Genomic DNA, 115343 nt, shown 5'->3' with positions numbered 1-115343 from the left:
CCGATGTTGCCATCCAGCGCAACGTAGTTCAGTTCCCACTGTGTTGCATGTGCTTCACGTGGATCTTCCTGGCTTGGATCGCGCATTTCACGCAGCTCAGGCTGACGGAACAGTGCGTTACCGTCTGCGCCCAGTTTGCCATCGAGGCAGATCAGGTCGCCCTGCTTGGTGATCACCAGCGGGTTGATCTCAACCATCGCCAGGTCGCGTTCCAGGAACATGGTCGCCAGACCCATGAAGATTTTGGTGAACTGGCTAACTTGCTTACCGGACAGGCCCAGTTTGAACGCCAACTCACGACCCTGGTATGGCTGAGGTCCGGCCAGCGGATCCAATGCCATTTTGTGGATCAGGTGCGGGGTTTCTTCCGCCACTTTCTCGATTTCCACGCCGCCTTCGGTGGAAGCCATGAAGATCACGCGACGGGTAGCACGGTCAACGACCGCACCCAGATACAGTTCCTGGTCGATGTCAGTCGCGGCTTCAACCAGAATCTGGTTTACCGGCTGGCCATCAGCATCAGTTTGGTAGGTCACCAGACGCTTGCCCAACCAATGCTCAGCAAATGCACGGATATCTTCCTTGCTGTTCACCACTTTCACGCCACCCGCTTTACCGCGGCCACCGGCATGTACCTGACATTTTACTACCCACGGACCTGCGCCAATTTTAGAGGCGGCTTCTTCTGCTTCACGTGGCGTAGCGCAGGCGTAACCAGTTGGAGCTGGCATGCCATAGCGAGCAAACAACTGCTTCGCCTGGTATTCATGTAAGTTCATGATGTTCTATCCATTCAGATATGAGTTTGGGCGCCCCGTTGTGCGATGCGCCCGGCGAAAATTAGACGTCCAGCAGCAGACGCGCCGGATCTTCCAGCATCTCTTTCACCGCGACCAGATAGCCCACGGATTCGCGACCATCGATCAGACGGTGGTCATAAGAGAGTGCCAGATACATCATTGGCAGGATCACAACCTGACCATTGACCGCCATCGGGCGCTCTTTGATCGCGTGCATGCCCAGAATCGCGCTCTGCGGTGGGTTGATGATCGGCGTAGACATCAGGGAACCGAACACACCGCCGTTGGTGATGGTGAAGTTACCGCCGGTCAGCTCGTCAACCGTCAGCTTACCGTCACGGCCTTTCACCGCCAGTTCTTTAATTTTCTTCTCGATGTCAGCCATGCTCAGCGCATCAACATCTTTCAGCACTGGGGTTACCAGGCCGCGCGGCGTAGACACCGCGATGCTGACGTCGAAGTAGTTGTGGTAAACCACATCTTCGCCATCGATAGAAGCGTTCACTTCTGGATAGCGTTTCAGGGCTTCAACCACCGCTTTGATGTAGAAGGACATGAAGCCCAGACGCACACCGTGACGTTTCTCAAACGCGTCGCCGTACTGCTTACGCAAATCCATGATCGGCTTCATGTTGATTTCGTTGAAGGTGGTCAGCATCGCGGTGCTGTTTTTCGCTTCCAGCAGACGCTCAGCCACACGCTTACGCAGACGCGTCATTGGTACGCGTTTTTCGCTGCGGTTAGCCACAGCAGCCTGTGGTGCCGCGGCCGCTGCTGCAGGCGCCGCTTTCGCGCCGTCAGCTTTCTTCGCGACATGCTTCTCAACATCTTCACGCGTCAGACGACCACCCACACCGGTGCCTTTAATCTGGCTCGCGTCGAGGTTGTTTTCAGCGATCAGGCGACGAACCGCTGGGCTCAGCGCATCGTTGCTCTCTTCTTCCAGAGACGCGGTTTTACGCTGTTCTGGTGTCGCTTCTTTCGTTTCTACTTTCGCAGAGGTCTCTTTACCACCGCTGTTGCCTTCCACCAGGCGGCCTAACAGCTGGCGCGAGAGCACCGTAGCGCCTTCGTCTTCCAGAATCGCTTCCAGTACACCGTCTGCTGAAGCAGGCACTTCAAGCACAACTTTGTCCGTTTCAATCTCAACCAGTACTTCATCGCGACTGACCGCATCGCCGGGTTTTTTGTGCCAGGTTGCAACCGTTGCATCCGCTACGGATTCAGGCAAATCGGGAACCAGAATTTCTACGCTACTCATTTTCTTTCCTTTTAATTAACCAAGGTTCAGCGCGTCGTTAACCAGGTCTTGCTGCTGTTGTTGATGTACGGACATGTAGCCCACGGCTGGTGAAGCAGAAGCCGGACGACCTGCGTAACGCAGTGACGCACCGAAGGGAACCACTTCGCGGAAATGATGCTGACTGCAATACCATGCGCCCTGGTTCTGTGGCTCTTCCTGACACCAGACGAAATCCTGCACATGCGCATAATTTTTCAATACGTCCTGCACTACTTTGTGCGGGAACGGATAGAGCTGTTCGATACGCACGATGGCAACATCGGTCTGCTCATTCTTGCGACGCTGTTCCAGCAGATCGTAATAAACCTTACCGGAACACATCACCACGCGTTTCACTTGTTTCGGATCCAGATCGTCAATCTCGCCAATCGCCGGTTGGAAGCTGCCATTGGCCAGCTCTTCCAGGCTGGAGACCGCCAGTGGATGGCGCAACAGCGATTTCGGTGACATCACAATCAGCGGACGGCGCATACCGCGCAGCGCTTGGCGGCGCAGCATGTGGTAAACCTGTGCTGGCGTTGATGGCACGCATACCTGCATGTTCTGTTCAGCACAGAGTTGCAGATAGCGCTCCAGACGCGCAGAGGAGTGCTCTGGCCCCTGACCTTCATAACCGTGTGGCAGCAGCATCACGAGGCCACACATACGGCCCCACTTCTGCTCGCCGGAGCTGATGAACTGGTCGATCACCACCTGAGCACCGTTGGCGAAGTCGCCGAACTGCGCTTCCCAAATGGTCAGCACGCGCGGTTCTGCGGTGGCATAGCCGTATTCAAAGGCCAGTACCGCTTCTTCTGACAGCACGGAATCCCAGACCTTGAACTGACCCTGGCCGTTATGGACATGGTGCAGTGGGGTGTAGGTTGAGCCGTTGGTTTGATTGTGGATCACCGCATGACGGTGGAAGAAGGTGCCACGGCCGGAGTCTTCACCCGACAGACGGACAGGAATACCTTCGTCAACCAGCGTGGCGTACGCCAGGTTTTCCGCGCCGCCCCAGTCAAATGGCTTGTTGCCTTCCGCCATTTCTTTACGGTCATTGTAAATCTTCGCCACGCGCGACTGCACTTCGACGGCTTCCGGTACGCTGCTGATGCGGCGCGCCAGCTCTTGCAGGCGTTTGTACTCAACCGTGGCAGGATAGTTTTCATCCCACTCGTGGTTCAGGTACGGCGACCATGTGAAGGAGTGCAGGCTCATCGGACGCCATTCTGGCACCACGCATTCGCCTTCATCCAACGCATCACGGTAGAGATTGACCAGTTCAGTCGCATCTTCTAACGTCGCCACACCTTCGCTCTCCAGCTGATCGGCGTAGATCTTACGTGGCGTTGGATGTTTCTTGATTTTCTGGTACATCAGCGGCTGGGTTGCACTTGGCTCATCCGCTTCGTTATGGCCGTGACGGCGGTAGCACACCAGATCGATAAACACGTCGCGTTTAAAGGTGTTGCGATAATCCAGCGCCAGGCGAGTCACGAAGGCCACCGCTTCTGGATCGTCCGCATTCACGTGGAAGATTGGCGCCAGCACCATCTTGCCGATGTCGGTGCAGTAAGGCGTTGAACGCGCATCTTTCGGGTTCGAGGTGGTGAAACCTACCTGGTTGTTAATCACGATGCGAACGGTACCGCCCACTTCGTAACCGCGCGCCGCAGACATGTTCAGGGTTTCCTGCACCACGCCCTGGCCGATCACCGCCGCATCACCGTGGATGGTGATCGGCAGAACTTTGTTGCTGCCTGGCTCAGCCAGACGATCCAGACGTGCACGCACCGAACCCATGACCACTGGGCTTACGATTTCGAGGTGTGACGGGTTAAACGCCAGCGCCAGGTGCACTAAACCACCTTCGGTTTCAACGTCAGACGAGAAGCCCATGTGGTACTTCACGTCGCCGGTGCCGAGGTGCTCTTTGTGTTTGCCGGAGAATTCGTCAAACAGATCCTGTGGCTTTTTACCCAGTACGTTGATCAGGACGTTGAGACGACCACGGTGTGCCATCCCCAGTACCACTTCACGCGTACCGCTTTTGCCTGCATGGCGAATCATTTCGCGCAGCATCGGCACCAGAGCATCACCGCCTTCCAGTGAGAAGCGTTTTGCACCCGGGAATTTCGCGCCGAGGTATTTTTCCAGACCTTCAGCCGCGGTCAGCTCTTTCAGGAAACCTTTTTTCTCGTCGCTGCTGAATGACGCATGGCCGACCACCGATTCCAGACGCTGCTGAATCCAGCGTTTCTCATCGGTGTTGTTGATGTGCATGTACTCTGCACCAATCGAGCCACAATAGGTCTGCTGCAGCGCCGCGAACAGATCAGCCAGCTTCATGGTCTCTTTACCAATGGCAAAGGAACCTACGTTAAAGCTTTCCTGAAAATCGGCGTCGGTGAGATCGTGATAAGAAGGGTCAAGATCCGCCACCCGATCCTGTTTCCACAGGCCGAGCGGATCGAGGTTAGCGTGCTGATGGCCGCGGAAGCGGAACGCATTGATCAGCTGCAGCACTTTAACCTGTTTGGAATTAGTAGCCGGATCGGTGACTGAGGATGTGTAGCGGGTCGCATCTTTTGCCAGGCGGCGGAAGTAATCACGCGTGGTGGAGTGAAACTGCTCAGGTTTCACGCCAGTGCCGGGCAGCTGTTGGAACAGCTCGCGCCACATTTCATCAACTGAGTCAGGATCGGTCAGGAAATCCTCATAGAGTTGCTCTATGTAGGATTGGTTCGCGCCGGCCAGCCAGGAGGAGTCCAGCCAGGGTTTCATCGCGCTGTTCTGCATTGTGATCCCTTAAGCATTAATCTGCTTTTTATGAGGTTTCATTTGTTGCCGCTTTCGCGGCTTGCCGTAGTGAGTTCAGCGATACGAACCTGTGCGCAACCGGCGCCTGGCCCGTAAGGGAACCTTTATAAGCGTGGTCAGTACCGCGCTTATAAAGGCTTCCGTAAACTGCCGGGAACCTTAAGTTCCCGGACAGTGACTTCAGTGTGTTACGCCCCGCGTTGCAGCAGCATCGACTTAATATGGCCGATAGCGCGCGTCGGGTTTAGTCCTTTCGGGCACACGCTCACACAGTTCATGATGCTGTGACAGCGAAATACACTGAAAGCATCGTTCAGATTGTCCAGACGCGCATCGGTTTCGGTATCGCGGCTGTCAATCAGGAAACGGTAAGCGGCTAACAAACCTGCCGGACCGATGAACTTGTCCGGGTTCCACCAGAACGATGGGCACGAGGTTGAGCAGCAAGCGCACAGAATACACTCGTACAATCCATCCAGGTGCTCACGGTCTGCCGGGGTCTGCAGATGCTCGCGTGCTGGCGGATTTTCCCCATTATTCAACAGGAAAGGCTTAATCTTCTCATACTGCGTATAGAATTGTCCCATATCAACGACGAGGTCGCGGATCACCGGCAAACCAGGCAGTGGACGGATAACAATTTTCTTCGTGCCATTACCCAGCGCGGAGACTGGCGTGATGCAGGCCAGACCATTTTTACCGTTCATGTTGAGGCCGTCAGAACCGCACACCCCTTCACGGCATGAGCGACGGAAGGCCAGCGTCGGGTCCTTCTCTTTCAAACGGATCAGCGCGTCCAGCAACATCATGTCACGACCGTCTTCTGACTCCAGCGTGTATTCCTGCATACGCGGTTTGTCATCGACTTCCGGGTTGTAACGATAGATAGAAAATTCGAGTCTCATGATGATCTCCGCAATTAGTAGGTACGCGCTTTCGGCGGGAAGGCCGCACGCAGTTTCGGTTGCATGTTCACCTCACGGCGCGTCATGCTTTCCGTTTGCGGAACATAGAGGCTGTGACACAGCCAGTTAGCATCATCACGTTCCGGGTAGTCGAAGCGGCTGTGTGCGCCACGGCTTTCGGTACGGAAGTTTGCAGCGACCGCCGTGGCGTACGCGGTTTCCATCAGGTTATCCAGCTCAAGGCACTCGATACGTTGGGTGTTGAAATCTGGCGAACGGTCATCAAGACGCGCTGACTTCAGACGTTCACGAATCACTTTCAGCTCTTCCAGACCTTCACGCATCGCATCACCTTCGCGGAATACCGAGAAGTTGTTCTGCATGCAACGCTGCAACGCTTTACGGATTTCAACCGGATCTTCACCCGTGGTGTTGTTTTCCCAGCGGTTGAAGCGCGCCATGGCGGCATCAATGTTTTCCTGCGTGGCTTCGCGCAGTTCACCCTGCTCTTCCAGACACTCCAGCAGGTGCACACCCGCCGCGCGGCCAAATACCACCAGGTCGAGCAACGAGTTACCGCCGAGACGGTTAGCGCCGTGTACTGATACACAAGCAATTTCGCCTACCGCGAACAGGCCCGGAATCACTTCGTCTTCACCCTGCTCGTTCACGCGCAGCGCCTGACCGGTCACTTTGGTCGGCACGCCGCCCATCATGTAGTGGCAGGTTGGAATAACCGGAATCGGCTCTTTAACCGGATCGACGTGCGCAAAGGTACGCGACAGCTCAAGGATACCCGGCAGACGCGATTCCAAAACTTCTGCGCCCAGATGATCGAGTTTCAGCTTGATGTGCGGGCCCCATGGACCGTCACAACCACGGCCTTCACGAATTTCCACCATCATGGAGCGTGCGACCACGTCACGACCTGCCAGGTCTTTGGCGTTTGGCGCATAACGCTCCATGAAGCGTTCGCCGTGTTTGTTCAGCAGGTATCCACCTTCACCACGGCAACCCTCAGTGACCAGCACACCCGCACCGGCGATACCGGTTGGGTGGAACTGCCACATTTCCATATCCTGCACCGGCACACCGGCACGCAGCGCCATACCTACGCCGTCACCGGTGTTGATGTGCGCGTTAGTGGTGGACTGGTAAATACGGCCTGCACCGCCCGTTGCCAGAATGGTCGCTTTCGCTTTGAAGTAAACGGTTTCACCGGTTTCCATGCAGATAGCGGTACAGCCGACAATCGCACCGTCTTCATTTTTCACCAGATCCAGCGCATACCATTCGGAGAAGATGGTGGTTTTGTTTTTCAGGTTCTGCTGATACAGGGTATGCAGCAGTGCGTGACCAGTACGGTCGGCTGCCGCAGCGGTACGCGCCGCCTGCTCACCGCCGAAGTTCTTCGACTGACCACCAAACGGACGCTGATATACGCGGCCGTCATCAAGACGGGAGAAAGGCAGACCCATGTGTTCCAGTTCCAGAATCGCTTCCGGACCGACGTGACACATATACTCGATCGCGTCCTGGTCACCGATATAGTCGGAGCCTTTGACGGTATCGTACATATGCCATTCCCAGTTATCTTCATGGGTGTTACCCAGCGCAACGGTAATACCGCCCTGCGCCGATACGGTATGAGAACGGGTTGGGAAAACTTTGGATAACAGGGCACAAGTCTGGCCCGATTGGGAGATTTGCAGAGCCGCGCGCATTCCCGCGCCACCCGCGCCGATCACCACGGCATCAAATTCTCTGACTGGCAAACTCATTTACACACCCCACACAACAACGATTCCATAAACGGCATACGACAACAGCGCGACCACAATCACAAACTGCAGCAGCAAGCGGGTTGCTACTGGTTTAACGTAGTCGGTCAGGACCTGCCACATACCAATCCAGCCGTGGACCAGAATCGAGAACAGCGTCAGTATCGTAAACACTTTCGTGAAGGCAGAGGCGAAGAAGCCGTGCCAGGCGTCATAGGTCAGGGTGCCGGTCATCACCACAAAACCAAGGAGGTAGATGATGTAGAGCGTCATTAAGATTGCAGCAGCACGCAGTAACAGCCAGTCATGAATACCGTTGCGTCCTAATGCAGAAGCATTGCTTACCATACGAGGACTCCAGCCAAAATTGAGAGCACGACAGTGATACCAAAAGCCGCTTGCGCGGAACGGGTTCCCACCTGCAGGGTTTCTTCCATAAAGCCAAAATCAGCCAGCATATGACGAATACCGCCCACGACGTGGTACGCCAGCGCAGTCAGGATGCCCCACATGATGAATTTGGCGAAGAAGCTGTCCATGATGGAAGCCGCTTGCTGGAAGCCTTCAGGAGAAGAGAGAGAGAGACCCAGTAACCAGAGCAGTATTCCGAGAGCGACAAAGGTGATCACGCCGGAGACGCGGTGGAGAATGGACGATATTGCAGTAACGGGAAACCGGATCGTCGAGAGATCCAAGTTAACAGGTCTTTGTTTTTTCACGGTTTTGCCCACACAGCTCTTTTTTATTTTGCTTCCTCCGGACCTGAGTCGCATCAGAGCACAGCGCGTGTTCAGACTGCAACCGCCACCAAAAAAGCAACATCCAGTGTTAAGTGAAGCGAAAAAAACGCTGGGTGGCTCCTGGTGTCAGGGTATTCCGGAGACCTGGCGGCAGTATAGGAGGATCACATTCTGATTACAATTCCCCTACAATCTCTTTGGTCACATTTAGGCTGAACAGTGATCCGACTCACGAATTTCACAATTTATACATTTTTAATTATCTGATTTGACAAAAGATCAACATTTCAGTTACAAACAAACGCATTAAAGCCCTATGATGCACAAAAGTTATGGGGATACACTTTCCCCTAAGCTCAAGTTATGTAACATTGCCTTTACGAGCAACACAAAGCATCAGGTTATTGGTTACCAAGAAGTTATGTCGTGACAGGATCTTTAACATCCGCGCTGTTCAGCATGTCATGCCCGAACGCCACCGACTGGCCCTAATACATCTCCCTGTAACCCTGCACGACAAACGTTACCGCAGAGTGATACTGTGAAGATTGTGGTTTTATACAACATGAAGGCTATTCTGGTGTCTAAGATCCTTACCTACTAAGGCGCTATGGAGACGAAAAATGACAGATAAAAAAGTGACGCTAACCCTACAAGATAATGCTTCCGTTGAACTGGATGTGATGCAAGGTACGCTGGGACAAGACGTTGTTGATGTCCGCACACTTGGCAATCACGGCCTGTTCACTTTCGATCCCGGTTTCACCTCTACTGCGTCATGCGAATCTAAAATCACTTTTATTGATGGTGATGAAGGCATTCTGTTACACCGCGGCTTCCCGATTTCCGAACTGGCAACCCACTCCAACTACCTCGAAGTGTGTTACATCCTGCTGAATGGCGAAGCTCCGACCCAAGCCCAGTTTGAAGAATTCCGCACCACCGTTACCCGCCACACCATGATCCACGAGCAAATCACCCGACTGTTCCATGGCTTCCGCCGCGACTCGCATCCGATGGCGGTCATGTGTGGTGTCACTGGCGCCCTGGCGGCGTTCTATCACGACTCCTTAGACGTCAACATTGAACGTCACCGTGAAATCGCTGCCTTCCGCCTGCTGTCCAAAATGCCGACCATGGCAGCGATGTGCTACAAATATTCGATTGGCCAGCCGTTCGTTTACCCACGTAACGACCTGTCCTACGCAGGCAACTTCCTGCATATGATGTTCGCCACACCGTGTGAAGAGTACAAAGTGAACCCGGTGCTGGAACGCGCCATGGACCGTATTCTGATTCTGCATGCTGATCATGAGCAGAACGCCTCTACCTCAACCGTGCGTACCGCCGGTTCTTCTGGTGCAAACCCATTTGCCTGTATCGCTGCGGGTATCGCTTCACTGTGGGGACCGGCACACGGTGGCGCCAACGAAGCTACCCTGCGTATGCTGGAAGAGATCAGCACCGTTGAGCACATCCCAGAATTCGTACGTCGCGCGAAAGACAAAAACGATTCGTTCCGTCTGATGGGCTTCGGTCACCGTGTTTACAAAAACTATGACCCTCGCGCCACCGTGATGCGTGAAACCTGTCACGAAGTGCTGAATGAGTTGGGTATGAAAGATGACCTGCTGGAAGTGGCGATGGAGCTGGAACATATCGCGCTGAACGACCCGTACTTCATCGAGCGTAAACTCTATCCAAACGTCGATTTCTACTCTGGCATTATTCTGAAAGCGATGGGTATTCCTTCTTCCATGTTTACCGTTATCTTCGCGATGGCGCGTACCGTGGGTTGGATTGCACACTGGAAAGAGATGCACGACGAAGGCATGAAGATTGCGCGTCCACGTCAGCTGTATACCGGTTACACCGAGCGTCCATTTAACTCGGCGCTGAAAAAGTAACCCACAGCTAAATGAGTGTGAAAGAAAGGCTGCCATTTCATTGAGATGGCAGCTTTTTTATTGTTCGCATTATGGGGTCAAAACTGACATCCCGGGCACCAGTAAAATGGCCGCGACGATAGCGTGCCTTTCTCAATCAGCGTGCCGCAGCGCCGACATCTCTTGCCCTGGCGATGAAACACCTCAAAGCGAAACGCCGCATCGGCATGGTATTTCTTCATACTGCCGCGCATCTGATACGACAAACGTGGCACCGCCAGCATCGCCTCACTTAATGCATTGAGCTGTGCCTCAGTGAGATCCTGCGCCCGATGCGACGCCAGCAATCCGGCATGCCATAAAATCTCCACACGCAAATAGTTACCCAATCCCGCCAGAAAGGCCTGATCGAGTAACAATCCGCTGAACTGACGGCGACGAAAACGCGGCGATAGCAGCCGCTCACGCACCTCTGCCACCGTTAAAGTGGCATCGAGCACATCAGGCCCCACGCGCTGCAGAAAGGGATGTGCGCCGACGGTATCTGCATTGAGCAGTTCAATATCCGAAGCGCTATAGAGCAGGATGGTCTGTTCGGCGTTTGCCAGCCGTACGCGCAACTGCCGCGAAGTGTTGGGTTCAGTGCCGGTCGGCACCACACGCCACACGCCGTACAATTGATTATGGCTATAGAGAATTAAGCCATTCGAAAAATGCGTCAGCAGTGCTTTGCCACGTGTTTCAAAAGCCGTAATGGTTTCACCCATTAGTGCCGGTTCGTAGGTTTTCAGTTCAGGAAAGGCAAACCACACATCAGTGAGTGGCCTGCCTTCCATCGCCGCTGCCAGTTGATCCGCCGCACGGCGGATCTCCGGTCCTTCAGGCATAACGTCTCCTGTTAATGCGTCGATCCACCGACCACGCGGATGTCATTTTCAGTGCTCAGCATCACCTGCAACGAGGTTTCCAGCGCCAGGATCACGCTGGCCGTCGCCATACTGGCGACGCCGGGATGGTTCACCGCCTGTTCTGGCATATAGGGAATATGAATAAAGCCCCCGCGCGCCGGACTGTTGGTGGTCTTCAGCCAGTGCAACAGACTGTACATCACGTGGTTACAGGTAAATGTCCCGGCCGTTTGCGATACCGAGGCCGGCACACCCACTTTGCGCAGTGCTGCAACCATCGCTTTAATCGGTAAGGTGGAAAAATAGGCGGCAGGTCCATCCATCACGATGGGCTGGTCGATCGGCTGCTGCTGATCGTTGTCGGGAATACGCGCATCATCCACGTTGATCGCCACACGTTCGACGGTGATATCAACACGCCCACCGGCCTGGCCCACGCACAATACTCGGTCAGGTTGAATCTCATCCAGCGCTTGCGTTAGCACCTTTCCGCAGGTGGCAAACACCACGGGTAGCTGGCGCACCACAATTCGGGCTCCGGCAATCTCTTTACCGTCAAAACTGCGCACCGCTTCCCATGAAGGGTTAATGGTTTCGCCACCGAACGGCTCAAACGCCGTCATCAATACCGTTTTCATTGCGACCTCATAAGAACATCAGGAAGTAGAGCAGGAATACGTTTACCACCAACAGTAGCACACCGGTTGGCACCTGAGCCTTGATCACCCCGTTTCGATCCGGCAACTCCAGTAAGCGCGCGGGTACGATGTTGAAGTTCGCCGCCATCGGCGTCATCAAGGTGCCGCAATAGCCAGAAAACATGCCAATTGCCGCCATGACCGCCGGATTGCCGCCGTGTTGCAGCACCAGAATAGGAATCCCAATGCCAGCCGTCACTATCGGGAAGGCGGCAAACGCATTACCCATCACCATGGTCAGCAGCGCCATGCCAATCGCATACACCGCAACCGCAATCAGGCGATTGTCCACTGCCAGATACTGTTCAGTAAGATGTGAAATCGCAGTGCCGACGCCCGCGCTGGTGAATAACAGACCAAGCGTGGCAAGAATTTGCGGCAGAATAAATGCCCAACCCACTGCATCCAGCAGGCGGCGAGTTTCCTGCATCGACTGCAGCGGTTTTTCATGGGTGATTTGCAGCGCGATGATCCAGCCCAGCACGCAGCCGACCATCATCGAGAACAGGGTCACCAACGTTGAATGATTACCCGGGCCAAACACAGCATCTTGCAAACCCGGGATGTTGTTAAACGCCAGCACACCAATCACGGTGACCACCGGAATCGCCAGCGCGGGTAAAAACAGCTTATTACGCAGACGCTGTGCACTTTCGCGTTTCTGCTGATCGCTGCGCTGATGATAGCTGCCGAGGCGCACGCCGCCGAAACCGGCAATTAACGCCATCAACACCACCGCAACGCCGACGCCAATGTGCAGCATGCGTTTACCCGCAGCGGCATCGCCTGCCCACTGCCCCATTAGTTGATAAGCACCATCACCAATCAGGAACATCAGGCCATACAGCGCCCAGAATAAACCGGTCGTAAAGCGTCTTGGGTTAGCCGCATCACGCCAGGAGAGAACGGCGACCACCAGCAGGATCACCCCTGCCAGCCACATCAGATATTGTTGCTGAAACATTATTTCCCGCCTTTGGCGTGCAACGCCTGCTGATTAATGGCACCCAATTCACGCGCCAGCTGGCGGTCAAGGCGCACCAGTCGCGCCGAATGGATCAGGAAGGCACAGAGTGCGGTGGGAATACCCCACAAGGCGATATGCAGCGGCTCGGTGCTAATGCCTGCCGACTCCTGCATAAAGTTGTGCATGAAGATAATCGCGCCGAATGCGACAAAGATATCTTCACCAAAGAACAGCCCGACGTTATCGGTGGCTGCCGACATGGCGCGCAAGCGATGGCGCACTTCATCGGGCACTTCACCATAGCGGTTTTCTGTGGCGCCTTCTGCCATCGGTGCCAGCAGTGGACGCACCATCTGCGGATGACCTCCGAGGCTGGTTAAACCGAGTGCTGCGGTGATTTCACGCACGAACAGATAGACAATCAGCAAACGGCCCGCCGTCGCGGTTTTGATCTGCGCGATCCAGCTTTGTGCGCGCTCCTTCAAACCGTGGCGCTCCAGCAAACCGATCACGGCCAGCGGCAGCAGCAAAATCAGCGGCAAGTTGCGGGTGTTCAGGAAGCCGGAACCAAGTTTCTCCAGAATATCGGCCAGCGGCAGATGGGCGGCCAGGCCGGTCACAAAACCGGCAACAATCACCACCAGCACCGGGTTAAAGCGCAACACGAATCCCAGAACGATGGCGGCAATGCCGAGTAACGGCCAGAGATTGACCACGTTATCCATGTTTTTCCCCTCATCAGAAATAAAAAGCCCGATACAGATCGGGCGAGTTGTTATTTGTTATGCGCTGGTCACAGTAATTTGATGGTTAGCAAAAGCCGCACGCAACGTGCGCGCAAATTGCAGCGCGTGTGCACCATCGCCATGCAGACACACGGTTTCTGCATTCACCGGCACCCACTCCCCGCTGATACTCTTCACCTGACGCTGCTGCACCATAGTGAGCGTTTGCGCCAGCGCCTGCTCGGCTTCTTCAATCATCGCGCCTGGCTGGCTGCGCGGCACCAGTGCGCCGGTTGCCAGATAGCCACGGTCGGCGAACACCTCTTCCCGCGTGCGCAAGCCATGATGCGCAGCCGCCTTGATGGAAGCACTGCCCGCCAGACCGACCAGAATCAATGCGGGATCGATCGCTTTCACCGCGCGGGCAATCGCGTCGGCGAGCGTTGCGTCCGCCGCGGCCTGGTTGTACAGCATGCCGTGTGGCTTCACATGCACTAAACGCTCACCTTCACTTTCGGCGATGCTCTTCAGTGCGCCGATCTGATAGATCATCTGCGCATACACCGTTTCCGGTGGCAGCTGCATCGCGGTGCGACCAAAATTTTCGCGATCCGGGAAGCTGGGATGGGCACCAATCGCCACACCCGAGGCTTTGGCCCAGCGCACCGATTGCAGCATGGTTTGCGCATCACCAGCGTGAAAACCACAGGCAATGTTGGCCGAACTCACCAGCGTCAGCAGTTCCTGATCGCTGGCGCTGCCTTCGCCGAGGTCAGCGTTAAGATCAATCTTCATGTGCAAGCCCCCAGGCAATTTGGTCAAAGGAGCGCTGTTGATGCTGCTTCGCCAGCAGCGCTTCTTCCAGAGTGCAATGGATAAAGTGAATCGGTTCGCCGAGTCGAATCTGCGCCAGTTGATACAGGTCAGCTTCGATAACACAGGCGATACGCGGATAACCGCCGGTAGTTTGCGCATCGGCCATGAGCACAATCGGTTGGCCATTAGGCGGCACCTGCACCACGCCGGGCACTAACCCATGTGACAACAAATCACGCGTGGCTTTACGCTGCAGTTGACGCCCCTGCATGCGGTAACCCATACGATTGCTCTGCGGACTCAGCTTCCACGGGCTGCGCCAGAAACCTTCCTGCGCTTCGCGCGTGAACTCGTTATACTCCGGGCCCGGTAAAGCGCGAATGCGGTTGCCCCACAACAACTGACGAACGCCCGCTTTGCCTTTGAAGGTGCGGGAGGGTTTGCCCAACGGCAGCTGATCGCCATCCTGCAGCTTACGGCCCTGGAAACCGCCAAAAGCCGCTTTGAGATCGGTACTGTGCGAGCCGAGCATCTCATCAATGGCGAAACCACCATTCACTGCCAGATAACTGCGCATACCGCGCACCGGCATCGCCAGGGACAGCACCTGACCTTTTTTCACCGGCAGCCGCCAGCCAGTCCACACCGGTTTGCCATCCAGATCGGCATTACAACCTGCCCCAGTGAGTGCAAACCAGCCGTCACGTTTAAATTCCGCTTTAAACTGGCCAAGCACAATCTCTAATACCGCGCTCTCTTCCGGGTTGCCCACCAGCATATTGGCGGTACGCATTGAGGGTTGATCCAGCGCTCCGCTGACGCTGATGCCATATTGCCGCCAGCCGGTACGGCCCTGATCCTGAATCGAGGTCATCAATCCGGCGCGTAGAATGTTTAACATACGCCCTCCTGTTGCGGCACAAAGCGCACGCTGTCACCGGGGCGCAGCAGTGTCGGCGGGTGTTGTAAGGGGTCAAACAGGCTGACGGGCGTATGGCCAATTAGCTGCCAACCGCCAGGTGCGGCCAAAGGATAAATACCGGTCTGACTGCCACCGATGCCGACTGATCCACTGGGAACGATAACTCGCGGTTCAGCACGGCGCGGCGTGTGCAGACGTTCATCCAAGCCGCCGAGATAGGGAAAACCAGGCTGGAAGCCGATGAAATAGACCACGTAATCAACACTGCTGTGCAGCTCGACGACCTGTTTTGGCGACAGGCTGGCCCCCTCAGCCACCACTTGCAGATCGGGGCCACCCGCGCCACCGTACACCACCGGAATCTCCACCCGACGTGATTCAGGAATCTGTTCCTCACTCTCTTCCCACCAGCGCTGAAGACGCTCAATGGCATCCAGCGCATTCAATTGCGGATCGCGCAGTAGCAGCGTCAGGTTATTCATCCCCGGAATCACTTCCTGAACCTGTTCATTGTGCTGCAGGCGCTGGCACAGTCCCCAGATGCGCTGCTGGCTGGCGAGTGAAACGGGGGGTTCCAGCTCCAGCACCACCGCTCGCTCACCCAGTAGATAACAACGTGCTCGTTGCAAAACCCACCTCCCGGTCATGATTGGCGCGGACAAAAAATGTCCACAAATCGCTTTGCTTATAATGAAAGTCAATAAGTTATGCGAAAGTGACAGAGATGTGTCAACAGATTTGCGTCCTTAACGTGGGTTAAGGACGCGGAGAGAGAGAAATCAGGCAGGATTGTCGATATCAATAAAGGTTACGTCGAGGCCATAGCTCTGCGCCAGCCATTCGCCCAGCGCCTTGATACCAGCGCGCTCGGTGGCATGATGCCCGGCGGCGAAAAAGTGCAGGCCTTGTTCACGTGCGCTGTGAATGGTTTGCTCAGAAACTTCGCCCGTGATAAACGCATCTACACCAAAAGCAGCCGCGCTATCGATAAAGCCCTGTCCGCCACCACTGCACCAGGCGACGCGTTTGATCAGTGCCGGGGCATTATCACCACAGTGCAACGGTTTACGACCTAAGTGTTCGGCGATTTTCGCCGCCAGCGCTTCACCGCTCAACGGTTCAGCCAGCTCGCCCCATGGCACTAACGGCTGAATTTCCCCTTTCACTTCAATATCAAACAACTTTGCCAGCTGTGCATTGTTGCCGAGCTGTGGATGTGCATCGAGCGGCAGGTGCCAGCCATACAGGTTGATATCATTGACCAGCAGCGTATGCAGACGCTGGCGTTTCATTCCTTTAATCAGCGGCGATTCGCTCTTCCAGAAATAACCGTGATGGACCAGGATAGCGTCAGCATTGCGCTTGACCGCTTCATCGAGCAGCGCCTGACACGCGGTCACGCCCGTGATGACAGTTTTCACTTCCGCGCGACCTTCCACCTGCAAACCATTGGGCGCATAGTCACTGAAGGCGCTGGTGTTCAGCTGCTGATTAACAATGTGTTCTAACTCGACATGATTCATTTAGTAGGGCTCCCTGACCGCCTCAGGCCGCGCTGCGCGCGCGCTCGAAGGCGTCTAGTGTCTTTTTACGTGCGTCCTTATGTTCCACGATTGGTGCGGGATAATCGAGTTTCTTATTATTTTTCTTCGCCCAAATCTGCGGTTGATGAATATCACTCTCCGGCACGTCTTTCAGCTCTGGCAGCCACTGGCGGATAAATTCGCCTTTTTCGTCGAAGCGTTCACCCTGAGTAGTGGGATTAAAAATACGGAAATAAGGTGCCGCATCGGTGCCGGTGGAAGCTGCCCACTGCCAGCCGCCGTTGTTGGCCGCCAGATCGCCATCGATCAATTGCTGCATGAAGTAGCGCTCACCTTCATGCCAGTCGATCAGCAGGTCTTTTACCAGAAAGCTGGCAACAATCATGCGCAGGCGATTGTGCATCCAGCCCAGTGTATTGAGTTGGCGCATTGCCGCATCGACGATGGGATAACCGGTTTTGCCCTGCTGCCAGGCCGTGAGATGTGCATCGTTTTTTTGCCACTGTACGTTATGCGTCCACTCCACAAACGGCTGGTGCTTACACAACGCCGGAAAGGCCACCATCAGATGACGGTAAAATTCGCGCCAGATCAGTTCATTCAGCCAGGTAAAGGCTTTACCTTCGTTCAGTGCATCTGGGTGTTCTTTCAGAATACGATGCAAACATTGGCGCGGAGACAGCACCCCAATCGCCAGATAAGGCGATAAGCGGCTGGTACCATCTAATGCCGGTAAATCGCGCACCTCGGGATAGTGCTGCACCGATTGTTTGCCGAAATGGCGCAATTGCTTCAGCGCTGCCTCTTCCCCAGCCGGAAATAGCGATGCATCGAAATCTTCCTGCGGATAATCAAAAGCAGGGATTTTCTTACCCGCACTGATCGGCGCATCACGGCGCGCTTTCGGTGCATGATGACACTCCGGTAACCCCTGATGCAGTCGACGGACAAAGGCGCGGCTGAACGGCGTGAAGACTTTAAACATGGTGTGATTGCCGGTCTGCACGCTGCCCGGCGGCAATAACAGGCTGTCATCAAAGCCCTGACAAATTACGCCCTGAGCATCGAGACGCTTTTCAGCTGCAGCATCACGTTCGCGCTCATTTATCTCGTACTGATAGTTGTAATAAAGCTCATCCACCTGATGCTGGTCGCAAAACTCACTCAGATAATCCACCGATGCGGCAAAGTCATCGCACTGATGGTAATGCAACGGAATACCTCGCTCGGCCAGTGAGTCTTGCAACGCACACAGATTCTGGTGAATAAAGGCCGCCTGCTTGGGTGCCATATGGTGTTGCTGCCACTGTTTAGGCGTGGCAATAAACAGCGCCAGCACCCTGGCATGGCTGTCGCGGCAAGCGGCAGCCAGCGCAGTGTTGTCATTGATGCGTAGATCGTTTCGCAACCAGACTAAGTGGGTGGTCATAATGCTCCGAAATTATTGTCCGTAGCGCAGACGCAGCGCTTCCGGGTAAGGATCAAAGTAACGTTGCTGCGCCAGCCACGGATGCGGATATTCCGCCATATAGTGTTTCAGCATGGTGATGGGAACCAACAGTGGCTGGACGCCAGTGCGATAACGATCGATTAGCTGCGCCAGTTCCTGGCGCTGTGGTGAGGACAACTGCGGGCGGAAGTAGCCCTGTACATGCATCAGCACATTGGTGTGATTACGGCGCGAAGCCTGGTGGGACATCAAATGCATCAGGCGAATCCGGTATTCATAGGCGTAATCATCCAACGAATCCCACTGCTCCATCGCGGCCACAAAACGCCCCATCTCGCGATACTCATCCTGCGCATGCGACAGCAGCAGCAACTTGTATCGACTGTGGAAGGCGATCAGCTTGTGGCGGGTTAAACCGCTGCGCCACATTTCATTGAACTCGTGCAGCGCATACACGCGGCCCATAAAGTTTTCGCGGATAGCATCATCATGCAAACGGCCATCTTCCTCTAAAGGCAGCCATGGCATCTCTTTTTGCAGAAAGGCAGTGAATACGCCGGTGCCCGCTTTGCGATTGTCATTGGTATCGGGCTGATAGACGCGCACGCGCTCAAGACCGCAGCTGGGTGATTTTGCGCAGAGAATATAGCCGCAAAGGTGATGCAGCGATTTCACACGATCGGCCGACCAGCGTTCCATCTCATCGGTCACCTCTTGCCCGCCATCTTTACTGAAACAAAGATGGATTTGATCATCCGACTCTTTGACCAGACGCAGTGCGGGACGCGGCGTGGGCAAGCCAATTGCCATTTCCGGACACACCGGTTCAAAGCGGATAAAGGGAGTCAGTTCTTCAGTTGCAAAAGCGAAACGCTTGTGGCCACCGTCAAAACGGACCTTATCCCCGAGCAGGCAAGCGCTGATACCGACAGGAATTTTTTCGCTCATACTTGTACAACCTCCAAATTCTTGTAGAGGTTTAAGTGTAGCTGAAACGGCGAGGGATAACAGCGGGTAACCGGGGAATACAGACAAAGTTTAGAATAAAAAAACCCGGCGCTTGATTGAAGCTGCCGGGTTCTTAGAGAGCCAAGAGAGCACTTACCAGTGGATGCTGCCTATCGCTTCTGTCTGCGCCAGCCAGACTGGCTTGGTGCTGGTCTTACACCAGACGCGGTGCAGATAGCTATAGAAACGGGCACGATCCTGGCGGAACAGCATCACGGGCAAGGCAAGTATGCCGACCAATACCGCCAGAAAACGGCGCAACACGATTTTATAGAGTGGATATGCCTGATACATGATTGCCTCCTGGGGTAATTTTTGCGTTGAAATGTGATCTGCCTCAGATATTACGCCTGGTTGTGTAATTTTACTACTCATCCGACCACTAATTTTGGTCTTTTTTTGTGCTTTACGGCTTAAGCTGAAAGTAAGTTACATAATTGTAAACGTAGGGATCTCGCAAGGTTACAAACATCATGACGGACGCGGTGACCAATTCTTGATAAAGTGCCGTGTTAACTTTACCTGTGGCAGGAGTCAGCGTGACGACCATCTTGATTGTTGAAGATGAAAAAGAGATTCGCCGTTTCGTGCGCCTGGCGCTGGAAAGCGAAGGTTTGAAAATTGTGGAAGCGGAGCAATTACAGCGCGGGCTGATTGAAGCAGCGACACGAAAGCCGGATTTAGTGATCCTCGATCTTGGGCTGCCGGATGGTGACGGCAACGACTTTATCCGTGAAGTGCGCCAGTGGAGCAGCATGCCGGTGATTGTGCTATCTGCGCGCAGTGATGAGCAGGACAAAATCGATGCACTGGATGCCGGTGCAGATGATTATCTGACTAAGCCGTTTGGTATCGGCGAGTTACTGGCCCGCGTGCGCGTGGCGTTACGTCGCCATCAAAGCAGCCAGCCTGAGCCGATCGTGAAATTTGGGGAAGTGAGTGTCGATCTGGCTGCGCGCCGCGTGCTGCGTAATGAACAGGAAATTCACCTGACGCCCACCGAGTTTCGCCTGCTGAGTTTGTTGCTGAACAATGCCGGGAAGGTTCTGACGCAACGTCAGTTGTTGAATCAGGTGTGGGGGCCGAATGCGGTGGAGCACAGCCACTATCTGCGCATTTATATGGGACACCTGCGCCAGAAGCTGGAAAGCAATCCCACCCAACCCAGCCATCTGCTGACCGAAACCGGTATCGGCTATCGGTTTATGCCATAAAAAAACGACCCATGTTGTCACGTGGGTCGTTCCATGGAAAACGCGTGAAAAGGCGCACATAGCGCGCCTCGACGTTTAATTACGCGTTTTTCAGCACTTCGCTAACAATCTCTACCGCCTCTTTCTCGATCTGCTGGCGATGCTCAGCACCAAGGAAGCTTTCACAGTAGATTTTGTAAGCATCTTCCGTGCCTGACGGACGCGCAGCAAACCAGCCGTTTTCGGTCATCACTTTCAGACCACCGATTGACGCGCCGTTGCCCGGTGCAGCGGTCAGACGTGCAGTAATCGGATCGCCCGCCAGCGTATCAGCACTCACCATTTCCGGTGACAGCTTAGACAGTGCCGCTTTTTGCGCTGAGGTCGCCGGCGCCTGCAGACGGTTATAGCTTGGCGCGCCGAAGCGTGCTGCCAGTTCGTCATAGTGCTGCTGCGGGTTCTTGCCGGTCACCGCAGTGATTTCGGCTGCCAGCAGGCACAGGATGATGCCATCTTTATCGGTTGACCAGGCGGAACCATCGAAGCGCAGGAAGGAAGCACCCGCGCTCTCTTCGCCGCCGAAACCGAAGCTGCCATCAAACAGGCCATCAACAAACCATTTGAAACCAACCGGCACTTCAACCAGCTTGCGACCAATGTCATTGACCACACGGTCAATCATTGCGCTGGAGACCAGGGTTTTACCCACAGCAACATCTTTGCCCCACTGCGGGCGATGCTGGAACAGGTAATTGATGGCCACGGCCAGATAATGGTTCGGGTTCATCAGGCCCGCAGGCGTGACGATGCCGTGACGGTCGTAATCCGGGTCGTTACCGAACGCCAGATCGAACTTATCTTTGTACGCCAGCAGACCCGCCATCGCGCACTCAGACGAACAGTCCATACGCACCACGCCATCTTTATCCAGATGCATGAAACGGAAGGTCTGATCGACCGCATCATTAACAATGGTCAGATCCAACTTATAGTGCTCAGCAATACGCTGCCAGTAAGCGATACCGGAGCCACCTAATGGATCAACGCCGATTTTCAGGCCCGCTTTCTGGATTGCCGGGAAGTCAATGACTTCAGCCAGACCTTCAACATAGGGCTGAATCAGATCCTGCTCAACGATATGGCCGCTTGCCCAGGCCTGATCCAGCGGCAGACGTTTCACGTCTTTCAGTTCGCCTTTGATCAGCTGGTTAGCGCGATCTTCCACCACCTTGGTGACGTTGGTATCAGCCGGACCGCCGTTTGGCGGGTTGTACTTGATGCCACCATCTTCTGGCGGGTTGTGTGAAGGCGTGATGACGATACCGTCCGCCTGCGCGCCACCGCGTTTGTTGTGTTCCAGAATGGCGTTGGAGATCGCCGGCGTTGGCGTGTAGCCATTATCCTGCTGCACGATCACATCTACACCGTTCGCCGCCAGCACTTCCAGCACCGACAGAATCGCCGGCTCAGACAGTGCGTGAGTATCTTTACCCACGTAGCACGGACCGGTGATGCCATTCTTTTTGCGCTCTTCTGCGATGGCTTGCGCAATCGCCAGAATGTGCACTTCATTGAAGCTTTGGCGTCCCGCGCTGCCGCGGTGGCCAGAAGTGCCAAATTTCACCGCATGGTCCGGGTTAGCCGTATCGGGCTTCAGGACGTAATACTGCGAGGTTAATTGTGCAACGTTAATCAAATCGCTCTGCTGGGCAGGCTGCCCGGCACGGGGGTGATTGGCCATTGGCGCTTCTCCCTGACGCTTCAGTTTAAATGGTGCCGCGAACTTTCTCTGTCAGTTCCTGTGGGAACTGCATCGCCAGCATGATGTGTTCCACCATGCTGCATTTGCGGCCTGTATTGGTATTGGTGATCACCCAGTACGGTGTGCCGGGAACGTGCTTCGGCTTAGTATGGGTGCCATTTTGCAGCAGTGTGTGCTCGTCACCCGCAAAATAGACGCGAGTGCGGCCCTGCAGCGAGGCAGTGGCTTCAGCAAAGGCTGCTGGATCAAGACGATAGAGCGTTGACAGTACCAGCATAAAGCGATTAACCGCCTTATTCTGCTCAGCATACTCATCAGAGAGCAGCAGTTCACGCACGGCGCGTACGCGATCCTGAGGACGCGCTTCGCTGCGCACTGGCTGCGCTTCCTTGACCGAAGCCGAAGCCGCAGCGACAGGTGCAGTCGGTGCGGTCTGGCCCGCGGTAAACTTAAGCATGCGGCGCAAAATATCGGAGGCGCTTTCACCAATGTGCTGCGTGTGGCTGGCAATATAACGGTAGAGTTCTTCGTCAACTTCAATCGTTTTCATCTTATTCCGTACAATTCTGGCAAATGACAGAACCACGCATTATTGCAACGGCCTTAGCAAAATCGAGCTGTGCAAAACGTGAGCGGGCTCTAACATAAGGATTATAAAGTTAAATCCGTGGCAGCCGATAGCGCTGGCGTCGTTTCAGGGCAAAAGTCGGAATATGCCCTAATGCCTGGCCGGCTGGCTCCTGGACAGGTGAATCCATGATACCCTAAGCCAAGGTCACAACCGTAAGAACTTTAGCCATGATTTTGAACGCCCGTCTGCAAACTGAACAATCTCCCCCTGAAGCGTCCCCGATTCTGTTAATTCATGGCCTGTTTGGCAGCCTGGATAACCTTGGCGTGCTGGCACGCGGCGTACGGGATGCTCGCCCCACGCTACAAGTGGACGTACGCAACCATGGTTTATCTGAGCGCAGTGAGGTGATGAATTATCACGCCATGGCGCAAGATATCGTGGAGACGCTGGATGCACACCAGATTGAACGCGCTGGCGTGATAGGCCACTCGATGGGCGGTAAGATCGCCATGGCATTGAGCGCAGTGGCCCCCGAACGTATTGAGAAGATGGTGCTGATCGATATCGCGCCCGTGGATTACCAAACCCGCCGCCACGATGAAATCTTTGCCGGTATTCGCGCCGTCACCGCCGCGGGTGTAACGCGTCGTAGCGAAGCGGCCGAGGTGATGCGTCAACATGTCACTGAAGAGGGGGTGATTCAGTTTATCCTCAAGTCCTTTGTCGAGGGTGAGTGGCGCTTTAACGTGCCGGTGCTGTGGGACAACTACACCACGATTTCTGGCTGGGAAGAAGTTCCCGCCTGGCCACATCCCGCATTGTTTATCCGCGGTGGCGATTCTCCTTACCTCGACAATCAGCACCGCGATGCACTGCTGCGTCAGTTCCCGCAGGCACACGCACATGTGATTAGCGGGGCCGGTCATTGGGTACATGCTGAAAAACCTGATGCGGTTTTGCGCGCAGTTCGTCGCTTTTTTAACCTGTAAAAGCAAAAGCTTGCCGTATGCGGTTTAGGGTTGGCGTCGCGGATGGTGCTGGAGTATGATGTCGCGCTAAAAATTTGCCGCGGATGATTTTTTCGCCGTGGTCGGGCCGATAATGTATAAATCGCGCAGCGCCTTTCCGCCGTTCGCGCCCACTCAGTTTCACAAATCATGGCAAAAGAACAGACAGACCGTACCACGCTTGATCTTTTTGCAAACGAGCGGCGTCCTGGTCGACCCAAAACCAGCCTGCTGACACGTGACGAACAGTTGCGTATCAACAAACGTAACCAGCTCAAGCGCGATAAAGTGCGAGGGCTGCGTCGTGTTGAGCTGAAAATGTCCAGCGAAGCGGTTGACGCCCTGAACACGCTGGCCGAGCAACAAAACATCAGCCGCAGCGAATTGATTGAACAAATGCTGCTGGCGCAACTCAAACTGTCTTAGCGCGCTGACCGCACGCAGGAACACAAAGTTCAGGCTTTACTCGTTCCGCCCTTTTCAACGGTCTGCTATCATTCGCTAACATGTGCAGTCAATTGACTTACTTTCACAATCAGGCTTTAAGAGGTTACTTAACCCATGGCAATCGTAGGCATTTTCTTCGGCAGCGATACCGGCAACACTGAAAACATTGCAAAAATGATCCAGAAACAACTGGGTAAAGATGTCGCCGAAGTGCATGACATTGCTAAGAGCACTAAAGAAGATCTCGCAGCGTTCGACATCCTGCTGCTGGGCATTCCTACCTGGTATTACGGCGAAGCACAGTGTGACTGGGATGACTTCTTCCCTACGCTGGAAGAGATCGACTTTAATGGCAAACTGGTGGCGCTGTTTGGTTGTGGCGACCAGGAAGACTACGCAGAATATTTCTGTGATGCGATGGGCACGATTCGCGACATCATTGAGCCAAATGGCGCGGTGATTGTGGGCCACTGGCCGACTGAGGGCTATCATTTTGAAGCCTCAAAAGGTCTGGCCGATGACAAACACTTCCTCGGCCTGGCGATTGACGAAGACCGTCAACCTGAGCTGACCAATGAACGTGTTGATGCTTGGGTGAAACAGATTTTTGATGAGCTGCAGTTAAAAGAGATCATTGAAGCCTGATGCCTCGCCTCCCCAATGTGAGCGCTGGCTCACATTGGGACAAAGGAATTTCCTATAAAAATAATAGCTACGGTTTTTTAACTTTTCCCCGCAAATCTGTAGAATACCCGCAATGGTCATCCGCTTATTCCTCTGATTGTTGACTGAGGCTGAGTGAAATGGAAACCCAAACCACACCGTTCCGCGCTGACGTAGGCGATGTTTAACCTTACGACTTTTGTTGATTTGCGCGATACCCCGGTTTTCATTTCACTGCTTGAGTTCTATAATGAGACGCAAATGAGAATACGCGTGACCTAAACATTCAAGGCCCCTGCGCCGTAAGTGACATGCAAAGTAACAGGACAATATCCGAATGACTGACAACAACTCCGCATTGAAGAAGGCTGGCCTGAAAGTCACTCTCCCAAGATTGAAAATTTTGGAAGTGCTCCAGGGACCGGGCCCCGAGTCCCATCACGTCAGTGCGGAAGATTTGTATAAGCGCCTGATCGATATGGGCGAAGAGATTGGCCTGGCAACGGTATATCGCGTTCTTAACCAGTTTGATGACGCGGGTATCGTCACCCGTCATAACTTCGAAGGCGGCAAATCCGTATTCGAACTGACTCAGCAGCATCACCATGACCACTTGATCTGCCTGGATTGTGGCAAAGTGATCGAATTCAGCGATGAATCAATCGAAACGCGTCAGCGTGAGATTGCCACTCGCCATGGCATTAAACTCAGTAACCACAGCCTGTACTTGTACGGCCACTGTGCACTGGGAGACTGCCGCGAAGACGAGACGCTCCACGATAAGTAATTGAGTGTGCTATGCAATATAAAAAAACCGGTGCTGGTCACCGGTTTTTTTATGCCTGTTATCAAGCGATAAAGGTCTCGTGGAGGTAGCGCCAGCGAGGAATGGTGGTGCTGCAATCCAGCACAGCCAAAGAGATGCGCGTTTGATGGGTGCCGTTCAACATCTGCAGTTCACGATACTGAATCGTCACTTCCTGGCTCTGTTGAGAAATGATGGCATGCTCACTGGTGGCAATGCGCAGCCCTTCCCGCTGACCGTGCAGTTTGCGAAACAGCACTTCGGTCTCATTCAGATCCAGCTGCTTACCCAGCGGCGTCACCATTTTGAAATCCGGGTGAAAGTGTGACAAAAGCAGTTCCATGCTGTCATCACTGCCTTCTACCTGGTTAAAAACACGTTCAATAAGCTGATGTAATACCACCACACTATGCTTAGCTTCCAGGGCGAGACTTGTCATTTTTTTTCCTTTGATAACCCGCAGAGCTCTATTTAAAGCGCATAGCCTACCTGAAATACAATTTTTCACACTCGCAAATGGGTTAATTTTGCTAAAGTCAGAATTCTCGCAAAATAGACAACAAGCTCAGCTTCCGGCCTTCAGCATAATTGATTGCCCGTGGCGAATTACAGGCAATAAAAAAGGGCGATTGCTCGCCCTTTCATGATCATATTGTGCTATCGACGAAAGATATTACTCGCCAATCTTCGCGAAAGTATCGCGCAGTCCAACCGTGCGGTTAAACACCAATTTACCCGGCTGTGAGTAGACGCTATCGGCACAGAAATAACCTTCACGTTCAAACTGATAAGCTGCGGTAGTGGCCGCTTCACGCAAACCAGACTCCACGAAGCCCTGTTTGATCTCCAGCGAGTTCGGGTTAATGGTGGTGAGGAAATCCTCAGCCGCCGCGGGGTTTGGCACGCTGAACAGACGGTCGTAAAGACGGAACTCAGCTGGCAGTCCATGAATGGCGGAAACCCAGTGGATCACACCTTTCACTTTGCGACCATCCGCCGGATCCTTGCTCAGGGTGTCAACATCACAAGTGGCATAGATGCAGGTAATGTTACCCTCTTCGTCTTTCGCCACACGCTCAGCACGAATCACATAAGCATTGCGCAGACGCACTTCTTTGCCCAGAACCAAACGTTTGTACTGTTTGTTGGCTTCTTCACGGAAGTCAGCGCGATCGATCCACACTTCACGGCTGAACGACACTTCACGCGTGCCCATCTCCGGCTTGTTTGGATGATTAGGCATGGTCAGCGTTTCTTCGTGGCCGGCGGGCAGGTTTTCGATCACCACTTTCAACGGGTCAAGTACCGCCATCGCGCGTGGTGCGTTCTCATTGAGATCGTCACGAATACAGGATTCCAGTGACGCCATCTCAACGATGTTGTCCTGTTTAGTCACGCCGATGCGGCGGCAGAACTCACGAATTGAAGCTGCGCTGTAACCACGACGGCGCAGGCCTGAAACGGTCAGCATGCGCGGATCATCCCAGCCTTCCACCACTTTCTCGGTGACCAGCTGCGTCAGCTTACGCTTCGACATCACCGCGTATTCCAGATTCAGACGCGAGAATTCGTACTGGCGCGGATGCTGTGGAATGGTGATGTTGTCCAGCACCCAATCGTACAGACGACGGTTGTCCTGGAACTCCAGCGTACACAGTGAGTGCGTAATGCCTTCGATCGCATCCGAAATGCAGTGGGTAAAGTCGTACATCGGGTAGATGCACCACTTATCACCGGTCTGATGATGATCGGCAAACTTAATGCGGTACAGCACCGGATCGCGCATCACGATAAAGCTGGAAGCCATGTCGATTTTGGCACGCAGACAAGCTTTACCTTCCTCGAAACCGCCATCACGCATTTTCTGGAACAGCGCGAGGTTCTCTTCCACGCTGCGGTCGCGGTACGGGCTGTTTTTACCCGGCGCAGTCAGGGTGCCGCGATATTCACGGATCTCTTCCGCAGACAACTCATCAACGTAAGCCAGACCTTTATTGATCAGCTCAACGGCGTAGTTAAACAGTTGGTCGAAATAGTCTGAGGAGTAACGAATGTTGCCGCTCCACTCAAAGCCCAGCCATTGCACGTCACGCTTGATGGATTCAACGAACTCCAGGTCTTCTTTCACCGGGTTAGTATCGTCAAAACGCAGGTTGCACTGTCCTTGATAATCTTGGGCGATACCAAAGTTCAGGCAGATAGATTTCGCATGGCCAATATGCAGATAACCATTGGGCTCAGGCGGGAAACGGGTATGCACACTGCTGTGCTTACCGCTCGCCAAGTCTTCGTCGATGATCTGACGAATAAAGTTCGTTGGGCGGGCTTCAGCCTCACTCATCTCAAAATCCTCAAAACAATAGCGGGTGATTTGTACCACGAAGTAACGGAGTATGATCCACAAAGCGCAGGAGGGAAACAACCGTTTGTTGGTCGTTTTAAAACAAAAAAGGCAGGAATTGCTTCCTGCCTTCTGGCTAAATCACAAGGACTTAGTTTTTCACTTCATACAACGGTGTCACACCTGCAACCACTGAACCGCTGGCCAGCAGATTCAGTCCGGCGAAATCATCGCTGTTGCTGACCACCACCGGGCTAATCATTGAGCGCGCGTTGGCGTTGAGGAAGTCCAGATCCATCTCCAGAATCGGCTGACCGGCAGTGACGGTTGCCCCCTCTTCCACCAGACGTGTGAAGCCTTTTCCTTCCAGCGCCACGGTGTCCAGGCCCATGTGCACCACGATCTCAACGCCGTTAGCGGCTTCCAGACAGAACGCATGGTTGGTGTTGAAGATTTTCACCACGGTACCGGCAATCGGTGCCACCACGGTTTTGTCGGTTGGTTTGATTGCCAGACCATCGCCCACCGCTTTGCTGGCGAACGCCTCATCCGGCACCGCGTCGAGCGCGACAATCTCACCGGTCACTGGTGCCACCAGCGTAGCAATCACCGCTTTTTCAGTGTTCAGCACGGCCTGGGGTTTAGTCGCGACCGGCGCAGCGGCGGCAGGAGCGGAAGCCGCAGCAACCGGGCCTTTGCTCAATACCGTTTTCATTGCGGAGGCGATGCTTTCAGCCTGAGTGCCGACAATCACCTGTACGCTCTGCTTGTTCAAACGAATCACACCAGACGCACCCAAACGTTTCGCCACGCCTTCATTCACTTGGGCTGAGTCTTTGACGTTCAGACGCAGACGAGTAATGCAGGCATCGATGTTGGTCAGGTTGTCTGAACCGCCGATGGCGGCAATGTAACGACGTGCCAGTGATTCGGTCTGGCTTTCACCATTACCACTATGGTCGACGTTAACGTCATAACCATCAGTTTCATCACCCGCAGACAATTCGCGGCCCGGGGTCATCAGGTTGAATTTCTGAATAGTGAAACGGAACACCACATAGTAGATGGCGAAGAACACCAGACCTTGTGGAATCAGCATCCACCAATTCACCGCCAGCGGGTTACGCGTTGACAGCACCATATCCACCAAACCGGCACTGAAGCCGAAGCCTGCAATCCAGTGCATGCTCGCAGCAATAAATACCGAGATACCGGTCAATACGGCATGGATCACATACAAAACCGGTGCCACGAACATGAAGGAGAATTCCAGCGGTTCAGTGATCCCCGTGAAGAAGGCCGCGAAGGCCGCAGCCAGCATAATACCGCCGACTTTCGCGCGGTTTTCTGGACGTGCGCAGTGGAAGATAGCCAATGCTGCACCCGGCAAGCCAAACATCATGATCGGGAAGAAGCCCGCCTGATAGCGACCGGTGATGCCCGGGATACCCGTGCCATTCGCGATTGATTGTGCACCGCCAAGGAACTTAGGAATATCGTTAATGCCTGCCACGTCAAACCAGAATACGGAGTTCAGTGCGTGATGCAGACCGACCGGAATCAGCAAGCGGTTAAAGAAGGCGTACACGCCTGCGCCCACCGAGCCCATTTTCTGAATGTGCTCACCGAAGTTCACCAGGCCGCCGAAGATGATTGGCCAGATGTACATCAGGATAAACGCCACAACGATCATCAGGAATGAGACAAGGATCGGCACCAAACGGCGCCCGCTGAAGAACGACAGCGCTTTGGGCAACTCAACATGGCTAAAGCGGTTATACACTTCAGCGGAGAGAATACCGACCAGAATACCCACGAACTGGTTGTTGATCTTGCCGAAGGCAGCAGGCACCTGATCGACCGGAATCTTCTGAATCATCGCTACTGCGGCAGGTGAACAGAGTGTCGTCACCACCAGGAAGCCCACGAAGCCGGTTAACGCGGCCGCACCATCTTTATCTTTGGACATACCGTAAGCCACACCGATGGCAAACAGCACTGACATATTTTCGATAATGGCAGAACCGGACTTGATCAGCAGAGCGGCCAGCGCATTGCCTGCACCCCAACTGTCTGGATCAATCCAATACCCTACCCCCATCAAGATTGCCGCTGCCGGCAGTGTCGCTACCGGCACCATAAGCGCGCGGCCGACCTTTTGCAGATATCCTAAAATACTCACCTTTTTCTCCCCCTATGAGACTGGCGTTTTGCCGTAGCGCGGGTTGATTTTATTATCCCTACGCTCGGTACCTTGATGACATCTTTCACCACGAGGCGCAGTGTAAAGATAAATTAATTCGCCTCGCAAATTAAAACCACAGTAACTGTGACTTTAATCACCATAATGGACGTTTATCACTGCGAAATGCTAGCTACCACCACAAACTTATTTTATGATGAAAAATATCAGGTCGCACTTTTCCCTGCTGGTTGCGCTTAAACCGATTACGCTTAATGGCAGCAACCTAAACCAGCATCGGCGACAACATTTTCCTAATCTTAATTGAGGTGAAGACATGAGACTGATCCCTTTGGCCACACCGACCCAGGTGGGTAAATGGGCTGCACGCCACATTGTTAACCGCATTAATGCGTTTAAGCCTAGCGCAGAACGTCCCTTCGTGCTGGGCTTGCCAACCGGTGGTACGCCACTGGAAGCTTACAAGCACCTGATTGATATGCACAAAGCGGGCCAGGTTAGTTTCAAGCATGTGGTGACGTTCAATATGGATGAATACGTGGGCCTGCCAAAAGAGCATCCGGAAAGCTACCACAGCTTCATGTACCGCAACTTTTTCGATCACGTTGATATCCAACCAGAAAATATCAATCTTCTGAATGGCAATGCGCCAGATATTGACGCAGAATGTCGCCAGTACGAAGAGAAGATTCGCTCTTACGGTAAAATTAATCTGTTTATGGGCGGCGTGGGCAACGATGGACACATTGCCTTTAACGAGCCGGCTTCTTCACTCTCTTCCCGCACCCGCATTAAAACCCTGACGCACGATACCCGTATCGCTAACTCGCGCTTCTTTAATGGTGATGTGGATCAGGTGCCAAAATACGCCCTGACCGTAGGTGTGGGCACGTTACTGGATGCTGAAGAAGTGATGATTCTGGTGACGGGCCATCTGAAAGCGCAGGCGTTGCAGGCCGCTGTAGAAGGTAACGTTAATCACATGTGGACCATCAGCTGTCTGCAGCTGCATGCGAAATCTGTGGTGGTGTGTGACGAACCGGCCACCATGGAACTGAAAGTGAAAACCGTGAAATATTTCCGCGAAATGGAAGCGGAAAATATGAAAGGTGTGTGAGAACACGTTGTGAAAAACCTGCTGCCTTAATGCGGCAGGCTTAGCCGGGAGAGAAAAACGATGTACGCATTAGTGAACGGCCGGATTTTTACCGGTCATGAAATTCTGGACAATCATGCAGTGGTGATTGCGGATGGCCTGATTGAGCGAGTGTGCCCACGAGAGGCGCTTGACGCAACGATTGCACAGCAGGATGTGGCTGGTGCGTTTATCGCTCCCGGATTTATTGATTTACAGTTAAACGGCTGCGGCGGCGTGCAGTTCAACGATGATATCGACGCACTGAGCGTGGAAACGCTGGAAATCATGCAGCGTGCCAACGAAAAATCAGGCTGCACCAGCTATCTGCCAACGCTGATCACCAGCACCAATGCTTTGATGAAGCGTGCCATCGAAACCATGCGCGCCTATCTGGCCAAACACCCTAATCAGGCGTTAGGTCTGCACCTGGAAGGTCCATGGCTGAACAAAGCCAAAAAAGGTACCCATAATCCAGATTTGATTCGTCTGCCCGATGCGGAGATGGTCGATTTTCTTTGCGCCAACGCAGACGTGATCACCAAAGTGACGCTGGCGCCAGAAAATGCCGGTGCCGATGTGATTGGCAAGCTGCGCAATGCCGGCATTATTGTCTCTGCGGGCCATTCAAACGCCACTTACGAAGAAGCCAAAGCGGGCTTCAGTGCCGGTGTCTCTTTTGCCACTCACCTTTATAATGCCATGCCAACCTTTGCAGGGCGTGAACCTGGTCTGATCGGTGCGCTGTTTGATTCACCTGATGTATACTGCGGCATCATTGCGGATGGTTTACATGTCCACTACGCTAACGTGCGTAATGCAAAGCGCATCAAAGGTGACAAGCTGGTGTTGGTAACGGATGCGACCGCACCCGCTGGCGCGTCAATTGATAAATTCATTTTTGCAGGCAAAACAATATACTATCGCGACGGCCTTTGCGTTGACGAAAACGGTACCTTAAGCGGTTCTGTGCTCACCATGATTGAAGCGGTGCAAAACAGCGTAGAACATTGTGGTATCGCGCTGGATGAAGCTTTGCGCATGGCAACGCTCTACCCGGCCAAGGCAATGGGGGTGGAAAAACAGCTGGGTTCAGTGACAGCAGGAAAAGTCGCTAACCTCACTGTCTTTACCCGCGATTATCAAATCACTAAGACGTTAGTCAATGGAGACGACGTCCTCAGCGAGTAAGTACTGAATGACCACTGGCGGCCAGACTCAAATAGGAAATGTCGATCTTGTCAAACAACTCAATAGTGCAGCCGTTTACCGGCTAATTGATCAACAAGGGCCGATATCGCGTATACAGATTGCCGATCTCAGCCAGCTTGCGCCCGCCAGCGTCACGAAAATTACCCGCCAGCTTATTGAGCGCGGCCTGATCAAAGAGGTAGAGCAACAAGCCTCTACCGGTGGTCGCCGCGCCATTTCCATCATTACCGAAACTCGCCATTTTCATACCATCGGCGTTCGCTTAGGACGCAATGATGCCACGCTGACATTATTCGATCTGAGCGGAAAATCGCTGGCGCAGGAAGATTATCCCCTGCCTGAGCGCACCCAGGAAACGCTGGAGAATGCGCTGTTCAATGCCATCACGGCATTTATGGCGGCGCATCAACGCAAGATTCATGAATTAATCGCGATCGCGGTGATTCTGCCAGGCCTGGTGGACCCGATTAACGGCATTATTCGCTATATGCCGCACATCGCTGTCAGCCACTGGCCGCTGGTATCCAGCTTGCAGAAACGCTTTAACGTCACCAGCTTTGTCGGTCACGATATCCGTAGTCTGGCGTTGGCGGAGCACTATTTCGGTGCAAGTCGTGACTGTGCAGACTCCATTCTGGTGCGTTTACATCGCGGTACCGGCGCGGGCATCATCGCTAACGGCCATATTTTCCTTGGCAGCAACGGCAACGTGGGCGAAATTGGCCACATCCAGGTCGATCCATTGGGTGAGCGCTGCCACTGCGGCAACTTTGGCTGTCTGGAAACGATTGCCGCCAACGGCGCGATTGAGAATCGCGTGCGCCATCTGCTCAATCAGGGCTATCCGAGCACGTTGACGCTGGATAACTGTCTGATGCCACAAATCTGTCGTGCCGCTAATCAGGGAGACGCGCTGGCCTGCGAAGTGATCGAATACGTGGGACGCTACCTCGGGAAAGCGATTGCGATTGCCATTAACCTGTTCAATCCACAAAAGGTGGTATTGGCGGGGGAAATCACCGACGCAGACAAAGTGCTGTTCCCGGCAATTGAAGGCTGCATTAATACCCAGGCGCTGAATGCCTTCCGCAAAAACCTGCCGGTGGTGCGTTCCGAACTGGATCACCGTTCCGCTATTGGCGCCTTTGCCCTGGCGAAACGTGCGATGCTGAATGGTATTTTGCTGCAGCATCTGCTGGAAGAATAATTGAAGCCTGCCGTCTGGCGGGCCCGACCGGAAGCCAATATGACCATCAAAAGCGTAATCTGTGACATCGACGGCGTGTTGATGCACGACAATACCGCCGTGAAAGGCGCGAATGAGTTTCTGCAGCGTATCCTTGAAAAAGAGATGCCGCTGGTGGTGCTGACCAACTATCCGTCGCAAACCGCTCAGGATCTGGCAAACCGTTTTGCCAATGCGGGTGTCGAGGTACCGGATTCAGTGTTCTATACCTCGGCGATGGCGACAGCCGATTTCCTGCGTCGTCAGGAAGGCAAAAAAGCCTACGTGATTGGCGAAGGCGCGCTGATTCACGAACTGTATAAAGCCGGATTTACCATCACCGATGTGAATCCCGATTTTGTGATTGTTGGGGAGACGCGCTCCTTTAACTGGGAAATGATGCATAAAGCGGCTTTCTTTGTCGCTAATGGCGCACGCTTTATCGCCACCAACCCGGATACCCACGCACGCGGTTTTGTGCCAGCCTGCGGTGCACTCTGCGCCGGTATCGAAACCATCTCCGGTCGCAAACCGTTTTACGTCGGTAAGCCGAGCCCGTATATCATGCGTGCTGCGCTAAATAAGATGCATGCCCACTCGGAAGAGACGGTGATTGTCGGCGATAACCTGCGCACCGATATTCTGGCCGGATTCCAGGCGGGCCTGGAAACCATTCTGGTGCTCTCCGGGGTTTCGACGCTGAGTGACATTGATGCGATGCCTTTCCGCCCTGACTGGATTTACCCTTCAGTGGCCGATATCGACCTGTTCTAAACCTTCTCTTATCGCGTTTACTTATCGCCCTGCCCGTACGTCGTGTGAGCAGGGCGTTTGTTTTTACATCCCTTTATTATGATTCTGTGCACCATTAATTGCGCAGGAAATCATCCAAAACGCCAATTCATTAGACGCCATCTAATTTAATTGACATTTGATTAGATCAAATTCAATTTTTAAGCCATCACAACAATCTTTTTATCAAAAGATCGCAATTTAACTTGCGTTAACACCACCTGATAGCGCATTTTCTTATACATCACGCAGTCAAGGCTGCCGGACAAACGTAGAAATAACATCGCCGCAAGGTGAGATCAGGAGTCAGTTATGTGTTCGATTTTTGGTGTGCTGGATCTGAAATCCGATCCTGTTGAACTGCGCAAGAAAGCGCTGGAGTGTTCCCGTCTGATGCGTCACCGTGGACCGGATTGGTCTGGCGTGTATGCCGATGACAAAGCCATTCTGGTGCATGAGCGCCTGTCGATTGTTGACGTCAACAACGGCGCACAGCCGCTGTACAACGCTGACCACACCCACGTACTGGCCGTGAACGGTGAGATCTACAACCATCAGGCTTTGCGTGCTGAACTGAGCGATCGTTATGCGTTTCAGACCGGTTCTGACTGCGAAGTGATCCTCGCGCTGTACCAGGAAAAAGGTCTCGATTTCCTCGATGATCTGCAAGGTATGTTCGCCTTCATTCTGTGGGACAGCGTGAAGCAGCAGTATCTGATTGGCCGTGACCACATCGGGATTATCCCACTGTACATGGGCAACGATGAGCACGGAAACCTGTTTGTCGCCTCTGAAATGAAAGCGCTGGTGCCGGTTTGCCGCACCATCAGAGAATTCCCGCCGGGAAGCTTCCTGTGCAGCAGCGATGGCGAAATCCGTCGTTACTGGCAGCGCGACTGGATGGATTTCTCTGCCGTTGCCGAGAACACCACTGACGCTGCGGGCCTGAAGCATGCGCTGGAAGAGTCAGTGAAAAGCCACCTGATGTCTGACGTGCCTTATGGCGTGCTGCTGTCTGGCGGCCTCGACTCCTCTATCATTTCTGCCGTGACTAAGCGCTTTGCGGCAAAACGTGTGGAAGATGAAGATAAAAGTGATGCCTGGTGGCCACAGCTGCACTCTTTTGCGGTAGGTCTGGAAGGCTCACCTGATCTGAAAGCGGCCAAATCAGTGGCGGAACATCTGGGCACCGTGCACCACGAGATTCACTTCACCGTGCAGGAAGGTCTGGATGCGATTCGAGATGTGATTTACCACATCGAAACCTATGACGTCACCACCATTCGCGCCTCTACGCCGATGTATTTGATGTCGCGTAAAATCAAGGCAATGGGCATCAAAATGGTGCTGTCAGGTGAAGGTGCGGACGAAGTGTTTGGTGGTTACCTGTATTTCCACAAAGCACCTAACGCTCAGGAATTCCACGAAGAGAACGTGCGTAAACTGCTGGCGCTGCACATGTTTGACTGTGCGCGTGCCAACAAAGCGATGTCGGCATGGGGCGTTGAAGCGCGCGTACCGTTCCTCGACAAGAAATTCCTTGATGTGGCGATGCGCATCAACCCGGAAGACAAAATGTGCGGCAGCAACGGCAAAATGGAGAAACACATTCTGCGTGAATGCTTCTCTTCTTACCTGCCGGAGAGCGTGGCATGGCGTCAGAAAGAGCAGTTCTCTGATGGCGTAGGCTACAGCTGGATCGATAGCCTGAAAGAAGTGGCCGCGAAGCAGATCACCGATCAGCAGTTGTCTACCGCGCACTTCCGTTTCCCGTACAACACGCCGAACTCGAAAGAAGCGTATTTGTACCGCGAAATCTTTGAAGAGCTGTTCCCGATTGCCAGTGCAGCAGAGTGTGTTCCAGGCGGTCCATCTGTTGCCTGTTCATCGGCCAAAGCGATTGAGTGGGATGAAGCTTTCAAAAACATGGATGACCCATCTGGTCGTGCTGTCGGCGTGCATCAGTCCGCCTACAAATAAGCTTGTGAATGAGTAGGATAAGGGGTATGTAAAGGCCCCTTTTTGTTTTCATCGTCGATGTGACGATAGAAAACTGCTGAATAAACCGCCACCCTGGTTACAAGCCAGTCAAACAGGCGTTTTAAGGCAAAAAACGGCAAAAAACTTGTTGACGCTACAAAGCTCAATACGCATAATGCGCCCCGCAACGCCGATGAAGGTTAGCGAAAAAAGATGGCTACGTAGCTCAGCTGGTTAGAGCACATCACTCATAATGATGGGGTCACAGGTTCAAATCCCGTCGTAGCCACCATCTTTTCGCGGGAGTGGCGAAATTGGTAGACGCACCAGATTTAGGTTCTGGCGCCGCAAGGTGTGCGAGTTCAAGTCTCGCCTCCCGCACCATTTCAGTCTTCGGCAGCCGGATGGGGTATCGCCAAGCGGTAAGGCACCGGTTTTTGATACCGGCATTCCCTGGTTCGAATCCAGGTACCCCAGCCAATCCGATATTTACTCGTGGATGCGAGTCGACAAATGGGATATCGCCAAGCGGTAAGGCACCGGTTTTTGATACCGGCATTCCCTGGTTCGAATCCAGGTATCCCAGCCATTATCGGATGCAGTAAGCAGTAAACTCAGGCTACGTAGCTCAGCTGGTTAGAGCACATCACTCATAATGATGGGGTCACAGGTTCAAATCCCGTCGTAGCCACCAAATTTTTGGGGTGTCGCCAAGCGGTAAGGCTCTGGTTTCTGATACCAGCATTCCGGGGTTCGAATCCCTGCACCCCAGCCAAATTGCACAATAAAGCCCGCTTTTGCGGGCTTTATTGTTTTCTGCATCCGGGAAAATGCCAGGAGCGCCCTGCGACGCTCTGCCATCTATAAGCCCAACGCGTACTTCAGCGCCTTACGTTTCAGCGCTCCGGCATTCTCCGCTGCAATCAATCCCAGATTACGCACAAAACGCAATGGGGCCAGCGTGTTGCTAAAGGCAAAATAGAACAGATCCATCCCACCCTGCATTAGCAAATTATCGTTATAGCGTTGACGATGATAGCGCTTTAACACCGCATCCGATGACCATAACTGAGCCTGGCTGCGCGCCTCCACCAACGTATTGATCAACGCATCAACATCGCGATACCCGAGGTTTACGCCCTGTCCGGCAAGCGGATTGATGGTGTGTGCTGCATCACCCACCAGCGCCAATCCCGGCAAAACATAGCGCGTAGCGTGGCGACGAACCAACGGGAATGAGGCTGCTTTCTTGACCTGAACCCGCCCAACGCGTGCCGGGAAATGGGCGTGAATCTCTTTTTCAAGCTGTGACAATGGCAACGCCTGTAGCTGGCGAATACGCGCCGGTGCGTCATACCACACCAGAGAAGCGTGGCGATCAAACAGCGGCAGAAAAGCACGTGGCCCCTCTGGCGTAAATTGCTGCCAGGTCGAATCCCCCGCATCATGCTCACATTCGACGCTAATCAGCATGCAGGACTGCGCGTATTGCCAGCCACGGACGCCAATTCCCGCCAGCTGGCGCACGCGCGAGTTGGCGCCATCCGCGCCAACCACCAGCCGCGTATCCAGCGTGGTACCATTATCCAGCTGGACCTGCCAGCCGCCACGATGCGATTGAAGCTGCTGCAGGCTGGCGGGACAAATCAGCGTGATCCCCTCTTCCTGCATCTTTTCCCACAGCGCACGTTGCAGCACGCTGTTTTCCACCATATATCCCAGCTCTGGCAAGCCCAGCGAGGCAGCATCAAAGGTCACATGTGCACTTTGCCACTCCCAGGTTTCGAGCTTGCGATAAGGCGCACAGCGCATCGCCAGCACGCGTTCCCACACATTCAACTGACGCAGCAGTGCTACCGACGAGGCTCCAATCGCGGAAATGCGGACATCGGGCGGGCTTTCTGCATCAAACGCAGCGGGTTCGGCACGTTCAATCACCGCCACACGAAATTGCTGCTGTGCCAGTCCACAAGCCAGCGCGGCACCGACCATACCGCCGCCCACCACCACCACATCAAAATGTGAATCCTGCATTGACTCTAATCCTTCTGCTTGTCGTGATAGCTCACGTCATCACGTTGATAGATAAAGTGTACCGGAAATTTGCTGCACAATCTCAGACCCTGCTGTGCTGGTCACAACAGCAGCAAAGCATTACAATACGCGCCCTGCACTTCCCTGCTCTGAATCAATGGCTAGTTCGATGACCAAAAAACTGCATATTAAAACCTGGGGCTGTCAGATGAATGAGTACGATTCATCAAAGATGGCCGATCTGCTGAACAGCACGCACGGTTACACCCTGACCGAGGACGCTGAAGAGGCGGATGTCCTGCTGCTCAACACCTGCTCGATCCGTGAGAAGGCGCAGGAGAAGGTTTTCGCGCTGTTAGGACGCTGGAAGAAATTGAAAGCGATAAATCCTGACGTGATTATTGGCGTCGGCGGCTGTGTCGCTTCGCAGGAAGGTGAACGCCTGCGTGAACGCGCCAATTGCGTGGATATTGTATTTGGTCCACAGACGCTGCATCGCTTGCCAGAGATGCTGAATCAGGTGCGCGGGACGAAAAGCCCGGTGATTGACATCAGCTTCCCGGAAATCGAGAAATTTGACCGTCTGCCAGAACCGCGTGCAGAAGGCCCGACGGCCTTTGTCTCCATTATGGAAGGCTGTAACAAATACTGTACTTTCTGCGTGGTCCCTTACACCCGAGGCGAGGAAGTGAGCCGTCCATGTGACGATATTCTGTTGGAAATCGCGCAACTGGCTGCGCAGGGCGTGCGAGAAGTGAATTTACTGGGCCAGAACGTCAACGCCTATCGCGGCACGACCTTTGATGACCAGCTCTGCAGCTTCGCGGAACTGTTGCGTCTGGTGGCGGCCATTGATGGCATCGACCGCATCCGCTTTACCACCAGCCATCCGATTGAATTCACTGATGACATTATTGATGTCTACCGTGACACGCCAGAGCTGGCGAGCTTCCTGCACTTGCCCGTTCAGAGCGGTGCCGATCGTATCCTGACGCTGATGAAGCGTGCGCACACCGCGCTGGAATATAAAGCCATCGTCCGCAAACTGCAGAAAGCACGTCCTGATATTCAGATGAGTTCAGATTTCATCATTGGTTTCCCTGGCGAAACGCAGCAGGATTTTGAGCAGACCATGAAACTGGTGGGCGACGTGAATTTCGATGTCAGCTTCAGCTTTATCTACTCGGCACGTCCGGGTACGCCAGCCGCTGACTTGCCTGACGATGTGTCGGAAGAAGAGAAAAAGCAGCGCCTGTATATTCTGCAGGATCGCCTCAATCAGCAGGCGATGGCGTGGAGCCGCCGCATGCTCGGCACCACACAGCGTGTGCTGGTAGAAGGCATCTCACGTAAAAATGTCATGGAACTGACCGGACGCACCGACAACAACCGCGTGGTGAACTTCGAAGCGCCTGTTGAGATGATCGGTAAGTTTGTTGACGTGGAAATTGTCGATGTCCATGCCAACTCGCTGCGTGGCAAACTGATCCGCACTGAAGATGAAATGGCATTGCGTGTCAGCCTCAGCCCCGATGCGGTGATAGCCCGCACGCGCCGTGAAAATGACATCGGTGTCGGTCTTTACCAGCCTTGATACTCCAACTTTGCGCGGCAGTGCACAAGGTGCTGCCGCCTGTTTCATCCCGTGCCCCTTGCATTCCACCTGCAACGCCCAAATATCGCTTCTGTAACTTGCAGCCGGGCCTTGCCCCATAAATAATTCCGTATAGATGCTCAATCTGTGATGGAGCATTGGATACACCTTCTTCAACTGGCCCTGAGTGACCCAAAGGATTCATTTGAATATCGAAACTCGTGAAATCGCCCTTGAACCGGCTGATAACCGCCGACTGATGAGCCTGTGCGGTCCGTTTGATGACAATGTGAAGCAGCTGGAAAAACGCCTCGGTGTCGAAATCAACCGCCGGGACAACCATTTCAAACTGGTGGGCCGATCGCTCAGCGTTGACGCAGCCATCAACATTCTGCGTGACCTGTACGTGAGTACTGCGCCAGTGCGTGGCCAAATCCCGGATATTGAACCGGACCAGGTGCATCTGGCGATCAAAGAGAGCCGTGTACTGGAGCAAACCGCCGAAAGCGTGCCGGAGTTTGGTAAGGCGATTCACATCAAAACCAAGCGCGGTGTGATTAAACCTCGTACGCCCAATCAGGCGCAGTATGTGGCTAATATCCTCGACCATGACATCACCTTCGGTGTGGGTCCAGCTGGTACCGGTAAAACCTATCTGGCGGTGGCCGCTGCCGTTGATGCCCTGGAACGTCAGGAAATCCGCCGTATTCTGCTGACGCGCCCTGCGGTAGAGGCCGGTGAAAAACTGGGCTTCCTGCCGGGTGACCTGAGCCAGAAAGTCGATCCTTACCTGCGTCCGCTCTACGATGCTTTGTTTGAAATGCTCGGCTTTGAGCGCGTGGAAAAGCTGATGGAGCGCAATGTGATTGAAGTGGCTCCGCTGGCTTACATGCGTGGACGTACACTCAACGACGCCTTTGTGATTCTCGATGAGAGTCAGAACACCACCATCGAGCAGATGAAGATGTTTCTGACACGTATCGGTTTCAACTCCAAAGCGGTGATCACCGGTGACGTCACACAGATTGACCTGCCGCGCAGCACCAAATCCGGCCTGCGTCATGCCATTGAAGTTTTGGCGGAAGTCGATGAAATCAGTTTTAACTTTTTCCACAGCGAAGACGTGGTGCGTCATCCGGTTGTCGCACGCATCGTGAATGCTTATGAAGCGTGGGAAGAAGCCGATCAGAAGCGCCGTGACAAACTGGCAGAAGAGCGCAAGCGTGAAACGCTGGCGTCTCAACTTGCCGCCCCATCCAGCCCGCAGGAGCCTTCATGAGCGCGGTGATTTTAGATTTACAGTTGGCCTGTGCCGATGAAAATGGCCTGCCAGCCGAACCTGCTTTCCAGCGCTGGCTCGAAGCCGCCGTGACGCCTTTCCAGCCGGAAAGTGAAGTCACCATCCGTCTGGTGGATGAAGCGGAGAGTCATAAGCTTAATCTGACTTATCGCGGTAAGGATAAGCCGACCAACGTGCTCTCTTTCCCGTTTGAAGCGCCACCAGGGATTGAGCTGCCCCTGCTGGGCGATCTGATTATTTGTCGTCAGGTTGTTGAGCAAGAAGCGGAAGAGCAAGGCAAAACCGTTGAAGCCCACTGGGCGCATATGGTAGTCCACGGCACGCTACACCTGCTGGGTTATGACCATATTGAAGATGAAGAAGCCGAAGAAATGGAGGCGCTGGAGACCGAGATAATGCTTGCTCTTGGTTATCCTGACCCGTACATTTCGGAGAAAGAAGACGCCTGATCCCCTTAGGTTCAGGTTATTGCGCTGCTGGCGCGGATGCCAGCAGTTCCTTTCCCTCACCAGAGAGAACGAAATAAAAACGCCATGAGCGACGACCATTCTCAAAACAGCGACGCACCCAGTAGTAAAAAGGGATTTTTCTCCCTGTTAATTAACCAACTTTTTCACGGTGAACCCAAAAACCGTGATGAGCTACTGGGACTGATCCGCGATTCTGAGCAAAAAGAGCTGATCGACCAGGACACCCGCGACATGCTCGAAGGGGTGCTGGATATTGCCGAGCAGCGCGTGCGTGACATCATGATCCCGCGCTCCCAGATGATCACCCTTAAACGCAACCAAAGTCTTGAAGAGTGCCTTGCGGTCATTATTGATTCCGCCCACTCGCGCTTCCCGGTGATCAGCGAAGATAAAGACCACGTCGAAGGCATTTTGATGGCCAAAGACCTGCTGCCGTTTATGAGCAGCGCGTCTGAACCTTTCAGCATTGAGAAAGTGCTGCGCACCGCCGTTGTCGTGCCTGAAAGTAAGCGTGTTGACCGCATGCTGAAAGAGTTCCGTTCCCAGCGCTATCATATGGCGATTGTCATTGACGAATTCGGTGGCGTTTCCGGGCTAGTCACGATTGAAGATATCCTCGAATTGATTGTCGGTGAAATTGAAGATGAATATGACGATGAAGAAGATCGTGATATCCGTCAGTTAAACCGCCATACCTATACCGTACGTGCGCTTGCGCCTATCGAGGATTTTAACGAGGTATTTGGTACCAGCTTCAGTGATGATGAAGTGGATACCATTGGCGGTCTGGTGATGCAGGGATTCGGCCACCTTCCCGCGCGCGGTGAGAGCATCGACATTGATGGTTACCAATTCAAAGTCGCGATGGCCGACAGCCGCCGTATCATCCAGGTGCATGTGAAAATTCCGGAAGACTCTCCACAACCGCAACTGGAAGACGAATAATTTTATGGCTTTAGCCTCTCTCTACTCGCAGCAGCGGGTTCGCCTGCTGCTGGCTTTGATTGCGGGTGCCGTTGGCACCCTTTCCTTTTCTCCCTATGATTTTTGGCCTGCCGCATTAGTTTCCCTGGCGGGACTGCAACTGTTGCTACTGGATCGCCGCAGCCCTCAAGCCGCCGCGATTGGCTTCGTCTGGGGCTTTGGGCTGTTCGGCAGTGGCATTAACTGGGTTTACGTCAGCATCGCCACCTTTGGTGGTATGCCTGGCCCGGTTAACATCTTCCTGGTGATATTGCTGGCCGCTTACCTGGCGATTTATCCGATGCTGTTTGCGGCGGTGCTTAATCGCCTGTGGCCACGTGCGACCTTGTGGCGTCTGGTGCTGGCGGCACCGGCATTGTGGCAAATCAGCGAATTTCTGCGTGGCTGGATCCTGACCGGATTCCCGTGGCTGCAGTTCGGCTACAGCCAGATCGACGGTCCGCTCAAAGGCCTTGCGCCGCTGGCGGGCGTTGAAACCATCACTTTCCTGTTAATGGTGATCGCCGGTCTGATGGTGCATGCGCTTTATCATCGTACGGTGAAGAGCCTGGTGGCGGCCGCGGTATTGCTGCTGCTGCCATGGCCACTGCGCATGTTGCAGTGGTATCAGCCGCTGCCGGAACGCAGCGTGGACGTGGCGATGGTGCAAGGCAACATTCCCCAGTCGATGAAGTGGGACCCACAGCAGTTGCTGAATACGTTGCGTGTGTACACCTCTTACAGCCAGCCTTATATGGGCAAAGCGCCCATCATTATCTGGCCGGAATCGGCGATTACCGACCTTGAAAGCAATCAGCAGCCGTTCCTCAAAGCGCTGGATGCCGAACTGCGCGAGCGCGGCAGCTCGCTAATTACCGGGATTGTCGATTCACGCATTGAAGGGGATAACCGCTACCACGATTACAACTCCGTGATTGTGCTGGGCGGCGAGCAGCCTTACAGCTATCAAAGCCATAACCGATATCAGAAAAACCATCTGGTGCCGTTCGGGGAGTTTGTGCCGCTGGAAGATCTGCTGCGTCCGCTGGCGCCGTTCTTCGATCTGCCAATGTCGTCGTTTAGCCGTGGTGCCTATGTGCAGCCGCAGTTGAAGGTGGCGGGTTATGATCTTACCAGCGCCATTTGCTACGAAATTGTGTTGGGCGAGCAGGTACGAGCCAACTTCCGTCCTGATACCAACTTCCTGCTGACCGTCTCTAACGATGCCTGGTTTGGTCATTCCATCGGCCCGTGGCAGCATTTCCAGATGGCGCGTATGCGTGCACTGGAATTGGGCCGTCCGCTGTTGCGATCCACCAATAACGGTGTCACGGCGGTGGTGAATGCCAACGGCGAGGTTGAAAAAGAGATCCCGCAGTTCACGCGTGACGTGCTGGAAGCCAGGGTAACACCCACCACTGGTGAGACCCCTTATGCCAAAGCAGGCATCTGGCCGGTATGGATTCTGACGTTAATCGGCATCGTCCTGGCGATTATTCGTCGTCGCCACTGACACTCCGATCACATTCTGACAGGCGAAGTGCTCACTTCGCCTTTTTTTTGCGCTGTTTTCCGCTCCCATCGGCTACGCTTTACCAGATTCTCTGCTGGCTTTTTCACGCATTTCACCGTGCTGGCACGATCATTGCTATTTATTTCAGTGATTTTCTCAACATCAGCGTTTTGTCAGCGTAATGCCATGTTCACGCACTATTATTTGGCACTGACACGCACCGAAACGGCGCAATGGCTTTTTATTGCCTCTTAATGGTGCGGAGCGGCTCGCAAAAAACAAACTTTTTTGTTTCATTGCGTTAACAATTCGCTATGTTAATCACTATCCTGCGCGCAGTTGCGCTAAGGGATAACTAAAAAAGCAGCACGAAATACACACAACATCACAATCTGCGCAGTTTATGTTCTGCGCAACATCCATTCAAAGGAGTAGGAACATGCAGACACGCAAAGTGGCATTATCTCTTCTGCTGTTGGGAGCAGCAGCGGGAGCGGCCCAGGCGGAAGATCTCACCGGCACCCTGAAAAAAATTAATGATAGCGGCGTGATCGTCGTTGGGCATCGTGAGTCATCAGTTCCCTTTTCTTACTACGACAACCAGCAAAAAGTGGTTGGCTATTCACAAGACTACTCAAACGCCATCGTAGCGGCGATCAAAGCCAAGCTGAACAAGCCTGATCTGCAAGTAAAAATGCTGCCGATCACCTCTCAGAACCGTATTCCACTGCTGCAAAACGGCACTTACGATTTTGAATGTGGTTCTACCACCAACAACCTGGAACGTCAGCAGCAAGCCGCGTTCTCCGATACCGTCTTCATCATCGGTACGCGTCTGCTGGTGAAAAAGGGTGGCGACATCAAAGATTTCGCTGACCTGAAAGGCAAAACCGTTGTCGTGACCTCTGGTACCACTTCTGAAGTTCTGCTGCACAAGCTGAACGATGAGAAGAAAATGGACATGCGCATCATCAGCGCCAAAGACCATGGCGATTCTTTCCGTACGCTGGAAACCGGTCGTGCCGTGGCCTTTATGATGGATGATGCTCTGCTGGCAGGTGAACGTGCTAAAGCGAAGAAACCAGACGACTGGCAGATCACTGGCACACCTCAGTCAAAAGAAGCTTACGGCTGTATGCTGCGTAAAGAAGACCCGCAGTTCAAACAGCTGATGGATGACACCATTGCCAAAGCGCAGACCTCGGGTGAAGCCGCTAAGTGGTTCGATACCTGGTTCAAACAGCCAATCCCACCGAAGAATCTAAACATGAACTTCGAGCTGTCTTCTGACATGCAGGCGCTGTTCAAAGCACCAAACGATAAAGCACTCTGAATTAACAATGAAAACAAGGGCAGTCAGGCTGCCCTCTCGATTGCTGAACACGCGGTGCGGACAGACAGACTGCAACAGGTCGTTCCCCTGAAGCAGGACGCAAGACACCGCTCAACAATCTTATGGGTAGCCTCGCTACCCTTTTTTTACCGGAGCTCGTTATGGGTATCGATTGGAACTGGGGCATCTTTTTACAACAGGCCCCGTTCGGCAATACGACTTACCTCGGCTGGCTGTGGTCCGGATTTCAGGTTACCGTTGCGGTTTCCTGCTGCGCCTGGATTATCGCCTTCCTGGTAGGTTCCTTCTTCGGCATTCTGCGTACCGTGCCCAATCGACTGCTGTCGACCATTGGCACCTGCTACGTGGAACTGTTTCGTAATATCCCGCTGATCGTCCAGTTCTTCTTCTGGTACCTGGTGGCGCCAGAACTGGTGGGCGAAAAACTGGGGATGTGGTTTAAAGCAGAACTGGACCCCAATATTCAGTTCTTCGTTTCCTCAACCATTTGCCTCGGCTTGTTCACTGCTGCGCGCGTTTGTGAACAGGTACGTGCCGCGATTCAATCATTGCCACGCGGTCAGAAAAACGCAGGGTTGGCGATGGGGCTGACGCTGCCACAAACTTATCGCTACGTGCTGCTGCCGAATGCCTATCGCGTGATTGTGCCGCCGATGACCTCGGAAATGCTGAACCTGGTGAAAAACTCTGCCATCGCTTCGACCATTGGTCTGGTGGATATGGCGGCGCAGGCCGGTAAGTTGCTCGACTACTCGGCGCACGCCTATGAATCTTTCACCGCCATTACCCTGGCTTACGTGGGTATTAACCTGGTGATCATGCTGATTATGAGTTTGGTAGAACGTAAAATTCGCCTGCCCGGCAATCTGGGAGGCAAATAATGTACGAGTTTGACTGGAGTTCGATTCCTCCCAGCCTGCCCTATTTGTGGAATGGCTTGATCATCACCTTCAAGATTACCGCCGTCGCCGTGGTGTTCGGCATTATCTGGGGCACGATTCTGGCCGTGATGCGTCTGTCGCCGTTCGCGCCGATTCGCTGGTTCGCTAAGCTGTACGTCAACCTGTTCCGCTCCGTCCCGCTGGTGATGGTGCTGCTGTGGTTCTATCTGGTGGTGCCTGCATTACTGCAACAGGTATTGGGACTCTCTCCCAAAACTGACATTCGCCTGATTTCCGCCATGATTGCTTTTGCACTGTTTGAAGCGGCCTACTATTCGGAAATCATCCGAGCGGGTATCCAGAGCATCTCACGCGGACAGTCGAATGCTGCGCTCGCGTTGGGTATGACGCACTGGCAATCAATGAAATTGATCATCCTGCCGCAGGCGTTCCGCGCCATGGTGCCACTGCTGCTGACGCAGGGCATTGTGCTGTTCCAGGATACCTCGCTGGTGTATGTGCTAAGCCTGGCTGACTTCTTCCGTACCGCCTCGACGATTGGCGAGCGTGACGGTACCCAGGTTGAAATGGTTCTGTTTGCCGGTCTGGTCTATTTTGTGATCAGCCTGAGCGCTTCGCTGTTGGTTAGCTATCTGAAAAGAAAGAGGACGGTTTAAATGATTAGCCTGAAAAATGTTTCTAAGTGGTATGGTCACTTTCAGGTGCTGACCGACTGCTCCACCGAAGTAAAAAAAGGTGAAGTGGTGGTGGTCTGTGGACCGTCCGGCTCAGGTAAGTCAACCTTAATTAAAACGGTGAACGGTCTGGAACCGGTGCAGGAAGGCAGCATTCAGGTTAACGGTACCGAAGTGAACAACAAGAAAACCAACCTGGCACAACTGCGCAGCAAAGTCGGTATGGTGTTCCAGCACTTCGAACTGTTCCCGCACCTCAGCATTGTCGATAACCTGGTGCTGGCGCAGGTCAAGGTGTTAAAGCGTGATAAAGCCGCTGCGCGTGAGAAAGGTCTCAAGCTGCTGACGCGTGTTGGTCTGGCTGCGCATGCGGAGAAGTTCCCTGGACAACTCTCGGGCGGCCAGCAACAGCGTGTGGCGATTGCCCGCGCGCTCTGTATGGACCCCATCGCGATGCTGTTTGACGAACCGACATCTGCGCTCGACCCAGAGATGATCAACGAAGTGCTGGACGTGATGGTTGAGCTGGCGAACGAAGGCATGACCATGATGGTGGTGACGCACGAGATGGGCTTTGCGCGCAAAGTGGCCAATCGCGTGATCTTTATGGATGAAGGGAAAATTGTCGAAGACACTAACAAAGATGACTTCTTTAATAACCCGCAGTCCGACCGCGCAAAAGACTTCCTCGCGAAGATCCTGCATTAATTAGCGCTCTCAATTGCGCCGCTGTATGGATGGGGTTTCCCCATTAATCACGCAGCGGCGCGATTTTCCGCAAATCAAGGCTCAAAAGGCTGACGCTGGAAATGATCGTGCCCACACTCCGGGCAGCGAGTTAAGCTCTCCGGTGTATAGATCGCCCGGGTAAAACCGCACTTCTCACACACCAGGTTACCCAACCCCACCACTTCACCGCTTTGATAAACACCGTGATGTCGTAGATCCTGAAACACCTCGCGCCACTCTAATTGGCTTTTGTCCGTGATATCCACCAGTTCTTTCCATACGCTCTCGCGAATGACGCGCAAGAATACGGAGTCACCGAGCACATCTGAAGATTCCTGATAACTGAGCGCGAACTCATGTAAATCACGCCTGACCGCCCGCATCACCTCATTCACTTCAGAAGAGGTCAGCGTCTTTTTCGCTAATAACTCCTGCCGAGCCTCAGCGACCAGGGCATCAACATCACGCTCGCCCTGTTCCAGCCGCTGGGTTAATGCCGCTATCGTTGCACGATACTCCTGCGCCACGTTATTCATTTTGTTCTCCTTTCCGCGGGAATAGCTGATAGTAAGTTTAGCTGTTCTGTCATATTTGCCGTGACGAAAGCGGAGTAAATCGCAAAAGGGTGAAAGCGGCGGCGCATTGAGTAGAAATCCGCTCAGCCGGGGCGTGAAATGTTGTTGAGGAAGAGCCTTATGGGTATGCTATGCGGATCTAAATGTATGCGAACCCGTCATACTTCAAGTCGCAGGTGCGTTGGCTGCACGTGTTCACGCCGTCGCTTACTTCGTTAAGCGCGAGCGTATTCACACCTTTGCCGCCTGCCTGTGACGTGAACTATTCAGGGTTAACGATTTTCATAAAGGACCACAGGCAGCCATGCAAGAGCAATACCGCCCGGAAGAGATAGAATCCCGCGTCCAACAGCACTGGGACGAAAACGAAACCTTTAAAGTGACCGAGCAGGAAGGCAAAGAGAAATACTACTGCCTTTCTATGCTGCCCTATCCTTCTGGCCGCCTACACATGGGCCACGTGCGTAACTACACCATCGGCGATGTGATTGCGCGCTATCAGCGCATGCTGGGTAAAAATGTCCTGCAGCCGATTGGCTGGGATGCGTTTGGACTGCCAGCCGAAGGCGCTGCGGTAAAAAACAACACCGCGCCCGCACCATGGACTTATGACAACATCGAATATATGAAGAACCAGCTCAAACTGCTGGGCTTTGGCTATGACTGGAGCCGCGAATTGGCGACCTGCCAGCCAGAGTACTATCGCTGGGAACAGTGGTTCTTCACCAAGCTATATGAAAAAGGCATGGTCTATAAAAAGACCTCAGCGGTGAACTGGTGCCCGCATGACCAAACCGTACTGGCTAACGAACAAGTTATCGACGGCTGCTGCTGGCGTTGTGACACCAAAGTTGAGCGCAAAGAGATTCCTCAGTGGTTCGTGAAAATCACCGCTTACGCGGAAGAACTGCTCAACGATCTGGATAAGCTGGAAGACTGGCCTGAAACGGTCAAGACCATGCAGCGTAACTGGATTGGCCGTTCTGAGGGCGTGGAAATCACCTTCGATGTGGCGTACAGCGAAGAGAAATTAACGGTTTACACCACACGTCCGGACACCTTCCTCGGTGCCACCTACGTTGCTGTGGCAGCTGGCCACCCACTGGCGCGCCAGGCTGCGGCCAGCAACCCTGCGCTGTCTGACTTCATCGCAGAGTGCAGCACCACCAAAGTGGCTGAAGCAGATATGGCGACGATGGAGAAGAAAGGCATGGCCACCGGCCTGTTTGCTATCCATCCGCTGACGGGCGAAGAGATCCCAGTCTGGGTCGCTAACTTTGTCCTGATGGAATACGGCACCGGCGCAGTGATGGCTGTTCCAGGCCATGACCAGCGTGACTGGGAGTTCGCGACTAAGTACAACCTGAACATCAAACCAGTAATCCTGAATCTGGATGGTTCAACGCCTGATCTGAGCGAAGCGGCGATGACCGATAAAGGCGCGCTGTTCAACTCGGGTGAGTTCAACGGTCTGGATCATCAGGCGGGCTTCAACGCCATTGCTGATGCATTGGCGGCGAAAGGCGTCGGCGTGCGTAAAGTCAACTATCGTCTGCGCGACTGGGGTGTGTCCCGTCAGCGTTATTGGGGCGCGCCAATTCCAATGGTGACACTGGAAGACGGCACCGTGATGCCAACGCCAGAAGATCAGCTGCCAGTGATTCTGCCAGAAGATGTGGTGATGGACGGTATCACCAGCCCGATCAAAGCCGATCCTGAGTGGGCGAAAACCACGGTTAACGGCCAGCCAGCGCTGCGCGAAACCGATACCTTTGACACCTTTATGGAATCGTCCTGGTATTACGCACGTTACACCTGTGCCAATTACAACGAAGGCATGTTGGATCCTGCCGCTGCGAACTACTGGCTGCCGGTAGATCAGTATGTCGGTGGTATCGAACACGCCATCATGCACCTGATGTATTTCCGCTTCTACCACAAGCTGCTGCGTGACGCGGGCCTGGTGAACTCTGATGAGCCAGCCAAACGTCTGCTGTGTCAGGGTATGGTTCTGGCCGATGCGTTCTATTACACCGGCACGAACGGCGAGCGTAACTGGGTTTCTCCGGTTGATGTTAGCGTTGAGCGCGATGAAAAAGGTCGTATTGTTAAGGCTGTCGACAACGCAGGCCGCGAAGTGGTTTATGCCGGCATGAGCAAGATGTCCAAGTCGAAAAACAACGGCATCGATCCACAGCTGATGGTTGAACGTTACGGTGCCGATACCGTGCGTCTGTTCATGATGTTTGCTTCACCAGCAGAAATGACGCTGGAATGGCAGGAATCGGGTGTAGAAGGTGCGAACCGCTTCCTGAAGCGCGTGTGGAAACTGGCCTACGAACACGTAGCGAAAGGTGCCACCGTGGCGCTGGACCTCAATGCACTGAACGACGATCAGAAAGCGCTGCGTCGCGATCTGCACAAAACCATCGCCAAGGTGGCCGATGACGTGGGTCGTCGCCAGACATTCAACACCGCTATCGCTGCCATCATGGAGTTGATGAACAAGCTGACTCGTGCCCCGCAGGAGAGCGATCAAGATCGCGCACTGATGCAGGAAGCGCTGGTGGCGGTCGTTCGTCTGCTCTATCCGTTCACGCCGCACGCCAGCTATGTTCTGTGGCAGGCGCTGGGCGGAGAAGGTAGTGTCGATGAAGCCAGCTGGCCGGTTGCGGATGAATCCGCGATGGTGGAAGATTCACTGCTGGTCGTTGTACAGGTGAATGGCAAAGTGCGCGGCAAGATTACCGTTGCGCCGGATGCTACGCAGGAGCAGGTTCAGGCGCGTGCTGCGCAGGAGCACATTGTGGCGAAATATCTGGAAGGCGTCACACTTCGTAAAGTGATTTATGTCCCTGGCAAACTGCTTAACCTGGTCGTAGGTTAAGTTCAGGAGGAACTGTGCGACAACTGATTATCAGGCTGTTTGTCCTGCTCGCGGTGATGATCACCGCAGGCTGTGGTTTTCACCCGCGTGGCACCACCATGGTGCCTAACGAGATGAAAACGCTGATCGTCCAGAGTGGCGATCCGTATGGCCCAATGGCGCGCACCGTGCGCCAACAGCTGCGTATCAATGATGTCACCATTGTTAATGACAGCAAACAGGCCAGTGCCAAATACCCGACTCTGCGCTTAGGCGCAGAAGTGCAGGGACGTGATACCGCGTCAGTGTTTATCAGCGGTACCACTGCTGAGTATTCACTGGTGATGACAGTGACCGCGCAGGTTCTGATCCCGGGCAAAGGCATCTACCCGATCAGCACCACCGTGTACCGTTCTTTCTTCGACAACCCGAATGCCGCACTGGCGAAGGATGCCGAGCAAGACATGATCGTGCAGGAGATGCGCCAGCGTGCCGCCGAGCAGCTGGTGCGTAAACTGTTAACGGTTCATGCCGCGCAGGAAAGCAACAAAGACACGTTGCCACAGCCGGAGATCATCGCACCAGGTGAGAATTCACCAGAAGTGCCCTCTTCGTCAGCAACCAGTCTGCAATGATCAGGATTTATCCTGAACAACTGAGCGCGCAGCTTCGTGAGGGGCTGCGCGCCTGTTATTTTCTGACCGGCAATGAACCGTTGCTGATTCAGGAAAGTGCCGATGCCATTCGCGCGGCCTCATCTTCTCAAGGCTTTGAAGAACACTTCAGTGTCACTCTTGATGCGCAAACCGACTGGGATGCGATCTTTTCCAGCTGTCAGGCACTCAGCCTGTTCACTCAACGCCAGACCTTAACGCTGCAACTGCCAGAAAACGGTGCCAATGCAGCGATGGCCGAGCAACTGGTTAAACTCGCCAGCCTGCTGCACAGCGATATCCTGCTGGTGCTGCGCATGGCAAAACTGACCAAAGCGCAGGAAAACAGCGCCTGGTTTAAAGCGCTCAGCGCTCATGCCGTGCTGGTTCCCTGCCAGACGCCCGAACAAGCGCAGTTGCCGCGCTGGGTCGCGAGCCGTGCCAAAGCCATGAAGTTGAGTGTTGATGACGCGGCGATTCAACTGCTGTGCTACTGCTACGAAGGTAATCTGCTGGCGCTGGCGCAGGCGCTGGAACGTCTGTCACTGCTGTGGCCGGATGGCAAACTCACTCTGCCCCGCGTGGAAGACGCGGTAAATGACGCTGCGCATTTTACCCCTTTCCACTGGGTGGATGCCCTGCTGGCGGGCAAAAGTAAGCGCGCCCTGCATATCCTGCATCAGCTGGAAAAAGAGGATGCTGAAGGGGTGATTTTACTGCGTTCTCTGCAACGTGATTTACTGACGCTGCTGCATTTGCAGCGCAATCTGGGTAAACAGGGCCTGCGCGCGCTAATGGATCAACAGCGCATCTGGCAAAACCGTCGCGCACTGTTTACCGATGCGCTGCAACGCCTTGATGCACGTCGTCTGCAACGCGCCGTTCATCTGCTCGCCGAACTGGAGCTGACCATGAAGCAGGATTATGGTCAAAATCTTTGGCCGCAGCTGGAGACCTTGTCGCTGCTGCTGTGTCACCGCGATTTTCCCCTGAGCTTCACTGATGTCTAAACTCTACGCGCTGTTCGGCGGCACCTTCGACCCTATCCACTTTGGCCATCTGCGCCCGGTGGAAGCGCTGGCGCAACAGGTGGGGTTGAAAAAGGTCACGCTGCTGCCGAATAACGTGCCACCGCATCGCCCACAGCCCGAAGCCAGTGCCCGGCAACGCGTGGAAATGCTGCGCTGTGCCATTGCGACCCGCCCCCTGTTTGATATTGATACGCGAGAGTTGGAGCGGGATACGCCGTCATGGACGGTGGCAACCCTTGAAGCACTCCGTGCGGAACGCGGTGCAGAACAGCCCCTCGGGTTTATCATCGGACAAGATTCTCTGCTAACGTTAGCCAAATGGCATCGCTGGCAGGATCTCCTCTCTTTGTGCCATCTGTTGGTCTGCCAGCGACCGGGCTATGCAACGCAGATGGAAACGCCTGAGATGCAGCAGTGGCTGGATGCGCATCGTGCACAGCACGCAGAACAGTTGCATCAAGCACCGGCAGGCCATATCTGGCTGGCTGATACGCCGCTGTTTGACATCTCCGCCACGGAAATACGCCAGCGTCGTCACCTTGGGCAATCCTGCACCGATCTGCTGCCCGATGCGGTTATCGACTACATCGATCGCGCTGGCTTATATCGCGGTTGATCGTTGCGTGCTATACTGCGCCGCTTCATTTTAGGCTATGTTTTCCGGGCATTCAGCCTTCTCGTAATCACCTGTTTTAAGGGGAACCTTTTGCAAGGTAAAGCACTCCAAGATTTCGTTATTGATAAGATTGACGATATTAAAGGCCAGGACATCATTGCTGTTGATGTGCAGGGCAAATCGAGCATCACCGATTGCATGATCATCTGCACCGGCACGTCGACGCGTCATGTGGTTTCAATCGCCGATCACGTGGTTCAGGAATCCCGTGCCGCGGGTTTAAAACCGCTAGGCGTCGATGGTAAAGCTGCCGCTGATTGGGTCGTCGTTGATCTTGGCGAAGTGATCGTACACGTGATGCAGGAAGAGAGCCGCCAGCTGTATGAGCTGGAAAAGCTCTGGAGCTAAGCCTTGAAACTGCAGCTTGTGGCCGTCGGCACCAAAATGCCTGACTGGGTTCAGACCGGTTTCATGGAGTATCTGCGCCGCTTCCCCAAGGATATGCCGTTTGAACTGACCGAAGTGCCTGCGGGTAAACGCGGCAAGAACGCGGACATCAAGCGCATCCTGGAAAAAGAGGGTGAAGCGATGTTAGCGGCCGTCGGCAAAGGCAATCGCATCGTCACGCTGGATATTCCTGGGCAGCCGTGGGAAACCCCACAGCTGGCGCAACAGCTTGAGCGCTGGAAACAAGATGGCCGCGATGTCAGCTTGTTGATTGGCGGCCCGGAAGGACTGGCGCCGGCCTGTAAAGCCGCTGCCGAGCAGACCTGGTCGCTGTCCACGTTGACGTTGCCACATCCGCTGGTGCGTGTGCTGGTCGCTGAAAGCCTGTATCGTGCCTGGAGCATCACCACGAATCATCCTTATCACCGTGAATAAACGCCTGACAACCTCCAGACAATAAACGCAGCGGATGAAATTACAGAGCAACGCCTTTCGCGATTACACTGCCGAACAGAAACTCTTTGTCCGCCGGGCTTTGGTGGCTTTTGTTGGCATTTTCCTGCTCTCCAGCGTGCTGGTGGTCAACCTCTATCACCTGCAAATCCTGCGTTTCGACGATTATAGCACCCGTTCCAATGAGAACCGCATCAAGCTGGTGCCTGTAGCGCCCAGCCGCGGCATCATCTTTGATCGTAATGGCGTCCCGCTGGCGCTGAACCGAACCATTTATCAGGCCGAATTGGTACCTGAAAAAGTCGATGACCTGAAGCAGACGCTGCAGGATCTGCGCCCGGTGCTGGATCTGACGGACGACGATCTCGACGCCTTTGAAAAAGAGCGTAAGCGCTCACGCCGTTTCACCTCTATTCCGGTAAAAACCGCGCTCAATGAAGTGCAGGTGGCGCGTTTCGCCGTCAATCAGTACCGCTTCCCCGGCGTGGAAGTGAAGGGTTACCAACGCCGCTATTATCCTTACGGTCAGACGCTGACCCATGTGGTGGGCTACGTCTCTAAAATTAACGATCGCGACGTTAAGCGCCTCGATGATGAAGGTAAATGGCCTAACTATGCGGCAACGCATGATATCGGCAAGTTGGGCATCGAGAACTATTACGAAGATGTGCTGCATGGCAAAACCGGCTACGAAGAGGTTGAAGTGAACAACCGCGGCCGGGTCATTCGCCAGTTGCACGAGCAATCCCCGCAGGCCGGCCGCGATATCTATCTGACCGTCGACCTGAAACTGCAGCAGTACATCGAAACCCTGTTGACCGGCAGCCGTGCGGCGGTGGTGGTCAGCGATCCGCGCACCGGTGAAATTCTGGCGCTGGTGTCCACCCCCAGCTATGACCCCAATCTGTTTGTCGATGGCATCTCCAGCAAGGATTACAAAGCCCTGCTGAGCGATGAGAATCGTCCACTGTATAACCGTGCGTTGCAGGCTTCTTACCCACCCGCCTCAACGGTGAAACCTTATGTTGCCGTCTCTGCGCTGAGTGCAGGCGTGATTAACCGCAACACCAGCCTGTTTGACCCCGGCTGGTGGCAGTTGCCCGGTTCGGAAAAACGCTATCGCGACTGGAAAAAATGGGGACACGGCCGTCTTAACGTCACCAAGTCGCTGGAAGAGTCTGCCGATACCTTCTTCTATCAGGTCGCCTACGACATGGGCATTGATCGCCTGTCAGAGTGGATGACCAAATTTGGCTATGGCCATCGCACCGGTATTGATTTGCCGCAGGAAAGTCCCGGCAACATGCCAACGCGTGAGTGGAAGCTGAAGCGCTTTAAGAAGCCGTGGTATCAGGGTGACACCATTCCGGTGGGCATTGGCCAGGGTTACTGGACCGCAACGCCGGTGCAGATGAACAAAGCCATGATGATTCTGATCAATGACGGCATTATCAAAGTGCCGCATTTACTGCGCGCCACCCGTGAAGGTCAGGCCATGGTGCCGTATCGCCAGCCGCCAGATGCGCCTATTGGCGACATCCACTCGGGATATTGGGAAATCGCCAAAGATGGCATGTACGGCGTGGCCAACCGCGCGAACGGGACGGCGCACAAAAGTTTTGCTGATGCACCTTACAAAATCGCTGCGAAATCCGGGACTGCGCAGGTATTCGGTCTGAAAGAGAACGAAACCTATAACGCGCACAAAATTGCTGAACGCTTGCGTGACCATAAGTTAATGACGGCATTCGCGCCTTACGATAAACCGCGCGTTGCCGTGACCATGATTCTGGAGAACGGCGGTGCCGGCCCGGCAGTGGGTACGGTGATGCGTCAGATTCTCGACCACATAATGTTAGGTGACAACAATACCGTGCTGCCTGAAGCCGCACCGACGCCGCCTGGCTACGAAGGTGAATAAAGATGTCCATGAACGATAGTCCGCAGAAAAGATCGATCTGGACGCGTATCCATATCGATCCCCTGTTTATGCTGATCATCCTTGCGCTACTGGCTTACAGCGCCATCGTCATTTGGAGCGCCAGCGGTCAGGATCCCGGCATGATGGAGCGTAAACTCGGTCAGATTGCCATGGGTATCATTATCATGCTGGTGATGGCGCAAGTGCCGCCGCGCGTTTATGAAAGTTGGGCGCCCTATCTCTACATTGTCTGCGTGATATTACTGGTGGCGGTGGATGCCTTTGGCCATATCAGTAAAGGGGCGCAGCGCTGGCTCGATCTTGGCTTTGTGCGTTTCCAGCCCTCGGAAATCGCCAAAATAGCGGTGCCGCTGATGGTGGCGCGCTTTATTAACCGCGATGTCTGCCCACCGACGCTGAAAAATACCGGCATTGCGCTGGTGTTGATCTTCATGCCGACGCTGTTAGTGGCGGCACAGCCTGACCTCGGCACCTCGATTCTGATCGCCGCGTCCGGCCTGTTTGTGCTGTTCCTGTCGGGCATGAGCTGGAAGCTGATTGCCCTGGCGGTGCTGCTGGTGGCGGCCTTTATTCCGGTACTGTGGTTCTTCCTGATGCATGACTATCAACGTGACCGCGTGATGATGCTGCTCGATCCTGAGAGTGATCCACTCGGTGCCGGTTATCACATTATTCAGTCCAAGATTGCGATTGGATCAGGTGGTTTACGTGGCAAAGGTTGGCTGCATGGCACCCAGTCACAGCTGGAGTTTTTGCCTGAACGTCACACCGACTTTATCTTTGCGGTACTGGCAGAAGAACTCGGCCTGGTCGGCGTATTAGTGTTACTGGTACTGTATCTGCTGCTGATTTTGCGCGGCCTGATTATTGCGGCGCGCGCGCAAACCACCTTTGGTCGCGTGATGGCCGGTGGTTTGATGTTGATTTTATTCGTCTATGTTTTCGTTAACATTGGTATGGTAAGTGGTATCTTACCCGTGGTCGGTGTTCCGCTGCCGCTGGTGAGCTACGGCGGGTCGGCGTTGATTGTATTAATGGCCGGATTTGGCATCGTGATGTCGATCCATACTCATCGAAAAATGTTATCTAAAAGCGTTTAAGAGGCTGCACATGCGTAAGGATTGGCTTGGGGTTGCACTGGCATCATTGGTACTGGCTGCCTGTTCCGCACCGGAACAGCAGAATAATACTGCGCCACCGCAGCCGGCCTATAATGGCCCGGTGGTGGAAATCCCAGGCGTTGAACCGCGCTATGAACCGATCAATCCTTCTACCAGCCAGGATTACAGCGTTAATGGTAAAAATTATCGCGTAATCAAGGATCCTTCGAACTTCAGCGAAGTTGGGTTGGCCACCTGGTACGGTGCAGAAGCACAAGGTAATCGCACAGCGATCGGCGAAGCTTACGATCCAGACGCCTTAACTGCGGCACACCCTACTCTGCCACTGCCAAGCTATGTGCGCGTCACTAACCTCGCCAATGGTCGCCAGATCGTGGTGCGTGTTAATGACCGTGGCCCGTATACCCCCGGCCGCATCATTGACCTGTCTCGCGCGGCAGGCGACCGTTTGAATATCTCGAATAATTCCCGTGTTCGCGTGGATTACATCAAAGTCGCACCGGATGGTTCTGTTTCCGGCCCCGGCACCATTGGCACCACAGTGGCGAAGCAGAGCTACGCCCTGCCCGCGCGCCCGGATCTTAACGGCGGCATGGTGATGATGGGTGGCAGCGCCAATACCACGCCTGCACCTGCGCCACAGGATGTTCGCGCAGTCGATAACAGCACCCTGCAGAGTAACGGTGGACTCGGTGCCCCGGTGCAGAGCAGCGGTTTCCTCGGCGCGCCTCAGCCTTTAGCAAACGGTGTACTGGAAGGCAGTGAACCGGCCGCCACGCCTGTGCAGGCAACATCCGCTGCGCCTGTCGCGGCATCGGTTTCTGCTCCAGCCAGCGCTGCACCTCAGAGTACGCATACCGCCGGTGGTTATGTCGTTCAGGTCGGTGCGGTCAATGATGCGGCGCGCGCCCGTCAACTGGCGACCAGCCTGGGTAAACGTTTTGGCGTCCCCGGCAATGTGGAAGCCAATGGCAACGTTTATCGTATTCAACTCGGCGGCTACAGCAGCCGGGCGGAAGCCGCTGCGTTACAACAGCGCCTGACCACTGAAGCACAAATGAGCTCATTTATTACAACTGCCCGTCCGTAATGTTACGGGCAGTTACCTTTACTGCTGAAACTGATTTGCAAAGCAAGATGTCGCTTGATCGGGCGTTTGCTATAGTAAGGCACTTTTTTCACTCTTAGCCCACGGATGTTGTAGTCCTTAACATGAATACGCTGAAACCCTCTCGTTTTCTGAAACGCCTGACAGTGGGATCACTGGTCGCCCTTTCTCTCAGCCATGCCGCCTTTGCGGACGATGTTAACCTTAAGACGATGATCCCGGGCGTCCCGGAAATCGATGCTGAAGCTTATGTGCTGATCGATGCCAACTCAGGTAAAGTCCTGGCCGAAAAGAACGCCGATGCGCGTCGCGATCCCGCCAGTCTGACCAAAATGATGACCAGCTATGTGATTGGTCAGGCAGTCAAAGCAGGTAAAATCCATAACGATGACATTGTCACCGTAGGCAAAGATGCCTGGGCAACCGGTAACCCGGTGTTTAAAGGCTCTTCACTGATGTTCCTGAAGCCTGGCGATCGCGTACCAGTTTCTCAGCTGACGCGCGGTATCGTACTGCAGTCAGGGAATGATGCCTGTGTGGCAATGGCCGATTACGTTGCCGGCAGCCAGGATGCGTTTGTTAGCCTGATGAACAACTATGTTGGCGCGTTGGGTCTGAAAAACACCCACTTCCAGACCGTGCACGGCCTGGATGCTGAAGGCCAGTACAGCTCGGCGCGTGATATGGCGCTGATCGGTCAGGCTCTGATCCGTGATGTGCCGGACGAGTATTCGGTGTATCGTGAAAAAGAGTTCACCTTTAACAATATCAAACAGATGAACCGTAATGGTCTGCTGTGGGATACCAGCCTGAACGTGGACGGCATCAAAACCGGTCACACTGATGCGGCAGGTTACAACCTGGTGGCTTCTGCCACTGAAGGCCAGATGCGTCTGATCTCTGCTGTTATGGGCGGTCACACTTATAAAGGCCGCGAAACCGAAAGTAAAAAGCTGCTGACCTGGGGCTTCCGTTTCTTTGAGACCGTCGCACCTCTGAAAGCAGGCAAAGAGTTCGCCTCTGAGCCGGTTTGGTTTGGTAACAGCGATCGTGTCCAGTTAGGCGTTGAAAAAGATGCCTACCTGACCATTCCACGCGGCCGTATGAAAGACCTGAAAGCCAGCTATGTACTGACCAATACCGAACTGCATGCACCGCTGCAGAAAAACCAGGTGGTGGGTAGCATCAACTTCCAGCTGGATGGCAAAACCATTGAACAGCGTCCGCTGGTGGTGCTGAACGAAGTGCAGGAAGGCGGCTTCTTCAGCCGTATCATTGATTACATCAAACTGATGTTCCATCACTGGTTTGGCTAAGACGCTTGAAAAATCGTCTGTCTGATACCATATAATTAGAAACCCCCGTTTCAAACGTATAGGGGAGGCTGGAAAGCCTCCCTTATCGATTTTTATGCATCACCTGTTGTAGGGGCGGCCTTCGGGCTTCTCTTCTCAATTTTAAGCACCGGAGCCAACATGAAAACCAAACTGAATGAACTGCTCGAATTCCCTACCCCCTTCACCTATAAAGTAATGGGTCTGGCGCAACCGGAGCTGGTTGATCAAGTGGTTGAAGTGGTGCAGCGCCACGCCCCCGGCGACTATACCCCGGCAGTGAAACCGAGCAGCAAAGGTAACTACCATTCGGTTTCTATCACCATCACCGCAACGCATATCGAACAGGTAGAAACCCTGTACGAAGAACTGGGTAACATCGATATCGTGCGCATGGTCCTGTAATACCCGCGCTGGCAAAGGCGGCTTTGCCAGCGTTATACTCAGCCCTTCACTCTTTACCGGATCTCCGCTTTGTCAGCTAACACGCTTCTTGTTCGTCAACTGGGCCAGCGCGACTGGCAACTTGTCTCCGATGCGATGCATCAGTTTACCGATCAACGTGACAGCAGCACCGCCGATGAAATCTGGCTGGTGGAGCATCACCCCGTATTCACTCAGGGCCAGGCAGGCAAAGCCGAGCATCTGCTGATGCCAGGCGATATTCCGGTGGTACAGAGCGATCGTGGCGGTCAGGTGACCTATCACGGACCGGGGCAACAGGTGATGTACGTTTTGATTGATATTAAACGTCACAAAATCGGTGTCAGAGAGCTGGTCACCGCGCTGGAAGAAACCGTGATCGCCACCCTGGCGGATTATGGTATCGCTGCGCGCGCACGTGCCGACGCACCCGGCGTGTATATCGGTGATGACAAAGTGTGCTCATTGGGATTACGCATCCGTAAAGGGTGCTCCTTCCACGGCCTGGCGTTGAATGTGGCGATGGATCTGGCGCCCTTCCTGCGCATCAATCCCTGCGGTTATGCCGGCATGCGCATGACGCAGCTCAGCGAAAAGCAGCCGGGCGTCACAACCGCCGACGTACAACCCCGTTTGGTACAACATTTCGCCCGCTTAACCGGTTTCACCCAGCTTGAATGGCAAAATGAGGCCAGGGTCTGACCTTGACTGTCTGTGCTCATTTACAAAATTGTAACTTTAGCGCTCGCATATCGGCTGCTTATGCGCAGACGAAATGATATAATTTTTGCCATATTTTCAAATAAAGTTGAAAGCCTGGTTCTCAGTTTGAGTGAGGAAGCTTTCAAATCGCAATCCCGACCGGAACCTGCAGATTTATGAGTAAACCAATTCAGATGGAACGTGGCGTCAAGTATCGCGATGCCGACAAAATGGCGCTGATTCCGGTGAAAACCGTGATGGTCGAGCGTGAAGAAATTCTGCGTAAGCCGGAGTGGATGAAGATAAAACTGCCTGCGGATTCCAGCCGCATTCAGGGTATCAAAGCCGCCATGCGCAAAAATGGTCTGCACTCAGTATGTGAAGAGGCCTCCTGCCCTAACCTCGCTGAATGTTTTAACCACGGCACCGCCACCTTTATGATCCTCGGCGCGATTTGTACGCGTCGTTGCCCATTCTGCGACGTCGCCCACGGCCGTCCAAATATGCCTGACGCCAACGAACCGCTGAAACTGGCACAAACTATTGCCGATATGGCGCTGCGTTATGTGGTGATCACCTCGGTTGACCGCGACGATCTTCGCGACGGCGGGGCTCAGCATTTTGCCGATTGCATCACTGCCATTCGCGAAAAAAATCCTAACATCAAAATTGAAACGCTGGTGCCTGACTTCCGTGGCCGTATGGATCGTGCGCTGGAAATCCTCACCGCCACGCCGCCAGATGTGTTCAACCACAACATGGAAAACGTGCCACGCGTTTACCGTCAGGTACGCCCTGGCGCCAACTACGACTGGTCGCTGAAGCTGCTGGAGCGTTTCAAAGAAGCGCATCCTGATGTGCCAACCAAGTCTGGCCTGATGGTCGGATTGGGTGAAACCAATGCGGAAATCGTAGAAGTGATGCGTGACCTGCGTCGTCATGGTGTCACCATGCTCACACTCGGCCAGTATTTACAGCCAAGCCGCCATCACCTGCCGGTACAGCGCTATGTGAGCCCGGCAGAGTTTGATGAGATGAAAGAGGAAGCCATGGCGATGGGCTTCACCCACGCGGCCTGTGGCCCATTCGTCCGTTCTTCTTATCATGCGGATATGCAAGCCAAAGGGCTGGAAGTGAAGTAATCGGTTTTGCGGGTCTGACGCCCGCAGCCAGCCTTTTTTTCACCCGTGCCAAAAAACAAAAACCAGACTGGAAGCAGTCTGGTTTTTTTATCAACGTCATAAACATTTACACTTATTGACGTTTGAAGTCGGATTACTCTTTGTGGCTCACGCGTTCAGCCGGCGCTTCTTCAGCGGTGCTTTTGGTTGCGGTGGATTCATCGTCTTTCATGGCTTTCTTGAAGCCTTTAATGGCGGAACCCAGATCACCACCCAGTGAACGTAACTTGTTGGTACCAAACAGCAGTACAATAAGTGCACCGATGATCAGCAGTTTGGCAATGCTGAAACCTTCCATACTTTACCTTTCAACCTTAGCGAAAACAGACATAGCTATTAACGCGCAGTTTATCAGCTGTCACAACTGGAATCTGTAACAGATTACGATCAACACCCGCGCAACATTAAATAAAGCGGCTCAAAAAGGCCTGCGTACGCGGGTGCTGTGGATTACCGATCACCTGCTCCGGTGTTCCCTGCTCCACCACCACGCCGCCATCCATAAATACCACCCGATCCGCCGCCTCACGTGCAAAGCCAATCTCATGTGTCACCACGATCATGGTCAGACCACGATCGGCCAGCGTGCGCATCGTCGCCAGCACCTCTCCCACGAGTTCGGGGTCCAGCGCGGAAGTCGGCTCATCAAACAGCATCAACGCCGGTTTGATGGCTAACGCACGAGCAATCGCCACACGCTGCTGCTGGCCGCCGGAAAGATGGCGTGGCCAGGCATCGGCTTTGTCACTCAATCCCACCGTTGTCAGCAGTTCGCGCGCATGCTGCAACGCTTCATGGCGGGGAAACTTATGCACACCAATGGGCGCTTCAATAATGTTCTGCAGCACGGTCATGTGTGGATAGAGGTTGAATTGCTGAAACACCATGCCGATCTTCTGACGCTGGTGAGCAATCCGCCGTGCCGACAGGCGATGCAGAATCCCACGCTTCAATTCGTAGCCAATCTGCTCTTCACCCACCATGATGGAGCCGGCGTTCATATCTTCCAGATGGTTTATACAGCGCAGGAAGGTCGATTTGCCCGATCCCGATGGCCCGAGAATCACCACCACTTCACCTGGAAACACATCCAGATCGATCCCTTTCAATACCTCGTTATCGCCATAACTCTTCTGGACATTGCGCGCAGAGACCAGCGGCTGAATCTCACTCATACATCCTCCTTCAGCTGATGTGTGGCTGCGACAGCCGTGTCTGTCCGTCGTTTATTCACCACGGTACGTTTGGTGCCGCGTGCGTAGTAGCGTTCAATTGCTGACTGCCCAATATTCAGGATCGATGTGATCAGCAGATACCAAATCACGGCGACCATCAGCATCGGGATAATTTCAAAGGTGCGGTTATACACGGCCTGCACCGAGTAAAGCAGATCGCCCATGGCTATTACGCTCACCAGCGAGGTCGCTTTAATCATACTGATCAGCTGATTGCCGGTGGGAGGAATAATGGATCGCATCGCCTGAGGAATGATAATGCGGCGCAATGCACGGCTGCGGCTCATGCCAAACGCCTGAGTGGTTTCCACCTGCCCCTGATCCACCGACAACAGCCCGGCGCGAATGATCTCCGCCATATACGCCGCTTCATTCAGTGCCAGTCCGGCAAACGCAGCGGTCAGCGGCGTAATCAGATCGTTGGTATTCCAACTGGCGAAGGTAATATCCGTCCAGGGTACGGTAATCGAAATGTTCGGAAACAGCGTCGACAGGTTGTACCAAAAGATCAGTTGCACCAGCAGTGGCGTACCCCGGAAAAACCAAATGTAGAGCGACGAGATACCGCTCAGCAGTTTATTCTCCGAAAGGCGCCACACCGCCAGCAGCAGGCCCAGCAGCGTACCGAGGATCATCGAGACCACCGTCAGCCCGAGCGTCACCTGCAGCCCTTTCATCACCGAACCTTCGGTGAACCACTGCAACACCACTTTCCATTCAAAATTGGGATTGGTCGCCACCAGCCAGAGAAAGTTGGCCGCGACCACCAGTACCACAATCCATGAGATCCAGCGTCCATAGGTGGGCGCACTGCGGGCGAAAGCGACATCGCGCTGCTGCACGTTGGCCTTATCCCTGGCTCGCGTATTGTGGGTGACCGGATTCATTTTGCTGTCCCCTGCGCCAGATTACGACCCGGCTGCTGCAAGATATTGCCGTCGAGTTTCCACTTCTTCATGATCGCCGCGTAGGTGCCGTTGGCGAACAGCTCTTTATAGGCGTCGAGTACTACGTTGCCCAGTTCGGAACCTTTTGGTACTACCGTGCCCTGGAAAATATCGCCAAAGCCGTTTTTCTGCCCTTTACCGGAAAGCTCCAGCTGGCCATTGGCTTGCTCGATAAAGTAGGTCAGCGGTGCCTGTGAAGAGAAGAATGCATCAGAACGCTTAGAGCGTACTGCCAGAATCGATGAAGGCTGATCGGTAAAGGATTGCACCACCACCGCGGGCTTGCCCGCGGCGACGCAAGCGTCCGACTGCTTACGAATCACCTGCTCAGCTGAACCGGCTGCCATCACAGCAATACGCTTGCCGCAGGTGTCTTCCAGACCGTTAATTTTCGCTGGATTGCCCTTTTGAACGCCGAACACCACGAACTCCTGCACAAAATCGATGAAGTCGACTTTCTGCTGACGATCGGGATAGTCGCCAATCGGCCCAATCGCCATCTGATAACGGCCCGAGTTAATGCCAGCTAAAACACCCGACAAACCGCTGACCGTGGCATGTTCAATTTTCACACCCAGCAATTGAGCCAAAGCATTCGTCAGGTCGGCTGAGGCGCCGTCCATCGAATGTGGACCGTTCACGATCTCATAAGGAGGAAACGATCCGTTGTTTACCGAAATCATTTTTCCAGCGCTTTTAATCTCTGCTGGCAAGCGGTCATGCAGCGCCTGATCAACTTTCTGCGTTGGGATAGTTTCCGCTGCCTGCACTGCGCTGACTGTCAGCCCCAGCGTCAACGTTATTGCTGTTGTAAGTTTATTCATGAGCCAGTTCCCCAAAATCTATCAAAGTGGTTTCAGTTCAGGACGAGCAAAACGGCGGTTTTCCAGCACCGGCAGTACGCTACGTGCGTAGGCAATACGTTGTGGATCGAGGTCGGCGAACACCAGTGCCGCCGACTCTGGCGCTTTGGCTATCGCCACGCCAAGAGGATCGATGACCAGACTGTTGCCGATGTTACGCGGGCCACATTCGCCCACGGCCACCATGTAACAGGTGTTTTCCAGTGCGCGTGCCGTACACAGCAATTCCCAATGCATCTCTTTCAGCGGGCCTTTGACCCACGCGGCAGGCAATACCAGCACATCAGCACCGTCCAGCACCAGACGGCGCGCCAGCTCAGGGAAACGCACGTCGTAGCAGGTCATCAGGCCCACTTTCATCCCGGCCACTTCCACCAGCGGTGGGATTTCGTTGCCTGGATTCACGCGCTGTGACTCCTGCATCGCAAACGCATCATAAAGATGCAGCTTTTCGTAGGCGGCGATGAGTTCACCGTTGCGAATGGCAATCAGCACGTTGAGCGCTTTGTTGCCTTCAGTTGGCACGTGCACGCTCATCATGGTGGTCAAATCGTTGCCTTTGCTGACTGCCAGCAGCTGCGTGATGAAAGGACCATCCAGCGGTTGTGCGGCTTTCAGTACCAGATCAGGGTCGGCAATATCACGCGCCAGCACGCCTTCTGGCAGGACCAGTAAATCCGCGCCTCCGGCCAGTGCATTGTTCATTAAACCGATGCAGATATCGGTGTTTTCCTGCCATTCCCGGCTGACAGCAAACTGCCCCATTGCAACTTTCATCTTCACTCCCCTTGCACTGCTGCCGGGAAAATCGCTTCCGGCGTCAGTAATGTTTTGGTTAAGCCTTGCTGGAACAGCTCGTTAGCAAAATCGGCGATCATCTTTTTGTTAGCGGAGAATCCGTTTTGATTCCAGTCCGCCGGTAATTCCTGCGCGGTACGTCGCAAATCATCCAGCAGCCACGGTGTGGTGTCGGCGTATTTCTCGCGTTTCTGCATCCACATCTGGTACGAACGATCGATGATTTCGCTTAACGCCTGCGGCAGCCAGGGATGCATTTCCGCCAGTGCCGGTTTCATCGCCAGCAGATGGATACCCGGCACGTAGCCGACGCGATTAAAGTAGTCGCGCTCGGCGGTCACAAAGTCGTTTTGCAATTGACGCAGGCCAGAATTTTTCAGGAAGAAACCTTCTGGCATAAAGGGCGTGAACACCGCATCCAGCTCACCGGCCTTCAGCAGTTCGATCAGCGGGCGCTCATCCGGTGCCGGCTCAATGCGGCCCGGACGACCGAATCCCGCGAGGCGATCCACAATCGGATGCTCTTCGGTCAGACGGCCGGCAAACCAGTACGCATCATCGATCTCCACGCCAGCTTCACGCAGCACGGTGCGCGTCCAGGTGTTGCCAGAATCCTGCCAGCCGGTCACCCCGATTTTCTTGCCTTTCAGCTGAGCGGGCGTGGTAATCGGGCTGTCAGCGGTAGTGATGATGCAGCGCTGGCGGAAGCCGCGCATCAGGAAGTGCGGCAGGCCGAGCAGTGCGTTATCGCCTCTGGCGCATGCCTGAGCATAGCGGCTGAATGACACTTCACCCGCGTCGTATTTGTCGCTGGTCGCGAGGTTATCAACCAGCGTGCCCACGCGGTCAATCTCCAGCGTGAAGCCTTCTGGTTTGATGTCGCCGAGTGCCAGCGGGGTGAAATAATCCCAGTCACGCACCGCCAGTCTTATGGTTACCATAATTGTGCTTTCCCCGTTTTCGGCCAGAGATCTGGCGCTGTTTATTTATTAAGCAAATAGTGCTTGAATTTGAGTCTAAAACGCGAATACTAATCTGAACAATCAATTCTTTGTTACTGAACAAATGATTTTCTTATGACGCAAACGGTAGATGTCGAGTGGCTTAGCCATCAAATAGACGATGCTTCGGTAAAGGGAATAACGCTTACCGCCTCATCCTTAATTCGGGACGGCCAAATTGCTGTTGGCATGCAAATGCCTGCGGTGCGCGAACTGGCGGAGCGGCTGGGCGTCAGTCCGGCAACCGTTTCTGCTGCCTGGGCGCAACTGAAGAAGCAGAAAGTGCTGGCGGGTAAAGGACGCAGTGGCGTGTGGGTGTGTGGCAACAGCGTACTGCCACGCCCTATCCGCTTCGAGAAGATTGGTAACTACGGCGAGAACATCCGGGCGGCGCTGGCGATGGCGTCACCCGATCCGGCGTTGCTACCCGATCTTAAACGGGCGATCCTCGCGGGGATTGCCTCACCTGAGTTAAACAGCTATCAGCGCGAAGCGATCTCCCCGCAATTGCAAGCGGCCATCAGTCCACGCTGGCCCTATCCGGCGGAAGCCTGGTTAGCCACTGATGGCGGTTTTGATGCCATGAACCTGATTGTGCAGACGCTGTTGTCGCCGGGCGATCGGGTGGTGATTGAAAATCCCACGGCCACCCGTTTGCTGGATATGCTGGAAAATATCGGCGCAGAAATTTTGCCGCTGCCCTGTGATGATCAGGGGCCTATACCCACGGCGCTGGCCGCACATCTGCAAAAATCACCGGCGATGTTTATCTATCAGCCGCGCACGCATTCGGCCACCGGCTACAGCGTGACTCAGCGTCGCAGCGCCGAGTTAGCAAGGGTGCTGGCGAACAGTACCACGATGATTGTCGAGGATGATGGCATTGGCGATCTGTCGCGCTGGCCGGCCTGGAGCCTCGGTTTCCACTTCCCGGAACGGGTCATCCACGTGCACTCATTCTCCAAAGCCTACGGCCCGGATCTGCGACTGGCCGCGCTATCCGCGACGGCAGACATGGTGAAACGCTTACAGTCGTGGCGTAACTTCGGCGTCAGCTGGACCAGCCGTATCTTGCAGGATGCGGTGGCATGGATGCTCACCGATGAGGCCACACAGCAGAGCGTTCAACAGGCGAAGACCGTTTACGCGCAGCGTCGCCAGCAGTTACTGGCGGCACTGGCAAAACGCGGAGTGGTGCTGGAAGAGCGAGATGGGTTGAGCGTACAGATCCCGGTGGAATCAGAGCAGTACGCCATGATCACCCTGGCAGCACGCGGCATTGCTGTACTGCCGGGAGAACGCTGTTGCCTCAACGGCGAGCCCTTTATTCGCGTCAGTGCTTCACTGCTCCCGTTCGATCAGCTTGAAAGCATTGCTGACGCGCTGGTCATCGCCACCGGGCGTGAACTTAAAGCGAGCCCAGATCTTTGATGTGATAACGCGGAGATTCTACATAGCCTTCACGCGAGTAGAACTGGTTGGCTTTAAGGCGGGAAGCGTGACAATGCACTTCCATGCGATCGCAGCCCCGTTCACGCGCTAGCTGCTCGGCATGACTGAGCAGCTGTTGGCCACTGCCTTTACTGCGCTCGCCTTCCGCAATGCAAAAATAGCTGATGCGGGCGAAATCACCGGGCAGCGCCAGTTGGGGGATAAAGTGCAAAGAGAGAAACCCCAGAACCTGATTACCGTGTTCTGCCACCAATAAAATTTCGTCGGGATGGCTGCATAACTGCGCCAGACGCGTATCAATAAACTTTTCAGTGCCGCTGTAACCCAGTTCGGTTAACAGCGCACTCAGGGCAAAACTGTCTTTTGCCAGTGCCTGACGTATATTCATCCTGCCTCCTCATGAGTCCTTGCATGCAGTTATATAGCGTTGTTGCGTAAAAAGCTGCAAGTAAGGATTGTTATGAGAATGTTACTGCCACGTTCTGTGAAATACGCCGCAGAATGTGCCCTGTCATCAGACTGTCATCACGGCTTAAGGTTGGCTTAACCTGGCTTTGCGATGCTGAGTGAAATACACCTCTGGGGCGCGCACATGAAAAACCTGATTCCACGTAGCTACAATGAAGTGATGGCGCTTTTCGTCGCCATGGCGGCCGTGTTGGGCAATTCCCTGACCTGGTGGCACATGTGAAAAGGACAAAAAAAACCCGCCATTAGGCGGGTTTTCAAAATTCTAACTGTTAACTTACAGAGCGATAACGTTAGCAGCAGATGGGCCTTTAGCGCCGTCAGTGATTTCGAACTCTACACGCTGACCTTCAGCCAGAGTTTTGAAACCATTGCTCATGATTGCAGAGAAGTGTACGAATACATCTTTGCTGCCATCTTCTGGAGTAATGAAACCGAAGCCTTTCGACTCATTAAACCACTTAACGTTACCTTTGATCTTGGACATCTATATTACCTTTACATGAAAAATGGACACTAAACTGTGTCGGCATCTAGTACAGCAATTGCGGTGACATTTGTCCAGTGAGAATTGATGAAAAAGTGATAAATATTGATTTTTTGCATCCCCTTCACACTTTTTGACGCTTTTCACACGCTAAAACTGGAATCTCAGCCAGGCAAAATAGACGTTGCCGTTATTATAAGTCCCTGGAATATAAGTCATTTGGAAAGTGGCTGGCCCATATCCTATTGATGCTAATGGCAAAACCAGTGGAACCGGGATATAGCGCCAGTTATCTCTCGCGGTGACGCCCGCGGTGTAGCCTGCACCGATGTGGAAATTCTGGTCGTTCAATGGCCGCCAGGTCGCTTCCCAGCCATAGCCAGCGATAGGCTCCCATTTGTTGAACGAGTCTTTGAACACCATGGCATAGAGCCCATGCCAGTTGCCTTTCTCATCCCAACGAGAGACACCGCCACCTGCACCCCACGGCCGCTCGTTGTACTTTTCGATATGCTCGTCATCATAGGTCCAGCGGTTATGCCAGGTGATAGCGGGCAGGTAAAAGTCATGATGCTGTGGCTGCGACCAGGTTTGCTCAACATTGGTGCTAAATGTGTTCCATCCCGCCTCAATGGCTTGCGATGTTGTGACTGCTGATGCCGAAAACGTCATGGGTAACGTCAAAATTCCGCCCAAAAGTGCGGATAAAATGTGCCGATTCACAAAAAAATCCTATTAAGTCATCTCTTAAATTCGCCCCAGTAAAAGGCGCATTCGGTGAGTGGGCGATTATTAGCGCAACAACTTAAAACGATATCTAAAAAAGCGGTTAAAAACTCCAGGGATAGTCTGTGTTACACCATTATTTTCCGATGATTTAGATTAGGTTGTGGTTTTTCTATAGGAAAGAAATATCCCGGTCGTCAGGAAAAATGCACATTAAATGCACTCTCAGCGTGATAATCACCCAGAGAGACAACTTAATTTTCAGCAACTTAACGACAATCATTTATATCTGAAATAAATTAATTAAATTTATGAATTGAACTCTGAGGGCGAATAAGATAAATCTCATCTTTCCAGGATGGAGAGGGAGGAACATTGAAATGACGATTCGCTGTCGACGCTGCGGCTGCGCTAAATTTTATTTCACATTGCCGAAAGTGGAAGAGGATAGAAATAACCCACACCATGGTGCGTGTTGCGCGGGTTGTGATAAACCGATTGACTGGCGGGACATGATTCCGGCAATGCTGACATTAAGCGAATTCGCCGCGTCCCGGGCAGAATAAAGAATTCAGGCACCTCAGGTGCCTGTTCATGCTAAAAAATCAGTTTGAATACACCCGTAATCGTCAGTAATCCCACGATAAAAATGATGGCAATAATCCACAGAATTATTTTCATTGTTCGCTCCTTCAGTGATGAAAAATAACGCGCCTGTTAACCAGTATAGATGATCCTTCTGCGTTCGCTGTGCAGTGCGAGCACTGTCACGCATGGTGATGAGCGTTGCCTTCCGTTCAGTTTTATTTCTGCGAGACGGGTCGCATGTCGCGATTTTATCTCTCTCTCCCGCTGCGCACCGCCAGCTCGTGCTGTCTAAACTTACAGCGCCTCTAGCAGGCCTCAATTGTTATCAATGCCTACGTAACAAGGAGATCTTATGAGCACGATTAATACCAGCATGGGGCGTTACAGCCTGAAGGCAAAGGATTACGGCAACCACATCAGTGGCAGCATTGCTATTAATGATGAAGGTGGCACCCAACTCACCATGCAAGAGTTTGAAGAGCATTACCTTGACGATGTCGTCAACAATGTCATTTATCCGGTCACGGGTGGGAACCGTGAAATTACCCGCGCGTTGCGCGATCAGATGGTTAAAGCGGGCTTTGAGCAGCCGCATTGAGTTTTTGGGCCACAGATTGTGGCCCTTTGCTTTTGATAACACTCACTTGCGGTAATGATAGCTTTAAGCGCAGGATGCATTATCGAACATGACAAGGAGATTGACCGCGTGAGTGCCCTTTACCGACTTCCCCCTTCCCAGTTACATCAATTTGTTCAGGCCATTTGGTTACATGCCGGCAGCAGCGCCGAAGAGTCACGTTTAGTGGCTGACCATCTGGTGGCCGCCAATCTGGCCGGTCACGATTCACACGGCGTAGGAATGATCCCGAGCTATATGAGTTCACTGAAGCAGGGATTCCTGCAGCTGAACCAGCACACCACCATTGAAAAGGATGCCGGTGCGGTGCTCACCCTGCACGGTCATAACGGCTTTGGTCAGGTGGCGGCACATCAGGCGATGCAGTTGGGTATTGAGCGTGCAGCGAAGCTGGGTATCGCTGCGGTCGGCTTACACCACTCCCACCATATTGGTCGTATCGGTCATTGGGCAGAACAGTGCGCAGCTGCGGGATTCGTCTCTTTCCATTTCGTCAACGTGATGGGTGATCCGATGGTTGCGCCCTTTAACGGTAGCGACCGTCGTTTTGGCACCAACCCCTTCTGTGCCATCTTCCCACGCCAAAATGCCAAACCGCTGCTGCTCGATTTCGCTACCAGCGGGATTGCCTACGGCAAAACACGCGTGGCGTGGAACAAAGGGCAACAGGTCGCGCCCGGTTATCTGATCGATCATCAGGGGCAGCCCACCACCGAACCCGGCGTGATGCATCAGGCACCTTATGGCTCGCTGATGCCCTTCGGTCTGCACAAAGGTTACGCGCTGGCCACGATGTGCGAAATTCTGGGCGGTGCGCTTTCCGGTGGTCGCACCACGCACGATGCCACGCTGGTCAGCAGCCATGACGCCATTTTCAACTGCATGACCACCATCATCGTTAATCCCGAAGCGTTTGATGCCCCGGCGATGCAGGAAGAAGCAGAATCGTTCCTCGAATGGGTAAAACGCTCGCCACATAGCGGCGATGCACCGATTCAGGTGCCGGGTGAATGGGAAGAACAGAATCGTATCGAACGCGATCGCGAGGGGATTCCACTCGACAGCAACAGTTGGGAACAGATTTGTGCAGCCGCATTACAAGCGGGCATGTCCGATGAAGAGCTGGCGGCCTTCCGCGCGCTGGCGCAGTAGACCCCAGTAATAAGAAAGCTGAGGCACATCGCCTCAGCTAATTTCCTTCAGATCACGTTAGCCAGCAGCAAACAGCCGACCAAACCACACACCGAAATAATGGTTTCCAGCGCGGACCAGGAGCGGATGGTTTCACCGATGGTCAGGTTGAAGTATTCCTTGAACAGCCAGAAGCCCGGGTCGTTGACGTGAGAGAAGATCACGCTGCCAGAACCCACGGCAATCACCATCAGTTCCGGGCTGGCACCGCTGGTGGCAATCAGTGGTGCAACGATCCCGCCGGCGGTAATCGCCGCCACGGTGGCTGAACCCAATGCGATGCGCAACACCGCCGCGATGGACCACGCCATAAAGATCGGCGATACATTGGTCTCGTGCATCATACTCGCGATGTATTTATCGACACCGCTGTCCACCAGCACCTGCTTGAACGCCCCGCCGCCACCAATGATCAACAGCATCATGGCGATGATTTTGATCGAGTCGGTGATGGTGCCCATCACTTCATCCATGCTACGTCCACGGTTCAGACCAAAGGTGAAGATGGCGATCAGTACCGCAATCAGCGTTGCCATAATCGGGTCACCAAAGAACTCCGCATACGGCAACAACAGATGCCCTTTCGGCAACACCATCTCCGCCACGGCACGCAAGGCCATCAGCACTACCGGCACTAACGCCGTCCAGACGCTGACGCCAAAGCCGGGCATTTCCGCTTCGGTAAAGGTTTTCGGGTTCCACAAACCTTCAGGAATCGGTTTGTCGATGCCTTTCAGGAAGCGCGCATACACCGGGCCCGCCAGAATCACGGTCGGAATACCCAGCAGGGTGCCATACAGCAGCGTTTTACCCATATCGGCGTTGAACAGCGTCGCAATCGCGGTAGGGCCAGGATGCGGAGGCAGGAAACCGTGTGTCACAGAGAGTGCCGCAGCCATCGGCACGCCGACGTACAACAGCGGTACGCGCGCGGATGCCGCAATGCTGAACACCAGCGGCAGCATCAACACAAAGCCCACTTCATAGAACAGCGCGAAGCCCACCGTGAAGCCGGTTAAGACCAGCGCCCACTGAATGTGTTTTTGACCAAATTTAGCAATCAGCGTGGTGGCAATACGCTGGGCACCGCCGCAGTCAGCCAGCAGTTTTCCCAACATCGCGCCAAAGCCCATGATCAGCGCCAGACTACCAAGTGTGCCGCCCACGCCGGTTTTGATCGATCCAATCACTTTGTTGACGGGCATACCCTGCATCATGCCCACCGCCAGCGCGACCAGTATCAGCGCAATAAATCCGTTCAGCTTGAAGCGAATCATTAACAGCAGCAGTAAGGCTACGCCAATCGCCACATAGAGTAATGGCATAATTTTTCTCCACTTTTGCGCACGACAGCATGTCGGCAGCGGTTTGTTTTGTTGATCCCAAAGGACAGTCGATTCGGTGACATCGCTGAGAGGCACGCGGTCTGTCGCACAATGTTACGGGTATCATGTTAAGGGTAACATTGCGCACAAAGCATCAGCCGTGCGGGGGGAATTTCTGTTTTGCGAAGGTGATCAACTTTTTGCCAGGCAGTTATCAGAATGTTTGCAGCGGGGGCGTCACCGCTTTTGGTTACACTAAGGTCTTTATGCCCTTCAAAAAAAGGATCTGCAGGTGAGTGAGAATCTGATCGAGTTGTACAGTAATCAACAAACCCTGTTTGGACGTGGCAGTATTGACCGATTATTGCCGCTGCTAGCTGCCCATCCCCAACCGACGTTGCTGTTTTGTGGCCGCTCTTTCCTCAACGGTCCCGCCTGGCAAAGACTGGGCGCGGCACTCAATGACCAGATTCTGGGCTATGAAATTGTCAGCCATGAAGCCTCGCCCGATGAAATTGATGCCTGGGTGAATCGCTGGCGCGGCCATGTGGATCGCGTGGTAGCGATTGGCGGTGGCAGCGTGCTGGATGCCGCTAAAGCTTTCAGCGCCATGATGCAGCATCCGCTGAATACCGCACGTTACCTGGAGAAAGTGGGTGATACGCCGGTTCAGGCGATCACTCTGCCGCTGATCGCCATTCCCACCACAGCGGGAACGGGCAGTGAGGCGACGCAAAACGCCGTGGTGACCGATCAGCAGCATATTCAGGTGAAAGCCTCGTTGCGCCATCCGGTGTTTGTGCCACAGGTGGCAATTCTGGATGCCGATTTGCTCAAGGGCACACCAGATAGCGTACTGGCCACCTGCGCCATTGATGCCTTTACCCATCTGTTTGAAGCGTATCTGTCGCGCAAAGGCAATCTGTTTACCCAACAAACGGCGCTGAATGGGCTGCGGCTGTTCTTTCAGGCGTGGCCAAACCTGAATCGTGACGATGCACGAGGTGATGAAGCGCGGGAAGCGATGATGATGGCTTCCTGGCTGGGCGGTGTCTGCCTGAGCAGTGCGGGATTGGGCGTGATTCATGGGATTGCCGGTGAACTGGGCGCCATCAAACCTTTCCATCACGGAGAAGTGTGTGGACGTTTGCTGTTCCCATTCCTCGATGTGCTGGCGGAAACCGAACACGCCGAACAGAAGCGTTTGATGACACAGCTGGGGCAAGCACTTTTACCGGACGATCCGGCGCCGCCCGCGCTGGCGCTCAAAGCCTGGTTGCAGGCGCATGCGATTGTGCCGTTCTGGCAGGATGGGCCGACCTTGAGCGCCACCGATGTTGACTGGATTGTCGCGCGCGCCAACAGTAAAAACGGCTGGGTCAGTTACGATGCCTCCACCCTCACCGAGATGATTACTGCGGCCTGGCACGTTGCATAACATCGGTTGATTTAGACGGTGCGGGCGCGCCAAAGCACACCCGCACAACATGACTTTCCCGCCACTTTACAGCGCAATGTCGCGCCGCTTCATCTCGCCGCGCCTGCATACGCCCCGCGCATCGGCAAAGCAAACAATGAATTAAGTGTTGGATGACGATCAGCTTGCAAACGGCGCTTTGCCCGCCAGCATCTGTTCAATCACCTGCAGCACGCCCTCTTCATTGTTGCTGGGCGCTTCATAGCGTGCGGCATCTTTCACTTTTTGCGGTGCATTCGCCATGGCGAAGCTAAAGCCCGATTGCTGCAACATCTCCAGATCGTTACCGCCATCGCCAAACACCAAAATCTCGCTGCGATCGATGCCCCAGCGTTTGCCGAGCAGATCGAGCCCATGCCCTTTGTGATTGCCAGGCACAATCAGATCCACAGATCCGTGGCCGCTGGAGGTCGCTGCGGCCGAACCCTGATGCAGGCGTTCGATATCGGCCATTAATGGTTCAACATAATCATCGGAAAGATTGAGGGCGAACTTGAAGAGTTTGTCATCCGCGACCTCATCGAGGCTGCGAATCGGCTTCAGACGATGGCAGTAGTGGCGCATCTTCACCAGCCAGCTCTCGTCGAGACCTTCGAAGTAGTAAGCACTTTCACGTCCGCAGAGGATATAACGCAGTTCCGGGTAGTGCCCGTTGTGCAGGGTGTCGAGTACCGCATCGATATCGTCACGGCTGAATGCGCCGCAGAACAGCTCTTCATCGCGATCGATGATCCATGCACCGTTTTCGGCGACGAAGGCAATTTCGCTGGAGATATCGGGGAAGAAGGATTTGAGTTGGTAATATTGATTGCCACTGGCGACCACAAATTTGATGCCGCGCCGTTTCATCTCTTCATAACAAGCCTGAAAACGAGCCCGGTTGTACTGCTTTTTATCGTCGAGAAAGGTGCCGTCCTTGTCTACTGCCACCATTTTTACCACGGTCATCATGACTCCTTAGCGCGTTGTAGGGAAAAAAGGGTCGCATAGAGAATAACCTGGTGAGGGCAGAAAGCAGAGAGAAACACGGATGGCCGTAGCCATCCGTGGGGGAGATTAGTTAAATGCGCCGTTCAGCAGCAGCGAGGTGATCACGCCAGTGGCGGCAGCAATCAGGACGTAATTACCGTCAATGTAAGACCAGTACTCACCGCGCGGCGGCTCTGGCAAACGGCGTTCACGCCAGTCATCTACGCGATAGTGCGGGCCACGGAATTCTGGCGGCATCGGGTGACCGCGACGGAAGTCATGGCCGTTCCAGGCGAAGTGATCGCCGTCATGGTGTCCATCTGGGCCACGATGGTCGGCATAACGGTCATGATGATCCGGGCCACGGTCCGGGTTATGGTTGTAGCCATGATCGGGGCCGCGATCGCCGCCATGGTCAGGGCCACGCCCATGATCCTGATGCTGGTCGCCGCCGTGCTGCTGCCAGCGCTGGTCGCCCGGGCCATCTGCCCAGGAGACGGAAGAAAACAGTGTGCTGCATGCAATAAGTGACGCAATAAGACTTAATGTTGTTTTTTTCATGATGTTGCCTCCAATGATAACGGCAGTTACTGCGCCGTCGAGAGACACTATTCACCAAGCAAAAGCAAAAGAGGATTTCCAAAACTCTTAAAAACCGCATACTTACATTAAATTACTGCAAATTATCGATTTCTTAACGGTTGTGTCTTTTCTGACATTATCTGGTCTTAAAGTCAGCGGATTCATACTACAGCGGAGAGGAAAGAAACCCGATCGCGAGGATCGGGTGGAGAATGCTATTTCCATAAATTGCATAAAGCGGGTAAACCCTAAAATTGAGGGTAAAACTGAAGCACACAACGCCACATCACTAGCATTGCGGATAAACAATACCATTTTAAAATGCAAAATTCTTTTAAAAACCCCTGCTTTTCGGAAAAAACCGTAAAAATAAAATGGCGCAGAAAAATAATCTGCTGTGCGAGGGATCTGATGCACAAATAAGGTCTGTGCTCTGACCAGAATAGCGGTTTGATAAATTTCGCACCGTCGTGGTGATAGAAACGAACCTGCCCCCAACGATAACCGCACAACCACCAGGCGATAAAACACTGCTAAATCAATACCATTCCCTTCAACCTGCGTCGGCCAACCCTTTCATTAATCAGACTTCAGCGTTATTCATCAATTTACCCAGCATTAATACGTTAGAATCCTGCAGCACCTCGGTTAATTCACAATCGTGATTAATATCGCGCTAAATATAGCGCAGGCTTTAACTCGCTTAATGGATTTTTATTTCAACTTCGATATCAGCGTTAGAATATTACGTTACCGCTGCGATTTATTTCCGAAGGATGGAGTCATGGAAAGAATATTAGTCAGTGCCTGCCTGATGGGATTGACGGTTCGTTATAATGGCAGCGATAAGTTGCTCATCTCTCGCACGCTGCTGCGCCAGCACGGCATTGAAGTCTTCAACGAAGCGCAGTTGCGCGAACTCATTCAGCGTGTCGCGGCAGCCGATAAATGACGCGTGGTCGAGGCCGGATGACGTGCTAACGCTGCGGCCGGGCGCACCGGACGGCGCACCAGTTCTCCCTCACAGTTCGGGCAGCGATGGTTGAGCGTAGTTTCCGCGCAGTCGACACAAAAGGTACATTCGAACGAGCAGATGCGCGCATCGGGTGAGTCCGGCGGTAAGTCTTTATCGCAGCATTCGCAGTTGGGACGCAGTTCCAGCATGGTTCATCTCCAGTCAGATTTTTCACCATCATCACCGTGTTACCTCAAACGCGCCAGCCCGGTTGCAGACATCAGCAGGACAAATCGGGACATCCGATGTCCGCACGCGTGGCTTAAAAGCATTACATTCCGCTAATCACGTTCTATAGTTCAATCGCCACGTTTACTCACGAGACAATTGAATGCGTATTAAAGGACTTAACTTCGGCTTCTTTATTGTTATTTTGGCGATAGTCACCTACGCCTTTTTTGATGTGCTGACACCATATTTCTCTGCCATTTTTTGGGCAGCCATTCTGGCGGTGATCTTCCATCCGCTGAAGTCATTGCTGCGCCGCAAAATGGGCGATCGTAACGGGCTCGCTGCCTTTGCCACTCTGGCGATCATCTGTCTAATCGTGTTCACGCCATTAGCGATTATCACCTCGTCGATGGTAGTTGAAGTCAATACGGTGTACAGCAAACTGCAGAACAGCTCGTCACAGTTCCCGACGGTGTTTGCCGAATTAATGCAGCACTTACCGAACTGGGCGCAGAGTTATCTCGCGGAGCACAACCTCAACAATGCCGGCCAGATTCAGCAGAAACTGTCTGAATTTGCCCTCAAAGGCGGCCAATACATGGCAGGCAGCGTGTTCATGATCGGTAAAGGAACGTTCACCTTTACGGTTGGCTTCGGCGTGATGCTGTATCTGCTGTTCTTCCTGTTGAAGGATGGCCCATGGCTGGTGAATCTGATACTGGAAGCACTGCCGCTCTCTACCTATGTGAAGCATCACCTATTGGTTAAATTTGCCGCCGTCTCACGCGCTACCGTCAAAGGCACGGTGGTGGTCGCGGTGGTTCAGGGCGTGTTGGGCGGTCTTGCCTTCTGGTTCACCGGCATTGACGGCAGCTTGCTGTGGGGTGCGTTGATGGCGTTCCTGTCGCTGATCCCGGCGGTCGGTTCCGCCATCGTTTGGGTGCCTGCGGCGATCTTCTTCTTCGCTACCAGCGCGATATGGAAAGGTCTGTTCCTGGTTGGCTTCTTTGTGGTAATCGTCGGTCTGGTAGACAACATTTTACGTCCGCTGCTGGTCGGAAAAGACACCAAAATGCCTGACTACTTGATCCTGATCTCGACGCTGGGCGGCATGGAAGTTTACGGTATCAATGGCTTTGTCATCGGCCCGTTGATTGCCGCGCTGTTTATCGCCTGCTGGAACCTGCTCTCCGGGCGCGACAACCGCGACAATGTCGAGGAAATCGACGAAGAGTTTATTGAAGAGGGGAAATCTCGCGAGTAAGGCGTTTCCCTGTCAGGCGGTTGCTGCATACGGCAACCGCCCGTTTACCGGAGAACTGCATCGATGTACCAGGGTTGGTTAAAATCTTTCGCGCCGCTAGCGCAGGCGCTTATTTTGCTCGCATGTCTGACCCTTGTGCTGTTTGGGCTGCGCCTTGGTGCGCCGCTGATCAACCAGGTGCTGCTGGCGATATTTCTTGCCGTGATGCTCGATCCACTGATTAGCCGCCTGGCGCGACGCGGCATCCCACGTACGCTCTCTTCTCTGCTGGTGATTGTGATTTTGCTGCTGCTGATCGTCATCACCATCATGTCACTTAGCGCCTCCGCGCCCGACCTGATCAAACTCAGCCGTCAGGCACCTAATCTGGTAGCAGCCAAGCTGCAATACCTGACGCTCTCTCTGAGCCAGATGGGCATTGCCCTCACCGCCGATGAGATGCTGAATTTTGTCGATGCCGGTGCGGTGGTGCGCTTTGTCACCTATCAACTGTCGTCAATCCCCGGCCTGCTTTCGTGGTGGCTGATGGTGTTCCTGATGCTGCTGTTTATGCTGATTGAGCTGCCGCTGCTGAAACGCACCCTGCGCGCCAGTAAACAGCACACTGCGCTGTTTATCGCTTTGGAAGAAGGGATTCAGAGTGTGATTGTTTATGCGCGGGTGAAAACGCTGACCGGCCTGCTGGGCGGCGTGATTGTCTGGGGCATGGCGCATCTGCTGGGATTGAAGTTCGCCTTTTTGTGGGGCGTGCTGATGTTTATCTTCAACTACATTCCGGTGCTCGGATCTTTTCTGGCGGCCATTCCACCGGTGATTCAAACCTTTATCCTGTTCGATACCCAAACCAGCCTGATGCTGGTGGGATTCTTTGTGGTGCTGAACCTGTTGCTCAGTTCGGTGCTGGAGCCGCTGATGCTCGGCAAACGCCTCAATCTCACCCTGACCGTGCAGCTGCTGGCTTTCCTGTTCTGGCAAGCGCTGCTGGGTATGACCGGTGCGATACTGGCGATTCCCCTCACCTTCCTGCTGAAAAAAGTCTGGCTGGCACTGCGCCAGCCAGAGTGAACTATCGGGCGACGCGCCAGCCGCGCGTCAGCTGTTTCTCGATTTCCACCAATACGAAAATCACCGCGCTGACCGCCAGCGAGATAAACCAGTATTTGATCGGCAGCGGCTCGGTGCCAAACAGCGTATTCATCAGCGGCAGATAAATAATCATCGCCTGCAGCGCCACCAGCACCAGCGTCACCAGCCAGATGCCGCGATTTTTCAGCAAGCCTTTATCCAGTGAGAAGCCCTCACTGTTGCGACAGTTGAGCATATATGCCCACTGGGCAGTCACCAGCATCTGCAGCAGCACCGTACGGATAAACTCCGGCGAGTAACCGCGCGGCTGCAGCCAGGCTTCCAGCACAAAGGCGCTAATCGAGATCAGCAGCCCGACGAAAATCACTCGCCAGATGGCGTAACCATCCATTACATGGCTGCGCACGTTACGCGGCGGCCGACGCATGATATTGCGCTCGGCGGCTTCAAATGCCAGCCCAAATGACAGGGTCGCCGAGGTCGCCATGTTCATCCAGAGAATCTGCACCGGCGTCAGCGGTAATAGATTGCCCATCAGAATGGCGATGATGATCAACAGCCCCTGCGCGAGGTTGGTCGGCATCACAAACAGGATAGTTTTCTTCAGGTTATCGTAAACGCGACGCCCCTCTTTCACCGCCGCCGCGATAGTCGCGAAGTTATCATCCGCCAGAATCATATCCGCCGACTCTTTGGTCACCTCGGTGCCTTTGATGCCCATGGCGATGCCGACATTGGCCTGTTTCAGCGCAGGGGCATCATTCACGCCATCGCCGGTCATCCCGACGATCTCCCCGCTCTCTGCCAGCGCTTTCACCAGACGCAGCTTATGTTCCGGGCTGGTGCGCGCGAAAATGTCGTACTCACGAGCCGCTTTGCCCAGTTCCGCATCATCCATGTGCTCCAGCTGATAGCCGGTGACGGCGCTGTCACTGTTGCCGATGCCTAACATCTGACCGATGGCCATCGCCGTTTCCGGGTGATCGCCGGTGATCATTTTGACGCGAATCCCGGCCTGCTGGCAGTCGCGTATGGCGGTAATCGCTTCCGGACGCGGCGGATCCATCATGCACGCCAGACCCAGCATCATCATGCCCTCGCGCAGATCGGCGTGATCGATCTGCTGTCGGCCTTCCGGTAGCCAGCGCCAGGCGGCGGCCACGGTGCGCAACCCTTCGCTGGCATAAGTGGTGATTGCGGCGTTCCAGTAATCACGATCAAGCGCTTCGGCGCCGTTTTCGCCTTGCTGCTGCTGGCACAGCGCGAGCAGCACATCCGGTGCACCGGTCAGCAGCAGACACGCCTTGCCATCAATCAAACAGCTCACGGCCATGTATTTGTAGGCCGAGTCAAACGGCAGCTTGCTCAGTACCTGCACGGATTCCGAGTTGATGCCCGCTTTCGCCGCCAATACTTTGAGCGCGCCCTCGGTGGGGCCACCGACAATCCCCCAGTGCCCCTGATTATCCTGCCTCAGTTGGCTCTCGTTGCAGATATCTACCGTCTGTAAAAAGCCGTTGAGCAGCGCCTCATCACGCTGGCCGCTTTCCAGATGAAACTCCCCTTTCGGCTCATAGCTGTTGCCACTGATGCGCCAGTGACTGTTGGCCAGCACCAGCGCTTTCACCGTCATTTCGTTCATGGTGAGCGTGCCGGTTTTATCGGAGCAGATCACCGACATGGCGCCGAGAGTTTCGACCGTTGGCAGCTTACGAATGATGGCGTGATTGCGCGCCATCGACTGCACGCCGAGTGAGAGAATGATTGAGATAATCGCCGGTAAACCTTCTGGCACCGCCGCGACCGCTAGGCTGATCACCGCCAGCAGCAACTCCGCCAGCGGAATGTCGCGCAGCAGATAACCGAACACGAACAGCGCGGCCATCATCAGCAAAATGATGTAGAAAATCGCCTTACCGAGTTTTTCAATCTGCACCAGCAATGGCGTTTTTGCTTCTTCGATGGAGGAGATCATCGCGTTGATGTGCCCCAACTCGGTATCACCGCCAGTGGCGATCACCACACCTGCGGCAGTGCCAGAACTCACCGTAGTACCGGAATAAGCCAGATTCAGCCGATCGCCGAGCGACTTTTCGCCTTCCAGCGCATCGCTTAATTTGGACACCACCGTGGATTCCCCAGTGAGGATGGCTTCTTCTACCCGCAAATTGTGCACGTCGAACAAACGCAGATCGGCAGGGATTTTGTCGCCAGGACGCAGCAACACCACGTCACCGACCACCAGCTCTTCGGTCGGCACGGTGATCTGCCGCCCATCGCGCAATACCATCGCTTCGTTCGACAGCATGTTCTGAATGCTTTTCAATGACTTCTCGGCGTTACTTTCCTGGATAAATCCAATCAGTGCGTTGATGACAGCAACGCCGAGAATGACAAAGGTATCCACCCAGTGGCCCATCACCGCGGTAATCAGCGCTGCCGCCAGCAGGATGTAAATCAGTACATCTTTAAAATGCGCCAGAAAGCGCATCAGCAGTGACTTTTCGGCTTTCTGTGGCAGCACGTTGCGCCCGTTAGCCGCCAGACGCGCCTGCGCCTCTTCGGTCGGCAAGCCACTGGGCGAGCTGTTTAAACGGATAAAAGCGCTGGCACTGTCGAGCTGATATAAGGGTCGATCAGATGAATCCGATCGATCTGGACGAAAAGGAACAACGGTCATATTTCACCCCGTGCGGTTGACAATAAAATGGAAAAAGGAGAGTAAAAACAAAAGCCCAGTTTAATATTGTTTATTTGTAACGAGATGACCGGGGTCATGTTTTGGTTAATTAGACCGTTAATTAACATCGCTAATAACCATTCAGTGTTGAATTAATCACACTCTGGAAATCAGAGGTGATGATGCTTTATTTACCGATAAAAAATCACAACAAAAACATAAATTTAATAATTTAAAACAGCATATTGGTCCAACTTCACTTGTTTATTTATGCAAGGTTACTTACTGGCATGACTATGAGTTTAATGACATTTTATGACGTTACTCTTAGGATCACATAAATAACTTTACCTTCAGGTAAAATTAAACCCAATCTAAACAAGGTCACACTTCGTCTTTCCGACGCGAGACTCTGATTTCTCTTCTCGCCCCGATAAGACCACTACCTGCACACCTTAACATTTACCCACAGTGATAACTTTTCTACTGCTTTCACGTCGAAATCATCACCTTAACGCCCAGTGACATCACTGAATTTAAAAGACTCACCGCATAATTAGAAAACTGATTAAAAACCATAGTGAATATATAAATAACACGTCAGGTCATGATATTTATTGCATCAGAAAAACCTTACAAAATAATTATTTGCGCCATTTAAACTTTACTCTTAAAATCTGCTAACCAATAAAACCAATCCTTATGAATATTCCATTCACCGCAATAAACAGGACAGCCATATGAAGGAAGTTCTTATCGTTGATGACCATCCGGTGGTTCGGATGGCATTAAGACTGCTGCTTGAAACGGACAACATGAATGTGGTGGGCGAAACGGATGACGGATTTGAAGCATTAGCGCTAACCAAAAAACTGTCGCCGGATTTGATCATCGTGGATATCGATATGCCCTCTTACAACGGCATCGACCTGGTGCAAAGGTTGCGCCACAACGGCTTCAACGGTGGCATTCTGGTACTGACCGGCAAGGACGTTGACCACTACATCAAGCGCAGCGCCACTGCCGGTGCCGATGGTTTTATTAGCAAGCGCAATAACATGACCGAATTGCACGATGCCATTCGCGCGATTAATGCCGGATATGGCTTCTTTCCTTTAAATCGCCGACGTCAGGGTTTACCGGATGATATTCAGGAAGACAAAAATAAAATTGCCGGCCTCTCCAGTAAAGAATTGCAGGTGCTGGTGTATTTATCCAAAGGAATGAAAGTGGTGGAAATGGCACAGCGGATGAAAATCAGTGATAAAACGGTAAGCACTTACAAACGCCGATTAATGGAAAAGCTCGACATTCAAAATATGGTCGGCCTTTACGAGTTTGCCAAACGCAATAATATCGCCTGACAGAGTGATGGTTAAATTACTCCTCCTGATTGGCCTGATGCTCTGCCTGATGAGCCAGCCAGTCAGGGCTGAAGATCCCCGCATCATGCAGTTGGTCAGCCGTGAACAAAATGTCCTGCTGACCTTTGATCTCCCCGACAACGACTGGCGCTGGCTGGGCGAAAAGCGCGAAGTCAGCGTTGCGATTTACGCGCCTGAAAATCCGCCGTTCGATATGGTCATCGATGCCAACACGCTGGAAGGGATCTCCGCCGACTACACCGCTTTAGTTCTGCATTACCTCGGTTTACACATCAACACGCACTATTACAGCAGTCGCAGTGCGGCGCTCGATGCGCTGCAGCAAGGCAAGGTCGATATGCTGGTGGACAGCGCGGGCAGCCCGGAACCCACTGGCGCAGAGCTATTATTAAGTACCCCGTTTGCCTCTGATTACCCTGCGATGGTGTCACGCGATAACATCATGTCTGAAATGAGTGATGATAATTCGCCGATGCAGATCGCCATGCCGCGAGGCTACCTGAGCGACGCCTGGATCGAGGCGCGCTATCCGGAAGCGAAAATCACCCGCTATCCTTCTGCGCTCAGTGCGTTGGCGTCATTAGCCTTTGGCGAAAACGACTACTTTATTGGCAATCTCAACACCGCCAATTACCTGATTGAACGCAACTACGCCTCGACGCTCTCCGTGATACGCATTTTTGAGCCCACCGATGCCGGACCGCGCTTTGTCTTTCCCATCCGCAATGCGCCACTGTATCGGGGCGTCAATGCGGTGCTGAATGCCATTCCCTTGCAGCAGCACAAAGCCATCTTCCATCAATGGGTGCAAAGCATGCCGCCGATGATGGCGGCGGCGCCTCTGCAACTCACTGACCGTGAGCGACGCTGGCTGGCTCAGCATCAGACGCTGCGCGTGGTGATGAACCCGCTCGATGCGCCTTTCACGCTAAAAGATCGGCACAACAAATTTAACGGTATGACTGCAGACTTACTGCGTTTGATTCATCTGCGCACCGGTATCGACTTCACCATGATCGAAGCCTCTTCCGTCAACGCAATGTTCGACCGGCTCAGCCGCCATGAAGTTGAGCTGGTTGGCTCGCTGGCCCACAGCCCGCAGCGTGAAGCGCGCGCCCTCTTCTCCCGCCCTTACGTGCTGCCGCCGTATGTGCTGGTGAGCAAAAACACGCTGGGTGCGCCCAAATCACTCAATGACACCGACACGCTGGCGATTACGCCCCAGCATGAGCTCACCGGCTGGCTGAAGGAAAATTTCCCCCACATCAAGTTGGTCACCGTTGAGAACGCCAGTATTGCACTACAGATGGTGAATGAAGGTCGGGTGGATAGCGCGGTGAATAACCTGATTGCCGCGCGCTACATGATCGATCGTTACTTCAGTAATCGCCTGCAGATTGTCTCGCGCCTCGGGGAAAATCCCGCGCGGATTGCCTTTGCTGTAGGGCGCGATAATCCGGAACTGCTGAGCATCCTGAATAAGGTGCTGGCGACCATTCCGCCGCGCGATATCTCGCTGCTGGCAATGAAATGGCAGGGCACGCCCGATGTTAAACTCGATACATGGATGGCGTATCGCCACGAATTCTACTGGCTGGCCGGGATCTTCGCGGTGCTGGTGATCACCTCACTGTTCTGGAACTACCATCTGCATCGCGCGGTGCGTCAGTGTAAAGAGGCGCAGGCGCGACTGCAGGAACAGGCCACCTTCCAGAAAACCCTGTTCAACGGCACGCCGGTGCCGATTTACGTCATTGACCACAAAGGCGAGATGACCAACAAAAATCCGGCCTGGAGCCAGTTCTTCAACGATGCACACTCCAATATCAGCCAATTGTCGCTCAGCGACAGCGCGCATCCGTTGCACGCTATTTGCCAGGCGCAAATGGCCTTACTGGCGGAACAAACGTCAATGGAGATGACACCACAGCGCGGCCAGATCGATAACGGCCACGAACTGCGTGATGTCATCCACCGCGCAGTGGCGTTTCGCGATAATCACGGCAACATCGCCGGAATGATTTGCAGCTGGCAGGATGTGACGGAACATGAACAACTGACCCGCGATCTGCTGCAGGCCAGCGAGCGCGCCGAACAAGCTAACCGCACCAAAAGTACCTTCCTCGCCACTATGAGCCACGAAATCCGCACGCCGATCAGCGCGATTATTGGCTTACTGGAGCTGGCGGTCGCCAATCGTCTGCAACAACCGTGCGATAAAGAATCGGTGCGCGTCGCCTATGAATCCGCGCAATCGCTGATGGGGCTGATTGGCGATATCCTCGACATGGCGAAAATCGAATCGGGCAAGCTGGAACTGTCGCCGGAATGGGTGCGCTTCGATACGCTGGCCGAACCGGTGGTGCGCGTGTTCGAAGGGCTGGCGCGCCAGAAAGGATTGCTGCTGCACTATCAGATTGATGTGCTGCATCCAGATGAACTGCTGCTGGATCCGATGCGTCTGCGGCAAATCCTTTCCAACCTGATCAGCAACGCCATCAAATTCACCGAGCGCGGCACGGTGGAAGTACAAGTGCGTAGCAAACCTGGAGAAGGCGATCGCGCTACGCTGGAACTCACGGTGCAGGATACCGGCATCGGCATCAGCGAAGAGGATCAGCAACTGATATTCAATCCTTACGAACAGTCCGCATCGGGCAAAAAACAGCGCGGCACCGGACTTGGATTGGCGATTTGCGAACAAATGGTGGCGATGATGGCGGGCAGCCTGACGCTGCACAGCCAGCCGGGGCGCGGCACCCGCATCTGCGTGCGTATCCCGGTGGATTGTCGTGAAGCGGTGAGCGCGCCGGTTGAGCAGGTTCGCCAGCAAGATGCCTGCGGCCTGCCGTTAACCATCCTGACGGTGGATGATCATCCCGCCAACCGCCTGCTGCTGAAACGCCAGCTCACCCGACTGGGACACAAAGTGATCGAAGCCGAGGATGGCGAACAGGCGCTGTGGCTGTGGCAGGAAAACCAGATTGATTTGGTGATCACCGATTGCAGCATGCCGGTGATGGATGGCTTCACCCTGACGCGCGAACTGCGTAAAAAACAGCGCGAGCCGCTCACCATTATGGGACTGACCGCCAACGCCCAGCCGGAAGAGCGATCGCGCTGCCTGGAAGCAGGCATGGATGACTGCCTGTTCAAACCGTTGCGCCTGCCGCAGCTGGAAGCACTGCTGCAAAGAGTGCCGCGCCCGACTGTTGTGCCCTATCCCGGCCATGTCGCACTGAATCATCTGCTCGACCTCAACGCCCTGCGCGAACTGGCTCATCAGGACAACGAGATGCTGCAGCGCCTGCTCAGCGCTACCCGCGATGAAAATTTGCATGATATGCAGGTTGCCTGCGCCTGTTTCGACAATCGCGACTGGCCCGCGCTGGAGCGCAGCCTGCACCGTCTGGCAGGTTCGGTGCAGATCATCGGCGCAGTCTCGATTGCCGATCAGTGCCGCGAATTAGAGCAAGCCTGTAGCGCCCCAGCCGATGAACGCCATCTCGGCCAGATGCTTGATGAAACGCTGGGCTGCGTGCATGTGTTGAATCAGGCTATCGAAACCTTTCTCAAAGACGAGTTCAGCGCATGATATGCCCAGCGCCTCAATCCAGGTTGTGCCGCTGGGCAAAATAGAGCACATCCACCAGGTTCTTTAACTCCAGCTTCATCATCAGCCGGCTTTTATAGGTGCTGACGGTCTTATCGCTGATGTTCATGCCTCGCGCAATATCCACCACTTTCTCGCCGCGCGCCAGCTGCCGCAATACATTCAGCTCTTTGGGCGACAGTTCGTCAATTTTGCGCTGGTCGCTGTTTTCATCCTCAAGATGCAAGCCCTGACGCGCACAATTCATCGGGAAAAAGGCATATCCTTTGCTGATAGCGCGAATCGCATCTCTCAGCTCGGTTAACTCTTTGCACTTACTGATAAATCCGTTGGCACCCGCTATGGCACAGCGGCGGATATAGTGCTCGCTGTCTTTGCCGGAGAGCACCAGAATGCCTCTCTTGTGCCCGCTCTGGCGCACACGCTTGATGACATCGATACCGTTGAGCACCGGGATATCGATATCAATAATCACTAAATCCGGCTGCAGTTTTTTCACAAACTTTATAGCCTGAATGCCATCGCCCACTTCACCTACGACTACCCGATTATCTTCTTCAAGCAGTATCTTGAGCGCTAATCGCGTGATTGGATGATCGTCAACAATCAGTACCTTTTCCATTTTTCACCCCGTCCCGCGCATTGACCGATAAAGTAGAGCGGCTGGGTGAATTGACGTGCGTCATTAACCGTCAGGCATCAGCTTCAAATTGACTCTCCCTTGTCTCGCCAGCCACCACTCTCCGAAAACGATCCCTTAACGGTTATATCGGTGGATGTGGGAATCGCTAAAATAAATGCGTGTGGGGTGTGATGGGACGGGAATGTGAGGATGGATTTGTGCCCGGCCTGTGTTGTGGGAGTTTCTGGCCGGGCACGTGAAGTGTTACTGATGCTGGCGAATAAAACTGGTGGAAGTATTCAATTACCGGAAATGTTCGGGTTGAGTTCTTGCTTCATGCAATTTTAGTTCGTCGCTCTTAACAGAGACAAATCAACTTCATTGTGGATACGCTTTGCCATACTAACGATCGTCTGCGCAAAGCTTCCTTCTCCGCGTTCAAGTAGTAAGCTCCAGGCTTCAGCATCCATATTCCAGTTGCGTGGAACATCCATACCCACATCAGCATGGCACCACCATGGCCACCATTCTGTCGTTCCAATAGTTGCATCAATTTCAGGAAAAACATCACTCATAGCTGAAGCAATGGCTGGAAAACACTCAAGGTGTATCTTCTCGTCGGGTTCATTGACCGAGCAAATCCCGTAAGCCAAGTTGCGGTAGTCAGATGTACTAAACTCCCAGCATAATTTAAAATCATCGCCTTCTTTAAATAAGAGCGAGAATGAAGCGTACTTACCTCCCAAACTCAATTCATCATTAGTCACCACTTGAGTTCCAATAGGTAACAGTTGCTGGCGAAGATGAATGATGAAATCGCGCCAGAGTCGCTCCTTAACTTGACGTATATTTTGTGCAATTGATAGTGCTGCTCGGAGGTTTTGTGGTGAGGCCACCAACTTCTCTGTCAGTTCGTTTTGCAATTCCATAGCGATATCCCCATTAATATCTTCGCGAATAAATTTTATCAAAGCATCAACAAAGCAGCGTACAGCAGGTGCCTCAATGTATAACGCACAATGTGATAGCCATCTTTCAACCTGGATAAAAGTAACAGGCTTTACATTTCGCTTTATTTCCTCTGCCAAGTCAGACCTTAAAGAAAACTCATTTATATCATTATTACAAAGATATATTAATGACCATCCAATGCCTCTGCGGTGTGATTCTACAGCTAACCATTGCGCATAATCTTGAAGTTGATCTTTTTGATCGACTGCCCAAGGTTTATTTTCAATAGCCGTTAACTCATTTTCGCCATCAATCAAGATATCGATTCTTCTACTTCCGGAAATCGTATACTCTGTATAAACCTCAGTTTGTTTTTTGGTGGTAATCGCTTTGGATCTTTCTATTAACTGATAAAAACCATTGAGAAATAACTCGCCCTGGCCATGAGTTTCATCTGGCTTAAGAAGAAACGCAAAACACTTAGAAAGCGTATTTTCATTTATATTAAAGAAGCGAAATAAACGAAAGTCTGGAGCGATTTTTTTGGAGTAACGCTTCTTTGCATGCTGATAGCTCTCCTGAAGCAGTACGGTGCTTTGCAGCAATTCCCTTAAATTTCCCCAATCATCATTTTTTTCCACAACGCATTCCTTTGTATATAATTTTATCGGATTAATTTTTAATTCGCCAACCTGACTAACTTATCTCTGAATACGTTCCCCTTCAGGGGACACATTGTGTATCTATAAACCACTCCCGGCCAACGTTTAAAAAACCACCCTCTAGAATAAAACGGTTGTCGGCATTTGCAAGAAAATATTTAATATCATAATTATTAACTGCACCGAAAACACTCATATCCTTGCGACAACTTGTGTCGCAGCCAACCAACATCTCCAAAAAAACTTTTTCATTTCATGCGACACAAAATGTCTCAGCACAATTTAAAAATAGTGCTTTCACAAGGAGAAGAATATGAACACTGTAATGTCTGCTGAAGTAAGTCAAGTCGCTGAAATGAATTACCAGGATACCAAAATGCAGCAATGGATCTTGCGGATACTATTTCGCCTGGGCGCGCACAAACAGTTTATTACCCAGCATGGATTCAGTAGCCAACCGCTGGCTGATTATCTTCACCTCAGCAATGAGCATTCTTTTAACCTGAGTCAGCAGGATCAAGATTCGTTGCTGAAAAGATTACGTAAGATTTTTCACGATGCTGAACAACATAACTCATTAACCCAAGCTTCTATTTTTCAAACTGCAATGAGCAGGTTTGCCACGCGTATTGGCTTGAACAGCGTTGAAAAATCTATTCTGGAGTTCACATTACAGCTCCATCAGGAAAGGCTGCTTGACGACGTTACGGAATGGCTTGGGCCACTCACCTCCGCCAAAGTTTATCGGACACTTGCGATGACTTTGGATATCACTGAAACCGAGGTACGCGAGGCACTTGGCCCCTCCAGCACTCTGACCAAAACCGGTCTGGTTAGCCTTGAAATGAACGGTGCGCATCTACTACGCAATAAACTTGAGCCATTCTCACCCACCCTGGCAGAACGCCTTTACGCGGGTGAGACAAGTCCAGCGCGTCTCCTGCAAGGCATGATCAACATCTGTGGGCCAGCCCATCTAAAGCTTGATAATTATGCCCACATCCCGGCAGTTAATATTCTGCGTCAGTGGTTGCATCATGCGCTGAGCACCCAAAGTATCGGGGTCAATATCCTGATTCATGGCCAACCGGGTAGCGGCAAAAGCCAGCTTTGTCGTTTGATTGCCAATGAGTTGCAAACTCCCCTGTATGAAGTCAGCAGTGAGAATGAATCCCTGCGCCCGATCAGTGGCAGCCGTCGTTTACGTGCCTGGCGTGCTGCGCAGCGCTTATTCATCGATGAACGAGCCATCATCCTGCTCGATGAGGCAGAAGATGTTTTTGTCGAAAGTCCCGGGATTCATAACAGCAGTCCGCTTCCATTAGCGAAAGCCTGGATCAATCGTCTATTGGAAGAGAATGTTGTTCCCACTCTATGGGTAGCCAATGACATTGATTATATGGACCCCGCAATGGTACGCCGCTTTGACATGGTTATTGAGCTCAATGCCCCACCACGTCATCAGCGGGCAAAGATCATTCAAGAAGCTTGTGGCGAAATACTGGCACCAGGCGCTGTTGCCCAATTAGCGGAGGCCTCTTATCTGGCCCCAGCGGTTATTAACCGGGCAGCAAACGTCCTCGCGGGCATTGGCGACAAGCTCTCAAAGGAAAAACGCCCTGAGACTTTAATGTATTTAATCAATAACACCCTAAAGGCTCAGGGGCATAAGCCGATAAAAAACCATGTTGCGGCCCAAATACCCGCGTTGTATGACACGGCATTTATCAATTGTGATAATCCACTCGATGAGATTGGTAAAGCTCTGACACCTGGTCACTCAGCGCGTTTTTGCCTCTCTGGCCCTTCGGGCACGGGTAAAACGGCATGGGCACATTGGCTTGCGAAGCAGTTAGATAAGGTCGTTATAGAACGCAAGGCTTCACAGCTTTTTGGCCGCTACGTCGGTGAAAATGAACAGAACATTGCGGCGTTATTTGAACAAGCGCATCGCGACAATGCGATCCTGCTGATTGATGAGATTGATAGTTTTCTTAGCGCACGCGACGAGTTCCATCACCATTGGCAAGTGAGTAGTGCCAACGAAATGTTAAGCCAGATGGTACTGTTTGAAGGTGTGCTGATCGCCACCACGAACAGATTTGATGTGCTGGATGCCGCCGCGCTGCGTCGTTTCGATCTTAAGGTGCGGTTCAACTATTTGTGTGATGACCAGGCGGTCGCATTGTTGAATCTTTACTCTCGTGAGCTTCAGCTCAATGAACCGCAATCTACTGAAATTAAAGAAATATCTAAACTGGACTACCTGACGCCGGGCGATTTTGCACTGGTAGCACGTCAGCATCAATTTAAGCCAGTGAGTTCAACAGCGGCTTTTATTGCCGCACTGAAAGCCGAGTGCTGGATGAAGAAACGCGAAAAACCGGCGATTGGCTTTTTGCACTAAGTAATTTGATAGGAAATCAAAATGGCTAAAAGACCTGAAACCATTGAGACCACCGTGCTCGCTCTTGAGCTTCTGCGCCGTATTCCTCGCGGCAGAAAAATCACGGCAAAAGAGCTTCATGAGCAGCTACAGCATGCTGGAATCGAGCGCGATGTAAGGACTATTCAGCGCAATCTGGAGATGCTTTGCGACCATTTTGATATCGAGCGCGACGACCGCAACCGTCCTTATGGCTATCGTTGGCTGGAGAATTCTAGTGGCGTCTCACTTCCAATGCTGACGCCGCAGGAGTCGTTGCTATTGGCGATGGCAGAAGCGCATCTGAAGCCTATTTTGCCGACCCGACTGATTAAATCCATGACCGGGTTGTTTACCCAGGCGCAGCGTAATTTGCATGACAACGGCCCTACCCGCCTTGAAGCGGAGTGGCCAGATAAAGTGCGTATCGTGGCAACCAGCCAGCCATTACTGCCGCCCCCCATCGCTGAAGGTGTGTTTGAATCCGTCAGTGAAGCGCTGTATCTCAATCACTTATTACGCATCACCTATCGCAATGCGAGCGGCAAAGAAAGCGAAAACACAGTAATGCCATTGGGATTGGCGCAGCAAGGGCCTCGCCTCTATCTGGTTTGCCGCTTCGAAGGTTACAACAATGAACGTAGTCTGGCGCTCAACCGTATCCTTTCCGCGAGCGTCAGCACCTTTACCTTCGAGCGACCATCCGAATTCAACTTAAAAAAATATGACGACGACGGCCGCTTTGGATTTGGTGAAGGGGAAATGATTTTCCTTACTTTTGAAATTGATCGCACTGCTGGACTCCACCTAATTGAATCTCCGTTATCAACGGATCAAACGCATCGGGAAATTGGTGAAGAGCGACTGGAAATCTCCGCCACCGTGGTTGATAGCGCGATGCTGAAATGGTTTTTGGCCGCGTTTGGTGATGCGGTGAGTGATGTGAGACGGGTGCCGATAGTGACCAAACAATCGGTTTATGGATAAGGTCATGTTGGATTTATAACTAATTTCATAAAAGTGCCTGGGCATTAAATGAGTGTGCTGTTTTAGAGCTTACAAATGTTGCTGGCAATGCGGTGACAGAAAGAAAATATCTAATATTAAAACTATTTCATTACAGGATTATTGGATGATGAAGTAGTTAAGCGTTTGGCAGCGCAAAAAAGAATACTAAGCGACGATTCACAAAAAGATGGCAACACAATTAAGACCAATTTTGACAACTTACAGCAGGAGTTAAAAATGTTACGAGGTTCAGAAAGAAAAGAAGCCTTAGCCAGTCTCTCTAGGGCAACTACCCAATATGAGGCCCAAGCGAAAAATACCCAGGAAGCAATTACTGACCTTTTCCTGCTACGCCAAAAGTGCAGTAAAAATTTGATTACGCGCGGCGAAAGCTTTGTTAATCGATTAGCCAATAAGCCAAAAGAATTTGATAAATCCTGGAGTGAATTAAAGGCGGAGATAGCTGAATTCGATAATGTGGTTGAAAAACTGGAAGAGGAATACCGCGCGTCCCATGTCGGAAAGGGCACGGCAGCTGCAGGGGTTGCAGTTGGCGCTGGTGTCGCAGCCTTTGCCCCTACGGCAGCCTTAGCCATTGCAACGACATTTGGTACGGCCTCAACGGGTACCGCCATTGCAACTTTAAGCGGCGCTGCAGCAACAAATGCTGCATTGGCATGGCTTGGTGGTGGAGCGTTGGCTGCTGGCGGCGGAGGCATGTCTGCAGGAGGTGCATTACTGGCGTTAGCGGGTCCAGTTGGTTGGGGAATTGGCGCAGTAGGCATAGCAAGTGGCACCTTACTGGCTCGCCGTAAGAATGGAAAAATTATTGAGGAAGCTCAAAAGGAAGACCGCCATGTTCGTGCCAAAACCAGCGAGTTGAGAGTAATGGAACGCGGTGCGCAAGAACTGAAGGTGTTAACGTCCGAACATTATCATGGTACTGAAAGCATTGTTGATGTGCTGGAAAAGACCGCGCCACGGGACTATAGCCAGTTCAATGCACATCAGAAAGATCAGTTAGGGGCGTTGATTAACCATATCAATGCGTTGTCAAAACTGATTAACAAGAAAATCCAGTAATGAACAGTGTGAATAGTCATGATGCGGTAGGCGATCAAGTTATAGGCAGTGCGGTTAATGCCCTTAACCAGGCCCGCATCAAGGATGAGTTGTTAAAGTTGGCGCAGCAGGACAGCGCCTTTACTTTTGCGGGCGAACAAATGCAGAAGGTGCGTGATTTTATTGCGTCACCAAATAACATTCTGGGTTCGATGAGTACCAAGCATGGTGAGATTGCTGAACAACTTGAAGTGGGCGTGCGCAATGCACAACAGGCGATCAATGAAGGATTAGTTGATGAGTCGGCTTTAGGGGCAACATTTAATGGGGTGGGCCGCACCGCCCCTGCGGACTATAAGATTGATGGAATTGAAGTACAGTCAAAATTTATAAATGGCATTAATAAAAATCTAACTCATGTCCTCAACCACATGGAAACTTATCCCGACTTTACAAAGGGTGAGCAATTTTATCATATTCCGAAAGATACCTGGCAGACCATCCAGGACGTCATTGACGGCAAGCCGGTAGAGGGATTGAGCGAAAAAACTATGCAGGCAATTAAGGATAAAGTTGCCGAAATTGAAAGCTCGACGGGGCGGACATTCACTGATGTCGTGCGCCCTGGAGTCTCAGATTACAAAGACGTTCAATGGGGGAAAATCGATGAAACACTCGATAAGCATGATCAGGAATTAGGCAAGCAGAACGAGGCTAAAAAAGCTGAAATTATTGAGGACCATCAGCCCTCTCTGAACGAAGCCATGCGGGCGACAGCGATAGGTGCTGCTTTTGGTGGCGTTTTTGCTCTCGGAACGGGGATATATCGCAAGTATCGTGATGGTAAAAACATCTTTTGTGGTGAGTTCGACGCACAAGACTGGCAGGACGTGGGGCTGGATACGCTAAAAGGTGCAGCGATCGGTGGGGTATCCGCTGGAGCAATTTATACACTAACTAACTATGCCTCGATGGGAGCACCTTTCGCCAGTGCACTAGTCACCGCAGCTAAAGGGGTTGGAAGCCTTGCATTATCTTACCAGCAGGGTGACATAGATCTTGATGAGTTTACCGAGCTCGGGCTCATTGTTTGTGCCGAGTCCGCTATCGTCGGTGCTATGACCATTGCAGGCCAGTCGTTAATCCCTATTCCAGTGCTAGGGGCCGTAATTGGCTCTATCTCTGGGAAGTTCATGGTCACTGTTGCCAAAAATCTGGACAGTAAAGCCCGGCGGGCTCTGCAAGCCAGAATGGACCACTTTACCCTTCGACTTAATGACATTGAGCAGCTAGCGCTTAAGCGAATCCTGTCCGAATTCACGGCATTAGGTGAACTGACAGCAGCAGCTTTCAATGTCGAAAATAATCGCAAATTGCTCGAAGCCAGTATTACACTCGCTCAAGCTTATGGAGTAGAGGAAAACAAGATTATTAAAGACGCGGATGATTTGGATGCTTTTATGATGGCGTGATGATGGGCTACTGACCTGTGTTGTGCACTGGATGAACCCCAGTCGGGTGCGAATGATTTAATTCAGTATGCTACATAGCAATCATTATCATTCAGCGTTTAAAAGAATCAGAAAACTTTATGTTATACAAAATGAGCTGAAGCAATAGAGTTTAGTTGTGATGGAATAGCTCTGTATGAATAATTATCAAAAGGTTTTAAACACACTCCAAACAGAATCTGCACCCATTCTTTATAAAATGAGAATGGGTGCAGATCTTAATACTTGTCGTAATGGTCTGCAGAAAATTCATGCCAGAGAAAAATTGCGTATCCACCACAGCCAGTTAAGATATAACGAATTTAAACCGTCCAGCTATTCGAAACAACTTCCGCCTGTTTGAGTATCAGTTCGACAGCATAAGGTGTTTTATCAGGTGGATACTTGTATTTACGCAACGTCTGGCGCACCAAAATACGCAATCGTGCACGCACACTTTCGCGTACCTGCCAATCTACGGTTGTAGATTTACGCAATTTAAGCGTCACCTCGATAGCCAGTTTCTTAAGGATATCATCACCAAGCTCACGCACAGCACTTTCGTTTTCTGACAGCGCATCATAGAACGCGATTTCATCCGGGTTCAGCCCCAAAGCTTCATCACGCGCCATCGCCTCTTGAAACTCTTTAGCCATCTGGATCAATTCTTCAATCACCTGTGCGGTCTGAATCGCACGGTTATTGTATTTGAGCAGAACCGCTTTCAGGCGGTCAGAGTATTTCTTCTGCTGCACCACGTTATTACCAGAACGGGCATGAATGCCGTCATTCAGCAGTTTTTCCAGCAGTTCTACCGCCAGATTGCGCTGTGGCATTTCCCGCACTTCTTCCAGGAACTCATCCGACAGCAGGCCGATATTGGGTTTATCCAGCCCGGCCAGCGCGAAGACATCCTCAACCCCAGTAGCAATAACCGCGTTATCAAGGATCTTACTCAGCAGAGAATTTTTTTCCGACTGGCTAAATTTTTCCTTGGGATCAAGCTTGATAAGCCCCACTCTGACTGCCGAGAGGAATGCGAATTCTTCCTGTAAGGGTTTCGCCTCATCCAAGGTATTACACAATGACCAAGCTTTACTCATCGCCAATGAAACATCGAGATAACGTTTTTTACCGTCATCCAGACCCAGAATGTAGTTCACCGCATCGCGCAAGAACACCAACGGATCGCGAGAAAAGCCCACGTAGCTAAAGCCTGGTTTTCCTGCCGAGGGTGCAAACATCCCGTGGATGATGTCGATTTTTTCCAACAGGACGGCAAAGGCTTCCCGGGCATCAACCGTGGTCTGCCCTTTTCCTTTTGAGTCGGTATAGGTTTTCAGCGCCTGCTTCAGCTCGTTCGCAATACCAATATAATCCACCACCAGCCCGCCGGGCTTATCCCGGAACACGCGGTTAACCCGCGCGATGGCCTGCATCAGGTTATGGCCGCGCATCGGCTTGTCGATATACATGGTGTGACAGCACGGCGCATCAAACCCGGTCAGCCACATATCGCGGACGATTACCAGCTTCAGCGGATCGTTCAAATCTTTAAAGCGGGCTTCAAGACGTTTTTTGGTCTGTTTGTTGTAGATGTGCGGCTGGAGAGGGTCTTTATCCGATGCCGAGCCGGTCATGATGACTTTGATTGCCCCTTGTTCGACATCTTCACTATGCCACTCCGGGCGAATTGCCACGATTGCCTTGTAGAACTTCACGCAGATATCGCGGCTCATGGCGACAATCATCGCCTTGCCATTCATGGCTGCGTTACGAGTTTCAAAGTGCTGAACCAAGTCAGCGGCAACTTGCTCAATACGCGGCTCAGAACCCACCAGCTTTTCCAGACGGCTCCAGTCACCTTTGGTTTTCTCTTGCTGGCCGGTCTCTTCATCTTCCACCAGCTCATCCACCTGACCGGAGAGCGTTTCCAGCTCCTCATGATTCAGGTCTAGTTTTGCCAGTCGGGATTCGTAGTAGATAGGCACCGTGGCGCCGTCATCAACCGCATCCTGAATGTCGTAAATAGAGACGTAATCACCGAACACGGCACGGGTATCTTTATCTTCAGACGCAATTGGCGTACCGGTAAAGCCCATAAAAGAGGCGTTCGGCAGCGCATCGCGCATGTGTTTGGCATAACCATATTTATAGACGCCAGTTTGTCTGTCCAGCGTGGCGCTCAAACCATATTGGCTGCGGTGCGCTTCATCGGAAATCACCACGATGTTGCTGCGTGCGTTAAGTGCAGGATGGCTCTGCTCATTGTCCAACGGCGCAAATTTCTGCACGGTAGTAAAAATAATACCGCCGGATTCACGGGCATTGAGCAGCTCGCGCAACTCGTCGCGGTCGTTGGCCTGTAACGGCGTTTGTTTCAGTAAATCTTGCGCTTGGCAGAAGGTGGCGTAGAGCTGCCCGTCGAGATCGTTACGGTCAGTCACTACCACGATGGTCGGGTTGTTCATCTCTGCCTGTTGCAGCAGTTTCCCGGCGTAACAGCACATGGAGATACTTTTACCGGAACCTTGAGTATGCCACACCACGCCCGCTTTTTTACTGCCGGGCTGGATGTTACTCCGTAATGGCAGATGTTTGCCGGTAGAGGCCACAATCGTTGCCGCAACCGCCTCACGCACCGCGTGGAACTGATGATAAGCAGCAATTTTCTTGATCAGCCGTTTACCGTCATTTTCGAACAACACAAAGAAACGAATGTAATCGAGCAGCAGTTCCCGGTTAAAGAAGCCCTGCACCACGGTTTTAAGCTGCCAGTCAAACTGCGGCTTGTCGTCTTCGTTAGCCACGGTTTTCCACGGCAGGAAGCGCTCTTCATCAGCGGTCAGCGAGCCGATACGCGCATTCTGCCCGTCGCTCACCACCAGCGCTTCGTTGCAGATAAATAGGTCGCTGAGTTCGTTTTTATAGGTCTGCAACTGGTTAAACGCAGCCCAGATATCGGCATTGGCATCAATCGGGCTTTTCAGCTCAATCACCGCCACCGGCAGGCCGTTGATATAGCCGATAATATCCGGGCGACGGATCTGTTTTATCCCCTGAATAGCCACCTGGTTCACGACCATAAAGCGGTTATTACCAGGATGGTTAAAATCCATCAGCAGCGCTTTATCGTGAACCGTCTTATCTTCGCGTTTGTACTCTACGGGCACACCGTCGAGTAGCAGGTGATGAAAGGCCTTATTGCTAACGACCAGATCCGGGCTTTCGGGACGGGTAATACTTAGTATCACCTCTTCCAGCACGGAAGCAGGGAGATGGGGGTTGATACTTTGTAGCTGCTCCAGCATCACTGGGCGCAAAAACACATCATGAAATGAGGCACGCAGCGGATTGTCGCCATCTGGCGCGATATCGGGCCCGTGCAGCACTTCCCAGTCCTGTTCAGCAAACCATTTCAGGCATTGCTGCTCTAAATCGTCTTCGCTCAGCATCAGGCTTCCTCTGTCTCAGGTTCTTCCGTTTCTTCCGGCGCGTTAGAAATATCTTTAAGCGCCATATTCAGTGGGGCGATAAAAGGCTCGAGCGCTTTCTCAAACGCCGTCAGGTTAACCAGCAGCCAGTCTATCATCGCTGGCCAGTTGCTCTCATCGAGGCTGGTAGCAGGCGTGGCAAAAGAGATACGGCACGATTTTTTGCCCGGCAACGGTTCCCACTTCATTCCATGACCAAACGACTTCTCTATTAGCGCTTTGTGTTCATAGAGCCAGTTAAACGCAAAGGTATTGCTCTCAGCCGAAGATTTGGCAATCCACAGCTCAACACGGATCTCTTTTTTGCTGAAAATCAGGTTATACGATACCGCGCTAATACCAGACCCGGCACTGAGCCAGTGGTCGGTCGAGGGGCTAATATTGTTGTACAACGTACACTGGCTGGCTTTGAGGCGTTCCAGCGCTTTGGTCCAGAAGGCCTTGCGCAGATAATGCCGGGTTTTCAGTTCGCCGCTGGTGGACTGCTCTTCCGCTTCTTTCTGTGCCATGCCAATCATGAAGGATTCGGCTTCAGGTGTGGGGATCACCTGGCGAATATCAACAAACACATCGTCGTTGAATTTGTAGGGCTTAACCTTAAAGCACTGCACCCGCAGGCCAAACTGCATCAGCCACAGCGCGGTGTTGGTCACTTCTTTGCGGAAGCTGGCCGCCACCATCATCACTCGCTGCGTGCGACTCTGATTGATTTGCACTTCATCCAGGCTTTCGCACTCCAGAAACTCCGCCATCACTTCCGCTGCTGGGCGGGTTTCTTCCGGTTCGTATTTGTCGAGATAGAGCTGGAAGATGTCAAGGATCTGATCTTTGCGCAGGTTGGCGCAGTAACCGGCATATTTAAGTGCCTGCCACACCACATCGCGCCCGGAGTCATCGAGCTTGTTTTCAATGATCACCAGATTGCGCTGCTTATCGATCGCCAGCAGGTCGAGGCGCTCTTTGGTGTCATCAAACCCAGCGAACTCTTTCTGGATAATCAGCAGTTCGTCGTCGTTATCGCGGGTCAATGCCTGCGGGTTCTTCGCCAGCCACTCCTGCAGGTGATAGCGCTCGGTATAACCGAGGCTGCTGAAAGACACCTCCTGCAGAGAGTGCAGGCTATTGGTCGGCGTATCGACTTTATACATTTTCCGCCTCGCTTACCGCCTGCTCGGCTTCCGGCAGGGTGATTTCGCCGGAGAGCAGTTTGGGGAGGAGGGTGTCGCGGAGTTGGGTTAACGTTTTATTCTGCGCATTGTTAATTTCAATGAATGAATAATATTCACCAACTGCTTTTGAGAAAGCGTTTGAAATTTTCTTTGCGGGATATACGCACTGCCAGCCCATTATCGCTTTTTTATCACCACGAGGCATTTTGACACCTTTAGAGGTCAGCATCATGAAATTAAAGAAAGCCTCTTGATAAAGGAGGTTATAAACATATTCTACAGTGACTGCGTCTAGCGCTTCAAAAGCTAGCACATCCGCTGAACGTCCCCCGTTGAAACGAGCCAACCAAATTTTCTTAAAATAAGGACGAATATTGGAAATTAGAACGTGCCCACATCTAAATTCAGGAACACTATTTACTGAGGGCAGTGAAGAGGCTGTAGAAATACCAGCGCGATTTTCCAGCATATTCTCAGTTGAAATATACGTTTCAGGTGTCAGAGAACAAACATCGACTTTACCATTGGCAAAAGTAGCAATGTTGCTCAATGGCCCATGATGCCATCCCTCAGGAATCTCCCCCAACTCACTATCCTGCATCTCAGACGGAAACAGTTCTGCCGTAGCTTTTAACTCGGCATATTGCTCAGGGTGCTCACGCTCAAAAACCGCCAGAGCATCAGCATCTTTCCCGGAAATCGCCGTCATGGCTGCAAGCGTCGCGTCTTCCTGAGTACCACCTGCTTCCAGCACTGTGATTTTTGCTTTTACAGGTTCAAAATCGACAAACCAGCTTTTGAAAAGGGCTTGCGCCATTTGCTCGAGGGTTTGGTTTATTTGCCAATTAAGGTCAATTTTCTTATCCAAATCCCCAAGAATAATAGCTATTTTTTCTTGTGTTTTTAACGGTGGTAAAGATAATTCAATAGATTTTAGAGATGACAATGGCTGTCCGATGCCTGGCGTACCAACTTGAGATGCATTTTTGAGCAACTCATGACGACCAACATTACTTTTAAAAAAATAGTATATAAATCTGGGGCATGCCTTATGAGGATCGCATGTTAACTTCATCAAGCTACTGGAAAGAACGTATCGTTGATCATTTTCTACAATTCCAACTTCACCTATAGAGCCCCTGTGAGGAAATACGATGTCATTTTTATAAACATTACATGAAGCCAATTCGTCGGCTTTATCTTCTGTAATGTATACAAAGTCATTTATAAAATTAGATGTTGGGCCGAGGTTCGTTCCTCGTATGACTGGAATACCAGATTCGACATAACAATCACTTTTCATTCTTGAACCAAAGGGGCCAATAGTTATCGCATTTTTCACATCAGCTTTAATGTTATCTATCTGTACAACAGGCCACTCAGAACTCATAACCCAGCCCCCCCAGATTTACTTTAATTTGCACTTCCAGTTTTTCGCTCTCTTCCAGTTGGTTTTTCAGCTGTGCGGTCAGTCGTAACAGTTTATCGGTAAACGGCTCATCATCTGCTTCCTGCTCAGCAGCACCCACATAGCGCCCTGGGGTTAAAACAAAGTCATTTTTCTGAATATCTTCAAGCGTTGCAGAGAAGCAAAAACCAGCTTCATCTGCGTAATCTTTATCCGCCTGCCAGGCGTGGAAGGTATTAGCAATTGTGGCAATGTCCTCGCGGGTAAAATCACGCAGTACGCGGTCTCTCATAAAACCAATCTGGCGAGCATCAATAAACAGCACTTCGCCTTTGCGATGCGCTTTATCGTTGCCGCTTGTTTTGTCTTTGGTCAGGAACCAAATACAGGCCGGGATTTGGGTGTTGGTAAACAGCTGTCCTGGCAGCGCCACCATACATTCTACCAGGTCGGCTTCGATCAGGTTACGACGGATTTCACCTTCGTTGTTGGTATTGGAACTCATTGAGCCGTTGGCCAGCAGCAGTGCCATCGAGCCTTTCGGCGCAAGGTGGTGGATCATATGCTGCATCCACGCAAAGTTGGCGTTGCCCTGCGGTGGCGTGCCGTATTTCCAGCGCACGTCGTTTTCCAGTTTCGCGCTCCACCACTCCTTCATGTTGAATGGCGGGTTAGCCATTACGAAATCGGCACGTAGATCTGGATGCTGATCGTCCAGCAGGGTATCAGCGTTTTTGCCACCGAAATTAAAGTCAATGCCGCGAATGGCCATATTCATCGCCGCCAGCTTCCAGGTGGTTGGGTTTGACTCTTGACCATAGACAGAGATATTGCGCTTCTGCTCAGCTGCGTTGTATTTCTTCTCACCTGCGTGTTCTTCAATAAAGCGGTCGCTGGAGACGAAGAACCCGCCAGAACCCATTGCCGGGTCATACACGCGCCCGTTGTAGGGCTGCAGCATTTCGACAATCAGGGTCACGATACTTTTAGGTGTATAGTACTGACCACCCTGCTTGCCTTCCGCCAGGGCAAACTGACCAAGGAAATATTCGTAGACGTGACCAAGAATATCTTTGCTCTTTAAGCTAAGTTTCTTACCGTTGTATTCTGGATTGCTGAAGTTAGCGTCCGAGAAGGTGTTAATCAGCTCGGTCAGCACCTCGTTACTCAGTTGGTACTGGCTGATGCGGTTCAGAATACCTTTCAGTTTTGCGTTGGTTTTTTCAATTTCATCCAGTGCGTTATCTACCAGCCAGGAAACAGAACGCAGTTTTACGTCCTGTCCGGTGGCTTCATCCACCCACAGCACTGTGCCGGTCGGCAGCATGGCTTTGTTTTTCAGTGTTTCCCAACGTGCGGCTTTAGGAACCCAGAAAACATTCTTCTCGGTGTAAAAGTCTTCGACCTCAAGCTCTTCCTGAATTGCCTGGGCGTATTCTTCGTCTGAATCATAGTCATCGCGAGACATGGCATAAATGTTGTCAGGATTGCCGACGTCACGAAACAGAGTGATTAGCTCCTGCTGACGGGCATCAAAGGCATCAGAAACGTACTTCAGGAAGATGAGCCCTAGCACAACATGCTTGTAGTTAGCGGCATCCATGTTGGCGCGCAGTTTGTCAGCGGCTTTCCAGAATTTGTTATCCAGCTCATTAAGAAACTGTTGTTCAGCGTTGTTCATCAAAATCCTCGGGGGTAGATCGCGGCGAAAAAGCAGCCATGTCTGATCGCAGATTCGGTTTTGGGATGCATTTCGCAAAATGATACCCGGTACGTCAATGATTACAAACATTGGAGCATAAAGAAGTTTGCATTTAACGGGTAAAAAGGAGGAAACTGGACAACCGCTTTACTCGTTGCTCTGCTTTGTATCGTTCCTCCCTTGAACGTTTTGTGTCACACAGGGACAACGTAGAGACACAATGACAACCATTGCAGCTTATTTTTTATTTGATTCAGAAAGTTGTCTTTGGTGTATTTAACAATGGATTAATTTTTATACGGGTAAATCAATGTCCTGGCTTAATTCTATTTTAGCTGTTCTTACTTCTGTGGAACCCCATAAAGTGCCAGTCACTGTTATTAGTTTGGTGAGTTTTGCAGTCATTTGCTTTTTTTTCTTTTATTTAATCAGAGCTATCAGAATTATATTTGGCTTAAGAAACCACACTCAATCCATCATCTCCATCAAAGAAAACCAGCCAGAATCTCAGCTTGAGCATCTGCAGAAACTGTTTCATCGGCCTGAACTAAAACATGCCTGGAGTGAATTCGGGGAGTCTTTGCACCAACAGCGCGAACTGGAGAATGGAGAAGAAAAAATCGTTCGCGTTCGTGCTACAGCCCCAAGCGCTAGCTTTTTCTCGGAACAACAACTGGTTGATATTCCACTGAACACGGAATTCTTCAAGCACCTTCCTGGTATTCTGACTGGCGTGGGAATTATCGGCACCTTCTATGGCCTGATGATCGGCCTCAGTCACTTTGATCCTAGCACCCCAGAACAAGTCACCAGCAGCGTCAATAACCTACTGCACGATGTGCTATACGCTTTTCTGGGATCAGCTGTCGCTATTTTCGCCTCAATTCTGGTTACCTGGCTAGAAAAGCTGTCCATCGCTAAATGCTACAAATATCTGGAAAAATTCACGGCCGCCCTGGATTCTCTCTACGACAGTGGCGTGGGCGAGGAGTATCTCGCCTCGTTAGTGAAATCCAGTAATGAAAGTGCGACCCAAGCACGCCATCTAAAAGAGAGTCTGGTTACCGACTTACGCGATATGTTGCTGCATCTGGCCGAAAGTCAAAAAGTGGAAAACGAACGCCTGGCAGCCACACTTAGCACCACCTATCGCGAATCCGGGCAACAGTTTGCTGAGCATGTAAGCAGTGCAATTGAAAACAGTCTAAAGTCACCGCTAGATAAAATTGCTGGTGCCGTGCAGACCGCAAGTGGCGATCAAAGCGGTATGGTGCAGAACATGCTACAGGATGTTCTGACAGCGTTTATGGCTAAGCTTGATACAACATTTGGTCAACAGTTTACTAATCTCAACGAAATGATGGGGCAAACCGTTGGCGCCATTCAGACTATGCAAACTGGTTTTGCCACTTTATTACAAGACATGCGCCAGGTGAGTGATGATTCCCGTCAGGGTAGCGCCCAACTTATTGAGCAATTGTTATCAGAGATGAAGACAGGTCAGCAAGCTATGCAGTCTGGCATGAATGATATGCTCACCAGCCTGCAGGCCTCTGTAGCCAGAATTGGCGCTGAAGGTGAAGGGGCCGGTGAGCGTATGGCCCAACAACTGGAGAAAATGTTCGCTGATAGCGAAGCGCGAGAAAAGGCACAAGCAGAGCATATGGCCGCCTTTATAGAAGCCATTCAAAACTCTTTACAACAAGGGCAAAGTGCCACAATGGAAAAGATGGCAACCTCGGTTGAGACGCTTGGTGAACAGTTGGGTAGCCTTTTTGGGCTGTTCGATAAGGGCCAGCAGCAAATTTCAGCAACTCAGCAGGCGAACCAGCAGTCTCTTCATGAGCAGACACAGCGTGTAATGAGTGAGGTTGACGATCAGATTAAACAGCTGATTGAAACTGTTGCTAGCCAACATCTAGGGACAACTGAAACACTTCGCCAGCTTGCAGAACAAAACAATCGACAGATTCAGGACATGCAAAACGGCGCTGACAAAATGCGCCAGGCAGCTGAACGTTTTGAACATGCAGGAGATCGGGTCTCGGAAGCCAATCACCTTACCGCTGATGTGCTTAATAAAGCACAATCCGCAGGTTCATCCCTCTCCCTTGCCACCAGCGAACTCTCATCCATAGTGGCTGATTATCGTAACAATCGAGAGGCTGTCGGCAAATCCATTGCCATGCTGGAGCTTCTGGCCACAAATACTCAGTCAGAACAAACAACACGTAGTCAATTTATTGCCGATCTTAAACAGCATGGCGAGCGCCTGCAGAGTTATAACCGTGAAGCACAGACGTTCATGGAAAATGTCAGTAGCGTGCTTGGAAAAGGATTTGAGGACTTCTCAGACGGGGTTTCTCGCAGTCTGGATAAAACGCTGGGCAAACTTGATGTCGAATTGGCGAAAGCCTCAAATCTGCTCGCCAGTTCTGTAGAACAAATCGGTGAAAGTGTGAGTGAGCTGGATGATGTCCTTTCACGCGTTAGAGCCTAAGGAATAACGGCTGATGTTTGAAAATGCATTTGGCATTAAGAAACGCCGCGGCGATGAAGCAGAGAAACCGTTCTGGATCTCATATGCCGACCTAATGACGGCCATGATGGTCCTGTTTCTGGTCGTCATGGTCGCTTCGTTAAGCTCAGTTACACAGCGGATTCAACGCGCCGAGCAAGGTGAAAAAACAAGAGGGCAGGATATATCCAGACTCTGTGAGCGCCTCGAGCTACATGCCCGTGATGTTAACAAAAGCATTGTGGTGGATTGCCATGATAACCGAATCAGTTTTGGTGAAGCCGGGCGTTTCGATCACAACCGTTTTTTCCTGAATGCTGAAGGGCAAAAAGCACTGCAGGATGTTGTTCCGCTGGTGCTTGATGCTGCCGACAGTGAAGAAGGTAAGAAGTGGTTTAAGCAAATTGTCATTGAAGGGTTTACCGATACTGACGGCTCATATCTGTATAACCTACATCTCTCTCTACAAAGATCTGAATGGGTAATGTGTAGTTTGCTCGATAGCCGCAGTTCGCTGCAAAAAAGTATTACTGCAGAACAACAGATCCAAATACGTAAACTCTTCCTGGCGGGTGGCGTCTCCTTCAATAATGCTAAGGAAAGTAAAGAAGCTAGCCGACGCGTCGAGTTACGTATGCAGTTTTTCGGGCTAAAAGATAAGCGTGATAAAGCCGATGAGGTGGATTTTACCCCTGTCGTCAATAAAGAAGTCTGTCAGTTGGTAATGCCTCAATGACGCCAGCCCTGGATTCTCTTTCTCAGCGCATTGCTGCGAGACTCTTTTCCAATCAAAGGGAAGAAAATTATCTGCATAATGATTTCCAAACGTTGGCTTCCGCTGCCTTCGATATGGAAAAACGGTTTGATAAAGCAGAAAAAATCCCCTCACCACCACAAGAAATGCGGTTGGAGGCTCTACGTCGCCTTCGTCTTGCAAAAGAACTCACGGAGCGAGAATGGCGGATGGTATTTTATGGTCTTGCCGATAACGATCCGTTATATCCAGACCGACCAATCTTGCTTGAGGATGACGTATTTTTTCCTGAGGTAGACAACGCTATTAAGAAGCGGCTTGAATCTAAGGAATTGAAACGAAAGGATTGGGCAGCGCTTTGTTCAAGTTACTTTGCATATCAGCATGAATCTCCTGAGGCAAATCCACATTGGTGCGTACTACGTAGGCACATCGCCCAGGGCTACTCTGTGGTGAAAGCCGCTATCCGCAGAGAAAAGTCGTGGATGAAAACCATTGAGTTTTATCACGATATTTTTACACCGCAAGCGGGCGGCATGATATCCCAACAGCTACTTTCCGGTGAGAATAACTCTCTATCATCACTGGAAAAAATCGCGCAAATCCCCGATAGCAGCTGGTTATGGAAGCGTATTTTCACGGTGTTGTTGGCACAACTCGATACGCTTGACGATCAACAATTCCTGGAGAAAATTAGTTGGTTGTTAGGTCTGGCTGCGCAGTGGCTACGTTTTCGCGACGACATTATGACGGCAACGCTGACGCGCTATTACCATTCCACTTATCGCGATCAGGCTCATACAGCACTGAAACAGGCCGCACTGGAATACTGGGATAACCCGCAGCTAAAAAGCCAGCAGAATAAGTGGCATCAATATGTTTCTGAACCCGTTGCAGCCATGGTGCGGGGCTGGCTAGCAAAACAAGACCTGATGCACTTCTTCGAACTGCTTCGCGGCAATGGCGATGTTGACCAGGCAAGGTTGCACTACTGGCTGCGTTTCGCCAATCAGATGGGATTCACTCGTATCGTGATGGGGCCAGATGCCTGGCACGATCGTGGTAGCGACTTTATGAAATTCCGCGAGGAGAATCGTGGACGGCTGAGTCATTTGCGTGGTGGACGTAGCTTTGATAACGCCATGATCATGCAGATTAACGATTACATTTTCGTGGAGTTTTCCGGGACAGGGAACGCAATGTACGCTTATCGAGTAGGTCAGGCGCCGTTCAATCCAGAGACAAGTTCATTAGATATTAATATCCATTTAAAAGATAAATACCGTAATGTTCTTCGACTGCCGCATACCCCTCGGGCTGAGGGCTATAACAAGGTCCGTATTACCGGCTGGATGTTGAAATACGACGATGAGCTGCGCAAGCTGGGTATCCGTTGGATGGCTGAAGAACCCATCAAGTTTGTAGACAAGAAAGCTCCCTCTCCCGTCTCGGTATCTGATGTTATGATCATCAACCCATTGAGAGATACAGCCATACAGCGTCTGGTTGAAAACACCTCTTGCGTCGTCAGCGATAACCGGCAAAAAGGTGGTGTGCTGTCTGTTCAGCTCAAGTCACCGCATGACACAACGGAAAGAGAGTTGCTCCGACTCGGTTTCGCCCCCGTCACTAAAGAACCACATCGCTACTGGATCAAATAATGCTCAAACGTCTGTTAAGTAAACTGACGGGAAACCGTCAGCAGATAGAACGTCATCTGAAGAATAAGTACCAAGTCGAAGACAGCGGCCTTAGTTTTCCACAATCGTTGGTTGATGTGCCGGAGCTTTGGGCTCTGGCATCCTGGCTTGAGCAATTGGTTGAAGAAGACTATCTGATATCACTCACAGACCGATGGTTGCTGAGCTGGGACGCGTTGTACCGCCTGCTGGAAGATGAAGAGCATGCCAGTAGCCTGCCTCTGATTGGCGTCCCTAAGGTTTTGCCATTACGCGCAAGTTTAAGTTCGCGAGGGGCATTAAGCGACAGTGATTTTCGCGTCTGGATTGCTGAATGGGCCACGCTCCCGGTCCGTCACCTCATACGTTTAAACCGCACTGGTGCTATTTTTAACCATGAAAACCAGCAGCATTTATTATCGCGAGAAAACTGGGCACTCAAGCAGTCGGTTGAGCAACTCAGTGCACAGCAATCACAATCTCCCAGCGAAACGACTAACCAGTTGGGATGGGCTGCTGTCCGTAAATGTGCGAAACAAGCCGCTGCAAAATTTGATGATTATTTAGAAAAAACACACGTCATCAAACCGACCTCATTATCGTTACGCCTGCGAAAAGCAACGATTGCTGATACTGCCGTGATAGAGATTGAGCCTCACTTCGATGATCAGCCTGCCAACTGGCTTGGCAGTTTTGACAAAAACGCTCAGGTTCATGATAGCTATCGCATCCCCGGAGAAAATGGCGAGCTCAGCCATGTCATCATTCCTCCCGAGGTGAAAGAGGTTCTCAATTCAATTCATTCCATTCCAGGCCGCCGAGTAGCCGGAAGCGAAGCTCTGTCATTTGTTCGCAACCCCTACACATTCCTGGGTGAAGATGCCGCTAGCGTGATTGCCCCTGAAGAGCATGAACAGGCACTATTTGATGCCCATATTTTCTTCCATCACTTTAGGCTCCAGCCCCGTCTAAATGATGAGAACAAGATAGAGGATATTACGTTGGTTCTGGAGCCCGTCTCGCCAGTACCACAACCGGAAGTCACCTTCCTCATTACCGCCCCTTGGGAGCTGGATAAATTTATTCAGGCATTGGGAATCAGTGTTGCGGCACAAATGCCTGCAGGCTCCTGGCAGGGTTACGAGCTGGAACTGAGCCAATTCACCGAACAGCAATGGCATGATTGCCAGTCACTATTATCTCGCTGGCAGCAGGAAATCGAAGGTAAAGAATTCGATGATGTCCTTGATATCGGTAAATATGGCGATCGTGTTATCGGTATTGGCGAGTTCGAAAAAATATCATCTCCCTGGCTGACCAAAGCGCAAAGTGAAAATTGGCTCCCCGATGACATCGATTTCTCTGCATTTTCGGTCGAAACACTGGATGGCTGGCAGCCTGAAAACCTGCACCATCTCGATGAACTGCAGGAAAGAATCACTCAGGCAGAAGCGGCTGGTGAATCACATATCATCTCCCCCTGGAATGACGCTGAATTACCACTGGATACGGCTAAAACCTTCTGTAAGAACTGGGAAAAACAGCAAAACACGGCAAATGAATCGCAGGGCAATGTTGATGCTAAAGCGGCTCGGGCCGTCCTTAAAATTGAACAGAATATTGAAAAAGCGGCCTACATCAAACAGCGCCGGAATTCGCTCCTCAATGCTCGTCATGCCGAGCCTGAAATTCCCCTTAGTCTGAAAGAACATATCCGGCTCAAAGATCATCAGCGGGAAGGTGTTGCGTGGCTCCAGCAGCTCTTCCTTCTTTCACCACAGGAAACGGCAGGTTGCTTACTGGCGGATGATATGGGGCTGGGGAAAACGCTGCAAATCCTGAGTTTCCTGGTATGGTTCATCGAAAAATTCCCAGATGAGCCACCCAGCCTCATCGTTGCCCCTGTTTCTCTTCTGGATAACTGGGAACGTGAGCTGGATAACTTCTTCCATACCACAGGATTACCGGTATTGAAATTGTATGGTGAGACTATTAAAGCGGTGAAATATCCCAAACAAGCCATCCCTGCACATCTGCAGTCTCAGGGCATTAAAAACCTGCTTAAACCGGGCTGGCAAGGTGAAGCAAAAATCATTCTCACAACATACGAAACGCTACGAGATCAAGAATTTTCTCTAGCGCGGCAACCTTGGTCCATTATGGTTTGCGATGAAGCGCAAAAAATAAAAAACCCAGCAGCGTTAATCACACATGCTGCCAACGCTATACAAGCCAGATTTAAAGTTGCATGCACCGGTACACCGGTAGAGAACACACTTGTAGATTTGTGGAGCTTATTCGATTTCGCTCAACCAGGATTGCTAGGAGCACTCAATGAGTTCGGTAAGCATTATGTTCGCCCAATTGAGAATGAATTAGGCCGCGATACTGCTCGTCTTGATAACCTGCGAGCTCTTATCGAACCCCAAACTTTGCGTCGAACCAAAGAAGAAGTTGCGCGTGATTTACCAAAAAAAATTGAAGTGGCAGAGTGTAAACATCTGCCTCTCTCAAGCGCCCAAAAACAGTTGTACCTTTCATCTATTGCAAGTTGGCAGCAACAACAAGCACTAAGCGAAGGCATGCAGCAGGCCGGAACAGGTATGTTGGGATTATTACACAAGCTGAAACTCATTTGTGCGCATCCTGCTGTGGTGGTTCCAGATCTCCGTTCCAAGGGGGAATCACCAAAATTGAACTGGATGATCAAGAAACTAGAAGAAATTAAACATACTAGTAAAGATAAGGTGATTATTTTTACTGAACTTCGTGACTTGCAGCGCGAACTTCAACACGCCATAAATCAAAAATTTGGTTTCCGCCCTGTAATAATAAATGGTGATACCAGCACCAAAAATCATAGTCAAAACAGCCGCCAACGTCTGATTGATGATTTTCAGGCACAGCCAGGATTTGGGGTGATTATTCTCTCAACTGTTGCAGTCGGATTTGGTGTTAATGTCCAGAAGGCAAATCATGTTATTCATTTTACGCGCTGCTGGAATCCAGCCAAAGAAGACCAGGCTACAGATAGGGCGTATCGAATAGGGCAAACAAAAGATGTGTACGTCTATTATCCGACCGTGAGGGACGGTGAAATTACAACCTTTGAAGAAACGCTTGATGATCTTCTTCAACGTCGACGTTCGTTAGCTAGAGATATGCTTTGCTCTACACCTGATTTGAGTACTACAGATTTTGGGGAAATTTTAAAGGGCGTGTGAGCTTTTAAAGTATGGTTGTTAAATTTCATCTCGCTCATCTTAAATCTAAAAATCAGGATAGACACATTGCGGAAATGAAATTTGTTAAGATGATAATTTGGTCTTCTGAATTGACTCTCACCATATTCTTTTCGAGTCAATCCAAACGGAAATGCCTCAACTTTGGTTAAATATTGCGTACTGCTTTCCAGATTTATCTTTCTTAAATTCTGTTCATTTTCTGAAATCGCATAATGTCCCTGCCATTACCGGCAGGGATTTTTTATGGGGTTTTGCAATGCGCATTGAGCCAGAAGTGATTACTGAGCATAACGAGTTGGTTAACTCAACCAACATCAAGTTCATCATAAACGGACGCGATGAAGCTCTGATACAAATTAAGCAATTGATTCAGAAACTTAATACCATTTCTCAATTAACTGCAGGGATCGGTGGCGGCTGTGCCGCTGAATGGGCAATGAAGTCAGGACCTCAGTATGATTGCTGGCTGATGGAAAATATTGAGATAGCGATGCCAGTGATCACCCGAAATATCGACCGCAGCGTGTGGCAAGACCTGATGCTGAAATTCGGCATGCTAGCTCTGATGGACGCGCAGGCTCGTTCTCAATGGTATCAGAATCTAGAAGATGGCGATTTTCCTGCTATCTGTGAGGAGAATATTCTCAGCACTTTTGAACAGTTGCATAAGAGCACAACCGATATGATTGAGCGTGGGATTATCAATGTATTCAAGGGGCTGTCATGGGATTATAAAACCAACTGCCCGTGCTTTTTTGGTAAGAAAATCATTATGAAAAGCTTGGTAACACACAACCGCTGGGGCTACAGCCTAACGAGTAGATTTCGTCTAGACCAATTTGCAGATTTGGAACGGATGTTGTTTTCGCTTGATAGCAAAACGATATCCGATACACATGGCGATATTTCGATGCGTCTGATGGAGCATATCCGCGATAATCCCGACAAGGATGTTTACGATGATGCCTACTTCACAATTCGCTACTTTAAGAAAGGTACTGCACACCTGACGTTTAAGAGGCCTGAGCTAGTAGATAGGATGAACGACATCATTGCTAAGCACTATCCGGGGATGCTTGCAGCAGCGCGTTAGGATGGATTTAAGTTGATCAAACTTAACTTATACCAGCCGTTACAGAGACGTTTGATTTTTATAAATACGAGAAGGGAACAAATGTAATTTATTGATTTAATTTGGCACGCCCTACAGGATTCGAACCTGTGACCTACGGCTTAGAAGGCCGGTGCTCTATCCAGCTGAGCTAAGGGCGCATAGTGGTTGCGTCGGATTATACGTTTGCACGCTCTCGCGTCAACGTTTTTGCCGCCCTGCGGCGCCAGAGTGTTGAATCATTGAACAATTCGTCCCAAAGACCGAGCAGTACGCCCCACGTCGCGCGCCATCCTCCCTCAATACCCATGCCCAACAATCCACCCAGCCATCAATGCCGCTTACGCCACTCGCTCATCGAAACCAGATTACTCACCTCGCCAGACTCCCCTTCCAGCTCAATCCCCTGCTGCGTAAACCGCGCATTATACTGCTCTCGCAGCGCATGCAGTTCAGCACTCTCCGGCTCCAGCTGACGCAGAAATCCCAGCGCCAGCAACAGCTGCTGCCGCGATATCAGTCCCGAAAATCCAGCTTTAGTCAGAATCCCGTGCCAGCGCACCGCGTTCTCGTCGCTGCCATCGACAATCAACACCTGCCAGATCAGCATCACCGCGGCGCCGTTAGCCAGATGGGTTTCATTATCGCCCGCGATGTAATCGGTGAACTCTTTTGCCGCATCCTTACCCATCAGCGACAGCATCGATTCGATGTGCACCGGCGGCAGTTGCAGCCTTTTACTCAGCCCTTGCGCAGCATGGCGCGAACCGGCCGTCAGTAGTTGAAACCCTACAACAAACACCACCGCCAGCGTGGCGAGTATTAACCAAATCATCACGGCATCCACATAATTTCCTGAGGGACATAATACGCGTTAAGGCGGCCTCACGTCACTGCGGAAAGTCGTGAAACGCACAGGCGAAATGAATCTCTACCTGACAGCCGCACGCGCTTCTGACAGAATAGGCGCCAATCCCCGATTTAACTCTCTACAGATGGATTTCCTCTCTGATGGCAGCAAAAATTATTGACGGTAAAACGATTGCGCAGCAGGTGCGCCTTGAGGTTGCCGAAAAAGTACAGCAGCGTCTGGCAGCTGGTAAACGTGCACCAGGTTTGGCAGTGGTGCTGGTGGGTGAGAACCCCGCGTCGCAGATCTATGTCGCCAGCAAACGTCGCGCCTGTGATGAAGTGGGCTTTATCTCCCGCTCCTACGATCTGCCTGCGACCACCAGCGAAGCCGAACTGCTGGAACTGATTGATACGCTGAACAATGACAGCGAAATCGACGGTATTCTGGTTCAGCTGCCGCTGCCAGCCGGCATCGATAATGTCAAAGTGCTGGAACGTATCGTGCCGGACAAAGATGTCGATGGCTTCCATCCTTACAACATCGGTCGTCTGTGCCAGCGTGCGCCGAAGCTGCGTCCTTGTACGCCACGCGGCATCATCACGCTGCTGGAGCGCTATAATATCGATACCTACGGCCTGAACGCTGTGGTGG

98 protein-coding genes, 7 tRNA genes and 1 pseudogene (2 of these 106 only partly in view) are annotated in these 115343 nt (G+C 52.5%); 58 read left to right on the top strand and 48 right to left on the bottom strand.

The features are described 5' to 3' along the window. From sucC to sdhC, 7 genes are all read right to left on the bottom strand, one after another. A protein-coding gene (gene sucC / locus JK231_RS04755) for an ADP-forming succinate--CoA ligase subunit beta (RefSeq protein ID WP_097117414.1) crosses the window boundary here: on the bottom strand, positions 1 to 779 show its 5' portion. 388 nt of this gene lie to the left of the window's left edge; the window shows 779 of its 1167 coding nt (coding positions 1–779); it begins with the start codon at positions 777 to 779; the stop codon falls past the left edge of the window. 61 nt (positions 780 to 840) lie between these two features. Continuing rightward, positions 841 to 2061 carry a 2-oxoglutarate dehydrogenase complex dihydrolipoyllysine-residue succinyltransferase gene (gene odhB / locus JK231_RS04750; protein WP_034829152.1) on the bottom strand — a complete coding sequence of 407 codons (1221 nt, stop codon included), beginning with the start codon at positions 2059 to 2061 and terminating at the stop codon, positions 841 to 843. Positions 2062 to 2076: 15 nt separating this feature from the next. Further along, complete coding sequence (sucA, locus tag JK231_RS04745; protein ID WP_211728100.1) at positions 2077 to 4884, bottom strand: 2-oxoglutarate dehydrogenase E1 component; 2808 nt, start codon at positions 4882 to 4884, stop codon at positions 2077 to 2079. 209 nt (positions 4885 to 5093) lie between these two features. Then, a complete protein-coding gene (locus JK231_RS04740) occupies positions 5094 to 5810 on the bottom strand; it encodes a succinate dehydrogenase iron-sulfur subunit (RefSeq protein ID WP_034829149.1) in 717 nt (238 codons plus the stop codon). A gap of 14 nt (positions 5811 to 5824) precedes the next feature. After that, positions 5825 to 7591, bottom strand: coding sequence for a succinate dehydrogenase flavoprotein subunit (gene sdhA, locus JK231_RS04735; protein ID WP_097117416.1), 1767 nt, complete (start codon positions 7589 to 7591; stop codon positions 5825 to 5827). Then, a complete protein-coding gene (sdhD, locus tag JK231_RS04730; protein WP_058962135.1) occupies positions 7592 to 7939 on the bottom strand; it encodes a succinate dehydrogenase membrane anchor subunit in 348 nt (115 codons plus the stop codon). Beyond that, positions 7933 to 8364, bottom strand: a complete 432-nt coding sequence (gene sdhC / locus JK231_RS04725; RefSeq protein WP_176505733.1) for a succinate dehydrogenase cytochrome b556 subunit — start codon at positions 8362 to 8364, stop codon at positions 7933 to 7935. Before sdhC ends, sdhD begins: the two co-directional genes overlap by 7 nt. Positions 8365 to 8954: 590 nt before the next feature. Here sdhC and JK231_RS04720 point away from each other — a divergent pair. Continuing rightward, a complete protein-coding gene (locus tag JK231_RS04720; RefSeq protein ID WP_034829145.1) occupies positions 8955 to 10238 on the top strand; it encodes a citrate synthase in 1284 nt (427 codons plus the stop codon). A gap of 77 nt (positions 10239 to 10315) precedes the next feature. On the opposite strand, the gene nei is transcribed toward JK231_RS04720, so the two are convergent. The 11 genes from nei to JK231_RS04665 all read right to left on the bottom strand — a co-directional run bounded on the left by nei (position 10316) and on the right by JK231_RS04665 (position 19549). Continuing rightward, on the bottom strand, positions 10316 to 11104 hold the full coding sequence (nei, locus tag JK231_RS04715; RefSeq protein WP_097117417.1) for an endonuclease VIII: 789 nt from the start codon (positions 11102 to 11104) through the stop codon (positions 10316 to 10318). 11 nt (positions 11105 to 11115) lie between these two features. Further along, positions 11116 to 11763, bottom strand: a complete 648-nt coding sequence (pcp, locus tag JK231_RS04710) for a pyroglutamyl-peptidase I (protein ID WP_211728099.1) — start codon at positions 11761 to 11763, stop codon at positions 11116 to 11118. A 7-nt stretch (positions 11764 to 11770) separates the two neighbouring features. Next, positions 11771 to 12787 (bottom strand): DUF979 domain-containing protein, encoded by a 1017-nt coding sequence (locus JK231_RS04705; RefSeq protein ID WP_211728098.1) that lies wholly within the window; start codon positions 12785 to 12787, stop codon positions 11771 to 11773. After that, the gene (locus tag JK231_RS04700; RefSeq protein ID WP_034829137.1) at positions 12787 to 13515 is read right to left on the bottom strand and encodes a DUF969 domain-containing protein; all 729 of its coding nucleotides are present in this window, start codon (positions 13513 to 13515) and stop codon (positions 12787 to 12789) included. The genes JK231_RS04705 and JK231_RS04700 overlap by 1 nt, the downstream gene beginning before the upstream one ends. A gap of 57 nt (positions 13516 to 13572) precedes the next feature. Further along, on the bottom strand, positions 13573 to 14310 hold the full coding sequence (pxpA, locus tag JK231_RS04695) for a 5-oxoprolinase subunit PxpA (RefSeq protein ID WP_097117419.1): 738 nt from the start codon (positions 14308 to 14310) through the stop codon (positions 13573 to 13575). After that, positions 14300 to 15232: a 5-oxoprolinase subunit PxpC gene (gene pxpC, locus JK231_RS04690; RefSeq protein ID WP_038648230.1), complete on the bottom strand. Its 933-nt coding sequence runs from the start codon at positions 15230 to 15232 to the stop codon at positions 14300 to 14302. Before pxpC ends, pxpA begins: the two co-directional genes overlap by 11 nt. Continuing rightward, on the bottom strand, positions 15226 to 15882 hold the full coding sequence (gene pxpB / locus JK231_RS04685; RefSeq protein WP_211728097.1) for a 5-oxoprolinase subunit PxpB: 657 nt from the start codon (positions 15880 to 15882) through the stop codon (positions 15226 to 15228). The genes pxpC and pxpB overlap by 7 nt, the downstream gene beginning before the upstream one ends. Positions 15883 to 16032: 150 nt before the next feature. Further along, the gene (locus JK231_RS04680) at positions 16033 to 16776 is read right to left on the bottom strand and encodes a type 2 GTP cyclohydrolase I (RefSeq protein ID WP_211728096.1); all 744 of its coding nucleotides are present in this window, start codon (positions 16774 to 16776) and stop codon (positions 16033 to 16035) included. A 22-nt stretch (positions 16777 to 16798) separates the two neighbouring features. Continuing rightward, positions 16799 to 18226 (bottom strand): deoxyribodipyrimidine photo-lyase, encoded by a 1428-nt coding sequence (gene phrB / locus JK231_RS04675; RefSeq protein ID WP_097117422.1) that lies wholly within the window; start codon positions 18224 to 18226, stop codon positions 16799 to 16801. A 12-nt stretch (positions 18227 to 18238) separates the two neighbouring features. Further along, complete coding sequence (locus tag JK231_RS04670; protein WP_034829125.1) at positions 18239 to 19195, bottom strand: 2-thiouracil desulfurase family protein; 957 nt, start codon at positions 19193 to 19195, stop codon at positions 18239 to 18241. A gap of 153 nt (positions 19196 to 19348) precedes the next feature. Beyond that, on the bottom strand, positions 19349 to 19549 hold the full coding sequence (locus tag JK231_RS04665; RefSeq protein ID WP_058962143.1) for a YbfA family protein: 201 nt from the start codon (positions 19547 to 19549) through the stop codon (positions 19349 to 19351). A gap of 245 nt (positions 19550 to 19794) precedes the next feature. Between JK231_RS04665 and kdpE the strand changes: the two genes are divergently transcribed. Then, the gene (gene kdpE, locus JK231_RS04660; protein ID WP_034829121.1) at positions 19795 to 20469 is read left to right on the top strand and encodes a two-component system response regulator KdpE; all 675 of its coding nucleotides are present in this window, start codon (positions 19795 to 19797) and stop codon (positions 20467 to 20469) included. 79 nt (positions 20470 to 20548) lie between these two features. Here the strand turns inward: kdpE and pgm are convergent, their stop codons facing one another. Together pgm and seqA are read right to left on the bottom strand one after the other, a co-directional pair. Further along, on the bottom strand, positions 20549 to 22189 hold the full coding sequence (pgm, locus tag JK231_RS04655; RefSeq protein ID WP_097117424.1) for a phosphoglucomutase (alpha-D-glucose-1,6-bisphosphate-dependent): 1641 nt from the start codon (positions 22187 to 22189) through the stop codon (positions 20549 to 20551). Between the two features lie 25 nt (positions 22190 to 22214). Next, positions 22215 to 22760, bottom strand: coding sequence for a replication initiation negative regulator SeqA (gene seqA, locus JK231_RS04650; protein WP_058962146.1), 546 nt, complete (start codon positions 22758 to 22760; stop codon positions 22215 to 22217). Between the two features lie 248 nt (positions 22761 to 23008). Between seqA and ybfF the strand changes: the two genes are divergently transcribed. From ybfF to fur, 4 genes are all read left to right on the top strand, one after another. Beyond that, on the top strand, positions 23009 to 23773 hold the full coding sequence (gene ybfF, locus JK231_RS04645; protein ID WP_097117425.1) for an esterase: 765 nt from the start codon (positions 23009 to 23011) through the stop codon (positions 23771 to 23773). 168 nt (positions 23774 to 23941) lie between these two features. Further along, the gene (gene ybfE, locus JK231_RS04640) at positions 23942 to 24217 is read left to right on the top strand and encodes a LexA regulated protein (RefSeq protein WP_097117426.1); all 276 of its coding nucleotides are present in this window, start codon (positions 23942 to 23944) and stop codon (positions 24215 to 24217) included. Positions 24218 to 24352: 135 nt separating this feature from the next. Then, complete coding sequence (fldA, locus tag JK231_RS04635) at positions 24353 to 24883, top strand: flavodoxin FldA (protein ID WP_034829111.1); 531 nt, start codon at positions 24353 to 24355, stop codon at positions 24881 to 24883. 355 nt (positions 24884 to 25238) lie between these two features. Beyond that, the gene (fur, locus tag JK231_RS04630) at positions 25239 to 25688 is read left to right on the top strand and encodes a ferric iron uptake transcriptional regulator (protein ID WP_058962149.1); all 450 of its coding nucleotides are present in this window, start codon (positions 25239 to 25241) and stop codon (positions 25686 to 25688) included. 61 nt (positions 25689 to 25749) lie between these two features. Here fur and JK231_RS04625 read toward each other — a convergent pair whose 3' ends face one another. The 3 genes from JK231_RS04625 to nagE all read right to left on the bottom strand — a co-directional run bounded on the left by JK231_RS04625 (position 25750) and on the right by nagE (position 30223). Continuing rightward, complete coding sequence (locus tag JK231_RS04625; RefSeq protein WP_038648263.1) at positions 25750 to 26145, bottom strand: hypothetical protein; 396 nt, start codon at positions 26143 to 26145, stop codon at positions 25750 to 25752. A gap of 234 nt (positions 26146 to 26379) precedes the next feature. Next, complete coding sequence (gene glnS, locus JK231_RS04620; protein ID WP_160832605.1) at positions 26380 to 28047, bottom strand: glutamine--tRNA ligase; 1668 nt, start codon at positions 28045 to 28047, stop codon at positions 26380 to 26382. A gap of 151 nt (positions 28048 to 28198) precedes the next feature. Then, entirely contained in the window at positions 28199 to 30223 is a 2025-nt protein-coding gene (gene nagE, locus JK231_RS04615) for an N-acetylglucosamine-specific PTS transporter subunit IIBC (RefSeq protein WP_045816530.1), read from the bottom strand. A 343-nt stretch (positions 30224 to 30566) separates the two neighbouring features. On the opposite strand from nagE, the gene nagB reads away from it, so the two are divergent. From nagB to JK231_RS04560, 11 genes are all read left to right on the top strand, one after another. Next, entirely contained in the window at positions 30567 to 31367 is an 801-nt protein-coding gene (gene nagB / locus JK231_RS04610) for a glucosamine-6-phosphate deaminase (protein ID WP_034829102.1), read from the top strand. A gap of 60 nt (positions 31368 to 31427) precedes the next feature. Then, on the top strand, positions 31428 to 32576 hold the full coding sequence (gene nagA, locus JK231_RS04605) for an N-acetylglucosamine-6-phosphate deacetylase (RefSeq protein WP_211728095.1): 1149 nt from the start codon (positions 31428 to 31430) through the stop codon (positions 32574 to 32576). Between the two features lie 7 nt (positions 32577 to 32583). After that, positions 32584 to 33804: an N-acetylglucosamine repressor gene (locus tag JK231_RS04600; RefSeq protein WP_034829098.1), complete on the top strand. Its 1221-nt coding sequence runs from the start codon at positions 32584 to 32586 to the stop codon at positions 33802 to 33804. Positions 33805 to 33843: 39 nt separating this feature from the next. Continuing rightward, a complete protein-coding gene (locus JK231_RS04595; RefSeq protein ID WP_034829095.1) occupies positions 33844 to 34596 on the top strand; it encodes an HAD-IIA family hydrolase in 753 nt (250 codons plus the stop codon). Between the two features lie 330 nt (positions 34597 to 34926). Next, a complete protein-coding gene (gene asnB, locus JK231_RS04590; protein ID WP_211728094.1) occupies positions 34927 to 36594 on the top strand; it encodes an asparagine synthase B in 1668 nt (555 codons plus the stop codon). Positions 36595 to 36809: 215 nt separating this feature from the next. Continuing rightward, positions 36810 to 36886 (top strand) — tRNA-Met (locus JK231_RS04585). Between the two features lie 7 nt (positions 36887 to 36893). Beyond that, positions 36894 to 36978, top strand: a tRNA-Leu gene (locus tag JK231_RS04580). Between the two features lie 21 nt (positions 36979 to 36999). Next, a tRNA-Gln gene (locus JK231_RS04575) sits at positions 37000 to 37074 on the top strand. A 34-nt stretch (positions 37075 to 37108) separates the two neighbouring features. Then, positions 37109 to 37183, top strand: a tRNA-Gln gene (locus JK231_RS04570). A gap of 28 nt (positions 37184 to 37211) precedes the next feature. After that, positions 37212 to 37288: transfer RNA gene (locus tag JK231_RS04565), tRNA-Met, on the top strand. Between the two features lie 6 nt (positions 37289 to 37294). Continuing rightward, positions 37295 to 37369 (top strand) — tRNA-Gln (locus tag JK231_RS04560). Positions 37370 to 37455: 86 nt separating this feature from the next. Here the strand turns inward: JK231_RS04560 and ubiF are convergent. Continuing rightward, positions 37456 to 38628, bottom strand: a complete 1173-nt coding sequence (gene ubiF / locus JK231_RS04555; protein WP_211728093.1) for a 3-demethoxyubiquinol 3-hydroxylase — start codon at positions 38626 to 38628, stop codon at positions 37456 to 37458. A gap of 169 nt (positions 38629 to 38797) precedes the next feature. Here ubiF and miaB point away from each other — a divergent pair, with 169 nt between their 5' ends. The 9 genes from miaB to JK231_RS04510 all read left to right on the top strand — a co-directional run bounded on the left by miaB (position 38798) and on the right by JK231_RS04510 (position 48106). Further along, positions 38798 to 40222: a tRNA (N6-isopentenyl adenosine(37)-C2)-methylthiotransferase MiaB gene (gene miaB, locus JK231_RS04550; RefSeq protein ID WP_058960792.1), complete on the top strand. Its 1425-nt coding sequence runs from the start codon at positions 38798 to 38800 to the stop codon at positions 40220 to 40222. 205 nt (positions 40223 to 40427) lie between these two features. Then, positions 40428 to 41501 (top strand): PhoH family protein, encoded by a 1074-nt coding sequence (locus JK231_RS04545; RefSeq protein WP_058960793.1) that lies wholly within the window; start codon positions 40428 to 40430, stop codon positions 41499 to 41501. Next, on the top strand, positions 41498 to 41971 hold the full coding sequence (gene ybeY / locus JK231_RS04540) for an rRNA maturation RNase YbeY (protein WP_097117431.1): 474 nt from the start codon (positions 41498 to 41500) through the stop codon (positions 41969 to 41971). Before JK231_RS04545 ends, ybeY begins: the two co-directional genes overlap by 4 nt. Positions 41972 to 42055: 84 nt before the next feature. Next, entirely contained in the window at positions 42056 to 42937 is an 882-nt protein-coding gene (gene corC / locus JK231_RS04535) for a CNNM family magnesium/cobalt transport protein CorC (RefSeq protein WP_034829075.1), read from the top strand. Positions 42938 to 42941: 4 nt separating this feature from the next. Then, positions 42942 to 44468 carry an apolipoprotein N-acyltransferase gene (gene lnt / locus JK231_RS04530; protein WP_097117432.1) on the top strand — a complete coding sequence of 509 codons (1527 nt, stop codon included), beginning with the start codon at positions 42942 to 42944 and terminating at the stop codon, positions 44466 to 44468. A gap of 439 nt (positions 44469 to 44907) precedes the next feature. Next, complete coding sequence (locus JK231_RS04525; RefSeq protein WP_039330499.1) at positions 44908 to 45801, top strand: glutamate/aspartate ABC transporter substrate-binding protein; 894 nt, start codon at positions 44908 to 44910, stop codon at positions 45799 to 45801. A gap of 161 nt (positions 45802 to 45962) precedes the next feature. Continuing rightward, on the top strand, positions 45963 to 46703 hold the full coding sequence (locus JK231_RS04520; protein WP_034829069.1) for an amino acid ABC transporter permease: 741 nt from the start codon (positions 45963 to 45965) through the stop codon (positions 46701 to 46703). Continuing rightward, positions 46703 to 47380, top strand: a complete 678-nt coding sequence (gltK, locus tag JK231_RS04515) for a glutamate/aspartate ABC transporter permease GltK (RefSeq protein WP_058960797.1) — start codon at positions 46703 to 46705, stop codon at positions 47378 to 47380. The genes JK231_RS04520 and gltK overlap by 1 nt, the downstream gene beginning before the upstream one ends. Beyond that, positions 47381 to 48106, top strand: a complete 726-nt coding sequence (locus JK231_RS04510; protein ID WP_034829065.1) for an amino acid ABC transporter ATP-binding protein — start codon at positions 47381 to 47383, stop codon at positions 48104 to 48106. A gap of 74 nt (positions 48107 to 48180) precedes the next feature. On the opposite strand, the gene JK231_RS04505 is transcribed toward JK231_RS04510, so the two are convergent. Continuing rightward, the gene (locus tag JK231_RS04505) at positions 48181 to 48663 is read right to left on the bottom strand and encodes a zinc ribbon-containing protein (protein WP_097117433.1); all 483 of its coding nucleotides are present in this window, start codon (positions 48661 to 48663) and stop codon (positions 48181 to 48183) included. Between the two features lie 343 nt (positions 48664 to 49006). Here JK231_RS04505 and leuS point away from each other — a divergent pair, with 343 nt between their 5' ends. From leuS to lipA, 13 genes are all read left to right on the top strand, one after another. Next, positions 49007 to 51589 (top strand): leucine--tRNA ligase, encoded by a 2583-nt coding sequence (gene leuS, locus JK231_RS04500; protein WP_160832612.1) that lies wholly within the window; start codon positions 49007 to 49009, stop codon positions 51587 to 51589. A gap of 14 nt (positions 51590 to 51603) precedes the next feature. Beyond that, positions 51604 to 52203 (top strand): LPS assembly lipoprotein LptE, encoded by a 600-nt coding sequence (gene lptE / locus JK231_RS04495; protein WP_211728092.1) that lies wholly within the window; start codon positions 51604 to 51606, stop codon positions 52201 to 52203. Beyond that, the gene (gene holA, locus JK231_RS04490; RefSeq protein WP_211728091.1) at positions 52200 to 53231 is read left to right on the top strand and encodes a DNA polymerase III subunit delta; all 1032 of its coding nucleotides are present in this window, start codon (positions 52200 to 52202) and stop codon (positions 53229 to 53231) included. Before lptE ends, holA begins: the two co-directional genes overlap by 4 nt. Then, positions 53224 to 53868 carry a nicotinate-nucleotide adenylyltransferase gene (gene nadD / locus JK231_RS04485; RefSeq protein ID WP_097117437.1) on the top strand — a complete coding sequence of 215 codons (645 nt, stop codon included), beginning with the start codon at positions 53224 to 53226 and terminating at the stop codon, positions 53866 to 53868. Before holA ends, nadD begins: the two co-directional genes overlap by 8 nt. A 90-nt stretch (positions 53869 to 53958) precedes the next feature. After that, the gene (rsfS, locus tag JK231_RS04480) at positions 53959 to 54276 is read left to right on the top strand and encodes a ribosome silencing factor (protein ID WP_038648315.1); all 318 of its coding nucleotides are present in this window, start codon (positions 53959 to 53961) and stop codon (positions 54274 to 54276) included. Positions 54277 to 54279: 3 nt separating this feature from the next. After that, positions 54280 to 54750, top strand: coding sequence for a 23S rRNA (pseudouridine(1915)-N(3))-methyltransferase RlmH (gene rlmH, locus JK231_RS04475; RefSeq protein ID WP_211728090.1), 471 nt, complete (start codon positions 54280 to 54282; stop codon positions 54748 to 54750). 34 nt (positions 54751 to 54784) lie between these two features. After that, positions 54785 to 56689: a peptidoglycan DD-transpeptidase MrdA gene (gene mrdA, locus JK231_RS04470; RefSeq protein WP_034829051.1), complete on the top strand. Its 1905-nt coding sequence runs from the start codon at positions 54785 to 54787 to the stop codon at positions 56687 to 56689. A gap of 8 nt (positions 56690 to 56697) precedes the next feature. Continuing rightward, complete coding sequence (gene mrdB / locus JK231_RS04465; protein ID WP_097117589.1) at positions 56698 to 57810, top strand: peptidoglycan glycosyltransferase MrdB; 1113 nt, start codon at positions 56698 to 56700, stop codon at positions 57808 to 57810. A gap of 10 nt (positions 57811 to 57820) precedes the next feature. Next, on the top strand, positions 57821 to 58921 hold the full coding sequence (gene rlpA / locus JK231_RS04460; RefSeq protein WP_097117438.1) for an endolytic peptidoglycan transglycosylase RlpA: 1101 nt from the start codon (positions 57821 to 57823) through the stop codon (positions 58919 to 58921). A gap of 122 nt (positions 58922 to 59043) precedes the next feature. Beyond that, complete coding sequence (dacA, locus tag JK231_RS04455) at positions 59044 to 60255, top strand: D-alanyl-D-alanine carboxypeptidase DacA (protein ID WP_034829047.1); 1212 nt, start codon at positions 59044 to 59046, stop codon at positions 60253 to 60255. Positions 60256 to 60414: 159 nt separating this feature from the next. Continuing rightward, a complete protein-coding gene (gene ybeD, locus JK231_RS04450) occupies positions 60415 to 60678 on the top strand; it encodes a DUF493 family protein YbeD (RefSeq protein WP_034829045.1) in 264 nt (87 codons plus the stop codon). 69 nt (positions 60679 to 60747) lie between these two features. Further along, positions 60748 to 61398, top strand: a complete 651-nt coding sequence (gene lipB / locus JK231_RS04445) for a lipoyl(octanoyl) transferase LipB (protein WP_211728089.1) — start codon at positions 60748 to 60750, stop codon at positions 61396 to 61398. A 176-nt stretch (positions 61399 to 61574) separates the two neighbouring features. Continuing rightward, positions 61575 to 62540, top strand: a complete 966-nt coding sequence (gene lipA, locus JK231_RS04440; RefSeq protein WP_211728088.1) for a lipoyl synthase — start codon at positions 61575 to 61577, stop codon at positions 62538 to 62540. A 133-nt stretch (positions 62541 to 62673) separates the two neighbouring features. On the opposite strand, the gene tatE is transcribed toward lipA, so the two are convergent. From tatE to JK231_RS04410, 6 genes are all read right to left on the bottom strand, one after another. Beyond that, entirely contained in the window at positions 62674 to 62877 is a 204-nt protein-coding gene (gene tatE, locus JK231_RS04435; protein WP_034829040.1) for a twin-arginine translocase subunit TatE, read from the bottom strand. Between the two features lie 106 nt (positions 62878 to 62983). Next, positions 62984 to 63754: an amino acid ABC transporter ATP-binding protein gene (locus JK231_RS04430; RefSeq protein WP_160832616.1), complete on the bottom strand. Its 771-nt coding sequence runs from the start codon at positions 63752 to 63754 to the stop codon at positions 62984 to 62986. Then, positions 63751 to 64701, bottom strand: coding sequence for an amino acid ABC transporter permease (locus JK231_RS04425; RefSeq protein WP_058960807.1), 951 nt, complete (start codon positions 64699 to 64701; stop codon positions 63751 to 63753). The genes JK231_RS04430 and JK231_RS04425 overlap by 4 nt, the downstream gene beginning before the upstream one ends. Further along, a complete protein-coding gene (locus JK231_RS04420; protein WP_211728087.1) occupies positions 64698 to 65585 on the bottom strand; it encodes an ABC transporter substrate-binding protein in 888 nt (295 codons plus the stop codon). Before JK231_RS04420 ends, JK231_RS04425 begins: the two co-directional genes overlap by 4 nt. A 21-nt stretch (positions 65586 to 65606) precedes the next feature. Beyond that, a complete protein-coding gene (locus tag JK231_RS04415; RefSeq protein WP_034829032.1) occupies positions 65607 to 66401 on the bottom strand; it encodes a deaminated glutathione amidase in 795 nt (264 codons plus the stop codon). A 2-nt stretch (positions 66402 to 66403) separates the two neighbouring features. Beyond that, positions 66404 to 67363, bottom strand: coding sequence for an ABC transporter substrate-binding protein (locus tag JK231_RS04410; protein ID WP_211728086.1), 960 nt, complete (start codon positions 67361 to 67363; stop codon positions 66404 to 66406). Between the two features lie 135 nt (positions 67364 to 67498). On the opposite strand from JK231_RS04410, the gene JK231_RS04405 reads away from it, so the two are divergent. After that, the gene (locus JK231_RS04405) at positions 67499 to 68854 is read left to right on the top strand and encodes an aminotransferase class I/II-fold pyridoxal phosphate-dependent enzyme (protein WP_211728085.1); all 1356 of its coding nucleotides are present in this window, start codon (positions 67499 to 67501) and stop codon (positions 68852 to 68854) included. On the opposite strand, the gene JK231_RS04400 is transcribed toward JK231_RS04405, so the two are convergent. The 3 genes from JK231_RS04400 to pagP all read right to left on the bottom strand — a co-directional run bounded on the left by JK231_RS04400 (position 68832) and on the right by pagP (position 70553). Then, positions 68832 to 69263, bottom strand: coding sequence for a GNAT family N-acetyltransferase (locus JK231_RS04400; RefSeq protein ID WP_034829026.1), 432 nt, complete (start codon positions 69261 to 69263; stop codon positions 68832 to 68834). The genes JK231_RS04405 and JK231_RS04400 overlap by 23 nt on opposite strands. A gap of 357 nt (positions 69264 to 69620) precedes the next feature. After that, positions 69621 to 69830, bottom strand: a complete 210-nt coding sequence (cspE, locus tag JK231_RS04395; protein WP_034829024.1) for a transcription antiterminator/RNA stability regulator CspE — start codon at positions 69828 to 69830, stop codon at positions 69621 to 69623. A 150-nt stretch (positions 69831 to 69980) separates the two neighbouring features. Next, positions 69981 to 70553, bottom strand: a complete 573-nt coding sequence (gene pagP / locus JK231_RS04390) for a lipid IV(A) palmitoyltransferase PagP (protein WP_034829022.1) — start codon at positions 70551 to 70553, stop codon at positions 69981 to 69983. Between the two features lie 943 nt (positions 70554 to 71496). Between pagP and JK231_RS04385 the strand changes: the two genes are divergently transcribed. Further along, on the top strand, positions 71497 to 71742 hold the full coding sequence (locus tag JK231_RS04385; RefSeq protein ID WP_008103719.1) for a hypothetical protein: 246 nt from the start codon (positions 71497 to 71499) through the stop codon (positions 71740 to 71742). Between the two features lie 108 nt (positions 71743 to 71850). Beyond that, positions 71851 to 72933, top strand: coding sequence for a malate/lactate/ureidoglycolate dehydrogenase (locus JK231_RS04380; protein WP_211728084.1), 1083 nt, complete (start codon positions 71851 to 71853; stop codon positions 72931 to 72933). Between the two features lie 47 nt (positions 72934 to 72980). On the opposite strand, the gene gntT is transcribed toward JK231_RS04380, so the two are convergent. Further along, the gene (gene gntT, locus JK231_RS04375) at positions 72981 to 74297 is read right to left on the bottom strand and encodes a gluconate transporter (RefSeq protein ID WP_045816524.1); all 1317 of its coding nucleotides are present in this window, start codon (positions 74295 to 74297) and stop codon (positions 72981 to 72983) included. Between the two features lie 125 nt (positions 74298 to 74422). On the opposite strand from gntT, the pseudogene JK231_RS04370 reads away from it, so the two are divergent. Next, positions 74423 to 75735 (top strand): annotated as a pseudogene (locus JK231_RS04370) (iron-containing alcohol dehydrogenase). Positions 75736 to 75894: 159 nt separating this feature from the next. On the opposite strand, the gene JK231_RS04365 reads toward JK231_RS04370, so the two are convergent. The 3 genes from JK231_RS04365 to JK231_RS04355 all read right to left on the bottom strand — a co-directional run bounded on the left by JK231_RS04365 (position 75895) and on the right by JK231_RS04355 (position 77856). Next, positions 75895 to 76722, bottom strand: coding sequence for a Cof-type HAD-IIB family hydrolase (locus tag JK231_RS04365; RefSeq protein ID WP_034828304.1), 828 nt, complete (start codon positions 76720 to 76722; stop codon positions 75895 to 75897). Between the two features lie 108 nt (positions 76723 to 76830). Then, positions 76831 to 77304 (bottom strand): RcnB family protein, encoded by a 474-nt coding sequence (locus tag JK231_RS04360; protein WP_211728082.1) that lies wholly within the window; start codon positions 77302 to 77304, stop codon positions 76831 to 76833. A 102-nt stretch (positions 77305 to 77406) separates the two neighbouring features. Beyond that, positions 77407 to 77856 (bottom strand): hypothetical protein, encoded by a 450-nt coding sequence (locus JK231_RS04355; RefSeq protein WP_211728081.1) that lies wholly within the window; start codon positions 77854 to 77856, stop codon positions 77407 to 77409. Between the two features lie 253 nt (positions 77857 to 78109). Between JK231_RS04355 and JK231_RS04350 the strand changes: the two genes are divergently transcribed. Next, a complete protein-coding gene (locus JK231_RS04350) occupies positions 78110 to 78277 on the top strand; it encodes a hypothetical protein (RefSeq protein ID WP_176505734.1) in 168 nt (55 codons plus the stop codon). Here the strand turns inward: JK231_RS04350 and JK231_RS04345 are convergent. Then, positions 78250 to 78489, bottom strand: coding sequence for a DUF1272 domain-containing protein (locus JK231_RS04345; protein ID WP_211728080.1), 240 nt, complete (start codon positions 78487 to 78489; stop codon positions 78250 to 78252). The genes JK231_RS04350 and JK231_RS04345 overlap by 28 nt on opposite strands. A gap of 182 nt (positions 78490 to 78671) precedes the next feature. On the opposite strand from JK231_RS04345, the gene JK231_RS04340 reads away from it, so the two are divergent. Together JK231_RS04340 and JK231_RS04335 are read left to right on the top strand one after the other, a co-directional pair. Continuing rightward, positions 78672 to 79775, top strand: coding sequence for an AI-2E family transporter (locus JK231_RS04340; protein ID WP_211728079.1), 1104 nt, complete (start codon positions 78672 to 78674; stop codon positions 79773 to 79775). A 63-nt stretch (positions 79776 to 79838) separates the two neighbouring features. Continuing rightward, positions 79839 to 80840, top strand: a complete 1002-nt coding sequence (locus JK231_RS04335; RefSeq protein WP_211728078.1) for an AI-2E family transporter — start codon at positions 79839 to 79841, stop codon at positions 80838 to 80840. A gap of 1 nt (position 80841) precedes the next feature. On the opposite strand, the gene JK231_RS04330 is transcribed toward JK231_RS04335, so the two are convergent. Further along, the gene (locus JK231_RS04330; RefSeq protein WP_211728077.1) at positions 80842 to 83541 is read right to left on the bottom strand and encodes a cation-transporting P-type ATPase; all 2700 of its coding nucleotides are present in this window, start codon (positions 83539 to 83541) and stop codon (positions 80842 to 80844) included. Between the two features lie 740 nt (positions 83542 to 84281). Between JK231_RS04330 and JK231_RS04325 the strand changes: the two genes are divergently transcribed. Together JK231_RS04325 and JK231_RS04320 are read left to right on the top strand one after the other, a co-directional pair. Continuing rightward, positions 84282 to 84905, top strand: coding sequence for a response regulator (locus tag JK231_RS04325; RefSeq protein WP_034828290.1), 624 nt, complete (start codon positions 84282 to 84284; stop codon positions 84903 to 84905). Between the two features lie 7 nt (positions 84906 to 84912). Next, positions 84913 to 88521 carry a transporter substrate-binding domain-containing protein gene (locus JK231_RS04320; protein WP_211728076.1) on the top strand — a complete coding sequence of 1203 codons (3609 nt, stop codon included), beginning with the start codon at positions 84913 to 84915 and terminating at the stop codon, positions 88519 to 88521. Positions 88522 to 88534: 13 nt separating this feature from the next. Here JK231_RS04320 and JK231_RS04315 read toward each other — a convergent pair whose 3' ends face one another. Beyond that, positions 88535 to 89161: a response regulator gene (locus JK231_RS04315; RefSeq protein WP_160832622.1), complete on the bottom strand. Its 627-nt coding sequence runs from the start codon at positions 89159 to 89161 to the stop codon at positions 88535 to 88537. Between the two features lie 344 nt (positions 89162 to 89505). Further along, positions 89506 to 90753 (bottom strand): PD-(D/E)XK nuclease family protein, encoded by a 1248-nt coding sequence (locus JK231_RS04310; protein WP_211728075.1) that lies wholly within the window; start codon positions 90751 to 90753, stop codon positions 89506 to 89508. Positions 90754 to 91087: 334 nt separating this feature from the next. Between JK231_RS04310 and JK231_RS04305 the strand changes: the two genes are divergently transcribed. The 4 genes from JK231_RS04305 (at position 91088) to JK231_RS04290 (ending at position 96741) form a co-directional block, all read left to right on the top strand. Then, positions 91088 to 93181 carry an ATP-binding protein gene (locus JK231_RS04305; protein WP_249221616.1) on the top strand — a complete coding sequence of 698 codons (2094 nt, stop codon included), beginning with the start codon at positions 91088 to 91090 and terminating at the stop codon, positions 93179 to 93181. Between the two features lie 21 nt (positions 93182 to 93202). Next, a complete protein-coding gene (locus tag JK231_RS04300) occupies positions 93203 to 94186 on the top strand; it encodes a WYL domain-containing protein (RefSeq protein WP_211728074.1) in 984 nt (327 codons plus the stop codon). 141 nt (positions 94187 to 94327) lie between these two features. Then, complete coding sequence (locus JK231_RS04295; RefSeq protein ID WP_249221615.1) at positions 94328 to 95290, top strand: hypothetical protein; 963 nt, start codon at positions 94328 to 94330, stop codon at positions 95288 to 95290. Next, positions 95290 to 96741: a hypothetical protein gene (locus JK231_RS04290; protein ID WP_211728073.1), complete on the top strand. Its 1452-nt coding sequence runs from the start codon at positions 95290 to 95292 to the stop codon at positions 96739 to 96741. The genes JK231_RS04295 and JK231_RS04290 overlap by 1 nt, the downstream gene beginning before the upstream one ends. 341 nt (positions 96742 to 97082) lie before the next feature. Here the strand turns inward: JK231_RS04290 and JK231_RS04285 are convergent, their stop codons facing one another. From JK231_RS04285 to JK231_RS04270, 4 genes are read right to left on the bottom strand one after another with little or no spacing between them, the layout of a single operon-like run. After that, a complete protein-coding gene (locus JK231_RS04285; RefSeq protein WP_211728072.1) occupies positions 97083 to 100214 on the bottom strand; it encodes a type I restriction endonuclease subunit R in 3132 nt (1043 codons plus the stop codon). After that, a complete protein-coding gene (locus JK231_RS04280) occupies positions 100214 to 101401 on the bottom strand; it encodes a DUF4268 domain-containing protein (RefSeq protein WP_211728071.1) in 1188 nt (395 codons plus the stop codon). Before JK231_RS04280 ends, JK231_RS04285 begins: the two co-directional genes overlap by 1 nt. Beyond that, complete coding sequence (locus JK231_RS04275; RefSeq protein WP_249221614.1) at positions 101394 to 102812, bottom strand: restriction endonuclease subunit S; 1419 nt, start codon at positions 102810 to 102812, stop codon at positions 101394 to 101396. Before JK231_RS04275 ends, JK231_RS04280 begins: the two co-directional genes overlap by 8 nt. After that, the gene (locus JK231_RS04270) at positions 102802 to 104511 is read right to left on the bottom strand and encodes a type I restriction-modification system subunit M (protein ID WP_211728070.1); all 1710 of its coding nucleotides are present in this window, start codon (positions 104509 to 104511) and stop codon (positions 102802 to 102804) included. Before JK231_RS04270 ends, JK231_RS04275 begins: the two co-directional genes overlap by 11 nt. Before the next feature lie 331 nt (positions 104512 to 104842). Between JK231_RS04270 and zorA1 the strand changes: the two genes are divergently transcribed. From zorA1 to JK231_RS04245, 5 genes are all read left to right on the top strand, one after another. Further along, positions 104843 to 107032 (top strand): type I Zorya anti-phage system protein ZorA1, encoded by a 2190-nt coding sequence (gene zorA1, locus JK231_RS04265; RefSeq protein ID WP_211728069.1) that lies wholly within the window; start codon positions 104843 to 104845, stop codon positions 107030 to 107032. A gap of 13 nt (positions 107033 to 107045) precedes the next feature. After that, entirely contained in the window at positions 107046 to 107786 is a 741-nt protein-coding gene (zorB1, locus tag JK231_RS04260; RefSeq protein ID WP_211728068.1) for a type I Zorya anti-phage system protein ZorB1, read from the top strand. Further along, complete coding sequence (gene zorC / locus JK231_RS04255; RefSeq protein WP_211728067.1) at positions 107783 to 109465, top strand: type I Zorya anti-phage system protein ZorC; 1683 nt, start codon at positions 107783 to 107785, stop codon at positions 109463 to 109465. The genes zorB1 and zorC overlap by 4 nt, the downstream gene beginning before the upstream one ends. After that, positions 109465 to 112707 carry a type I Zorya anti-phage system protein ZorD gene (gene zorD, locus JK231_RS04250; protein WP_211728066.1) on the top strand — a complete coding sequence of 1081 codons (3243 nt, stop codon included), beginning with the start codon at positions 109465 to 109467 and terminating at the stop codon, positions 112705 to 112707. The genes zorC and zorD overlap by 1 nt, the downstream gene beginning before the upstream one ends. A gap of 277 nt (positions 112708 to 112984) precedes the next feature. Continuing rightward, a complete protein-coding gene (locus JK231_RS04245; RefSeq protein WP_211728198.1) occupies positions 112985 to 113821 on the top strand; it encodes a DUF4942 domain-containing protein in 837 nt (278 codons plus the stop codon). Positions 113822 to 113923: 102 nt separating this feature from the next. On the opposite strand, the gene JK231_RS04240 is transcribed toward JK231_RS04245, so the two are convergent. Then, positions 113924 to 114000: transfer RNA gene (locus JK231_RS04240), tRNA-Arg, on the bottom strand. 170 nt (positions 114001 to 114170) lie between these two features. After that, positions 114171 to 114674 (bottom strand): DUF1198 family protein, encoded by a 504-nt coding sequence (locus JK231_RS04235; RefSeq protein WP_211728065.1) that lies wholly within the window; start codon positions 114672 to 114674, stop codon positions 114171 to 114173. Between the two features lie 176 nt (positions 114675 to 114850). Between JK231_RS04235 and folD the strand changes: the two genes are divergently transcribed. After that, on the top strand, positions 114851 to 115343 hold the 5' portion of the coding sequence (gene folD, locus JK231_RS04230) for a bifunctional methylenetetrahydrofolate dehydrogenase/methenyltetrahydrofolate cyclohydrolase FolD (protein WP_211728064.1). 374 nt of this gene lie beyond the right edge of the window; only the first 493 of its 867 coding nucleotides appear in the window; its start codon is at positions 114851 to 114853; its stop codon lies off the right edge, out of view.

The sequence above is a fragment of the Pantoea sp. JGM49 genome (assembly GCF_018257655.1).
GTDB lineage: Bacteria > Pseudomonadota > Gammaproteobacteria > Enterobacterales > Enterobacteriaceae > Pantoea > Pantoea communis.
This window is presented reverse-complemented; position numbering and strand designations above follow the sequence as displayed.

Excerpts from the sequence above, each read along its gene's own strand:
- JK231_RS04235 (WP_211728065.1), bottom strand. The coding sequence starts at position 114,674 with ATGATTTGGTTAATACTCGCCACGCTGGCGGTGGTGTTTGTTGTAGGG.
- nadD (WP_097117437.1), top strand. The coding sequence starts at position 53,224 with ATGTCTAAACTCTACGCGCTGTTCGGCGGCACCTTCGACCCTATCCAC.
- JK231_RS04320 (WP_211728076.1), top strand. The coding sequence starts at position 84,913 with ATGGTTAAATTACTCCTCCTGATTGGCCTGATGCTCTGCCTGATGAGC.
- pcp (WP_211728099.1), bottom strand. The coding sequence starts at position 11,763 with ATGAAAACGGTATTGATGACGGCGTTTGAGCCGTTCGGTGGCGAAACC.
- JK231_RS04345 (WP_211728080.1), bottom strand. The coding sequence starts at position 78,489 with ATGCTGGAACTGCGTCCCAACTGCGAATGCTGCGATAAAGACTTACCG.
- JK231_RS04300 (WP_211728074.1), top strand. The coding sequence starts at position 93,203 with ATGGCTAAAAGACCTGAAACCATTGAGACCACCGTGCTCGCTCTTGAG.
- JK231_RS04420 (WP_211728087.1), bottom strand. The coding sequence starts at position 65,585 with ATGAATAAACTTACAACAGCAATAACGTTGACGCTGGGGCTGACAGTC.
- JK231_RS04285 (WP_211728072.1), bottom strand. The coding sequence starts at position 100,214 with ATGCTGAGCGAAGACGATTTAGAGCAGCAATGCCTGAAATGGTTTGCT.
- JK231_RS04670 (WP_034829125.1), bottom strand. The coding sequence starts at position 19,195 with ATGAGCGAAAAAATTCCTGTCGGTATCAGCGCTTGCCTGCTCGGGGAT.
- ybeY (WP_097117431.1), top strand. The coding sequence starts at position 41,498 with ATGAGCGCGGTGATTTTAGATTTACAGTTGGCCTGTGCCGATGAAAAT.
- mrdB (WP_097117589.1), top strand. The coding sequence starts at position 56,698 with ATGAACGATAGTCCGCAGAAAAGATCGATCTGGACGCGTATCCATATC.
- JK231_RS04335 (WP_211728078.1), top strand. The coding sequence starts at position 79,839 with ATGTACCAGGGTTGGTTAAAATCTTTCGCGCCGCTAGCGCAGGCGCTT.
- JK231_RS04325 (WP_034828290.1), top strand. The coding sequence starts at position 84,282 with ATGAAGGAAGTTCTTATCGTTGATGACCATCCGGTGGTTCGGATGGCA.
- zorC (WP_211728067.1), top strand. The coding sequence starts at position 107,783 with ATGACGCCAGCCCTGGATTCTCTTTCTCAGCGCATTGCTGCGAGACTC.
- miaB (WP_058960792.1), top strand. The coding sequence starts at position 38,798 with ATGACCAAAAAACTGCATATTAAAACCTGGGGCTGTCAGATGAATGAG.
- JK231_RS04330 (WP_211728077.1), bottom strand. The coding sequence starts at position 83,541 with ATGACCGTTGTTCCTTTTCGTCCAGATCGATCGGATTCATCTGATCGA.
- JK231_RS04505 (WP_097117433.1), bottom strand. The coding sequence starts at position 48,663 with ATGAATAACGTGGCGCAGGAGTATCGTGCAACGATAGCGGCATTAACC.
- JK231_RS04425 (WP_058960807.1), bottom strand. The coding sequence starts at position 64,701 with ATGAATCCGGTCACCCACAATACGCGAGCCAGGGATAAGGCCAACGTG.
- JK231_RS04700 (WP_034829137.1), bottom strand. The coding sequence starts at position 13,515 with ATGGATAACGTGGTCAATCTCTGGCCGTTACTCGGCATTGCCGCCATC.
- ybfE (WP_097117426.1), top strand. The coding sequence starts at position 23,942 with ATGGCAAAAGAACAGACAGACCGTACCACGCTTGATCTTTTTGCAAAC.
- lipA (WP_211728088.1), top strand. The coding sequence starts at position 61,575 with ATGAGTAAACCAATTCAGATGGAACGTGGCGTCAAGTATCGCGATGCC.
- ybfF (WP_097117425.1), top strand. The coding sequence starts at position 23,009 with ATGATTTTGAACGCCCGTCTGCAAACTGAACAATCTCCCCCTGAAGCG.
- sdhA (WP_097117416.1), bottom strand. The coding sequence starts at position 7,591 with ATGAGTTTGCCAGTCAGAGAATTTGATGCCGTGGTGATCGGCGCGGGT.
- asnB (WP_211728094.1), top strand. The coding sequence starts at position 34,927 with ATGTGTTCGATTTTTGGTGTGCTGGATCTGAAATCCGATCCTGTTGAA.
- cspE (WP_034829024.1), bottom strand. The coding sequence starts at position 69,830 with ATGTCCAAGATCAAAGGTAACGTTAAGTGGTTTAATGAGTCGAAAGGC.
- pxpC (WP_038648230.1), bottom strand. The coding sequence starts at position 15,232 with ATGTTAAACATTCTACGCGCCGGATTGATGACCTCGATTCAGGATCAG.
- sdhC (WP_176505733.1), bottom strand. The coding sequence starts at position 8,364 with ATGCGACTCAGGTCCGGAGGAAGCAAAATAAAAAAGAGCTGTGTGGGC.
- seqA (WP_058962146.1), bottom strand. The coding sequence starts at position 22,760 with ATGAAAACGATTGAAGTTGACGAAGAACTCTACCGTTATATTGCCAGC.
- tatE (WP_034829040.1), bottom strand. The coding sequence starts at position 62,877 with ATGGAAGGTTTCAGCATTGCCAAACTGCTGATCATCGGTGCACTTATT.
- JK231_RS04340 (WP_211728079.1), top strand. The coding sequence starts at position 78,672 with ATGCGTATTAAAGGACTTAACTTCGGCTTCTTTATTGTTATTTTGGCG.
- sdhD (WP_058962135.1), bottom strand. The coding sequence starts at position 7,939 with ATGGTAAGCAATGCTTCTGCATTAGGACGCAACGGTATTCATGACTGG.
- zorA1 (WP_211728069.1), top strand. The coding sequence starts at position 104,843 with ATGTCCTGGCTTAATTCTATTTTAGCTGTTCTTACTTCTGTGGAACCC.
- JK231_RS04410 (WP_211728086.1), bottom strand. The coding sequence starts at position 67,363 with ATGGTAACCATAAGACTGGCGGTGCGTGACTGGGATTATTTCACCCCG.
- glnS (WP_160832605.1), bottom strand. The coding sequence starts at position 28,047 with ATGAGTGAGGCTGAAGCCCGCCCAACGAACTTTATTCGTCAGATCATC.
- JK231_RS04245 (WP_211728198.1), top strand. The coding sequence starts at position 112,985 with ATGCGCATTGAGCCAGAAGTGATTACTGAGCATAACGAGTTGGTTAAC.
- JK231_RS04280 (WP_211728071.1), bottom strand. The coding sequence starts at position 101,401 with ATGTATAAAGTCGATACGCCGACCAATAGCCTGCACTCTCTGCAGGAG.
- rlpA (WP_097117438.1), top strand. The coding sequence starts at position 57,821 with ATGCGTAAGGATTGGCTTGGGGTTGCACTGGCATCATTGGTACTGGCT.
- pgm (WP_097117424.1), bottom strand. The coding sequence starts at position 22,189 with ATGGCCAATCACCCCCGTGCCGGGCAGCCTGCCCAGCAGAGCGATTTG.
- fur (WP_058962149.1), top strand. The coding sequence starts at position 25,239 with ATGACTGACAACAACTCCGCATTGAAGAAGGCTGGCCTGAAAGTCACT.
- fldA (WP_034829111.1), top strand. The coding sequence starts at position 24,353 with ATGGCAATCGTAGGCATTTTCTTCGGCAGCGATACCGGCAACACTGAA.
- JK231_RS04365 (WP_034828304.1), bottom strand. The coding sequence starts at position 76,722 with ATGACCGTGGTAAAAATGGTGGCAGTAGACAAGGACGGCACCTTTCTC.
- JK231_RS04520 (WP_034829069.1), top strand. The coding sequence starts at position 45,963 with ATGGGTATCGATTGGAACTGGGGCATCTTTTTACAACAGGCCCCGTTC.
- JK231_RS04275 (WP_249221614.1), bottom strand. The coding sequence starts at position 102,812 with ATGAGTTCTGAGTGGCCTGTTGTACAGATAGATAACATTAAAGCTGAT.
- JK231_RS04510 (WP_034829065.1), top strand. The coding sequence starts at position 47,381 with ATGATTAGCCTGAAAAATGTTTCTAAGTGGTATGGTCACTTTCAGGTG.
- JK231_RS04315 (WP_160832622.1), bottom strand. The coding sequence starts at position 89,161 with ATGGAAAAGGTACTGATTGTTGACGATCATCCAATCACGCGATTAGCG.
- JK231_RS04290 (WP_211728073.1), top strand. The coding sequence starts at position 95,290 with ATGAACAGTGTGAATAGTCATGATGCGGTAGGCGATCAAGTTATAGGC.
- zorD (WP_211728066.1), top strand. The coding sequence starts at position 109,465 with ATGCTCAAACGTCTGTTAAGTAAACTGACGGGAAACCGTCAGCAGATA.
- JK231_RS04595 (WP_034829095.1), top strand. The coding sequence starts at position 33,844 with ATGACCATCAAAAGCGTAATCTGTGACATCGACGGCGTGTTGATGCAC.
- gntT (WP_045816524.1), bottom strand. The coding sequence starts at position 74,297 with ATGCCATTACTCTATGTGGCGATTGGCGTAGCCTTACTGCTGCTGTTA.
- JK231_RS04385 (WP_008103719.1), top strand. The coding sequence starts at position 71,497 with ATGAGCACGATTAATACCAGCATGGGGCGTTACAGCCTGAAGGCAAAG.
- JK231_RS04525 (WP_039330499.1), top strand. The coding sequence starts at position 44,908 with ATGCAGACACGCAAAGTGGCATTATCTCTTCTGCTGTTGGGAGCAGCA.
- ybeD (WP_034829045.1), top strand. The coding sequence starts at position 60,415 with ATGAAAACCAAACTGAATGAACTGCTCGAATTCCCTACCCCCTTCACC.
- JK231_RS04430 (WP_160832616.1), bottom strand. The coding sequence starts at position 63,754 with ATGAGTGAGATTCAGCCGCTGGTCTCTGCGCGCAATGTCCAGAAGAGT.
- JK231_RS04665 (WP_058962143.1), bottom strand. The coding sequence starts at position 19,549 with ATGTATCAGGCATATCCACTCTATAAAATCGTGTTGCGCCGTTTTCTG.
- JK231_RS04305 (WP_249221616.1), top strand. The coding sequence starts at position 91,088 with ATGAACACTGTAATGTCTGCTGAAGTAAGTCAAGTCGCTGAAATGAAT.
- leuS (WP_160832612.1), top strand. The coding sequence starts at position 49,007 with ATGCAAGAGCAATACCGCCCGGAAGAGATAGAATCCCGCGTCCAACAG.
- ubiF (WP_211728093.1), bottom strand. The coding sequence starts at position 38,628 with ATGCAGGATTCACATTTTGATGTGGTGGTGGTGGGCGGCGGTATGGTC.
- zorB1 (WP_211728068.1), top strand. The coding sequence starts at position 107,046 with ATGTTTGAAAATGCATTTGGCATTAAGAAACGCCGCGGCGATGAAGCA.
- nagB (WP_034829102.1), top strand. The coding sequence starts at position 30,567 with ATGAGACTGATCCCTTTGGCCACACCGACCCAGGTGGGTAAATGGGCT.
- nagA (WP_211728095.1), top strand. The coding sequence starts at position 31,428 with ATGTACGCATTAGTGAACGGCCGGATTTTTACCGGTCATGAAATTCTG.
- JK231_RS04705 (WP_211728098.1), bottom strand. The coding sequence starts at position 12,787 with ATGTTTCAGCAACAATATCTGATGTGGCTGGCAGGGGTGATCCTGCTG.
- phrB (WP_097117422.1), bottom strand. The coding sequence starts at position 18,226 with ATGACCACCCACTTAGTCTGGTTGCGAAACGATCTACGCATCAATGAC.
- JK231_RS04415 (WP_034829032.1), bottom strand. The coding sequence starts at position 66,401 with ATGAAAGTTGCAATGGGGCAGTTTGCTGTCAGCCGGGAATGGCAGGAA.
- JK231_RS04600 (WP_034829098.1), top strand. The coding sequence starts at position 32,584 with ATGACCACTGGCGGCCAGACTCAAATAGGAAATGTCGATCTTGTCAAA.
- odhB (WP_034829152.1), bottom strand. The coding sequence starts at position 2,061 with ATGAGTAGCGTAGAAATTCTGGTTCCCGATTTGCCTGAATCCGTAGCG.
- JK231_RS04360 (WP_211728082.1), bottom strand. The coding sequence starts at position 77,304 with ATGAAAAAAACAACATTAAGTCTTATTGCGTCACTTATTGCATGCAGC.
- JK231_RS04625 (WP_038648263.1), bottom strand. The coding sequence starts at position 26,145 with ATGACAAGTCTCGCCCTGGAAGCTAAGCATAGTGTGGTGGTATTACAT.
- JK231_RS04740 (WP_034829149.1), bottom strand. The coding sequence starts at position 5,810 with ATGAGACTCGAATTTTCTATCTATCGTTACAACCCGGAAGTCGATGAC.
- nei (WP_097117417.1), bottom strand. The coding sequence starts at position 11,104 with ATGCCTGAAGGACCGGAGATCCGCCGTGCGGCGGATCAACTGGCAGCG.
- sucA (WP_211728100.1), bottom strand. The coding sequence starts at position 4,884 with ATGCAGAACAGCGCGATGAAACCCTGGCTGGACTCCTCCTGGCTGGCC.
- JK231_RS04720 (WP_034829145.1), top strand. The coding sequence starts at position 8,955 with ATGACAGATAAAAAAGTGACGCTAACCCTACAAGATAATGCTTCCGTT.
- corC (WP_034829075.1), top strand. The coding sequence starts at position 42,056 with ATGAGCGACGACCATTCTCAAAACAGCGACGCACCCAGTAGTAAAAAG.
- dacA (WP_034829047.1), top strand. The coding sequence starts at position 59,044 with ATGAATACGCTGAAACCCTCTCGTTTTCTGAAACGCCTGACAGTGGGA.
- pxpA (WP_097117419.1), bottom strand. The coding sequence starts at position 14,310 with ATGAAGATTGATCTTAACGCTGACCTCGGCGAAGGCAGCGCCAGCGAT.
- JK231_RS04680 (WP_211728096.1), bottom strand. The coding sequence starts at position 16,776 with ATGAATCATGTCGAGTTAGAACACATTGTTAATCAGCAGCTGAACACC.
- JK231_RS04270 (WP_211728070.1), bottom strand. The coding sequence starts at position 104,511 with ATGAACAACGCTGAACAACAGTTTCTTAATGAGCTGGATAACAAATTC.
- JK231_RS04405 (WP_211728085.1), top strand. The coding sequence starts at position 67,499 with ATGACGCAAACGGTAGATGTCGAGTGGCTTAGCCATCAAATAGACGAT.
- JK231_RS04350 (WP_176505734.1), top strand. The coding sequence starts at position 78,110 with ATGGAAAGAATATTAGTCAGTGCCTGCCTGATGGGATTGACGGTTCGT.
- lnt (WP_097117432.1), top strand. The coding sequence starts at position 42,942 with ATGGCTTTAGCCTCTCTCTACTCGCAGCAGCGGGTTCGCCTGCTGCTG.
- holA (WP_211728091.1), top strand. The coding sequence starts at position 52,200 with ATGATCAGGATTTATCCTGAACAACTGAGCGCGCAGCTTCGTGAGGGG.
- JK231_RS04400 (WP_034829026.1), bottom strand. The coding sequence starts at position 69,263 with ATGAATATACGTCAGGCACTGGCAAAAGACAGTTTTGCCCTGAGTGCG.
- gltK (WP_058960797.1), top strand. The coding sequence starts at position 46,703 with ATGTACGAGTTTGACTGGAGTTCGATTCCTCCCAGCCTGCCCTATTTG.
- mrdA (WP_034829051.1), top strand. The coding sequence starts at position 54,785 with ATGAAATTACAGAGCAACGCCTTTCGCGATTACACTGCCGAACAGAAA.